At 70.9% G+C, this 91,577-nt stretch carries 87 protein-coding genes and 1 rRNA gene; 42 read left to right on the forward strand and 46 right to left on the reverse strand.

Going from position 1 to position 91,577, the window contains the following annotated elements; genetic code table 11:
* On the reverse strand, nucleotides 1-502 hold a 502-nt coding region (locus HHX35_RS39005), incomplete at its 3' end, for an ATP-binding cassette domain-containing protein (RefSeq protein ID WP_182903626.1).
* A gap of 19 nt (nucleotides 503-521) precedes the next feature.
* Nucleotides 522-1,709 carry an ROK family transcriptional regulator gene (locus HHX35_RS39010; protein ID WP_182903627.1) on the reverse strand — a complete coding sequence of 396 codons (1,188 nt, stop codon included), beginning with the start codon at nucleotides 1,707-1,709 and terminating at the stop codon, nucleotides 522-524.
* A gap of 157 nt (nucleotides 1,710-1,866) precedes the next feature.
* On the opposite strand from HHX35_RS39010, the gene HHX35_RS39015 reads away from it, so the two are divergent.
* Together HHX35_RS39015 and HHX35_RS39020 are read left to right on the forward strand one after the other, a co-directional pair.
* A complete protein-coding gene (locus HHX35_RS39015) occupies nucleotides 1,867-2,610 on the forward strand; it encodes a beta-phosphoglucomutase family hydrolase (RefSeq protein WP_182903628.1) in 744 nt (247 codons plus the stop codon).
* On the forward strand, nucleotides 2,607-5,009 hold the full coding sequence (locus tag HHX35_RS39020; protein ID WP_182903629.1) for a glycoside hydrolase family 65 protein: 2,403 nt from the start codon (nucleotides 2,607-2,609) through the stop codon (nucleotides 5,007-5,009). Before HHX35_RS39015 ends, HHX35_RS39020 begins: the two co-directional genes overlap by 4 nt.
* A 28-nt stretch (nucleotides 5,010-5,037) precedes the next feature.
* Here the strand turns inward: HHX35_RS39020 and HHX35_RS39025 are convergent, their stop codons facing one another.
* The 12 genes from HHX35_RS39025 to HHX35_RS39080 form a co-directional block, all read right to left on the reverse strand.
* Nucleotides 5,038-5,961, reverse strand: coding sequence for an SDR family oxidoreductase (locus HHX35_RS39025; protein WP_182903630.1), 924 nt, complete (start codon nucleotides 5,959-5,961; stop codon nucleotides 5,038-5,040).
* Nucleotides 5,962-6,027: 66 nt separating this feature from the next.
* Entirely contained in the window at nucleotides 6,028-6,945 is a 918-nt protein-coding gene (locus HHX35_RS39030; RefSeq protein WP_182903631.1) for a GNAT family N-acetyltransferase, read from the reverse strand.
* Nucleotides 6,942-7,919: a hydroxyacid dehydrogenase gene (locus HHX35_RS39035; protein WP_182903632.1), complete on the reverse strand. Its 978-nt coding sequence runs from the start codon at nucleotides 7,917-7,919 to the stop codon at nucleotides 6,942-6,944. The genes HHX35_RS39030 and HHX35_RS39035 overlap by 4 nt, the downstream gene beginning before the upstream one ends.
* On the reverse strand, nucleotides 7,903-8,895 hold the full coding sequence (locus HHX35_RS39040; protein ID WP_182903633.1) for a dihydrodipicolinate synthase family protein: 993 nt from the start codon (nucleotides 8,893-8,895) through the stop codon (nucleotides 7,903-7,905). Before HHX35_RS39040 ends, HHX35_RS39035 begins: the two co-directional genes overlap by 17 nt.
* Nucleotides 8,895-9,917 (reverse strand): NAD(P)-dependent oxidoreductase, encoded by a 1,023-nt coding sequence (locus HHX35_RS39045; protein ID WP_220506393.1) that lies wholly within the window; start codon nucleotides 9,915-9,917, stop codon nucleotides 8,895-8,897. The genes HHX35_RS39040 and HHX35_RS39045 overlap by 1 nt, the downstream gene beginning before the upstream one ends.
* Complete coding sequence (locus tag HHX35_RS39050; RefSeq protein ID WP_220506394.1) at nucleotides 9,918-10,754, reverse strand: carbohydrate ABC transporter permease; 837 nt, start codon at nucleotides 10,752-10,754, stop codon at nucleotides 9,918-9,920.
* The gene (locus tag HHX35_RS39055) at nucleotides 10,751-11,647 is read right to left on the reverse strand and encodes a carbohydrate ABC transporter permease (RefSeq protein ID WP_182903634.1); all 897 of its coding nucleotides are present in this window, start codon (nucleotides 11,645-11,647) and stop codon (nucleotides 10,751-10,753) included. The genes HHX35_RS39050 and HHX35_RS39055 overlap by 4 nt, the downstream gene beginning before the upstream one ends.
* An 85-nt stretch (nucleotides 11,648-11,732) precedes the next feature.
* Nucleotides 11,733-12,965: a sugar ABC transporter substrate-binding protein gene (locus tag HHX35_RS39060; RefSeq protein ID WP_182903635.1), complete on the reverse strand. Its 1,233-nt coding sequence runs from the start codon at nucleotides 12,963-12,965 to the stop codon at nucleotides 11,733-11,735.
* A 31-nt stretch (nucleotides 12,966-12,996) separates the two neighbouring features.
* Nucleotides 12,997-14,250, reverse strand: a complete 1,254-nt coding sequence (locus HHX35_RS39065) for a Gfo/Idh/MocA family protein (RefSeq protein WP_182903636.1) — start codon at nucleotides 14,248-14,250, stop codon at nucleotides 12,997-12,999.
* A 34-nt stretch (nucleotides 14,251-14,284) separates the two neighbouring features.
* Nucleotides 14,285-16,393, reverse strand: coding sequence for a hypothetical protein (locus HHX35_RS39070; protein ID WP_220506395.1), 2,109 nt, complete (start codon nucleotides 16,391-16,393; stop codon nucleotides 14,285-14,287).
* Between the two features lie 23 nt (nucleotides 16,394-16,416).
* Nucleotides 16,417-18,582, reverse strand: coding sequence for a peptidase C14 (locus HHX35_RS39075; protein WP_182903637.1), 2,166 nt, complete (start codon nucleotides 18,580-18,582; stop codon nucleotides 16,417-16,419).
* A gap of 194 nt (nucleotides 18,583-18,776) precedes the next feature.
* Complete coding sequence (locus tag HHX35_RS39080) at nucleotides 18,777-19,574, reverse strand: IclR family transcriptional regulator (protein ID WP_182903638.1); 798 nt, start codon at nucleotides 19,572-19,574, stop codon at nucleotides 18,777-18,779.
* Nucleotides 19,575-19,763: 189 nt separating this feature from the next.
* On the opposite strand from HHX35_RS39080, the gene HHX35_RS39085 reads away from it, so the two are divergent.
* From HHX35_RS39085 to HHX35_RS39100, 4 genes are read left to right on the forward strand one after another with little or no spacing between them, the layout of a single operon-like run.
* Complete coding sequence (locus HHX35_RS39085; protein ID WP_182903639.1) at nucleotides 19,764-21,122, forward strand: aspartate aminotransferase family protein; 1,359 nt, start codon at nucleotides 19,764-19,766, stop codon at nucleotides 21,120-21,122.
* On the forward strand, nucleotides 21,122-22,309 hold the full coding sequence (locus HHX35_RS39090; protein ID WP_182903640.1) for a mandelate racemase/muconate lactonizing enzyme family protein: 1,188 nt from the start codon (nucleotides 21,122-21,124) through the stop codon (nucleotides 22,307-22,309). The genes HHX35_RS39085 and HHX35_RS39090 overlap by 1 nt, the downstream gene beginning before the upstream one ends.
* A complete protein-coding gene (locus tag HHX35_RS39095) occupies nucleotides 22,306-23,148 on the forward strand; it encodes an amidohydrolase family protein (protein WP_182903641.1) in 843 nt (280 codons plus the stop codon). The genes HHX35_RS39090 and HHX35_RS39095 overlap by 4 nt, the downstream gene beginning before the upstream one ends.
* A complete protein-coding gene (locus HHX35_RS39100) occupies nucleotides 23,145-23,996 on the forward strand; it encodes an SDR family NAD(P)-dependent oxidoreductase (protein ID WP_182903642.1) in 852 nt (283 codons plus the stop codon). The genes HHX35_RS39095 and HHX35_RS39100 overlap by 4 nt, the downstream gene beginning before the upstream one ends.
* An 83-nt stretch (nucleotides 23,997-24,079) precedes the next feature.
* On the opposite strand, the gene HHX35_RS39105 is transcribed toward HHX35_RS39100, so the two are convergent.
* From HHX35_RS39105 to HHX35_RS39125, 5 genes are all read right to left on the reverse strand, one after another.
* Nucleotides 24,080-24,913 (reverse strand): fumarylacetoacetate hydrolase family protein, encoded by an 834-nt coding sequence (locus tag HHX35_RS39105; RefSeq protein WP_182903643.1) that lies wholly within the window; start codon nucleotides 24,911-24,913, stop codon nucleotides 24,080-24,082.
* A gap of 97 nt (nucleotides 24,914-25,010) precedes the next feature.
* A complete protein-coding gene (locus HHX35_RS44955) occupies nucleotides 25,011-25,778 on the reverse strand; it encodes an IclR family transcriptional regulator (RefSeq protein WP_182903644.1) in 768 nt (255 codons plus the stop codon).
* A gap of 66 nt (nucleotides 25,779-25,844) precedes the next feature.
* On the reverse strand, nucleotides 25,845-26,909 hold the full coding sequence (locus HHX35_RS39115; RefSeq protein WP_182903645.1) for an MBL fold metallo-hydrolase: 1,065 nt from the start codon (nucleotides 26,907-26,909) through the stop codon (nucleotides 25,845-25,847).
* Between the two features lie 61 nt (nucleotides 26,910-26,970).
* Entirely contained in the window at nucleotides 26,971-28,275 is a 1,305-nt protein-coding gene (locus HHX35_RS39120; protein WP_182903646.1) for an MFS transporter, read from the reverse strand.
* Between the two features lie 7 nt (nucleotides 28,276-28,282).
* Entirely contained in the window at nucleotides 28,283-28,864 is a 582-nt protein-coding gene (locus tag HHX35_RS39125; protein WP_182903647.1) for a helix-turn-helix domain-containing protein, read from the reverse strand.
* A 194-nt stretch (nucleotides 28,865-29,058) separates the two neighbouring features.
* Between HHX35_RS39125 and HHX35_RS39130 the strand changes: the two genes are divergently transcribed.
* A complete protein-coding gene (locus HHX35_RS39130) occupies nucleotides 29,059-31,599 on the forward strand; it encodes a glycoside hydrolase family 9 protein (RefSeq protein WP_310739618.1) in 2,541 nt (846 codons plus the stop codon).
* Between the two features lie 66 nt (nucleotides 31,600-31,665).
* Here the strand turns inward: HHX35_RS39130 and HHX35_RS39135 are convergent, their stop codons facing one another.
* Nucleotides 31,666-32,379, reverse strand: coding sequence for a type 1 glutamine amidotransferase (locus HHX35_RS39135; protein WP_182903649.1), 714 nt, complete (start codon nucleotides 32,377-32,379; stop codon nucleotides 31,666-31,668).
* Nucleotides 32,380-32,476: 97 nt separating this feature from the next.
* Complete coding sequence (locus HHX35_RS39140; protein WP_182903650.1) at nucleotides 32,477-33,235, reverse strand: SDR family oxidoreductase; 759 nt, start codon at nucleotides 33,233-33,235, stop codon at nucleotides 32,477-32,479.
* 69 nt (nucleotides 33,236-33,304) lie between these two features.
* On the opposite strand from HHX35_RS39140, the gene HHX35_RS39145 reads away from it, so the two are divergent.
* The 7 genes from HHX35_RS39145 to HHX35_RS39175 all read left to right on the forward strand — a co-directional run bounded on the left by HHX35_RS39145 (nucleotide 33,305) and on the right by HHX35_RS39175 (nucleotide 40,727).
* Complete coding sequence (locus HHX35_RS39145) at nucleotides 33,305-33,880, forward strand: TetR/AcrR family transcriptional regulator (RefSeq protein ID WP_182903651.1); 576 nt, start codon at nucleotides 33,305-33,307, stop codon at nucleotides 33,878-33,880.
* A gap of 10 nt (nucleotides 33,881-33,890) precedes the next feature.
* Nucleotides 33,891-34,532: a B3/4 domain-containing protein gene (locus HHX35_RS39150; RefSeq protein ID WP_182903652.1), complete on the forward strand. Its 642-nt coding sequence runs from the start codon at nucleotides 33,891-33,893 to the stop codon at nucleotides 34,530-34,532.
* 196 nt (nucleotides 34,533-34,728) lie between these two features.
* Nucleotides 34,729-38,406 carry a multifunctional oxoglutarate decarboxylase/oxoglutarate dehydrogenase thiamine pyrophosphate-binding subunit/dihydrolipoyllysine-residue succinyltransferase subunit gene (locus tag HHX35_RS39155; RefSeq protein ID WP_182903653.1) on the forward strand — a complete coding sequence of 1,226 codons (3,678 nt, stop codon included), beginning with the start codon at nucleotides 34,729-34,731 and terminating at the stop codon, nucleotides 38,404-38,406.
* A gap of 83 nt (nucleotides 38,407-38,489) precedes the next feature.
* Nucleotides 38,490-38,663, forward strand: a complete 174-nt coding sequence (locus HHX35_RS39160) for a DUF6104 family protein (RefSeq protein ID WP_167530605.1) — start codon at nucleotides 38,490-38,492, stop codon at nucleotides 38,661-38,663.
* 172 nt (nucleotides 38,664-38,835) lie between these two features.
* The gene (locus HHX35_RS39165; RefSeq protein ID WP_182903654.1) at nucleotides 38,836-39,657 is read left to right on the forward strand and encodes a DUF4097 family beta strand repeat-containing protein; all 822 of its coding nucleotides are present in this window, start codon (nucleotides 38,836-38,838) and stop codon (nucleotides 39,655-39,657) included.
* Nucleotides 39,658-39,721: 64 nt separating this feature from the next.
* Nucleotides 39,722-40,462, forward strand: coding sequence for a helix-turn-helix transcriptional regulator (locus HHX35_RS39170; protein WP_182903655.1), 741 nt, complete (start codon nucleotides 39,722-39,724; stop codon nucleotides 40,460-40,462).
* A 43-nt stretch (nucleotides 40,463-40,505) separates the two neighbouring features.
* A complete protein-coding gene (locus tag HHX35_RS39175; protein ID WP_182903656.1) occupies nucleotides 40,506-40,727 on the forward strand; it encodes a hypothetical protein in 222 nt (73 codons plus the stop codon).
* Here the strand turns inward: HHX35_RS39175 and HHX35_RS39180 are convergent.
* A complete protein-coding gene (locus HHX35_RS39180; RefSeq protein WP_139580361.1) occupies nucleotides 40,717-41,679 on the reverse strand; it encodes a zinc-binding dehydrogenase in 963 nt (320 codons plus the stop codon). The two genes, HHX35_RS39175 and HHX35_RS39180, sit on opposite strands and share 11 nt — an antisense overlap.
* A 347-nt stretch (nucleotides 41,680-42,026) precedes the next feature.
* Here HHX35_RS39180 and HHX35_RS39185 point away from each other — a divergent pair, with 347 nt between their 5' ends.
* Entirely contained in the window at nucleotides 42,027-43,172 is a 1,146-nt protein-coding gene (locus tag HHX35_RS39185) for a serine protease (protein WP_182903657.1), read from the forward strand.
* A gap of 134 nt (nucleotides 43,173-43,306) precedes the next feature.
* Here the strand turns inward: HHX35_RS39185 and HHX35_RS39190 are convergent, their stop codons facing one another.
* The gene (locus HHX35_RS39190; RefSeq protein WP_139580363.1) at nucleotides 43,307-43,798 is read right to left on the reverse strand and encodes an SSI family serine proteinase inhibitor; all 492 of its coding nucleotides are present in this window, start codon (nucleotides 43,796-43,798) and stop codon (nucleotides 43,307-43,309) included.
* Nucleotides 43,799-44,009: 211 nt separating this feature from the next.
* Here HHX35_RS39190 and HHX35_RS39195 point away from each other — a divergent pair, with 211 nt between their 5' ends.
* From HHX35_RS39195 to HHX35_RS39210, 4 genes are all read left to right on the forward strand, one after another.
* Nucleotides 44,010-45,167, forward strand: a complete 1,158-nt coding sequence (locus HHX35_RS39195) for a serine protease (RefSeq protein ID WP_182903658.1) — start codon at nucleotides 44,010-44,012, stop codon at nucleotides 45,165-45,167.
* A 297-nt stretch (nucleotides 45,168-45,464) separates the two neighbouring features.
* Nucleotides 45,465-46,646: a serine protease gene (locus HHX35_RS39200; protein WP_182903659.1), complete on the forward strand. Its 1,182-nt coding sequence runs from the start codon at nucleotides 45,465-45,467 to the stop codon at nucleotides 46,644-46,646.
* A gap of 68 nt (nucleotides 46,647-46,714) precedes the next feature.
* Nucleotides 46,715-46,999, forward strand: coding sequence for a hypothetical protein (locus HHX35_RS39205; protein ID WP_182903660.1), 285 nt, complete (start codon nucleotides 46,715-46,717; stop codon nucleotides 46,997-46,999).
* Nucleotides 47,000-47,168: 169 nt separating this feature from the next.
* The gene (locus HHX35_RS39210; RefSeq protein ID WP_220506397.1) at nucleotides 47,169-48,290 is read left to right on the forward strand and encodes a serine protease; all 1,122 of its coding nucleotides are present in this window, start codon (nucleotides 47,169-47,171) and stop codon (nucleotides 48,288-48,290) included.
* 16 nt (nucleotides 48,291-48,306) lie between these two features.
* Here the strand turns inward: HHX35_RS39210 and HHX35_RS39215 are convergent, their stop codons facing one another.
* On the reverse strand, nucleotides 48,307-49,728 hold the full coding sequence (locus HHX35_RS39215) for a hypothetical protein (protein WP_182903661.1): 1,422 nt from the start codon (nucleotides 49,726-49,728) through the stop codon (nucleotides 48,307-48,309).
* Nucleotides 49,729-49,937: 209 nt separating this feature from the next.
* Complete coding sequence (locus tag HHX35_RS39220; RefSeq protein ID WP_220506398.1) at nucleotides 49,938-51,101, reverse strand: NADP-dependent malic enzyme; 1,164 nt, start codon at nucleotides 51,099-51,101, stop codon at nucleotides 49,938-49,940.
* Between the two features lie 294 nt (nucleotides 51,102-51,395).
* On the opposite strand from HHX35_RS39220, the gene HHX35_RS39225 reads away from it, so the two are divergent.
* The gene (locus HHX35_RS39225; RefSeq protein ID WP_139580369.1) at nucleotides 51,396-51,923 is read left to right on the forward strand and encodes a CGNR zinc finger domain-containing protein; all 528 of its coding nucleotides are present in this window, start codon (nucleotides 51,396-51,398) and stop codon (nucleotides 51,921-51,923) included.
* Nucleotides 51,924-51,954: 31 nt separating this feature from the next.
* On the opposite strand, the gene HHX35_RS39230 is transcribed toward HHX35_RS39225, so the two are convergent.
* Entirely contained in the window at nucleotides 51,955-52,269 is a 315-nt protein-coding gene (locus tag HHX35_RS39230; RefSeq protein ID WP_310739619.1) for a S24 family peptidase, read from the reverse strand.
* Nucleotides 52,270-52,353: 84 nt separating this feature from the next.
* Here HHX35_RS39230 and sodN point away from each other — a divergent pair, with 84 nt between their 5' ends.
* The 3 genes from sodN to HHX35_RS39245 all read left to right on the forward strand — a co-directional run bounded on the left by sodN (nucleotide 52,354) and on the right by HHX35_RS39245 (nucleotide 54,194).
* On the forward strand, nucleotides 52,354-52,755 hold the full coding sequence (gene sodN / locus HHX35_RS39235; protein WP_139580370.1) for a superoxide dismutase, Ni: 402 nt from the start codon (nucleotides 52,354-52,356) through the stop codon (nucleotides 52,753-52,755).
* 213 nt (nucleotides 52,756-52,968) lie between these two features.
* The gene (locus tag HHX35_RS39240) at nucleotides 52,969-53,394 is read left to right on the forward strand and encodes an ATP-binding protein (RefSeq protein ID WP_182903663.1); all 426 of its coding nucleotides are present in this window, start codon (nucleotides 52,969-52,971) and stop codon (nucleotides 53,392-53,394) included.
* Nucleotides 53,394-54,194, forward strand: coding sequence for an RNA polymerase sigma factor SigF (locus HHX35_RS39245; RefSeq protein WP_182903664.1), 801 nt, complete (start codon nucleotides 53,394-53,396; stop codon nucleotides 54,192-54,194). The genes HHX35_RS39240 and HHX35_RS39245 overlap by 1 nt, the downstream gene beginning before the upstream one ends.
* A gap of 105 nt (nucleotides 54,195-54,299) precedes the next feature.
* On the opposite strand, the gene HHX35_RS39250 is transcribed toward HHX35_RS39245, so the two are convergent.
* Nucleotides 54,300-54,701: a hypothetical protein gene (locus tag HHX35_RS39250; RefSeq protein ID WP_285785710.1), complete on the reverse strand. Its 402-nt coding sequence runs from the start codon at nucleotides 54,699-54,701 to the stop codon at nucleotides 54,300-54,302.
* Nucleotides 54,702-54,788: 87 nt separating this feature from the next.
* On the opposite strand from HHX35_RS39250, the gene HHX35_RS39255 reads away from it, so the two are divergent.
* Both HHX35_RS39255 and HHX35_RS39260 read left to right on the forward strand, forming a co-directional pair.
* Entirely contained in the window at nucleotides 54,789-55,781 is a 993-nt protein-coding gene (locus tag HHX35_RS39255) for a diacylglycerol kinase family protein (RefSeq protein ID WP_182903665.1), read from the forward strand.
* 285 nt (nucleotides 55,782-56,066) lie between these two features.
* Entirely contained in the window at nucleotides 56,067-56,321 is a 255-nt protein-coding gene (locus HHX35_RS39260; RefSeq protein WP_139580373.1) for a WhiB family transcriptional regulator, read from the forward strand.
* A 288-nt stretch (nucleotides 56,322-56,609) separates the two neighbouring features.
* On the opposite strand, the gene HHX35_RS39265 is transcribed toward HHX35_RS39260, so the two are convergent.
* The gene (locus HHX35_RS39265) at nucleotides 56,610-58,073 is read right to left on the reverse strand and encodes a sensor histidine kinase (protein ID WP_182903666.1); all 1,464 of its coding nucleotides are present in this window, start codon (nucleotides 58,071-58,073) and stop codon (nucleotides 56,610-56,612) included.
* Between the two features lie 68 nt (nucleotides 58,074-58,141).
* On the opposite strand from HHX35_RS39265, the gene HHX35_RS39270 reads away from it, so the two are divergent.
* The 6 genes from HHX35_RS39270 to HHX35_RS39295 all read left to right on the forward strand — a co-directional run bounded on the left by HHX35_RS39270 (nucleotide 58,142) and on the right by HHX35_RS39295 (nucleotide 64,727).
* Nucleotides 58,142-59,320: an 8-amino-7-oxononanoate synthase gene (locus HHX35_RS39270; protein ID WP_182903667.1), complete on the forward strand. Its 1,179-nt coding sequence runs from the start codon at nucleotides 58,142-58,144 to the stop codon at nucleotides 59,318-59,320.
* A complete protein-coding gene (locus HHX35_RS39275; protein ID WP_182903668.1) occupies nucleotides 59,317-60,045 on the forward strand; it encodes a GntR family transcriptional regulator in 729 nt (242 codons plus the stop codon). Before HHX35_RS39270 ends, HHX35_RS39275 begins: the two co-directional genes overlap by 4 nt.
* A 25-nt stretch (nucleotides 60,046-60,070) precedes the next feature.
* A complete protein-coding gene (bioD, locus tag HHX35_RS39280; RefSeq protein WP_182903669.1) occupies nucleotides 60,071-60,793 on the forward strand; it encodes a dethiobiotin synthase in 723 nt (240 codons plus the stop codon).
* Between the two features lie 34 nt (nucleotides 60,794-60,827).
* Nucleotides 60,828-61,826: a biotin synthase BioB gene (gene bioB, locus HHX35_RS39285; protein WP_182903670.1), complete on the forward strand. Its 999-nt coding sequence runs from the start codon at nucleotides 60,828-60,830 to the stop codon at nucleotides 61,824-61,826.
* A gap of 157 nt (nucleotides 61,827-61,983) precedes the next feature.
* Nucleotides 61,984-63,630, forward strand: a complete 1,647-nt coding sequence (locus HHX35_RS39290) for an acetolactate synthase (protein ID WP_182903671.1) — start codon at nucleotides 61,984-61,986, stop codon at nucleotides 63,628-63,630.
* 131 nt (nucleotides 63,631-63,761) lie between these two features.
* Nucleotides 63,762-64,727 (forward strand): aldo/keto reductase, encoded by a 966-nt coding sequence (locus tag HHX35_RS39295; protein ID WP_182903672.1) that lies wholly within the window; start codon nucleotides 63,762-63,764, stop codon nucleotides 64,725-64,727.
* A 54-nt stretch (nucleotides 64,728-64,781) separates the two neighbouring features.
* On the opposite strand, the gene HHX35_RS39300 is transcribed toward HHX35_RS39295, so the two are convergent.
* Nucleotides 64,782-66,494 (reverse strand): serine/threonine-protein kinase, encoded by a 1,713-nt coding sequence (locus HHX35_RS39300; protein ID WP_259405810.1) that lies wholly within the window; start codon nucleotides 66,492-66,494, stop codon nucleotides 64,782-64,784.
* A gap of 488 nt (nucleotides 66,495-66,982) precedes the next feature.
* Between HHX35_RS39300 and HHX35_RS39305 the strand changes: the two genes are divergently transcribed.
* Entirely contained in the window at nucleotides 66,983-67,360 is a 378-nt protein-coding gene (locus HHX35_RS39305; RefSeq protein ID WP_079316282.1) for a thioesterase family protein, read from the forward strand.
* A 14-nt stretch (nucleotides 67,361-67,374) separates the two neighbouring features.
* On the opposite strand, the gene HHX35_RS44245 is transcribed toward HHX35_RS39305, so the two are convergent.
* The 8 genes from HHX35_RS44245 to HHX35_RS39340 form a co-directional block, all read right to left on the reverse strand.
* Nucleotides 67,375-67,587, reverse strand: coding sequence for a biotin/lipoyl-binding carrier protein (locus HHX35_RS44245; RefSeq protein WP_139580382.1), 213 nt, complete (start codon nucleotides 67,585-67,587; stop codon nucleotides 67,375-67,377).
* A gap of 30 nt (nucleotides 67,588-67,617) precedes the next feature.
* The gene (locus tag HHX35_RS44250; protein ID WP_182903674.1) at nucleotides 67,618-68,952 is read right to left on the reverse strand and encodes an acetyl/propionyl/methylcrotonyl-CoA carboxylase subunit alpha; all 1,335 of its coding nucleotides are present in this window, start codon (nucleotides 68,950-68,952) and stop codon (nucleotides 67,618-67,620) included.
* A gap of 133 nt (nucleotides 68,953-69,085) precedes the next feature.
* Nucleotides 69,086-70,375, reverse strand: a complete 1,290-nt coding sequence (locus HHX35_RS39320) for an HD domain-containing phosphohydrolase (protein ID WP_310739622.1) — start codon at nucleotides 70,373-70,375, stop codon at nucleotides 69,086-69,088.
* Nucleotides 70,372-71,727: an HD-GYP domain-containing protein gene (locus HHX35_RS39325; protein WP_182903675.1), complete on the reverse strand. Its 1,356-nt coding sequence runs from the start codon at nucleotides 71,725-71,727 to the stop codon at nucleotides 70,372-70,374. The genes HHX35_RS39320 and HHX35_RS39325 overlap by 4 nt, the downstream gene beginning before the upstream one ends.
* A gap of 310 nt (nucleotides 71,728-72,037) precedes the next feature.
* Complete coding sequence (locus HHX35_RS44260; protein ID WP_259405811.1) at nucleotides 72,038-72,172, reverse strand: hypothetical protein; 135 nt, start codon at nucleotides 72,170-72,172, stop codon at nucleotides 72,038-72,040.
* A 44-nt stretch (nucleotides 72,173-72,216) separates the two neighbouring features.
* On the reverse strand, nucleotides 72,217-73,134 hold the full coding sequence (locus tag HHX35_RS39330; RefSeq protein ID WP_182903676.1) for an NAD-dependent epimerase/dehydratase family protein: 918 nt from the start codon (nucleotides 73,132-73,134) through the stop codon (nucleotides 72,217-72,219).
* Between the two features lie 151 nt (nucleotides 73,135-73,285).
* Nucleotides 73,286-73,552, reverse strand: coding sequence for a mycothiol system anti-sigma-R factor (gene rsrA, locus HHX35_RS39335; protein WP_182903677.1), 267 nt, complete (start codon nucleotides 73,550-73,552; stop codon nucleotides 73,286-73,288).
* Nucleotides 73,549-74,190, reverse strand: coding sequence for a sigma-70 family RNA polymerase sigma factor (locus HHX35_RS39340; protein ID WP_036408640.1), 642 nt, complete (start codon nucleotides 74,188-74,190; stop codon nucleotides 73,549-73,551). Before HHX35_RS39340 ends, rsrA begins: the two co-directional genes overlap by 4 nt.
* A gap of 249 nt (nucleotides 74,191-74,439) precedes the next feature.
* Here HHX35_RS39340 and HHX35_RS39345 point away from each other — a divergent pair, with 249 nt between their 5' ends.
* Complete coding sequence (locus HHX35_RS39345) at nucleotides 74,440-75,180, forward strand: methyltransferase domain-containing protein (protein ID WP_182903678.1); 741 nt, start codon at nucleotides 74,440-74,442, stop codon at nucleotides 75,178-75,180.
* Nucleotides 75,181-75,208: 28 nt separating this feature from the next.
* On the opposite strand, the gene HHX35_RS39350 is transcribed toward HHX35_RS39345, so the two are convergent.
* The 3 genes from HHX35_RS39350 to HHX35_RS39360 form a co-directional block, all read right to left on the reverse strand.
* Nucleotides 75,209-75,538, reverse strand: coding sequence for a TraR/DksA family transcriptional regulator (locus tag HHX35_RS39350; RefSeq protein WP_182903679.1), 330 nt, complete (start codon nucleotides 75,536-75,538; stop codon nucleotides 75,209-75,211).
* A 192-nt stretch (nucleotides 75,539-75,730) separates the two neighbouring features.
* Nucleotides 75,731-77,134, reverse strand: a complete 1,404-nt coding sequence (locus tag HHX35_RS39355) for a hypothetical protein (protein WP_182903680.1) — start codon at nucleotides 77,132-77,134, stop codon at nucleotides 75,731-75,733.
* Nucleotides 77,135-77,296: 162 nt separating this feature from the next.
* Entirely contained in the window at nucleotides 77,297-78,058 is a 762-nt protein-coding gene (locus tag HHX35_RS39360; RefSeq protein WP_182903681.1) for an SOS response-associated peptidase, read from the reverse strand.
* 79 nt (nucleotides 78,059-78,137) lie between these two features.
* Between HHX35_RS39360 and aroA the strand changes: the two genes are divergently transcribed.
* Nucleotides 78,138-79,493: a 3-phosphoshikimate 1-carboxyvinyltransferase gene (aroA, locus tag HHX35_RS39365; RefSeq protein WP_182903682.1), complete on the forward strand. Its 1,356-nt coding sequence runs from the start codon at nucleotides 78,138-78,140 to the stop codon at nucleotides 79,491-79,493.
* 40 nt (nucleotides 79,494-79,533) lie between these two features.
* Nucleotides 79,534-80,562, forward strand: coding sequence for a ribosome small subunit-dependent GTPase A (gene rsgA / locus HHX35_RS39370; protein WP_182903697.1), 1,029 nt, complete (start codon nucleotides 79,534-79,536; stop codon nucleotides 80,560-80,562).
* Between the two features lie 26 nt (nucleotides 80,563-80,588).
* On the opposite strand, the gene HHX35_RS39375 is transcribed toward rsgA, so the two are convergent.
* On the reverse strand, nucleotides 80,589-81,227 hold the full coding sequence (locus HHX35_RS39375) for a LysE family translocator (RefSeq protein ID WP_182903683.1): 639 nt from the start codon (nucleotides 81,225-81,227) through the stop codon (nucleotides 80,589-80,591).
* A gap of 151 nt (nucleotides 81,228-81,378) precedes the next feature.
* Between HHX35_RS39375 and HHX35_RS39380 the strand changes: the two genes are divergently transcribed.
* Nucleotides 81,379-82,716, forward strand: a complete 1,338-nt coding sequence (locus tag HHX35_RS39380) for a PLP-dependent aminotransferase family protein (protein ID WP_182903684.1) — start codon at nucleotides 81,379-81,381, stop codon at nucleotides 82,714-82,716.
* A 4-nt stretch (nucleotides 82,717-82,720) separates the two neighbouring features.
* Here HHX35_RS39380 and HHX35_RS39385 read toward each other — a convergent pair whose 3' ends face one another.
* Nucleotides 82,721-83,164, reverse strand: coding sequence for a DUF4442 domain-containing protein (locus tag HHX35_RS39385; RefSeq protein ID WP_182903685.1), 444 nt, complete (start codon nucleotides 83,162-83,164; stop codon nucleotides 82,721-82,723).
* Between the two features lie 81 nt (nucleotides 83,165-83,245).
* Between HHX35_RS39385 and hisN the strand changes: the two genes are divergently transcribed.
* Entirely contained in the window at nucleotides 83,246-84,031 is a 786-nt protein-coding gene (gene hisN / locus HHX35_RS39390) for a histidinol-phosphatase (RefSeq protein WP_139580858.1), read from the forward strand.
* A gap of 24 nt (nucleotides 84,032-84,055) precedes the next feature.
* Here hisN and HHX35_RS39395 read toward each other — a convergent pair whose 3' ends face one another.
* Nucleotides 84,056-84,877, reverse strand: a complete 822-nt coding sequence (locus tag HHX35_RS39395; RefSeq protein ID WP_182903686.1) for a fructosamine kinase family protein — start codon at nucleotides 84,875-84,877, stop codon at nucleotides 84,056-84,058.
* Entirely contained in the window at nucleotides 84,864-85,322 is a 459-nt protein-coding gene (locus tag HHX35_RS39400; RefSeq protein WP_182903687.1) for a low molecular weight protein-tyrosine-phosphatase, read from the reverse strand. The genes HHX35_RS39395 and HHX35_RS39400 overlap by 14 nt, the downstream gene beginning before the upstream one ends.
* 164 nt (nucleotides 85,323-85,486) lie before the next feature.
* Between HHX35_RS39400 and pstS the strand changes: the two genes are divergently transcribed.
* The 5 genes from pstS to HHX35_RS39425 are packed head-to-tail and all read left to right on the forward strand — an operon-like array spanning nucleotide 85,487 to nucleotide 89,983.
* Nucleotides 85,487-86,596 carry a phosphate ABC transporter substrate-binding protein PstS gene (pstS, locus tag HHX35_RS39405; protein WP_139580855.1) on the forward strand — a complete coding sequence of 370 codons (1,110 nt, stop codon included), beginning with the start codon at nucleotides 85,487-85,489 and terminating at the stop codon, nucleotides 86,594-86,596.
* Between the two features lie 4 nt (nucleotides 86,597-86,600).
* Nucleotides 86,601-87,581 (forward strand): phosphate ABC transporter permease subunit PstC, encoded by a 981-nt coding sequence (pstC, locus tag HHX35_RS39410; RefSeq protein WP_182903688.1) that lies wholly within the window; start codon nucleotides 86,601-86,603, stop codon nucleotides 87,579-87,581.
* Nucleotides 87,578-88,462: a phosphate ABC transporter permease PstA gene (pstA, locus tag HHX35_RS39415; protein WP_139580853.1), complete on the forward strand. Its 885-nt coding sequence runs from the start codon at nucleotides 87,578-87,580 to the stop codon at nucleotides 88,460-88,462. The genes pstC and pstA overlap by 4 nt, the downstream gene beginning before the upstream one ends.
* A gap of 3 nt (nucleotides 88,463-88,465) precedes the next feature.
* Complete coding sequence (pstB, locus tag HHX35_RS39420; protein WP_139580852.1) at nucleotides 88,466-89,242, forward strand: phosphate ABC transporter ATP-binding protein PstB; 777 nt, start codon at nucleotides 88,466-88,468, stop codon at nucleotides 89,240-89,242.
* A 36-nt stretch (nucleotides 89,243-89,278) separates the two neighbouring features.
* The gene (locus HHX35_RS39425; RefSeq protein ID WP_310739624.1) at nucleotides 89,279-89,983 is read left to right on the forward strand and encodes a response regulator transcription factor; all 705 of its coding nucleotides are present in this window, start codon (nucleotides 89,279-89,281) and stop codon (nucleotides 89,981-89,983) included.
* Nucleotides 89,984-90,020: 37 nt separating this feature from the next.
* Here the strand turns inward: HHX35_RS39425 and HHX35_RS39430 are convergent, their stop codons facing one another.
* Nucleotides 90,021-90,968, reverse strand: coding sequence for a phosphotransferase (locus HHX35_RS39430; protein ID WP_182903689.1), 948 nt, complete (start codon nucleotides 90,966-90,968; stop codon nucleotides 90,021-90,023).
* A gap of 520 nt (nucleotides 90,969-91,488) precedes the next feature.
* A 5S ribosomal RNA gene (gene rrf, locus HHX35_RS39435) occupies nucleotides 91,489-91,577 on the reverse strand; the annotation flags it as partial.

Raw genomic sequence — 91,577 nt, forward strand, 5'->3', positions numbered from 1 at the left:
TGATGATCAACCGAGCCGAATGCGACAACGCCCGAGCCATGCTCACGATCTGCTTGTGCGCCGGAGACAACCGGCCCACCTCGGTACGAGGCCGGATCTCCCCATGCCCCAACCGCCCCAGCAACTCAGCCGTCGCCCGATCGGCCTCGGCCCGCCGGGAAAACCCGAAACTGGCCATCTCATGGCCCAAGAAGATGTTCTCCGTCACGCTCAACCCGTCGACCAGGTCGAGCTCCTGATAAATAGTGGCGATGCCGTGGCCCATCGCCGCGGTCGGCGGCGCCAGCCGCACCGGCGAACCATCCAGCAACACCTCCCCCTCATCCGGCGCATGAGCACCCGACAAGATCTTGATGAGCGTGGACTTCCCGGCGCCGTTCTGGCCGAGCAGGCAGTGCACCTCGCCGGCCCTGACCTCAAGGTCCACGCCGTCCAGCGCGCGTACGCCGGGGAACTGCTTGACGATCCCCCTCATTTGGAGCAGGGGGTTTTCGTCTCCCATGGGGGTCTCCCAACGATGATCAGTTGGCGGAGTAGACGTGATCGCTGATAAGGCGGGTGGCGCCGATGACACCCGCGGTGTCGCCGAGTTCGGACAGCACGATCGGCAGGTTTCCGGTGGCGAGCGGCAGCGACCTGCGGTAGACGACGCTTCTGATCTCCGCGAGCAGCACGTGGCCGAGCTTGGCCACGCCACCCGCGATGATCACGAGGCCGGGGTTGAAGAAGCTGACCAGGCTCGCCAGCACCTGGCCCACCCGGCGCCCGCCGTCGCGGATCAGCCCGATCGCGCCCGCGTCGCCCTGCGCCGCCGCGGCGGCGACGTCCTCGGCCGTCAGCGTGCCCGCGACCGCGAGCCGCTCGGCCAGGTAGGGCGAGCCGCCCGAGCGGGCCACCGCGACGGCCTCGCGCGCCAGCGCGGCGCCGCCGAAGTACGCCTCCAGACATCCGGAGTTGCCGCAGGAGCAGACCGGCCCGAGGTCGTCCACCCGGATGTGGCCGATGTCGCCGGCGCTGCCGGAGACCCCGCGGTAGATCTTGCTGTCCACCACGATGCCACAGCCGATACCGGTGCCGATCTTGACGAGCAGGAAGTCGTCGACGTGCCGCGCGAGACCGGCGTGCAGCTCCCCGAGGGCCATGATGTTGACGTCGTTGTCGACCACCGTGGGGCAGCACAATGCCTGCCCGACCGTCTCCCTGACCGGGTAGCGGTCCCAGCCCGGCATGATCGGCGGCACCACCGGAACGCCTTCCGCGAAGCTCACCGGCCCGGGGACGCCGATGCCGGCGCCGCTGAGATCGGTGAAAAGCCCGTCCCTGCTCAGCTTGCCGAGCAGTTCGATGGCCCGGTCGAGCACGACGGCGGGCCCCTCTCTGATGTCGCAGGGCTCGCTCAGGTGGCCGAGCACCTCGAGCTCTCCGTCGGTGACCGCGACGTCGATCGAGGTGGCGCCGATGTCGATCCCGGCGAACCGGATGTCACGGGCCAGTCGTACGCGTCCCGAACGCCTGCCGCCTCGCGAGGCGGCCAGTCCGTCGGGCTCGGCGAGGCCCAGCTCGACCAGCCGGTCCAGCTCGACGTTGAGCTTCGACCGTGACAGGTCCACCACGTCGCTGAGTTCGGCGCGGGAACGCCCGCCGTCCCTCAGCAACCGCAGGAGCGCGGCCTGATGGACGTTCTCCGGCCTGATGGTCGTCCTCTTCACGTACGCCTCCGCGTCCCGGTGATTGGCTGGAAACGTACCTCTTTTCTCCTGATCAGGGAAGACCTTTTATCGATGTGATGCAATCTTTCGCTGAAATCAACAAAAGTCACGTCCACTGCGTACGGGGTAGGAGTGCAGGAGGATGGTTGGAGGGCGCATGCTGGGGTTGCCTGATGAGGTGCGCGGCTGCCTGTTCGACATGGACGGGGTGCTCACGCGCACGGCCCGGATCCACGCCGCGGCGTGGAAGGAGATGTTCGACGAATACCTGCGCGACCGGGCGGTCGCCACCGGCACGCCCTTCGCGCCCTTCGACGAGACCGGCGACTACGAGCGGTATGTCGACGGCAGGAAGCGCCTGGACGGCACGCGGGGATTCCTGCGGGCCCGGGGCATCGACCTGCCCGAGGGCAAACCGGACGACCCGCCGGGCATGCCCACCGTCAACGGCCTGAGCAACCGCAAGAACGAGCTGGTCCAGGCGATCCTCGACCGGCAGGGCGTGGAGGTCTTCGAGGGCTCGGTGCGCTACCTGCGCGCCGTCCGCGACGCCGGGCTGCGCCGCGCGGTCGTCTCCAGCAGCGCCAACACCGCGCGCGTGCTCGCCGCGGCCGGGCTTGAGGACATGTTCGACGCGCGGATCGACGGCGAGGTGGCCAGGGATCGCGGCCTGGCCGGCAAGCCCGCCCCCGACATGTTCCTCGCCGCCGCCGAGACGCTCGGGCTCGCGCCGGCCGAGGCCGCGGTGTTCGAGGACGCGCTCGCGGGGGTCGCCGCCGGGCGCGCGGGCGGCTTCGCCGTGGTGGTGGGCGTGGACCGCGGGCATCAGGCCGAAGCCCTGCGGGACAACGGCGCCGACGTTGTGGTGACGGACCTCTCCGAACTGCTGGACGACAAATGATCAAGCATCCCGCCTTCATCGTCGAGCCGTGGTCGGTGCGGGAGTGTCACCTGCACACCGACGTGCTCGCCCAGACCGAGTCGGTGTTCGCGCTGTCCAACGGGCACATCGGGCTGCGCGGCAACCTCGACGAGGGCGAGCCCTACGGGCTGCCGGGCACCTACCTCAACTCCTTCTACGAACTGCGCCCGCTGCCGTACGCCGAGGCGGGCTACGGCTACCCCGAGTCCGGCCAGACGGTCGTCAACGTCACCAACGGCAAGCTGATCCGGCTGCTCGTGGACGACGAGCCGTTCGACGTCCGCTACGGCACGCTGCACTCACACGAGCGGGTCCTCGACCTGCGGGCGGGCACGCTCACCCGGAAGGTCTGCTGGAGTTCTCCGACCGGGGCGCAGGTGCGCGTCACCTCGACCCGGCTCGTGTCGTTCACCCACCGGGCCGTGGCCGCGGTCCGCTACGAGGTGGAGCCGGTGGACCAGCCGCTCAACGTGGTCGTCCAGTCGGAGCTGGTGGCCAACGAGACCGTGCCGCCGCCGACCGCCGATCCCCGCGCCGCCGCCGCGCTGGAGGCGCCGCTGGTGCTGGAGGAGAACGTCGCCGCACGCAACAACGTGTGCGTCCTGGTCCACTCCACCAGGGCCAGCCGGCTGCGGGTCGCGGCGGCGATGCGTCACGAGATCGACGGCCCGGACGGCACCCGCGTCGAGTGCGACGGCGGCGGCAACGTCAGCCGGGTCACGATCGCCACCCGGCTCGTGCCGGGCGAGCGGCTGCGGCTGGACAAGTTCTTCGCCTACGGCTGGTCGGCCAAGCGGTCCCGGCCCGCGATGCACGACCAGGTCGTGGCGGCGCTGGCGGCGGCCCGGCTCACCGGGTGGGACGGCCTGTGCGCCGAGCAGCGTGCCTTCCTCGACGACTTCTGGGCGGGCGCGGACGTCGAGGTCGAGGGCGACGCCGAGGTGCAGCAGGCCGTGCGCTTCGGGCTGTTCCACCTGCTCCAGGCGGGCGCCCGGCTGGAGCGGCGGCCCATCCCCGGCAAGGGGCTGACCGGCTCCGGCTACGACGGGCACGCGTTCTGGGACACCGAGAGCTTCGTGCTGCCGGTGGCCACCTACACCTACCCCCGGGCCGCCGCCGACGCCCTGACGTGGCGCGCCTCGATCCTGCCCCTCGCCCAGGCGCGGGCCGAGCAGCTCGGGCTGGCCGGGGGCGCCTTCCCCTGGCGGACGATCAACGGCGAGGAGTGCTCGGGATACTGGCCGGCGGGCACGGCGGCCTTCCACGTCAACGCCGACATCGCCGCCGCGGTCACGCGGTACGTCGACGCGACGGAGGACACCGACTTCGAGCGGGACATCGGCCTGCCGCTGCTCGTCGCGACCGCCCGGCTGTGGTGCGCGCTCGGCCACCACGACGCCGAGGGCCGCTACCGCATCGACGGCGTGACCGGCCCGGACGAGTACAGCGCCGTCGCGGACAACAACGTCTACACCAACCTCATGGCCCAGCGGAACCTGCGGGCCGCCGCCGCGGTGGCCGTACGCCACCGCGACCGGGCCGAGCGGCTCGGGGTCACGCTGGAGGAGACGGCCGTGTGGCGCGACGCCGCCGCGGCCATGCACCTGCCGTACGACGAGCGGCTGGGGGTCCACGAGCAGAGCGAGGGGTTCACCGGGCACGCGGTCTGGGACTTCGCGGGCACCGAACCCGAGCAGTATCCGCTGCTGCTCCACTTCCCCTATTTCGACCTGTACCGCAAGCAGGTCGTCAAGCAGGCCGACCTCGTGCTGGCCATGCACCTGTGCGGCGAGGCGTTCACGCCCGGGCAGAAGGCGCGCAACTTCGCCTACTACGAGGCGCTGACCGTGCGGGACTCCTCGCTGTCGTCCTGCACCCAGGCCGTGCTCGCCGCCGAGGTGGGGCAGCTCGACCTCGCCTACGCCTATCTCGGCGAGGCCGCACTGATGGACCTGCGCGACCTGGAGCACAACACCCGCGACGGCGTCCACATGGCCTCGCTGGCGGGGGCGTGGATCGCGCTGGTGGCGGGGTTCGGCGGCATGCGGGCACGCGAGGGGCGGATCTGCTTCGCCCCCCGCCTGCCCTCGGGCATCACCCGGCTCACCTTCCGCGTCCGCTACCGGGGCCGCCTCCTGCGGATCGACGTCACCCCGGCAGGCACGACGTACCGGCTCCTGCACGGCCCGCCCCTCACGCTGTCGCACCACGGCGAGGAGGTGGCGCTCGGCGCGCAGCCGCAGGCCCGGCGCAACGCGCCGCCGCCCTTCCCGGACCTGCGGGTCAGGCAGCCGCCCGGCCGCGCGCCCGCGCCCCGGCGGCCGGGGGACCTGTCCCGCGATCTCATCGGCCCGGCCGAGCAGGCCGAGGAGCTCTGACGGCCCGGCCGGGCGCGGCGAGAGGGGGTCAGAGCATCGCCTGCAGGGAGGCGCCCGCCTGCTCGCCCAGCTTCGTCGGGAGATAGGGCTGCTCGGCCATGACGGCCTCCCAGTTGTCGCGGATCGCCTCGATGGTGAGGTCGTCGGTCCGCCAGCCCGGCCCCTCGGCCACGAAGACCCGGGCGATCCGCCCGGCCCCGACCGAGAACACCTCGCCGCTGGTCTCGCAGCTCTCATGGGCCAGGTACGCCACCAGCGGGCTGACCCGCTCGGGGGTGAACCTGCTCTCGAACTCCGCGGGCAGCAGCGTCTCGGTCATCCGCGTCCACGCGACGGGGGCGATCGCGTTGGCCTTGATGTTCGCCCGCGCGCCCTCGATGCCGAGCGTCTTGGTCAGGCCCACCAGGCCCATCTTGGCCGTCGAGTAGTTGGCCTGGCCGAAGTTGCCGAACAGCCCGGCGGGCGAGGAGGTGTTCACGATCCGCCCGTACGCCTGCTCCTTCATGTGCGGGAACGCCGCGCGGCTGACCAGGAACGAGCCGCGCACGTGCACGGCGATCACGGCGTCGAACTCCTCGACCGTCATCTTCCCGAACGAACGGTCGCGCAGGATGCCGGCGTTGTTGACGACGACGTCGACGCGGCCGAACGCGTCGAGCGCCGTCCGCACGATCGCCTCCGCGCCCTCCGGGGTGGCGACGTTGTCGGTGCTGGCCACCGCCTCTCCACCGTCCTTCACGATCAGTTCGGCGACCTCCGCCGCCGGGCCGGAGGACGCGCCGGAGCCGTCGAGGGCACCGCCGAGGTCGTTGACGACGACCTTCGCCCCGCGCCGGCCGAGCAGCAGCGCGTGCGACCGGCCCAGCCCGTGGCCGGCTCCGGTGACGACCGCCACCCTCCCGTCGAACCTCAGCTCGGACCCTCCACCATCGAGACCCTCACCAGCAGGCATTGGCGCCACCCTTCCAGAAAGAGAACAAGGTTCTGGTAGCACTTTAACCTTCTACGGCGGTGGCGGTCAGAAGTAGTCGGCAGTCCAGTGCACGGCGCGCGGGTGCTCGACGACGGCCCTGACCTCGGGTTCCTCCAGCAGCAGCGGCCTGGCCATACCGTTCTGCTCGCCCCGGCGCTCCCACTCCTCGAAAAGGAGGGGCAGGGCGGCGCGGACCGGAGGGTCGAGCGGCGCGCGCAGGCGTCCCGGCCGCACGCCTCGCGCACCGGCCTCGGCGGCCACGGCGCGCAGCAGCGGCGCGGCCGCCCGGTCGGCCGCGAGCGCCACCTCGACCACGTCTCCGGCGTTCCAGTCCACCACCGCGTACGCCATGGGCGTGCCATGCTCGCGGACCAGCAGGATCTCGTGCGGCGGGCCGTACCAGACCGGGACGCGGCCGGTCCAGTCCCGGGCGGAACGCACGGTGGTGAGCGGACGGCCGTCATCGTGCCGGTCGTGCAGCGCGGCGAGCACCGGCCAGTCGCCGAGCCCGGCCGGTCCGACGGTCCAGCCGGGGTCGGCAGGCGCAGCGGCGGCGAAGCGGCCGTCCACGCGCGGCCGGTCGAACACCCGCCAGCCGGAACCGGCGTAGACGCCCGGCGTGCCGGTGAACAGCAGCGACCACGCGCACCCGGCCGCCGTCATCGCGTCGGCCGCCGTCGCGAGCAAGCGCCTGACAAGTCCCCTGCCCCGGGCATCCGGCCTCGTCGCGACGCTGGACAGGCAGCCCACCCGCTGGACCCCGCCGCGGGCGTCGCGCACCTCGCGGGGCAGCCAGTACACCACGGCCAGCAGGCCGGTGGCGTCCGCGGCCACGAACGTGCGGCCGAGGCGCCCCTCGTCCTGCTCGTACAGCGGCACGATGTGAGAGGCGGTGAACGCCCGCGCCCACAGCTTGTAGAGGGACGCCACCTCGTCCGCACGCACGGTCCTGACCTCGGTCACCCCATGCGCTCCAGCATCCGGGATGTCACCTCGTGGCGCAGCGCGAGCCCCGCGCGGTGGCGTCGGATCTCGTCCAGCACGAGCGCGCCCTGGCGCCGCCGCGCCTCGACGGTCCCGGCCGCCTGGTGCGGCGTGAGGAGGACATTCGGCAGGGTCCTGAATCCGTGGTCCGCGGGCAGCGGCTCGGCGTCGAAGACGTCGAGCGCGGCGTCGATCCGGCCGGTGCGCAGCTCCGCCAGGAGCGCCTCCTCGTCCACCAGCCACGATCTGGCCGTGTTCACCAGCCCCGCGCCGTCGGGCATGAGCGCCAGCTCGCGCGCGCCGAGCAGGTGCCTGGTCTCCGGCAGCACCGGCGCGTGCAGGGCCACGATCCTGCTCGTGGCCAGCAGTTCGTCCAGCGGCACAGCGGGCACGCCGGACTCCCCCGCGAAGTAGGGGTCGCTCACCACCGTCTCCGCACCGAGGGCGCGCACCAGCTCCAGGTAGGCCCGGCCGGTGCGGGAGGCGCCGACGACCCCGACCCGGCATCCCAGGATCTCGTGCCGCGGCGGCGCCTGCTCCGCCGTGTGCCAGTCGGCGCCCCCATGCAGCGCGTGGTCGAAACGGTGGATGCGGTGCAGGAGGGACAGGGTGAAGGCGAGTGCCACCTCGGCGACCGGGCGGGCCATCTCCTGCCCCGCCTGGGTCACCCTGATCCCCCGCGCGAACACCTCGCCGGTGACGAAGAACTTGACGCTGGCGCCGATGTGGGCGACCAGCCGCAGGCTCGGCGCGAGATCCAGCAGAGCCGCGTCGAGCACCGGCATTCCCCAGCCCGTGACAAGGATCTCCGTGCCGGGAAGCGCCTCGGCCAGGGCGGCCCGGTCGGCCGGGTCGTCGAGCAGGCGGGCTTCGCCGAGCTCCCGCCCGAACAGCCGGGCGCGCAGGTCCGGCGGCACGCAGACCAGCGTGCGCGAGTCAGGCGAGCCAGGCATCGAGGTGCTCCGCCACGAAGTCGTCGTCCACAAGCCAGGGGTAGGCGGCCGTCACCCGGGTCAGCTCCTCGGCCTGGCCCGGCGACAGGCCCTCGTCCGGGTCCAGGCACCAGACGCCGGCGAGCAGGCCCTGCCGCCTGAGCACCTCGTGCACGCCCGCGATGCACCCGGCGAAGCCGTGCGCGGCGTCGAACACCGCCGCGTTGGCGTCGGTGAGCTGCTGCGCCTTCCGCGCCAGCCCCGCGGGGTCCCGGGACACCTGCTCGACCATCGCCACGGCGGCCCGGGTCCAGACCGCCCACTGACCGAGCAGGCCGCCGCGGAACCGCAGCCCACCGGGCAGCGTGGCGAGCAGGTCGCCGATGATGTGGTCGTCGTTGCCGGTGTAGAGCGCCACCTCCTCACGCCGGTCCGATGCCGCGACGCCGTGTGCGACCTCCAGCGTGCGGTAGCGGTCGAACGGCGCGACCTTGATCGCGACGGTGGACGGCTGGTCGGCGAGCGCCCGCCAGAAGTCCCGGGACAGCTCCGGGCCGCCGATGGCCCGTTGCAGGTAGAACCCGATCACGGGCAGCACCTCGCCCACCGCCCGCGCCCGCTCCAGCAGGTCCGCCTCGGTGGCCCCGGGGACGACCGGCGACAGCAGCACCGCGTCGTACCCGAGGCCCGCCGCGAGCTCCGCCTCCGCGACCGCCTGCGCGAGGGGGCCGCAGGCGCCCGCGACGGTCACGACGTCCCCGGCGCGGCCGCTCGCGGCGACGGTCTCGGCCGCCAGTTCCAGCACCGGGCGCAGCAGCCCGGCCTCCCGGATCTCGAACTGCGTGGTGTGCACGCCCACGGCGATCCCGCCGGCGCCCGCCGCGAGGTAGTAGCGGGTGAGGGCCCGCTGGCGGCGCTCGTCGAGCGTGCGGTCCGCGGTGAGGGCGAGCGGGTGAGCGGGGATGACCGCCCCACCGAGCAGGGGTGCCAGGGACATCAGAACCTCCCGTCGCGCACGGCGAACTTGGTGGGCTTGCCCGACACGGGCAGTCCCCGCTCCAGCCAGTCGGCCTGCCAGTCGATCAGCGTGCCCAGCGGAACGTCCGGGTAGCCGAACAGCGCGTGGCAACGCGTGGCGTCGCTGAGCAGGGCCGTACGCGCCTCGGTGCCGGTGGACTCGACGGCGACGCCGAACCGCTCGGCGAAGCGGGACGCGATCCGCCGGACCGACGCGGTCTCCGGGCCGGTGAGGTTGAGCACGAAGGCGTCGGACGACGCGTGCTCCAGCGAGCGCAGCGCGACCTCGTTCGCGTAGCCCTGCCACACGACGTTGACGTGACCGGTGGTGACGTCCACCGGCGACCCCGACAGCACCGTCTGACCGATGTCGGCGAGCACGCCGTAGCGCAGGTCCACGGCGTAGTTCAGGCGCAGCAGGCTCACCGGGGTGCCGCGCTGCGCCGCGTGCTCGAACACCCGCTCCCGGCCGAGGCAGCTCATCGCGTACTCCCCGACCGGCCCGGCCGGATCGGTCTCGGCGCAGCCGCCGGTCTCCAGGCCGGTGAGCGGGTAGACGTTCCCCGTGGAGAACGCCGCGATCCGCGCGCCGGCGTACCGCTCCGCGACGCGCGCGGGCAGCGCGGCGTTGACCACCCAGGCGAGGTAGGGCGCGGCGGCGGTGCCGAACTTCGCCCCCACCATGAACACCACGTCGCGGGCGTCCGGCAGCGTGCTCAGGTCCGCGTTCTCCATCAGATCGAACGTCACCGTCCGCACGCCGTGGCGCTCCAGGTCGCGGGCAGCGGCGGGGTCGGACCAGCGCGAGACCGCCCACACCGCGTCGCCCGTACGGCCGGCCTCGTCGAGGCCCCGCCGCGCCAGCCGGCACAGCGTGGGGCCCATCTTGCCGCCCGCGCCGAGCACGACCAGGTCGCCCGTGCCCGAGGCCAGAGAGGCGACGAGGGCCGGGGACGGCGTCGTCAACCGGTCTTCCAAGGTGGATTCAGAGTCGAACATCATTTATCCCTTGATTCCAGACATGGTGACGCCCTCGGTGAGGTAGCGCTGGCCCACGAGATAGGCGGCGAAGATCGGGACGAAGGCCACGGTCGCGCCCGCGAGCACGACGTTGAGCGGCACGTTCTGCTCCTGCAGCGACGCGATGCCCACCGTCAGCGTGCGCATGCCGGTGCTCTGCCCGACGATCAGCGGCCAGAGGAAGTCGTTCCAGTGCCACAGGAAGACGAACAGGCCGAGCGTGGCGAGGATCGGCTTGCACAGGGGCAGCACGATCCTGACGAAGATCGTCAACTCCGACGCGCCGTCCAGCCGCGCCGCCTCGAACAGCTCGTCGGGCAGCGCGCCGATGAACTGCCGCATCAGGAAGACCGCCTGCGCGTTGGCGAGGGTCGGCACGATGAGCCCCCAGAAGGTGTCCACGCCGCCCGCGTTGGCGACCAGGACGAACAGCGGGATCAGCGTCACGTGGTAGGGCACCATCACCATCGCGAGGAACGACCAGAACATGGTCTCCTTGCCGGGGAAGCGCTTCTTGGCGAAGGCGTATCCGGCCAGCGAGGCGAGCAGCAGCACGAGCACGACGCTGACCACCGAGTAGATCAGCGTGTTCAGCGTCCACAGCGGCAGGTCGCCGCCGCCGAGCACCCGCTCGTACGCCCCGGTGGCCAGCGGCCAGGGCAGCAGGCTGCCGGGGAACTCGACGGCCGCCACCGGCTTCAGGCTGAGCACGACCATCGCGTAGAACGGGAAGATCGTGACGATCGAGGCGACGCTCAGGAGCACGATCCGTACGATCCGGCCGGCGGGCCCCGGCTCCAGCGCTCGGTATGCGGTCACTTGGCCCTCCCGATGAGCAGCCGCTGGATCAGCGCGACGAACAGAGTGAGCACGAACAGGGCGACGCCGAGGGCGCTGGCGTAGCCGAGGTCGAAGTATTTGAAGCCCTGGTCGTAGAGGTCCATGACCAGGGTGTAGCTGGAGCGTCCCGGGCCGCCGCTCGTCATCACGTAGACGAGGTCGAAGACCTGGAAGGAGTTCGTGGTCTCGATCACGGCCAGGAAGAAGATCGCCGGCCGCAGCTGCGGCAGGACCACGTAGCGGAAGCGCTGCCAGGGCCCCGCGCCGTCACTGAGCGCCGCCTCCTCCAGTTCGCGCGGCACGTCCTGGAGCCGGGCCAGGACGATCAGCATGCCGTACCCGAAGCGGGACCAGACCGACACGATCACCAGGGCGGGGATGACGAGCACCGGCGAGGCCAGCCAGGAGCCGCCGATCAGCTCGCCCAGCGGCCCCGACGAGGAGAACAACCAGGTGAAGATGGTCGCCGCCAGCACGAGGCTGGTGATCACCGGCAGGAAGAAGATCGACCGGAACAGCCGCACGCCGCGGAACGACCGGCGCACGAGCAGCGCCAGGCCCACCGACACGCCGACGGACAACGGCAGGTAGAGCACCGTGTAGAGCACGGTCACCTTGAGCGCCTGCCAGAAGAGCGGATCGTGCAGCATCCGCTGGAAGTTGTCCAGGCCGACGAACGTCGGGCTGTCGCCGACCGTGTACTCGAAGAAGCCGAGTAAGGTCCCCACGACGGCCGGGCCGAACCGGAAGGCCAGGAACAACAGGAAGCACGGCAGGACGAACGCCAGGCCCCAGCGGGCCTCGTACCGGGCGCCCGCCGACCTGCGCCGGGCCGTCACTCGGCGCGGACGCGCCTCCGCGGTGACCGTCACGGGTTTACCTCACAGGTGTCTCGAAACTTGTCGCGCCGCCCGGCCGCTCGGGTCACGGCGGCCGGGCGGGCGTTCCTGGGGCGGCCTACTGGCCGATGAGGGCGTTGGCCGCGGTGGCGGCGTCGGTGAGAGCCTGCTGCGGGCTCTTCTGGCCGATCAGCGCGGCCTGGATCTCCGGCGCGAGCACGCCCATGACGTCGCGCGCCTTGTCGTGCAGCGGCGCGCCCTGCATCAGGTCGAGCGTCTTCTCCATCTCGGCGTTCGGCCCCTCTGTGTAGAGGGCGCCGGTGGACTTCTGCGGGGAGAAGAAGCCCGAGGCCGTGTCGTACGCCTTGGTGACGGCGGCACCGGAGGCGAAGGCCAGCCACTTGCCGGCGGCGTCCTTGGCCTTGGAGCCCTTGAGCATCGACAGCGCGCCGATGGAGCCGTAGCCGACCTGCTTGGCGTCGCTCAGCGGCGGGTAGATCTTGATGTTCTCCGCGCCCCAGAACGACTCGACGTCCGCGGGCACCTGCTGCCAGGTACAAGCCGTCTTGTTCTGCGCCAGGTGCGTCTGCTCGAACGCGGGGATGCCGGTGAGCAGGTCCTTCTCGACGTAGCCCTTGTCGGCCAGCGTCTTGAGGAAGGTCAGCGCCTTGAGCCCCTCGGGGCCGTCGAAGGCCACCTTGGCGCCGTCGGGCGTGAACACGCTGCCGCCCGCCTCCCACAGCAGCGGATAGAACGACTGGTTCAGCGTGGCGCCGGGGTCGGCGTAGTAGTTGGTGACGTCGAAGCCCTTCTCCTTGAGCTTCGGCGCGATCGCGAGCACGTCGTCCCAGGTCTTGGGAGCCTCCACCCCGGCCGCGTCGAGCACCTTCTGGTTGCACATCAGCGGGTTCGCGCCCATCAGGATCGGGGCGCCCATCAGCTTCCCGTCGATGGTGACGGCCTGCTTGACGTTGTCGCGGTAGTCCGCCTTGGCCGTGTCGGACAGGTAGGCGTCGACCGGCTCGATGGCCTTGGCGAACTTCGGGATCTGGTCGGGAATCAGATAGACGAGGTCGGGCCCCTTGCTGCCGGCGATCGCCGTGGTGAGCGACTCCTCGCGCTTCGCCCACGGGTAGATCTCGACCTTGACGTCGATGTTCGGGTTGTCCTTGGTGAACGCGGCGATCTGGCCGTCCCAGAAGGCCTTGTGCTTGGCCTCGTCCGGGATGATCGGATACACCCACATGGTCACGGTCTGCTTGCCGGACGCGGCGTCCGAGCCGGAGCCGCAGGCGGTGGCCGCGGCGGCGAGCGCCGCCACCACGACCGGCGCCAGCATGCGAAGTCGCATGGGAAGGTCCTCTCTCAAGAATCGGGGAAGTTCACTGCTCGGGCACGTCGGCGACGGTGCCGGTGTGCCGGGCCCGCTCGGCGGCGAAGACCGCGAGGTGGGAGGCGAGCGACTCGGCCGGGCCCGACCGGATCAGGGCGTCGTCGCCGGTGGCCACGGCGCGCACGAAAGCGTCCATCACGCCGTCGTCCCCGCCGCCGTGGCCCTCGCCGGCGGTGGCGCCGCCGACGGGGCCGGCCTCGGTGGTCTCGGTCCTTCCGGTGCGGAAGTCCAGGACCGTCACCCGCTCGCCGTCTCCGACGAGCTGCCCGTGGCTGCCGAAGATCCGGGTCTGCCGGTGGGTCTGCTCGGTGAAGGCGGTCATCGTGAACGTCCCGGTGGCGCCGCCCTCGAACTCCAGGGCCAGCACCTGGTGGTCCACGACGTCGTTGTCGCAGGCGTAGACGCACCTGCCGTACGGGCCGGTGCGCAGCGCCTCGGTGACGCCCGCCTCGTCCGTCGCGTCGGTGATCACGCTGACGGGCCAGACGGCCCCGCGCTCCCGCAGCACGGGGTAGTAGAGCTTGGGCGCCGAATAGGGGCACTCGGGCTCGATCGCGCAGTCCAGGCAGCGGTCCGCGGCGCCCGCCGGGCGCTTGTCGGGCCGGAAGTGGCCGAGGTCTCCGAAGCTCGCCACCCGGGCGATCCTGCGCCCGGTCACGTACGCCAGCCAGTCCAGGTCGTGGCAGGACTTGGCGAGCAGCATCGGGCTGGCCAGCTTCTCGCTCCGCCACGGCCCGCGTACGTAGGAGTGGGCCGCGTGCCACCAGCCCACCGGTTCCAGGTGCTGGACGCTCATGATCTCGCCCAGCACACCGGAGCGGACCGCCTCCGTCACCAGGTCGGTGTACGGGGTGTAGCGCAGCACGTGGCAGACGGCGAGCCGGACGCCGGCGCCGGTGACCGCGGAGACGATCCGCCGGCACTCCTCTTCGGTCGGCGCGAGCGGCTTCTCCAGCAGCAGGTCGCGCCCGGCCCCGGCGAACGCGACGGCCGGGTCGACGTGGTCCCTGTCCTGGGTCGCCACGATCACCGCGTCCGCCTCCACGTCCGCGGCCAGCATGTCCTGCCAGGTCGCGTACTCCGCCACCCCGGGGTGCCCGGCCGCGACGAGGCCGCGCCGGTGGGGGTCCGGGTCGGCCACGGCGACGAGCCGCGCGCGGTCCTGGTTCCGCGCCACCCACGAGGCGTAGGTCTGGCCCCGGCTTCCGGCGCCGGCGAGGGCCAATGCGACCCGGCGTTCCATTTGCACTCCTCTGTATGGGTTTGGGAGTAGAAGGTTAGAGAACGAGGTTTCCGGTGGTCTGAACCCGGGGGCCGTCCGGCGGAGCGGTCCGGGAGACGCCCTCCTCCACGCAGGAGGTGTGCTGGAGCAGCGACCCGTCGCCGAAGGCGGCCCCGGCGAGCGTGACCTTCCCGCCCGACAGGCGGGCGCCCACGGCCGAGTACACGTTCTTCCCGGTCTCGACCGCGACGTGGGCGGTGCCCGCGTCGCTCGTCGTGCTCCGGTAGTCGCGCAGCTCCCACTGAACGGTCCCGCCCGCGTCCGCGCGGGACAGCAGGGCCTTCGCGCCGTTCGTCCCCTCGACCACCGCGCCGCCGCCCACGTGGACGCGCTGGTCCTTCTTGCCCGACAACCGGATGCCGGTGCCCGACAGCCGCCCGCCCTGGATCCGTACGAGTGAGGCGGCGACGGGCAGCGGCGCGCCGCCCTCCTTGCCGAGCAGCGTGCTGTCGGCCAGGTGCAGTTCTCCCGTGCCGTTGCAGGCGTTGCCGTCCAGGTTCGACAGCACCGACCGCACGATGTGCACGGGCGAGGTGACCGAAGACTGCACGATCTCCGTACCGGCGGCGATCGTGAAGTCGCAGCCCTCGATGACGTTCGGGCGGGCCGACAGGGCGGACGACTGGGAGATGATCAGCCGGTCGTTCGCGGAGCAGCCGCGCATCTGGACGCCGTCGGCGTTGACCCAGATCATCCCCGAGCCCGCGAGCGACGGCTTCCCGATCACCCGCATGTCCTCCAGCGTCAAGTCGGTGACCTTCACCCGGGCCACGAACCACGAGCAGACGTGCCGGCGTACGGTGATCCGCTTGGCCGCCGAGCCCCACGCCGCGCCGGAGTTGGCGAACGTCATCAGGCCGGAGTTGCCGGTGTAGACGAGGTCGTGCTCGTACTGCCCGTGGGTGACGAACGGCCCCTGGTCGTCCCCGTCGCCGTGGCAGTTCTCCACCAGCCCGTATGCCGAGGCGGTCCAGTCGTTGAGGTGGCGGGCGTTGGAGGTGTGGCAGTCGGCCACGTGGCCGTACAGGCAGTAGATCTGCTGGGTCAGGTAGCCCGCGCCGCCCCAGGTGACGGACGTGGGGTTCTTCAGCGAGCAGGAGCGCGTCTGGAAGTACGTGCACCAGCGGCGCATGACGACCGGCCAGAACGTGCCGGTGGCGTCGATGCCGGACACGTCGCACCAGACGGCGTACTCGTAGGCCACCGGGTGCGACCCGGTGTACTGGTCCGCGCCCGCGCCGGTGAACACCATGTTCCTGACGTGGACCCGCTCGACCGGCTCGATCCGCGTCCAGGTGATCGACCGTCCGGCCTTCAGCGTCCAGCCGTTGAGGTAGTTCACCCGGATGTGGGAGCCGTCCACGATCTGGGTGACCTGCACGAGCTTCTGCAGCTCACGCTCCCACTGCCCGGCGCCCTTGCTCACCTCGGCCGACCACCACTGGCCGACCTGGAACTTCGACGAGTCGCCGACCTCGAAGACGTCCGACAGCTCCGGCATGTCGGCGGTGAGCGGCGCGGTCACCACCGTGTCGGTGACCTTGCCCCGGAAGAGGAGCACGGCCGCGAAGGGGTCGTCGTAACCCGCCTTCTCGATGCCGTCGGTGCGGACGGTGTGGCCGCCGAAGTCGAACTCCAGGTTCGAGCGGGTGAACTTGTGCCGCTTGACGAACAGCAGGTCGGTGTGGGCCTCGATCCGGTGGATGGACGGGTCGTTCACCATCGCGTCCAGCGCGGCGTCCGCCGGCGCGTCGTCGCCGAACACCCCGAACCTACGGAAGTCGCCCACACCGTCGTGGACCTGAAGCCACCGGCCCGCGCCTGAGCCACCGAGGACTGTGCCGCCGTCGACCGCCGCGGTCGCGTCCTCGTCCCAGCGCACCAGCATGCCACCGCCGTCACCGGCCGCCTTGTAGCCCGCGACCCGCACCAGCGTCCCGTCCGGGATCTTCGTGCCGTCCAGCGACAGCAACTCGGCCACCGTCGCCACGCCGTACACCGCGGTCTTCAGCTCCGCCTGCGGGCCGGCGTGAGCCGTACCGGGAACCAGCAGAGCCAGCCCACCGACACCGCCCGCCGTCAGCAGGGCACGACGGGACCTCATGGATGAACTCATTTCGGGACTCCTCAGACGGCCAGGTTGCCGATGGTGATGACTCGGGGCCCCTCCGCCGGGGCCGTACGGGTGACGCCCTCTTCGGCGCAGCCCGTGTGCAGGAGGTGGGAGTCGCCGCCGAAGGCGGCGTCCGCGAAGGTCAGCAGACCGCCCCGGAACCGCGCCCCGACGGCGGAGTAGCGGTTGACGCCGCTCGTGATCGCGACGTGCGCGGTGCCGCCGTCGCCCGTCGAGCTGAGGTAGTCGCCCAGTTCCCACCGCACCGGTGAGCCCTCGGCGCGGGACAGCAGCGCCTTCTCGCTGTTGGTCCCCTCGACCACGGCGCCTCCGCCGATCGAGATCCGCTGCTCGCGGACCGCGGACAGGCGGATGCCGGTGTCGGTCAGCCGCCCGCCGGACACGACGACCTCGGCGGCGCCGATCAGCAGTGGCGCCGCGCCGGCGGTCCCCCTGATCACGGTGTCGGTGAAGTGGACGGGGCCGGACCCGCGCATGACCGCGCCGTTCACCCCGGTGAAGACGCACCGGACGAAGTGAACGGGGTTCGTCACCGGCGTCTGAACGACGACCTGCCCCTCGGGGAGGTCGAAGCTGCAGTCCTCGATGACGTTCGGCCTGCCGGACCGCGCGGATCGCTGCGCGACCGCGAACGTCCTGGCCGAGCAGCCGCGCATCTGCACGCCGTCGGCGTTGACCGTCAGCGTGCCGCCGGGGTCGAAGGTGGAGCGCGGGACGACCTTGACGTCCTCCAGCGTCAGATCGGTGATCTTGGTGTTGGCCGTGAACCAGGAGCAGACGTGCCGGCGTACGGTGATCCGCTTCGCGCTGATCCCCCACTGCGCGCCCGAGTTGGCGATGTCCATCAGGCCGGAGTTGCCGGTGAACACCAGGTCGTGCTCGTACTGCCCGTGGGTGGTGAACGGGTTGCCGCCCGCGTCGTCGCCGTCCCCGTGGCAGTTCTCCACCACGCAGTAGGCCGACGCGGTCAGGTCGTTGAGGTGGCGGGCGTTGGAGGTGTGGCAGTCGGCCACGTGGCCGTACAGGCAGTAGATCTGCTGGGTGAGGTAGCCCGCACCGCCGTAGAAGACCGTTGGGGGGTTCTTCAGCGTGCAACTCTCGGTCCGGAAGTAGGTGCACCAGCGGCGCATGACGACCGGCCACCAGGTGAGGGTGGCGTCGATGCCCGAGACGTCGCACCAGGCGGCGTACTCGTAGGCCACCGGGTGCGAACCGGTGTACTCCCGGTCGTCGGGCAGTTCCCCGTTTTTCGGCCCGTCGTACGGCGGGGCGCCGACGAACACCATGTTCCTGACGTGGACCCGCTCGACCGGATTCACCCTGGTCCAGGTGATGACGCGGCCCTTGTCAAGGTCCCAGCCGTTCTGGTAGTTCACCCGGACGCGGGAGCCGTCCACGATCTGGGTGACCTGCACCATCTTCTGCAGTTCCCGCTCGTCGCGGCCGGCGAGGTTGTTCACCACCGCCGTCCACCACTGGCCGACCTTGAACTTCGCGGAGTCGCCGACCTCGAAGACGTCGGCCAGGTCGGGCATCGGGGCGGTCAGCGTGTGCTCGACGACCGTGTCGGTGACCTCCCCGCGGAAGAACATCACGGCGCCGAAGGGGTTGTCGTGCGTGTTCTTCTCGATGCCGTCGGTGCGGACGGTGTGGCCGCCGAAGTCGAACTCCAGGTTCGAGCGGGTGAACTTGTGCCGCTTGACGAACAGCAGGTCGGTGTGGGCCTCGATCCGGTGGATGGACGGGTCGTTCACCATCGTGTCCAGCGCGGCGTCCGCCGGCGCGTCGTCGCCGAACACCCCGAACCTACGGAAGTCGCCCACACCGTCGTGGACCTGAAGCCACCGGCCCGCGCCTGAGCCACCGAGGACTGTGCCGCCGTCGACCGCCGCGGTCGAGTCCTCGTCCCAGCGCACCAGCATGCCGCCGCCGTCACCGGCCGCCTTGTAGCCCGCGACCCGCACCAGCGTCCCGTCCGGGATCTTCGTGCCGTCCAGCGACAGCAACTCGGCCACCGTCGCCACGCCGTACACCGCGGTCTTCAGCTCCGCCTGCGGGCCGGCGTGAGCCGTACCGGGAACCAGCAGAGCCAGCCCACCGACACCGCCCGCCGTCAGCAGGGCACGACGGGCCAGGGGAGATTTCTGGGGATCGTTCAACAGATGCCTCAACCTTCGGCCGTACGGCGAGACGCGGCACGGCAGGGGGTGAATGAAGGCCGGGCGGACACGCGTGAGGCGTGCAGGCGGCGGTACTGCTGGCCGAAACCGTCCGCGGTCAGGGGCTGTGACGTCGCGGGGGCCAGTTGTTCGCCCGATGTGGCGCAAACCTTAAGCAGGTTTCGGTCGGCAAATCAAGGCCGATAGCCGAGTTCCCACGAAATCCGCCGCGCCGCGTCCCGCACCTGCCGCCCCAGCTCCTGGTAGCGCCACGTGGGCAGAGCCGGTTTCAGGCCGGTGATGCTGATGGCCCCGGCGCACGCGCCGGAATGGTCGCGCAGGGCGCTGCCGACGCAGAACACCCCCTCCGCGTCCTCCTCGTCGTCGAGCGCGTAGCCCGTCTCGCGGATGTCGCGCAGGTGCGCCAGCAGCCGATCGAGCTCGGTGATCGTGTGTGCCGTGCGGCGGGGCAGCCCGACCCTCTCGATCAGGGCCGCGACCTGCCGATCCTCCATCTCGGCGAGCAGCGCCTTGCCGAGGCCGGTGCAGTGGGGCAGCTCACGCACGCCCATCCGGAGGTCCACCTGGATGCGCTCGCCGTTGCTTACCTGGTCGATCACCACGGCCTGGTCGCTCTCCGGGACGGCGAGCCGCGAGTTCATGCCCGTCGACCGGGTCAGCTCCACCAGAATGGGACGGGCGACGTCCCGCAACGACAGCTGGTCGCGCGCCCTGTCACCGAGCCGGGCGAGCGCCATCCCGAGGCGGTAGCGCCGGTTCATGCCCTCGCCGTCGTCGGCGGCCAGGCCGAACCGCTGGAGTGTGTAAAGCGTGGCGAAGGCCGAGCTCTTCGACAGGCCGCACGCCGCCGCCACCTCGGTCACGCTCAGTCCCTCCCCCGGAGGACCGCCGGCCAGGGCTTCGAGGACCTCGGCCGCCCTGGCGACACTGCGGATCCAGTAGCGGGAGTTCTCCACCTCACTGTTCGTCATAGCCGAACACTGTAGCGCATTTTTCACTACATCCCCCTTGGATGCCATTGACCTGGCAAAGACGCCTCCCTAAGATGCCGCTAACTGTTCGGGTACGCCGAATAGTGTTCGTAACAATCGATCTGCGGCGGAAACATTCGCGTCACACCGGAACGGGGCTGGTCCCGGTGCGGCGGCCAAGGAGACCATGTGAATCAGCAACCGGCCCCGTCCACCTCCCTGCCCGAGCGGGCCCGCCGGGTCATCCCCGGCGGGGTCAACAGCGGACAGCGGAACGTTCCGGGACTCGCCGACCTGGTGATCGCCCGGGCCCAGGGCGCCACGTTCTGGGACGCGGACGGGCGGCAGTACACCGACTACCACGCGGCCTTCGGCCCGCCCCTGCTCGGCCACAACGACCCGGACGTGGCCGCGGCCGTGGCGGAGGCGGGACGGACCCTGGACCTGTGCGGCGTCGGCGTCACCGAGGGTGAGATCGAACTGGCCGAGACGCTCGCGGAGCTGGTCCCCAGCATGGAGCGGGTGCTCCTGACCAGCACCGGCTCGGAGGCGACCTTCCACGCCCTGCGGGTCGCGCGGGCCGCCACCGGACGCCGGCTGGTGGTGAAGTTCCAGGGCTGCTACCACGGCTGGCACGACGCCGTGAGCATGAACGTGATCTCGACGCCCGACCGTGTCGGGCGCAGGGACCCGATCTCCACCGGCATCCTGCCCGAGGTCCTCGACGCCACACTCGTCCTGCGGTTCAACGACCCCGAGGGCGTGCGCGCCGCGTTCGCCGGCCACGGCGAGGACATCGCCGCCGTGATCGTCGAACCCGTGCCGCACAACGTCGGCTGCCTGCTCCCCGACGCGGAGTTCCTGCGCACACTGCGGGAGGAGTGCACCCGGCACGGCAGCGTGCTGGTCTTCGACGAGGTGATCACGGGCGTACGGCACGGCCTCGGCGGCTGGCAGGAGATCGCCGGTGTGACCCCCGACCTGACCACGATGGGCAAGGCCATCGCGAACGGCTATCCGGTCGGCGCGCTCGGAGGCCGCGCCGACCTCATGGACCTGTTCAGCTCGCGCCCCGGCGCCCCCGTCTTCTTCGCGGGCACCTACAACGGCCACCCGGCGGTGGTCGCGGCGGCGCTCGCCACCCTGCGCAAGCTGCGCGAGGAGCCGGTGCACGAGCACGTGTTCCGGCTGGGCGACCGGGTGCGCGCCGAGCTTCCCCCGGTGCTCGCCTCTCTCGGTGTGCCCGCCGTCGTCACCGGGTACGGCTCGGTGTTCGTCACCTACTTCATGGACCGGCCGCCGAAGACGTACGACGACCTCCTCGCCAACGACACCGCCATGTTCGTCGGATACCGTCGCCGCATGGTCGACCAGGGCGTCTTCGAGCTGCCGCTCAACCTCAAGCGCAGCCACCTGTCGTACGCGCACACCGACGCGGACGTGGACCGGCTGATCGAGGTCACCGAGGCGGCCGTCCGCGCCCAGCTCTCCGACGGCGATGCGCCCGGCGACCTGAGCGCCGCCTCCACCATGGGAGGAACCCGCTGATGCTGACCGTGAACACCACCCGTCCGGCGGGCCCCGCCGGACGGATCAGCCGTGTCGAGACCCTCACCCTGGGCACTGCCTGGCGTGACTTCAGCTACGTACGGATCCACACGGACGAGGGCCTGTCGGGCGTCGGCGAGATCACCCATCCCTACCGGGCGCGGGAGACCTGCCTGCTGACCGAGGCGATGGCGCAGCGGCACCTGCTGGGCGCCGACCCCTTCGATGTGGAGGAGATCTGGCTCCGGCTCTATCAGGGCGACTTCCTGCGCGGCGGAGACGTCGGCGGCATCGTGGTGTCGGGCGTGGACCAGGCGCTGCACGACCTGATGGGCAAGGCGCTCGGCGTGCCCGCCTACCGGCTCACCGGCGGTGCCTGCCGCGACCGGGTCAGGGTCTACGCCAACGGGTGGTACACCGGCGACCGCGAGCCCGGCGCGTTCGCCCAGCGCGCCAAGGAGACGGTGGCCAGAGGCTACACCGCGCTGAAGTTCGACCCCTTCGGCGCCGGCCTCGGCGAGCTGTCCCGCACCGAGCTTCGGCTCTCGCTCGACATCGTCGCCGCCGTGCGTGAGGCGGCCGGCCCGGACGTGGACCTGTTCGTCGAGGGGCACGCCCGCTTCGCCTTCCACACCGCCGCCCGGCTGGTGCGGGAGCTGGAGCCGTACGACATCGGCTGGTTCGAGGAGCCGCTGCCGTGGACCCACATCGAGCGGTACGCCGAGCTGCGTCAGCGGGCGGCCCTCCCGATCTCGGGCGGGGAGCACTTCCACAACCGGTACGAGTACGCGCGGCTGTTCGCCACGAACGCGGTGGACATCATCCAGCCGGACCTGTCGATGGCGGGCGGGTTCACCGAGGTGCGCAAGCTCGCCGCGCTGGCCGACCTGCACTCGATGACCGTGGCGCCGCACAACTCGAACTCGCCGCTGTGCACGACCGCGTCGGTGCACGCCGTGCTCGGCATGCCCAACTTCACGATCCTGGAGACCTTCGACGGCCTGCTGGAGCCGTACGTCTTCGAGGCGGTTCGCGGCGCCCTGCCCATCGAAGCCGGATATGTCGGGATACCTGATAAGCCGGGACTGGGAATCGAGCTGGCCGACGAGGTCTTCGAGGAGCACCCACCGAGCCACCGGTTCTGGAACATGTTCGCCGAAGGCTGGGAGAAGCGGAACCGCACATGATCGTGGACGTCCACTCACACCTGTTCACCTGCCCGGACGATGTCGGGGATCCCTTCTCCGCCGAGTCGGCCCGCGCGCACGGGGGTCACGTCGACCTCACCGTGCGCTGGGCCGACTACGCGGCCTCCGCCCCCGAAGGCACCCGGACGATCGTGGTGGGAGGCAAGGCGCGCAGGTCGGGCCTGTGGGTGGACGACGCGGACGTGGCGGATTACGCGGCCGCGCACCCCGACAGGCTGATCGGCTACCTGTCGCTCGATCCCACCCAGCCCGGCTGGCGGGACGAGCTGGTGCGCGGCCACCAGGACCTGGGCCTGCGCGGGATCAAGCTCATGCCGATGTACGCGGGGTTCGACCCCGCCGCCCCGGAGTACGACGACCTGTTCGCCTACGCCGAGCGGCACGGCCTGCCCCTGCTGGTGCACACCGGCACGACGTTCGTCTCGGCAGCGCCGCTGAAGTGGGCTCTTCCCGTCCATCTGGACGAGGTCGCGATTCGCCACCCGGAGCTGCGCATGGTCCTGGCGCATCTCGGCCACCCGTTCGAGGGCGAATGCATCGCGGTGATCCGCAAGCACCGGCACGTCTACGCCGACGTCTCCGCGCTCCACTACCGCCCGTTCCAGCTCTGGCACAGCCTCAGGCTCGTGCAGGACTACGGGGTGTGGCACAAGCTGCTGTTCGGCAGCGACTACCCGTTCACCACGGTCGACGCGTCGATCGACGGCCTGCGGGCGGTCGGAGCCGTGGCGGGCATCCCCGGCCTGCCGCCGCTCGACCGCGACGAGATCGAGAAGCTGATCCACCGCGACGCCCTTCCGCTGCTGGGGCTGACATGAGCGAGCGAATCAGGCAAGTACAGTGCGGGCGGTTCGACCTCACCGGACGGGTGGCCGTCGTCACCGGCGCCGCGCGTGGTCTCGGCCAGGCGTTCGCCGCAGGTCTCGCCGAGGCCGGCGCGGACGTCGTGGCGATCGACAGGCCTGGTGGGCCGCCGCTGGACGAGACCGTCCGGCTGGTCGAGGCGTACGGCAGGGCCTGCAGCCCGGTCGAGTTCGACCTCGCCGACACCGCGGGTCTCGGCGGCCTCGCCGACCGCCTCTGGGCCGAGCGCCCGGTGGACATCCTGGTCAACAACGCCGGGATCGCCAGGCTTGAGCACTTCAACGAGATCACGGTCGAGGGCTGGCGCGAGATCATGGCGGTCAACGTCGACGCTGTCTTCTTCCTCTCCCAGCGGATCGCCGAGCACATGATCGCTGAGGGAATGCCAGGCAGGATCGTGAACGTCTCGTCGAAGAACGGCCTGATGGCCGAGGCCGGGCTGGCCCACTACAACGCGTCCAAGGGCGCGGTCGAGCTGATCACCAGGTCGCTCGCGGCGGAGCTCGGCCCGCACGGCATCACCGTCAACGCGATCGCGCCCGGAATGATCGCCACGCCGATCGACGACGCGTTCCCTCTGGAGCACGAGGCGTTCGAGGCGGCCTGGGCCGAGCGTATCCCCCTCAGGGGCGGGTACGGCAGGCCCGACGACGTCACCGGCGCCGTCGTCTACCTCGCGTCCGACGCCGCCCGGTACGTCACCGGGACCACCCTCGTGGTCGACGGCGGCGTGCTTGCCGACCAGATGCCACGCCACCGGTTCATGCCGCCGTACCGCTCCCGCGTGGGGCGGCCCGAGTGAATTGGAGGGCGCCCGGTAACGCGGAGGGCGCCTCGGCGGCGGGAAGGGCGCGGAGCACCGGAAAGGGCTCCGCGCCCTTCCCGTCACTCCCGGCCGGTCACGGGGTTGCGCAGGGTCCCGATGCCCTCGACGCCCACCTCGACGACGTCACCGGGCCGCAGAGAACGCCGCGGCTCCATGAACTCGCCGCACCCCCACGGCGTGCCGGTCAGCACCACGTCACCGGGCTCCAGCGTGAACGAGCGGGAGCAGAAGGAAAGGAGTTCTGCCACCCCGAAGAGCATCTGCGACGTGCTGGAATCCTGCACCGTCTCGCCGTTGACGACGGTCCACAGCCGCAGCGCCTGGGGATCGGAGATCTCGTCGGGCGTGACGACGACCGGGCCGAGCGGACAGAACGTGTCGAGGCTCTTGCCTCGCACCCACTGGCCGTCGCCGAACTGGAGGTCCCGCGCCGACACGTCGTTCGCGACGGTGTACCCGGCGACACCGGCCAGGGCCTCCTCCGGGCTCGCGTCGCGCAGCGGTGCTCCGATGACGGCGGTGAGCTCGACCTCCCAGTCGACGCGGGAGGTCAGTGCGGCGTCGACGACGATCGCGTCCTCCGGGCCGATCACGCTGGAGGGGAATTTCGCGAAGACGAGCGGCCGCTCCGGCTTGTCCATCCCGGCCTCGCGGATGTGGTCCAGGTAGTTGAGCCCGATGGCGACGATCTTGCCGGGCCGCAGAGGCGCCGTGGGCACGGCCTCCGGGATCTCGGCGGTCGCCGCGCCGGCCAGGCGGCGGACCTCCCCCGCCCCTCTCGCCAGGACGTCCCGGAGGGTCACGCCGGCCGGCACGTCGAGCGCCAGCCACGCGCCGTCGCGCTCCACCGCCGCGGCCTCGCCACCCGCCGTCCGGACAGTCCCGAGCCTCATGATTCCTCATTCCGTATGACAGAACGCTATTCCACGATGCGGTTATGAGATCATTATCGCGGGGGATTTGTCAAGATATCTCCGCAGATGAGGGGAGTTATGCGGTTCGTCCGTACTCCGCGGCGAGCCGGCGGATCGTCTCGCCAAGCTCCCTCGCCCGGGACGCAGGCAGGCGTTCCTTGAGCACCGTCACGCTCACCGCGGCCAGCGGGACGTCCCTCCCCATGAACACGGGAGCGGACACGCACCGCACGCCGGGCTCGTTCTCCTCCAGGTCCAGCGCGTAGCCCCGCCGCCTGATCTCCGCCATCTGGGCGGCCAGCCCCGCCGGGTCCGTCACCGTGGCCCGGGTCGGCGCACGCAGCGGCCCGTGCCGGACGGCCCAGGACGTGATCGCCTCGTCCGTCGGGTACGTCCAGGCCAGCAGCGCCTTGCCGACCCCGGTGCAGTGGGCTCCGTTGCGCCCGCCCACGACGGAGGTCATGGTGATGGACCGGGGTGCCTCGATCTTGTCCAGGTAGACGACGTCGGCGCCGTCCAGCACGGCCATGTGCACCGTCTCGCCGGTCGTCTCACGCAGCCGCGTGAGGAGCGGGTGGACCAGCCCGCGCACGTCCATGTTCTCGTGGAAGCGGAACGCCGTGGCCAGCAGTTCGGTGCCGACGAAGTAGGGCCCACCCGGCTCATACTGGGCGGCGAATCCCCGATGCCTGAGGGCTCCGAGGATGCGGTGCAGAGAGCTCTTGGGAAGCCCCACCTTGGCGGCGAGCTCGTCCAGCGTCACACCCCGCCCGTGCTCGCTGATCTCCCGCAGGACCTGCAGGGCCCGGTCGATGCTCGCCACCGGCGAGCGCTCCTCGCTCACGACACCGTCCTTCCGATTCTGCCTGCCAGAATAACGGCCCGCTCAGCGGGAAGCCGGGGAGTGCGGTCAGGCGGACGGCGCGTGCCAGAGGTCGGGCTCGCCCGGCACGCGGGTGACCATGTCCCGCTGCTCCAGCCACACCAGGTGAGCGAGCGTCTCGTTGTTGGCCGCCCGCCGCATGTGCGCGGGGATCTCCTCCCAGCTGCGCGACCAGGTGAGCCGGGTGGCGATGTCCCAGCAGGTGGAGCCGTCGCCGTCCGCCACGACTCGCCGCACCTCCGCCAGCCGCTCCTCGTGGTGCCCGATGACGTAGTCCACCCGCTTCGTCAGCTCCAGGAAGCGGTACTCGTGGGCGGGCAGCACCTCCTCGACGTCGAGCTTGCCCACCGCCCGCAGCGCGTCGAGGTAGTCGGCGAGCGGGTTGGCCGTCGACTGGGGGTGTACGGCGACCATCGACGTGATCCGGGCGAGCACGTGGTCGCCGGAGAACAGCAGACGGCGCTCCGGCTCCACGAAGCACAGGTGACCGGGCGAGTGGCCGGGGGTCCACATCGCCCGCAGGTCCCAGCCGGGCAGGTCGAGCCGGTCGCCGTCCTCGATGAGCCGGTCGGGCGTCGCCATCGTGACGAACTGACGCAGCATGACCGACGCCCCGGCGAGCTCCTGTGCCGTCATGTCCGGCACCCCGCACCTGACCAGCAGGGAGCGCTCCCGCTGCACGAGCGACTCGATCGCCGACTCGTCGTAGCGGTCGTGCACGATGCGGGCGTCGGCCGGATGCAGCCCGATCCAGGCGCCGGAGACCTCCCGGATCCGCCCGGCCAGGCCGTAGTGGTCCGGATGGATGTGTGTGACCAGCACGGCCTTCACGTCGGTGATCTCGTATCCGGCCGTGGCGAGCCCCGCGACGAGCGCGTCGTACGCCTCCTCGGTGTTCCATCCGGCGTCGATGATCACAACCCCGTCCGGGACCTCCAGGGCGTAGACCAGGACGTAGCGCAGCGGGTTGATCGGGATCGGGACGGGAATCGACCACAACCCCGGCCGCACCCGCTCGACCTCGGGCAGTCCCCCGCCCAGCCACGCAGCGCGCTGCGCCTCGTTCGCCGCGGTCACGATCACCTTGCTCATCGGCTCCCCGCCCCTCTCGCAGCCCTGCCCGCTTGATTGTGCCGTCTTACCGAATCTGGTTCTACCGGGGGTACCTCAGGGTGGGACTGACGGGGAGTCGTACGTACAGGAGGGCGGAGGCGAGAACGACCACGGCGGTGAGCGCCCAGACGGGACCGACGCCGGCGATCCCCGACAGCGGCACCAGGCAGAGCGAGGAGAGCAGGCCGCCGAACTGGAGCTGCAGGGAGTCCACCGACATCACCGTGGCCCGCCGGTCGGCGGCGACGCGCTGATGGAGCAGTTCTGTCCTGAGCAGGGAGGCGACCGCGAGCGCGGTGAACAGCAGCACGTAGGCCGCCGCGGTCGCGGCGACCCCGGCCGCGCCCCGCAGGGCCGTCGAGGCGGCCAGCGCGACGACCGCCGCCGCCGTGACGACCGTGGCCGAGGCGGCCGCGGGGATCGAGCCGCGGACGAGCCGGGCGACCGGCGGCGCGAGGGAACTGCCGAGCGCGTTGGCGGCGAAGCCGGCGAAGGTCACGAAGGCGTAGGCCGCGCCGCCCGTCGCGGATTCTCCGGTCAGGGCGGCGAGGCGTCCGGGGGTCAGCATCTCGATGCTGTTCAGCATCACGCCACCCCCGGCGGCGAGCAGGAGCAGCCGTCCGAGGGCGCGGTCGGCCAGGCCGAGCCGGATCCCGGCGACGATCGTGACCGGCACGTCGCGGACCACCTCGGCCAGCCGCACCGCCGCCCGGGCGGGCCCCCTCCCCACACGGCTCGGCTCGCGCATGAGCACGAGCACGGCCACGAGGAGGACGAGCGCGGCCCCCGCTCCCGCCCAGACCGGCGCGGCCAGCGGGTCCCGGCGTACGGCGAGCGGGAGCAGGCCGCCGGCGAGCGTGCCGAGCGCGAGGGCGGCCGCGCCCGCGACGTTGCCGGCCGCGAGCCCGGGCTTCAGGTCGGCGGCCGGGCCATACCGGGCGTGGAGGGTGTCGACGTACCACGCCTGGGCGGGCCCGCTCGACAGCGCACGCGCGACGCCCTTGAGGACGGACGCGACCAGGAACGGCCACACCGAGTGCGCCAGGGCCATCACGACCAGCGCGGCCACGCTGACGACGGCCGACGCGGCGAGCACCGGGCGTCTCCCGAGGACGTCGGCGAGCCCGCCCGTCGGCAGTTCGAGCACGACGATCGTGATCGAGTAGGCCCCGCCGACCAGGCCGACCTCTGCGATGTCCAGCCCCCTGGCGGACATCAGCAGCACCATCGGCGCCAGCATCAGGCCGGTCGGCAACCAGGTGAGGAACTCGATCGCGGCGTAGCGCCCGTGCTCACGCCTGCCCGGCCGCGGGGTCTCGGCGAGCGACCGCCCGGGCTCACCCATGACCGCCTCACCCATGACCGGCCGCCGGGTCGCGGCGCGGATGGGCCGCCAGCAGGACCGCGACCGGACGCGAGTCCGGGTCGTCCCGATCCCGCTCGGCGGCCTCCAGGAGCATGGCCGACACCCGCTCGTAGAGGGACGCCACCGTCGCCGCCGACAGCCGTACCACCAGGTCGGACATGCCGGCGGCCTCGATCCACGCCTCGCTCCACAGGTCGCGCTCGCGCTCGAAGTTCTCGACGTCGGCGGTGAGCTTTTCGAGCTGGCGCCGCCGCAGGAACGCCGCGGCCTCCCGGCCCTCGGCGGTCGCGGCCATCTCCACGTCGCTCCAGGAGGTGAAGCGGTGGATCGCCCGCCACCGCCGCTCGCGCCGGTCGCGCTGGCCGGGATCGGCCTCCACGAAGCCATACCTGGCGAGCTGGCGCAGGTGATAGCTGGTGGAGCCGGAGCTCTCGCCGAGGCGCCCGGCCAGCTCGGTCGCGGTCGCCGGGCCGTTCGTGCGCAGCTCCCCCAGCAGCCGCACCCGCAGCGGGTGGGCGACCGCCTTCAGCGTGCGGGGATCGTGGACGTGGAAGACCTCGTGATCCATGCGGCCGACGCTACCATTGCAAAGATATCTTTGCAAAAGTCCCTTTGCAGAAATGAAAGTTTCAGCCGCACCCCCTCGCAATGGCCGGTCAGGCGCGTCTCGCCGCCGGGATCGTTGACGCCCGCAGAAACCCGAAGGAAACATGCGAGTCGCGCACCGCTTTGGGAGCGCTCCCACTCCCCCCGAGGACCACTGTGCTCAGACGAATCGGCATCCTCGCTGTGGCGGCTCTGGCCACGGCCTGCCTGACCGGCGCACCTCCCGCCACGGCGGAGGAGGGCCCGGAACAGATCCCCAACGGCACGTTCGACACCACCACCGACCCGTGGTGGCACACCGCGAACCTGAACTTCGAGCTGTCCGACGGCCGGCTCTGCTCCGACGTCCCCGCGGGCACGACCAACCCCTGGGACGCGATCGTCGGCGTCAACGACATCCCGCTGGTGAAGGACGAGACCTACGCGTTCAGCTTCTTCGCCACCGCGAACCCCGGGAAGGTCGCCAGGGCGTACGTCCAGCTCCCGACCGACCCCTACACGCAGTACGTGTCGGCCGCCCCCGAGCTGAGCGTCTCGGGCAACACCTACAGCTACACGTTCACCTCGCCGGTCGACCTGCCCAACGCGCAGGTCGTCTTCCAGATCGGCGGCAGCGCGACGGCGTGGCGGTTCTGCGTGGACAACGTCTCGCTCAAGGGCGGAGCGCCGCCGGAGGTCTACACGCCCGACACCGGCCCCCGGGTCCGCGTGAACCAGGTGGCCTACCTGCCCAAGGGCCCCAAGAACGCCACCCTGGTCACCGACGCCACCGAGGCGCTGCCGTGGCAGCTCAAGGACTCCGCCGGGACCGTGGTCGCGCACGGCACGACCACCCCGCGCGGCGACGACGCCAGCTCCGGGCAGAACGTCCACTCGATCGACTTCGGCGCGTACAAGAAGGCCGGGACCGGCTACACGCTGACCGCCGACGGCGAGACCAGCCGGCCGTTCGACATCAAGCCCGACGCGTACGCCGCCCTCAAGCTCGACGCGCTGAAGTTCTACTACACGCAGCGCAGCGGGATCGCGATCGACGACGCCCTGCGTCCCGGCTACGGCCGGCCCGCCGGTCACGTGGGCGTCGCCCCCAACCAGGGCGACACGAACGTCCCGTGCCAGCCGGGCGTCTGCGACTACTCCCTCGACGTGTCCGGCGGCTGGTACGACGCGGGCGACCACGGCAAGTACGTGGTCAACGGCGGCATCTCGGTCGCCCAGCTCATGAGCGAGTTCGAGCGCACCAAGAACGCCGCGACGGCCAAGCCGATCGGCAACCTGAACATCCCCGAGAGCGGCGACGCCGTTCCCGACGTGCTCGACGAGGCCCGCTGGGAGCAGGAGTTCCTGCTGAAGATGCAGCGGTCCGACGGCATGGTCCACCACAAGATCCACGACGAGAACTGGACCGGCCTGCCGCTGCTGCCCCACCAGGACGCGCAGAAGCGCGAGCTGCACCCGGTCTCCACGGCCGCCACGCTCAACCTCGCCGCGACCGCCGCCCAGGCGGCCCGGATCTTCGCGCCGTACGACGCCGCGTTCGCGGCCAAGAACCTGGCGGCGGCCAAGAAGGCGTGGACGGCGGCCAAGGCGAACCCGAACGTGCTCGCCTCCCCCTCCGACGGCACCGGCGGCGGCACCTACGACGACGCCAACGTCAGCGACGAGTTCTACTGGGCCGCGGCCGAGCTCTACATCACCACCGGTGACAAGGAGTACAAGGACTTCGTCCTCGCCTCGCCGCACCACACGGCCGACCTGTGGGGCAAGGGCGGCTCGTTCGACTGGGGCAACGTGGCCGCGCTCGGCCGCCTCGACCTGGCGACCGTGCCCAACGACCTGCCCGGCCGTGACGCCGTACGCCAGTCGGTCGTCGACGGCGCGGAGCGCTACCTCGGCATCATCGAGGCCCACCCGTACGGCCTCCCGTACAACCCGGGCGACTACGTCTGGGGCTCCAACAGCGCGATCCTCAACAACACGGTCGTCCTCGGCGCGGCCTACGACATCACCGGCACGGTGAAGTACCGCGACGCCGCCCTCGAGGCCATCGACTACCTGCTGGGCCGCAACGCCCTCAACCAGTCGTACGTGACCGGCTACGGCGAGGTGGCGTCGAAGAACGAGCACAGCCGCTGGTACGCCCACCAGCTGGACACCTCGCTGCCGAACCCGCCGCACGGCACGCTCGCCGGCGGCGCGAACTCCGGCATCCAGGACCCGGTGGCCCAGGCGAAGCTGAAGGGCTGCAAGCCGCAGTTCTGCTACATCGACGACATCAACTCGTACGCCACGAACGAGGAGGCCATCAACTGGAACTCCGCGTTGTCGTGGGTGTCGGCGTTCGTCGCCGACCAGGGCGACGGCACGGTCAAGGCCCCGGGCGCGTGCAAGGTCACCTACACCACGCACGGCACGTGGCCGACGGGCTTCACCACCCAGATCACCCTCAAGAACACCGGCACGAAGGCGATCGACGGCTGGTCGCTGAAGTGGTCGTTCCTGGGCGGCCAGAAGGTCGCCACTAGCTGGAGCGCCAAGTTCTCGCAGGATGCGGCGACCGTGACCGCGGCGAACGAGGTGTGGAACAAGACCATCAATCCGGGCCAGTCGATCACCTTCGGCTTCAACGGCCAGACCGCGCCGGGGGCCAACCCGACGCCCGACCTGTTCACGCTGAACGGCGCCGCCTGCGCCTGACCGATCCGCACCCGGATCTGAAAGACCCCCGGCCGCTGCCCCAGCAGGGGCGGCGGCCGGTTCCACTCAACCCCCGTCCTTGACCAAGGTGGCGAAACGGGAGGCCACCTCACCCCAGGCGGCCCGCGAAAGCGGATCGTCGGTCACGGCGGCGGCGTACAGCTCGTCGAGGTCGAGACCCCGCCTGCGGGTGTGCTCGACGTCCCACTGCCGGATGCGTTCCGGCCCGACCTCGGGGTGGAACTGCACGCCCCAGGCGCGGTCGCCCAGCCGGAAGGCCTGGTAGGGGCAGCGTTCGGTCTCGGCGAGCCAGACCGCGCCCAGCGGCAGGGCCGTGATGGCGTCGATGTGGTTCTCGATCGCCGGGACGGCGGCGGGCAGCCCACCGAAGACCGGGTCGTCCGCCGCCTCGGCCCTCATGGTGACGGACGTGCTGCCGTGCTCGGGCGCCCCGGCGTCGCCCTGCACCTTCCCGCCGCCGATCGAGGCCAGCATCTGCCCGCCCAGGCAGATGCCGAAGAACGGCACCGACCGGGCGAGGGCCTGCTCGACGAGGACACGGGCGGACGGCAGCCAGGGCGCCTTGTCGTCGTCGTCCGGCAGGTAACCGCCGCCGAGCACGATCAGGCCGTCGTGCTCCAGCCGCGGCGGGAGGGCGGACCCGTCGAAGGCGGTGACCACGTCGACGGCGACCCCGGCGGCGTCCAGCCATTCTCCGAACCGCCCGGGACCCCCGTTCGCTCCGTTCTGTACGGCGAGCACACGTGGTGTTTCCGGCATGAGGCGGGACTCTACCGCCCCCGCCCGGCCTGCGATCGCGGCCCTCCGCCGCACGATCGACGTGGGACCGTGGCCGCTCCGCCATCGCCCGCCGGGGTCACAGGTCGCTGCCGCCGGTGGCGTCGACCGTGGTGCCGGTGACCCAGCGGGCGTCGTCGGAGGCGAGGAAGGCCACCACTCCGGCCACATCCCGCGGTGTCCCCACCCGGCCCAGCGCCGCCCGGCCGGCCGACGCCGCCCAGGCCGCCTCGTCGCCGCGCAGCCAGTCCGCGTTCGTGTCGGTGTCGACGATCCCCGGCGCCACGTTGTTCACGGTGATCCCCCGCGGTCCGAGGTGCTTGGCCAGCGCCAGCGTGAAGGTCTCCAGCGCACCCTTGGTCATCGCGTACGCGATCGCCTCGGGGAACGCGATCCTGGTCACTCCCGAGGTGACGGTCACGATCCGCCCGCCGTCGGGGATGCGCGGCAGCGCCCGCCGCGTGACGAAGAAGGCCGCCCGCGTGTTGACGGCGAACGCCCTGTCATAGAGCTCCGGCGTCACCTCCTCGATCGATCCCCGCACGGTGATCCCCGTGTTGTTGACGAGGATGTCGATCGGCGCCTGCGGCCCCAGCTCCCGGTCCAGCCCGGCGAACAGCTCGTCCACGTCGCCCGGCGCACCCAGCTCGGCCCTGACCGCGAAGGCCCGGCCGCCCCGGGCCTCGATCGCCGCCACCGTGTCCTTGGCCGCGGCCTCGTCCCTGGCGTAGTTCACCGCCACCAGCGCCCCGTCGGCCGCCAGCCGTTCGGCGATTCCGCGCCCGATCCCCCTGCTCGCACCCGTCACCAGTGCCGTCTTGCCGTCCAACGCGGTCATGTCCGTCCCCTTTCTGTAGTGGACGCTACAAAATAGCACGACTTGTAGCGATCGCTATAAAATCGGCGCATGGGAAGGACCAGGGCGTTCGACCGGGACGTCGCGCTGGAACGGGCGCTCGAGGAGTTCTGGCGGCACGGCTACGAGGCGACCTCGGTCTCCGGCCTGACCGCGGCGATGGGAATCAACCCGCCCAGCCTCTACGCCGCCTTCGGGGACAAGCGCCGGCTGTTCGGCGAGGCCGTGCGCCGCTATCAGGAGACCCACGGCGCGTTCAGCTCCCGCGCCCTGGCCGGGGAGCCGACCGCGCGGGCCGCCGTCGAGCGCCTGCTCCACGAGGCGGCGGAGGTCTACACCGACCCGGCGCACCCACCCGGCTGCATGATCATCTCGGCCGGGATCAACACGAGCGACGCCGGTGTGATCGAGGAGCTGCGCGGGCACCGCGAGGCGGGCAAGGCGGCGATCCGCCGCCGGATCGAGCGGGACGTCGAGGCCGGCCTCCTTCCGCCGGAGACCGGCGCCTCCGCGCTCGCGACGTTCTTCGCCGCCGTCATCCAGGGCATGTCCACCCAGGCCAGGGATGGCGCGACCCGGGCCGACCTCGACGCCGTGGCGACTCTGGCGCTGCGCGCCTGGCCATAAAGTGAGTGGCGTGATCGACGACATCTCGGTGGACGACGCCGTCACGGCGCTGCGTCCGGACTTCGCCGTCCTGGTGGTCTGCGCGTACGGCCTGCACAACGGGCCGTCCGACGACCGTTCGCGGGCCTGGCTCGCCGACGCGGCCGTTCACGCCGTGGCGCTGGACGACGAGAGGATCGAGGCCTGGCGGGCGGCCTACCGCGCCTTCGGCGCCAAGCCCCAGCGCACCCGGCCGTCGGTCGACGCACTGGTCCGCCGGATGCCGCTCCCCGAGATCAACCTGGTGGTGGACGCCTACAACAGCGTGTCCGTACGGCACGGCCTGCCGATCGGCGGCGAGGACCTGCGCCGCTACCAGGGCACCGCCCGGCTGGTGCGGGCCGCGGGCGACGAGCCCTCGGAGGAGGCGCTGGGCGACCCGGAGATCGGCGAGGTGGTGTGGCGCGACGACGCGGGCGTCACCTGCCGGCGGTGGAACTGGCGGCAGTGCGTCAGGACGAGGATCACCGAGGAGACGGTGGACGCGCTCTTCCTCCTGGAGCGCCTCGAACCGCTCTCTCTGGACGCGCTGCGTGCCGCGGGCGACGACCTCGCGGGTATGCTGTCCGATATAGCTCCCAATATCCGGATCGAGTCGCGGCTCATCGACTGACCAGTCGATGTAACCAGAGGGTAAGGGGCACCTCACCACCCAGACGGGCTATCCGCGCGTGACCTGTTTTATCGATCCTGGGAGGATGGGCCGGGACCTGCGACCCGCCGGGGCGCACGTCGGTGTGTGAGGCGAGTAGCCTTGGACAGGTTCACCAAACATCAACGCCGATCTGCGGAAGAGGGCGATTTCCGCCGTGTCGTCTGAGTCGTCGCGGACAAACCCGCTGGCAAGCTTTGGACAAAATGAGTGGCTTGTCGACGAGTTGTACCAAAAGTATCTCGAAGATCCCGAGTCTGTTGACCAGGCCTGGTGGCACTTCTTCGCTGACTACAACGGGACGGCCAAGCCCGCTCCGTCCAAGTCCGCAGGCGCCGCGAACGGCGCGACCGCGACGGCTGCCCCCGAGGCTCCCGCCCCGGTGAGCCCGGCCCCGCAGACGGCGCCCCCGCAGCCCAAGCCGCAGGCGAAGCCCGAGGCCAAGGCGCCCGCCAAGCAGCAGGCCCCGGCCGGCGCGGTCGAGGAGAAGCTGCGCGGCGCCGCCGCGCGCACCGCCGCCAACATGGAGGCCTCGCTCGTCGTTCCCACAGCCACGAGCGTCCGCGCGGTCCCCGCGAAGCTGCTGATCGACAACCGCATCGTCATCAACAACCACCTGTCCCGCGGCCGCGGCGGCAAGATCTCCTTCACCCACGTCATCGGTTACGCGATCGTCCAGGCACTCAAGTCGATGCCTGAGATGAACTACTCGTACGGCGAGGTGGACGGCAAGCCGGTCCTCGTCAAGCCGGAGCACGTCGGGGTCGGCCTCGCGATCGACGTGCAGAAGAGCGACGGCTCCCGTCAGCTGCTCGTGCCCTCGATCAAGCGGGCCGAGACCATGGACTTCCGCCAGTTCTGGGTGGCGTACGAGGAGATCGTGCGCAAGGCCCGGGCGGGCAAGCTCGGCGTGGAGGACTTCCAGAACACGACGATCTCCCTGACGAACCCCGGCACGATCGGCACGGTCCACTCGGTGCCGCGGCTGATGCCCGGCCAGGGCACGATCATCGGCGTCGGCGCGATGGAATACCCGGCGGAATACCAGGGCGCCTCGGAGGAGACGCTGTCCCGCCTTGCCATCAGCAAGGTGATGACGCTCACCTCCACCTACGACCACCGGATCATCCAGGGCGCCCAGTCGGGCGACTTCCTGCGCCGCATCCACCAGCTCCTGCTCGGCGCCGACGACTTCTACGACGAGATCTTCGAGTCGCTGCGCATCCCGTACGAGCCGGTCCGCTGGGTCAAGGACATCTCGGCCACCCACGACGACGACGTGGCCAAGTCGGCGCGCGTGCTGGAGCTCATCCACGCCTACCGGGTCCGCGGCCACCTCATGGCCGACACCGACCCGCTGGAGTACCGCCAGCGCAAGCACCCCGACCTCGACATCCAGTCGCACGGCCTGACGCTGTGGGACCTGGAGCGCGAGTTCCCGACGGGCGGCTTCGGCGGCAAGCCGCTGATGAAGCTGCGCGACATCCTCGGCGTGCTTCGTGACTCGTACTGCCGCACGATCGGCATCGAGTACATGCACATCCAGAACCCCGAGGAGCGGGCCTGGATCCAGGCGCGGGTGGAGCGGCCGCACGCCAAGCCCGATCGCGAGGAGCAGCTGAACATCCTGCGCCGGCTCAACACGGCCGAGGCGTTCGAGACCTTCCTGCAGACCAAGTACGTCGGCCAGAAGCGGTTCTCCCTGGAGGGCGGCGAGTCGCTGATCCCGCTGCTCGACTCGGTGATCAGCTCCGCGGCGGCCGAGCGCCTCGACGAGGTCGTCATCGGCATGGCCCACCGCGGCCGGCTCAACGTGCTCGCCAACATCGTGGGCAAGTCGTACGCCCAGGTGTTCGGCGAGTTCGAGGGCAACATCGACCCGCGCAGCGCGCACGGCTCCGGCGACGTGAAGTACCACCTCGGCGCGAGCGGCGACTTCGTGGCGCCGGACGGCAACAAGATCAGCACGTCGGTGGTGGCCAACCCCTCGCACCTGGAGGCCGTCGACCCGGTCCTGGAGGGCGTGGTCCGGGCCAAGCAGGACCTGCTGGAGCGCGGCGAGGAGGGCTTCACCGTCCTGCCCGTGCTCGTCCACGGCGACGCGGCGTTCGCCGGCCAGGGCGTGGTCGCCGAGACCCTGCACCTGTCCCAGCTGCGCGGCTACCGCACCGGTGGCACCGTCCACATCGTGGTGAACAACCAGGTCGGCTTCACCACCTCGCCCGCCTCCTCGCGGTCGAGCGTGTACGCCACCGACGTCGCGCGCATGATCCAGGCGCCGATCTTCCACGTGAACGGCGACGACCCCGAGGCGGTCGTGCGGGTCGGCCGGCTGGCCTACGAATACCGCCAGACGTTCCTCAAGGACGTCGTCATCGACCTGATCTGCTACCGGCGGCGCGGCCACAACGAGACCGACAACCCGGCGTTCACGCAGCCGCTGATGTACGACCTCATCGACGCCAAGCGCTCGACCCGCAAGCTGTACACCGAGGCCCTCATCGGCCGCGGCGACATCACGGTCGAGGAGGCCGAGCAGGCCCTGCGCGACTACCAGGAGCAGCTCGAACGGGCCTTCACGGAGACCCGGGAGGCCACCAGGCAGCCGCTCCAGCCGGGCGCGGTCGTGCGGCGCGAGCCCGACGAGGTGATCCCGTGGTCGCACGAGGACACCAAGACGGCGATCTCGGAGGAGGTCGTCAAGCGGGTCATCGACACCCAGCTCAACCTGCCCGAGGGCTTCACCGTCCACCCGCGTCTCGCCCCGGTGATCCAGCGCCGCGGTGCGATGATCTCCGAGGACGCGATCGACTGGGCGACCGGTGAGCTGCTCGCGTTCGGCTCGCTCCTCATCGACGACCACCCGGTCCGCCTGGTCGGTCAGGACTCCCGCCGCGGCACCTTCGGCCAGCGTCACGCCGTGCTGGTCGACCGGGTCAGCGGCGAGGAGCACACGCCGCTCAAGACGTTCAACCACGACACCACGAAGTTCTACGTGTACGACTCGCTGCTCAGCGAGTTCGCCGCGATGGGCTTCGAGTACGGCTACAGCGTGGTCCGCCCGGACGCCCTGGTCGCCTGGGAGGCGCAGTTCGGCGACTTCGCCAACGGCGCCCAGTCGATCATCGACGAGTTCATCTCGTCGGGCGAGCAGAAGTGGGGCCAGCGCTCCTCGGTCGTGCTGCTGCTGCCGCACGGCTACGAGGGCCAGGGCCCGGACCACTCCTCCGGCCGCATCGAGCGCTACCTGCAGCTGTGCGCGCAGGACAACATGACGGTGGCGCAGCCGAGCACCCCGGCGAACTACTTCCACCTGCTGCGCTGGCAGGTGCTGTCGGAGCGGCGCAAGCCCCTCGTCATCTTCACGCCCAAGTCGCTGCTGCGGCTCAAGGCGGCGGCCTCGGCCACCTCGGAGTTCACCTCCGGCGCCTTCCGCCCGGTCATCGGCGACCCGGCGGTGGACCCGTCGGGGGTCCGCAAGATCGTGGTCTGCTCGGGCAGGATCTACTACGACCTGCTCGCGCGGCGCGAGAAGGACGGCAGGAAGGACGTGGCGCTGGTGCGCCTGGAGCGCATCTACCCGTTCCCGGAGAACCCGCTCAAGGCCGAGCTGGCCCGCTACGGCGCGGACGCGGAGCTGCTCTGGGCGCAGGACGAGCCCGTCAACATGGGCCCGTGGCCCTACCTCAGCCTGAAGATGGTGGAGAAGCCCGACCTGCTCGGGGGCCGCACCTTCCGCCGGGTCTCGCGTACGCCGAACTCCTCGCCGGCCGTCGGCTCGCACGCCAAGCACGACGAGGAACTGCACGGCATCCTGGGCGAGATCTTCGACTGAACGAGGATTCCGCACCACTGAGGAGGTCCCCCACGCCCGTGGGGGACCTCTCTCCATGATCAGGACATTCACTGGAGCGAGGTATGTACTTCACCGACAGGGGGATCGAGGAGCTCGTCGAGCGTCGCGGCGAGGAGGAGGTCAGCGTGGGCTGGCTCGCGGAGCGGCTGCGCGAGTTCGTGGACCTCAACCCCGAGTTCGAGGTGCCCGTCGAGCGGCTGGCCACCTGGCTCGCGCGCCTGGACGAGGACGACTGACGAGGAAGCCCGAGGAGGACGGCTCAGGGCGAGACTCGGATCCTGAGGCAGGCGCGGCAAACGCGATACATCTTGACTTCGCGCGGACGAGATATATCTTGTTTGTGGATGGTTCGTCCGCGCGGATGCCGACCCGCGCGGGCGCAGGACTTCGCGTGGAAGGGTCTGAGCGATGCCCCAATGGACGATCGACTCTCCCGGACGGCTCACGTTCGGAGAGGTCACCGCGCTCAACGTGCGCGTCGTGGCCGGCCGGCTGGCCGTGCTGGCCAGTGACGGCCCGCCGACCCTCGAAGTGACGGAGGTGGACGGCTCGCCGCTGGTGGTGACCCACGACGACGACGGCCGCCTGACCGTCGCGTACAAGGACCTGACGTGGGATGGGATCCTGGGGTGGTTACGCCCGGGCCCGCGCAGGACCACGCTGACGCTGACCGTGCCGAAGACGTGCCCCGTGCAGGCCGGGGTCGTCTCCGCCTCCGCCGTCGTGGCGGGCATGGAGGGGATCACCGGCGTGAAGGGCGTGTCGGGGGAGATCGTCCTCGACGGCGTCAGCGGCGAGGTGCAGGCCGAGACGGTCTCGGGCTCGGTGGAGAGCCGCGGACTGGCCGGTGACCTGTCCTTCTCCAGCGTCTCCGGCGACCTCACCGTGGCCGCGGGCCGGCCACGGCGGCTGCGCGCGAACACGGTGTCCGGCCGCGTCACCGCCGATCTCGAACTCGAGCCCACCGGTCACGTCACGCTGAACAGCATGTCGGGCGCGGTCGTCGTACGGCTCCCGCACGACGTGGACACCGACGTGTCCGTTCACTCGACCTCAGGCAGGATCGAGTCGGCCTTCCCCGAGTTGTACGTCACCTCGGCCCCGGGGGCCCGTTCGCTCAGCGGCCGGCTGGGCGGCGGCATGGCGTCCCTCTCGGCGACCACGGTGTCCGGCGCCGTCACCCTGCTCAGCGGCCAGCCCGCCGGCAGGCGAGAAGAGGAGAGAGCATGAGCGAGCGAATCCGGGAACGCAGCGTCCGGCGCATGCCGCTCCGAGCCGAAGGCGAGGAGCGAGCATGAGCCCTGTGTTCGGGCACGGCCGGTTGCGGCTGTACCTGCTGAAGCTGCTGGAGGAGAGCCCGCGGCACGGCTACGAGGTCATCCGGCTCCTGCAGGACCGTTTCCTCGGCGTCTACTCCCCCTCCCCCGGCACGATCTACCCCCGGCTGGCCCGGCTGGAGGACGAGGGCCTGGTCACCCACGAGGTCGTGGACGGCAAGAAGGTCTTCACGCTGACCGACAAGGGGCGGGCCGAACTGAACGACCGGATGGACGAGCTGGCCGACCTGGAGCAGGAGATCACCGCCTCGGTCCAGGACATCGCGCGCGAGGTGAAGGAGGACGTGCGGCAGACCGTGCGTTCCCTGCGCGAGGAGCTCACCCAGATGGCCAGGGAAGTGGGCCACGACAACCGTGACCTGCGGCGTGAGCAGAAGGAGGAGTGGCGGCGGCAGCGCGACCGCGCCAGGGAGGAGTGGCGCAAGCAGAAGGAGGAGTGGCGTCACCACAAGCGTCAGTGGCAGGAGGAGAGCGAGCGCTGGCAGCACGAGTGGCGCCGGATCTGGGAGGAGTCCTGGGGGTTCGGCGATGGCCGGCAGGGCGGTCACGACGCCGCGCTCAGCCGGATGCTGGCCGACTTCGTCGCCGACGTCCACCGGTCCTCCGGCGCGGGCGTGCCTGACGAACGGGCCCTGGCCGAGTGCCGGGCCGCCCTCGACGAGGCCGCCGAGCGCATCCGCCGGGCCCTGCATCCCTGACCGGCGCTTCCCCACGAACACCACCGACCAGCGAGGAGCCGAGTTGAGCCCGTACGGCCGGCGCAATCCGTTCCTGCGCTCACCCCTCCCACCGCCGTGCGCCCGGCCGGTCCGCGAGCCGGAACGGCCGGGCGACGACCGGAACCTCCACGGCGACCCGGCCCTCCGGCGCGGCCGGCGAGCGAAAGACGACCGGCGAGCGGAAGAGCGGGAGGGCGGCGACGAGAACGCCGCCCTCGCCGCGCGGGCGGCCGTCAGAGCGTGAAGACCACCTTGCCGAAGACCTCGCCGCGGTGCATGGCCGCGAAGCCCTCCTCGGCCTCGGCCAGGGGCAGCACCCGGTCGATCGCCGGCCGGACACCCGTCTGCTCAAGGAACACCGCGAGCCGCGCGAGCTGCTCGCGCGTCCCCATCGTGGATCCGATGATCGACTTCTGCAGGAAGTAGACCTGCGCGAGCTGCGTCGGGGCGACCATTCCGCTCGTCGCGCCGCAGGTGACGATCCGGCCACCCGGGCGCAGGGAACTGAGCGAGTGCTTCCAGGTGGCCTCGCCGACCGTCTCCATGACGGCGTCCACCCGCTCGGGCAGCCGCGCGCCCGTCTCGAAGACCCGGTCGGCGCCGAGCGCGAGGGCCCGCTCCCGCTTGTCCTGCGAGCGGCTGGTCGCCCAGACGCGGAAGCCGCCGGCCCGGCCGAGCGCGATCAGCGCGGTCGCCACGCCGCCGCCGGCGCCCTGGACGAGGATGGTCGAGCCCGGCTCCAGCCCGGCCTTGTCGAAGATCATGCGGTAGGCCGTCAGCCAGGCCGTGGGCAGGCAGGCGGCCTCCTCGAAGGAGATCGCCGCGGGCTTGGGCACCAGGTTGCGGCGAGGTACCGCGACCTTCTCCGCGAACGTCCCGTCGTACTTCTCCGACAGCAGCGAGCGCGCCGGGTCGAGGGTCTCGTCCCCGCCGACCGGCGTGCCGATGACGGAGTGGACGATGACCTCGTTGCCGTCCTCGTCCACTCCCGCCGCGTCGCAGCCGAGCACGATCGGCAGCCGCTCCTGGCTGATGCCCACGCCCTTGAGGGTCCACAGGTCGTGGTGGTTGAGCGCGGCGGCCCGGACCGTGACGGTCGTCCATCCCTCCGGTACGGCGGGCTCGGGGTGCTCCCCGAGCGTCAGGCCCTTGATCGGGTCGTCCGGATCGGTCTGTGTGGCGGTGACGGCGAACATGCCAGAACATTACTCCGGCCGTCGCGCCGGACCCGGACGCCCCCCGCACGGCTCGCCGCCGGCGCCTTTGATACTCGGGGCCATCACTGTGAACAGAGCGATAGAAATAAAACAAGACCGGTCAAGAATGACCGTAAACCCATCGACACCGCGACGCGACGTCTCGCCGTCCAAGCGCCGTCACCTGGGACTACGTTACTCATAACCACTCGCTATGGATAACAGATAGGGCAAAGTGCCGATTGTTCTGGTTATATCCGCAGCAATCCACAAGATCCGGTCATTAATCTCGGAGCGTTTTCCTGAGGAATGGGACGCACCCTCACCGTCCCAGGGAAAGGAGCTCCATGATCCCCCGAGCACGGCGTCTGGCCGTTCCCCTCACCGGCGCGCTCCTCGCGGCCGGCGTGGCCTGCGCCATCCCGACGGCCTCCTCGGCCGCGTCCACCGCGACGGCACAGGCCGCCCCGGGCGACGTGACCGCCAAGGCCGCGCCCCAGACGCCCGCGGAGGCAGCCGCCTTCTGGTCGCCGCAACGGTTGCGGGCGGCCACGGACCGCACCGAGGAACTCGGCAACTCCGTCAAGGGCTTCGGCAGGGCCGGCGACGCCACCGCGGACGGCAAGGCGGGCACCGTCCCGCCGATCGGCGCCGGCACGAGCGGGACCGGCGGTTCCAAGAAGATCAGCAAGCAGGTCAACCTGCCCCCCACGGTCGGCCGGGTGTTCTTCACCCTGTCGGGCAAGGACCCCCTGGACCCCAAGAGCTGGAAGTACTGCTCCGGCACCTCCGTGCAGGGCCGTTACCGCAACGTCGTCGCGACGGCCGGGCACTGCGTCTACGACCCGGTGACCAACCAGTTCTACGACAACTGGGTGTTCATCCCGTCGTACTGGGACGGGGACCAGGCATGGGAGGGAAAGGCGCCGTACGGCATCTACCCGGCGAAGTGGTTCCAGGCGCACGACGACTTCGTGGTCAGAGAGGACTACGACTACGACTACGCGTTCGTGAACGTGTCGTCGGGCTTCAGACTCACGCAGAAAAGGGACGGCGACGTCACCCGCTACGTGCGCACCCCGGCGGGCCGGCTCGGCGACAACGTGGGCGGCCAGGGCTTCACCTGGAACCGCAGCACCAAGGTCAAGGTGTTCGCGTTCGGCTATCCCGCCGGGCCGCACCCCGACGGCGACCGCCCCTTCACCGGGCGGACGATGAAGTGGTGCTACGGCCGGTCGGCTCCGATGCCGGCCGTGCCGAAGTACGACATCCAGGAGCACCTCGGGTTCACCTGCGGCATGACCTCCGGCGCCAGCGGCGGCCCCTGGCTGATGGGCTACAAGAGCGCGACCCGCATGGGCTACCTGAACGGCATCAGCAGCGTGGCGTGGGACACCGACGGCAACGACCGGTACGACCGGATCTCCTCGCCGTACTTCAACGGCGAGACCTACGACGTCTACCAGGTGGCCGCCAACCGGTGGACACAGTGACCGCGGACGTCTGACCGCACGGCCATCCGGTCAGGCAGGGGGCCCGGCGGGACGTCCCGCCGGGCCCCCTCGTGTCGCGACTCCCCGATTCACCTTTACGTTCCCTGTACGCCGTGTACGGTCGACTGTCTCTGTCAGAAGTCGAACAGCGCCCCGGCGGCCGACCGCAACTCACAGTCGTTGCCGAAGGTGCGCCGGAACTGGAAGTACTTCCCGTCCCAGATGCCGCTGGCGGTGACCGTGACAGGTGCGTAGATCATCGTGCAGGGCTCGGCCGCGTTCACCCGCAGAGCGCCCGGGTCGAGGCCCGTCCTGTTCAGCCACGCGCACGCCTTCTGCGCCGACGGGTGCGAGCCGCCCACCGGAGCGCAGTTCAGGAAGACCGACCGCGTCGGCGGCTCCGCCTGCTCGCCGTCCGCGACGGTCAGGATCACCGCCCGCACCCCGGAGGCCGGCGGCCGGGACGCCCGCAGGGCGACTTCGGGCGGCGGTGGAGCCGGCAAGGTGTCCGCCCGCGCCGGGACGGCCGTCCCGGCGTCGCCGGAGGCGCCCGGTTGGGCCCAGGCCTGGGCAGAGGGGCCGGCGGCCAGCGCCGCACCGGCCAGTAGGACAAGCAGCGGTTTCATGCGATCCCCCCGTTTCCGCTGCTGACCAGCGTTCTCACGGGAGACCTCCAGGGCAAGCGTCCACTCCGGATCCCACCGGAAACGTGGTGTACCACAGATCACATCGGTTCCGCTCGATTCATAACGAGCTGGACAAGAAGGTGTGCCACAACTGTATGGATCTGGAAAAATCACCCCTTACAGTCCATATCTCCGCCCCGAGAGGCTCACGGTGACCAGGAAGCTCGCACTCGCCGCCGGTGGCGTCGTCGCCGCCGCGAGTGCGGTCGCCGTGCTGTGGAGTCAGGGACCGGCCGTTCCCGCGACCGCCGCGTCCCGCGCGGCCATCACGCCGGTCTCCGCCGTCACCGGCGTCGACAAGAACGGGGTCAGCGCCTTCCCCCTCGCTCCCAGCCAGGCGGACGAGCAGCGGGTGGCGGCCTACTGGAGCCCGGAGCGGCTCAAGCAGGCGAGCAGCTACGTGCCGAGCACGAAGCCGTCGCCCTCGACCAAGAGCACGACCTCCGCGGTGGAGGTGGGCCCGGGAGGCGCGAAGACGAGCACGGGGGCACCGGGAGACGCGAAGACGCGCACAGGGGCCCCGCGCGCCGTGGCGCCCCCGCCCGTGGCCTCCCCGCCGATGGTGGGCAAGGTGTTCTTCAAGGTCGGCGACAAGGAGTACTGGTGCTCCGCCTCCGCGGTGCACTCCGCCCGCCGCAACCTCGTCGCCACCGCCGGGCACTGCGCGTACGCGCTGTCGCAGGACAAGCCGGTGCAGAACTGGGTCTTCATCCCCGGCTATCACGACGGCGTCGCCCCTTCCGGCATCTTCGTCGGCCACACGCTCTACATGCAGGAGGATTTCGCCGGCCAGGGCGACTTCGACCGCGACTACGCCTTCGTGACCGTGCACCGGGGCTTCTCCTGGCAGCCGTACGTGGAGAGCGGAAGGCTCAAGTACCGATCCGTCGACGTGGGCCGGCTGGAGGACAAGGTCGGCGCCTTCCACTTCGCCTCCGGCAAGCCGCTCGGACGACCGACGTACGTCTTCGGCTATCCCGCGGGCGCCAACCCCGACGGCAGCCGCCCGTACACCGGCCAGACGGTCAAGTCCTGCGACGGCACCACCGAGAAGAAGTTCGTCAGCGCGCCGACCTGGCAGCTCGAACACGGGGTGCGGCTGCCGGGGTGCCCGTTCACCGCCGGTGCGAGCGGCGGCCCCTGGGTGATCGGCTACAACGCCACCACGCGGACCGGCTACCTCACCGGGATCACGAGCCTGACCTGGAACCTCAGCGGCGGCGGACGCCTCGACGCCGTCTCCACGCCCTACTTCAACCACTTGACTCAGCGGGTGTACACCCAGGCGAGCAAGCAGGGCACGGGCTGATCTCCCCGGACCGGCGAGCGCCCAGGTGTGATCTAGTGTGATCTCCATCACACCGCCGCCCTCTCCCCGGCTGCGCCGAGTGCTCGATTTGACACGGAAGGCGTCCGAGTGGACCTGCACTGATCGCCCGGCGCGCCCCCGATCTTGACAAGGGGTGTCGAGGATCACGGAAAAGTCACGCGAGCGGCAAGCCCGAAAGCACCCAAAACACGAATAAAGGCGAGAGGTACTGTCTTTACTAGCCCTTTACTGACGGGTGGGACGCATGTGGCGTGCCACGACAGCACCTGGAGATTCATGAACACGCGAGTCAAGCGCCTGATCCTCCCCATCGGGGGCGTGGCTGTCGCCGGCCTCGTCGGGGCCACGATGGCGGTCCCCGCTCAGGCCGCCGGTGACACGGCCCACGACACCCTGGCCGGCAGCGGCATCGCCGCGAAGAACGTCATCGCCTACTGGCTCAACCAGAGAGCCTCCAACCTGGTCAACGCCACCCCGTACGGGTACGAGAGCCAGGTCAGCGCCAAGCACATCTCGACCGGCGGGCCGTCCGCCGACAGCAGGCCCGGCACCGTCTCCGCCACCGGCGGCGGGAAGTCCGCCGGCAGCCTGAAGAACGTGAACCTGCCGCGCACCACCGGCAAGGTCTTCTTCCGCGGCGGCGACGGCAGGCCGCACTGGTGCAGCGCGACCTCCGTCCACTCGAAGTACGGCAACCTGGTCGCCACGGCCGGGCACTGCGTCTACGACACCAAGACGAACCGGGCCACCATGGACCGCTGGGTCTTCATCCCCGGCTACTACCAGGGCAAGGCGCCGTGGGGCATCTACGTCGGCAAGACGGCCTACACCCACTACGACTTCGACGTCTACGAGGACGGCGACCGCGACTACGCCTTCGTGACCGTCTACAACGGCATCAAGGCGGGCCGCGGCGGCGACCTGCGCAACGTCGCCGAGTGGAGCTGGAAGCAGGTCGACAGGAGGACCTACGCCGGCTACGACCGCTTCCTCCGCAAGAGCAGGGGCGGCAAGTACTACGTCGTCAAGTTCACCGACGCCGGCCGGCTCGAGAGCAACGTCGGCGCGCAGGGCCTGGCCTACAACCAGAAGGTCGGCAGCTCGGTCTACGTGTTCGGCTACCCGAGCGGGTCGCACCCGGACGGCAACCACGCCTTCACCGGCCAGACCCTCAAGTGGTCGTACGGCAAGACCTTCGCCGCCAAGGCCCCCTCGGTCAAGGGCGAGGAGCTCGTGGGCGTCAAGTCGTCCTTCACCGGTGAGGGCTCCTCGGGCTCGTCGTGGCTGCTGAGGTACAGCAGCGCCAAGCGGCTCGGCTACCTGAACGGCGTCACCAGCGGCGTCTCCGACACCGACGGCAACCAGCGGATCGACACCAGCGTCTCCCCGTACTTCGACGGCGAGACCTACGGCGTCTACAAGGCCGCCGCCAACAGCTGGTCCGGCTCCATCGCCTGAGTCGCGGACGCCTCGGAGCCGGTCCGCGAGTGGCATGCTGAGTGGACGGCGATCACGAGGAGACAGCGATGACCCACCCTTCCGGTACGCGGCCCGCCTTCCGGCGCACCCCCCTGAACGCGGAGGAACGGGCGCGTAGCGAGATCGCCTTCTCCCGGCTCGTGGCCGAACACCTCGTCACGCGGGGGCGGTTCAGGATCACCGCCGACAGCCCGGAGATGGTGGATCTGTGGCAGACGGTCGCCCGCAGGGTGGGTGAGACACTGCAGCGGCCGGTGGTCAGCTACGCCAACGGCCGGGACATCGTCATCACCTTCGCCCAGGAGGCCCCGAGTCTCACCACGCAGGCCTGAGCACCCCCCCAGGAAGTGCCCCGCCGCACCGCGGCGGGGCACTTCGGCGTTCCGGGGAGAACCACGCTCCGTCCGCGTTGTTTTCCCGACTTGATCCCCATCGCTGTATGTTCCTCGCAGCCCATTCACGCGTGGGGCGCGGGAGACGTTCCACAGCAAGGAGATCCGGTTGAAGCGCATCCTCCTCCCCCCGCTGTGGGGTGCGGCGGCGACGGCCGCGTTGCTCGTCGGCGGGACGGCGGTGCCCGCTCACGCCTACGAGATCACCGTGACGACGCCCCTCGTCTCCGGCGCGAAGGTGACGGCGGTGATCGCCTACTGGCTCAGGGACGGCGGGCGCTCGCTCGCGGGAGCCACTCCCGCTTCCGCGCCGGCCGGGATCGACGCCACTCGCGTCACGGCCGGGGACACCGCTCCCGGCGGCGTACGGGGCGTGGTGCCGGCCTCCGCCGGGGTCAAACGGGCCGCCGGCCCGTCGAGGAACGTCAACCTGCCGAGGACGACGGGCAAGGTCTTCTTCGTCGGTTCCGACGGCCGCCCCCACTGGTGCGCGGGCACGTCCGTACAGTCCGATCACCGCAATCTCGTGGCGACGGCCGGGCACTGTGTGTACGCCACGAGGCCCGCGGCAGAGGCCACAGCAGAGTCCACCGCGACGCCCTACCGCTACTGGATCTTCATCCCGGGGTTCGCCGGTGGCGGCACGCCGTGGGGCGTCTACGCCGGCGACCGGGCCTTCGCCCACAGCGACTTCACCAGGTATGGCGACCTGGACCGCGACTACGCGTTCGTCAGCGTCCACGCCGGCGTGCTGCCCAAGCGCGTCACGCTGCAGGACGCGGCGCAGTACGCGGCGTTCTCCGCCGGGCCGAAGTACCGCACGGCCTCCGGCTACACCGGCGTCAGGCTGCTTCCCGCGGGGCGTCTCGGCGACAAGGTCGGCGGGCAGGGCCTCGCCTACAACCTGCCGGTCGACCGGCCGCTCGCCATCTTCGGCTACCCGATGCGGACCGCCGAGGGCCCCGCGAGCGGGCGCACCCGGCTCACCCGTGCGTACGGCAGGCCCTTCCTGGCCCAGGACCTGTCCAGGAGGGCGAACGAGCTGGTCGCCGTGCGCTCGGCCTTCACCGCCGCCTCCGGGTCGCCGTGGCTGGCCGCCTACCGCGGCGTACGCGGCCTGGGGTACCTGAACGGCCTGACGATCGGCCTCTCCGGCCCGGCGACCGGCCTGTCGCCGTACTTCGACGGAGAACTGTTCCAGGTCTACAACGCGGCCCGGCGCGCCGGCTGAGGCGGTCGGCGCCTGTTCAGACGCCGACCGCCTCCCTGCTCGCGCTCCGCCTGCCCGCGCTCTCCCCGCCCGTGCTTTCCCCACTCGCCGCGCGGCCCCGGCCGCGCTCCAGCAGCTCCGCCACCCGCGGCTCCGCGGCGTACGGCGCGAACCGGCGGCACATGTCCGCCACGTACGTCCGGGTGCGCGCCGACTGGATGCCGTCGGCCAGATCGAGGGCCGACGACGCCGCCTGGCACGCCTCCTCCAGTTCGCCCTCCTGGATGAGCGCCGTGGCGAGCAGCGAGAGGTTGAACATCTTGCCGCGCACATAGCGCCCGTCCATCACCAGCGAGCGCCGGGCCTGCCGTACGGCCCGTGCCCCGTCACCGAGGTCGCGCAGGCAGTGGGCCGACTTCGCGGCCAGGTAGGCCTCGTCGAAGTAGCCGATCCAGCCGGGCTCGTTCTGGGGTTTGCGCTGGTCGAAGGCGACCTCCGCCTCGTGCAGCGCGCCACCGCAGGCCGTGCGCTCCCCGAGCAGGGCCAGGGCGTGCGCCTCCAGCACCCGGGCCTCGGCCAGCAGCGTGCCGACCCCCGAGCGCCGGGCCGCCGCGACGGCCGCCCTGGCCAGCTCCAGCGCGTGCCGGGAATGCCCGATGTAGACGGCCTGATGGCTCATCCCGGCCAGGATCTCACCGCACAGGGCGTGGTCGCCCGCGCCGCGCGCCAGGCCGAGCGCCTGGATCAGGTAGCGCTGGGCCAGCCCGTGCTGCTCCAGGTCGTAGGCCATCCATCCCGCCAGCCGGGTCAGCTCGGCCGCCGCGGTCGCCAGCGAGCGCCCGGTGGCCTCGCCGTACGCGCCCTCGCGCAGCAGCGGCGTAACGGCGGTGTGCAGGTAGCGCACGACCGGGCCGCGGATGCTGCCGCCGCCGAACCGGTTGTCCAGCTCGCTGAACGACCGGGTGACCTCACGGATCGCGGCCACGTCAGAGGGCCCGACCCGGCGCGGCCCGTTCGCGGAGAGCCGCTCCCCGTCGGGCGCCGTCAGCCAGCGGAACATGCCCGCCGAGCCCGCTCCCAGGGCGAAGGTGGAGTCGAGCAGGAACCTGCGCCGCTCGACGTCGGCCCTCCACAGTGCTGTCACGCTTGCCACACCCTCCTCCCACGAATGGGGGAACTCCTGTCCCAGATCGGCGGGGACCGTTCCGCGCGGCATGCCGATGTCCTCCCTGGACACCTGCCGCCCCAGCCGCAGCGAGAAGATCTCGGCCAGCAGGCCGGGAACCGGTTCGCGCGGGCGGCGTCCGCCGATCCAGCGCAGCACGGAACCGTGGTCGTACCGCATCCCCCGCAGCCCCCGGGCCGAGCCGAGACCGTTGAGCCGCCGGGCCAAGCCCTTGCGGGACAGTCCGGCTTCGGTGAGGTGCTGCTGGAGCAGGCGGTTGGGGTCACGTCGCATCGCTCTCCAACCGGGACAGGCAATAGCCGAGTTGGTTACGGAGAGCTTTCTTTATAGCACTAACCGTGAGGACCTAAAGGGATTCCCAAATGTTTGACGGTCTTGACAAGGAGAGGCTGACGAGGAAAGACGAAGGGCCGCGCACCGCGCTGTGTCACGCGGTGCGCGGCCCTTCCGGGTCCGTGCCTACGTCCGGGCGTGCGGGACGGCTACTTGCGGGCGACGCCGTCCTCCCGGGCCTGCCGCGCCACGGCGGAGATCACCGCGGGCGCGACCCGGGCGTCGAACGGCGAGGGGATGACGTAGCTCTCGGCGACGTCGTCCCCGACCACGGCCGCCAGCGCGTCCGCCGCCGCCACCTTCATGTTCTCCGTGATCGTCGTGGCGCGGACGTCGAGCGCGCCACGGAAGACCCCGGGGAAGGCCAGCACGTTGTTGATCTGGTTGGGGTAGTCGGACCGGCCGGTGGCGACCACCCGGGCGTGCCGGCTCGCCACCGCGGGATCCACCTCCGGGGTGGGGTTGGACAGCGCGAACACGATCGAGTCCGCCGCCATCGCCGCGATGGCCCGCTCCGAGACCGTCGACCCGGACAGGCCGACGAACACGTCGGCGCCGGCGAGCGCCTGCTCGGTCGACCCGGACAGACCGGCCTTGTTGGTGTCGCGGGCCAGCGCCCGCTTGACCGGGTTCAGGTCCTCGCGGCCGGCGTGGATGACGCCCTTGGAGTCGGAGACCGCGATGTCGCCGATCCCGGCGTTCAGCAGGATTCGCGACACGGCGACACCGGAGGCGCCGGCGCCGGCCACCACCGCGCGCAGGTCGCCGAGGGACCGCCCGGTGAGGCGCGCCGCGTTGCGCAGCGCGGCGAGGACCACGATCGCGGTGCCGTGCTGGTCGTCGTGGAAGACGGGGATGTCGAGAAGCGCCCGCAGGCGCTCCTCCACCTCGAAGCAGCGGGGGGCGCTGATGTCCTCCAGGTTGATGCCGCCGAACGACGGCGCGAGCCTGACCACGGTCTCGACGATCGCGTCCACGTCGGTGCAGTCGATGCAGATCGGCACCGCGTCGACGTCGGCGAACTGCTTGAACAGCAGGGCCTTGCCCTCCATCACGGGCATGGCCGCGGCCGGCCCGATGTCGCCGAGCCCCAGGACGGCGGTGCCGTCGGAGACCACGGCCACGACGTTGGAGACCCAGGTGTAGTCGTTGACCAGGTCCGGGTTGTCGGCGATGGCGGTGCAGACGCGGGCGACCCCCGGCGTGTACGCGAGCGACAGGTCGTCGGCGTTGCGGACCGGGACGGTGGAGCGGACCTCCAGCTTGCCGCCGCGGTGCAGCGCGAAAGCGGGATCCAGGTCGAGAGATTCCAAGGAGACAGGTGTAACGGTCACAGCGACCCCAGTGTCGAAAGGACGAGTTCCTTCGGTAGACGCCGTCAAGAGAACGAGAGCCCTGGCTTCGGTAGCCGCCGGAGGCCGTCGTCGTTGACGGTCGTCTCTTGAGGGGGGTACGGGGGTCACCCGTTCCCTGATTGTGCCACACGAAGTGACAACCGCCCCTGCCTGATCGGGTCACATATCGGTGCACGCCCAGGTGTTCCCCCAGGCCATCGGGCGTGTAATACTCGGCTTTGCCAGTGATCTCTTACATATTTGGGCGCCCCAGTGGACTTGACGTCTTACGCCGAGCTGGCCGTTCAGCTGGTCAACATGGGCGACGAACTCAAAAACCCCTTCTCCCTGCGAGCCCTGCTGGAGGAGACGGGCCGCACGGAGGCGGCCGCCCGCCTGACCCGCCGTGACATCGACGCGCTGTGCGAGCTGCGCGACGAGCTCGCGGGGGTCTTCGCGTCCGCCGCCGAGGGCGACGACGTGGATGTGGTCGAGCGGCTCAACGGGCTGCTGGTCCGTCATCCCGTGCATCCACAGATCTCGGGGCACGACGGGCAGCCCTGGCACCTGCACCTGACCGAGGGCGGCCGGGTCGCCGACGCCCTCGCGGTCGGGTCGGTCATGGGCCTGGCCAGCGTCGTGACCCGGCTCGGCGTGGACCGGCTCGGCATCTGCCAGGCGACGCCGTGCCGCAACGCCTACCTCGACACCTCCTCCAACCGGTCACGCCGCTACTGCTCGGAGCGGTGCGCCAGCCGGGCCAACGTGGCCGCCTATCGCGCACGCAAGCGGGGCGCCTGACCCGGGCGCCGGACGGCCTCCGGGGGCGCGGTCAGGCGGCCGGCGCGGGGAAGCGCAGCGCGGGCCGGGGCCAGTAACGCAGCACGACCCTGCCGACGACGTCCTCCTCGCGCACGGCGCCGAAGTCCCAGCTGTCGCGGCGCCCGGGAGCCGACTGGTTGTCGCTCTCCAGCCACCAGCCGTCGCCGGTGAGCCGGAAGGCCCGCTTGACGATCAGCCCGTGCGGCCGCCTGGCGACCACCAGGTCACCCGGGCGGACGGGGGCGCCGAGCCGTACCAGCAGCCAGTCTCCCGGCCGCAGCGCGGGCAGCATCGAGTCGCCGGAGACACACACGGCGGTGAGCACATCCCCCTCCGCACAGTGATTTCGAGACGAGTAAGGTCGGTCCTGGAACAGTGCTGTCACCAGCATTCCTAAGGAAGGATTCCGATGCTCGCACGACTGCTGCGACCCCGGCACGAGGTGTCCGCCCACTGCGACCTGCCGTGCGGGGTCTACGACCCGGCGCAGGCCCGCATCGAGGCCGAGTCGGTGAAGGCGATCATTAAGAAGTACGCCGACAACGACGACCCGGTCTTCAGGACCCGCGCGCTGATCATCAAGGAACAGCGGGCCGAGCTGGTCAAGCATCACCTGTGGGTGCTGTGGACCGACTACTTCAAGCCCCCGCACCTGGAGCAGTACCCGCAGCTCCACCAGCTCTTCTGGGACGCCACGAAGCTCGCCGGCGCCGCCGGCGCCAAGGGCACCGTCGACCCCTCCCTGGCCGACGACCTGCTCGCGAAGATCGACGAGATCGCCAAGATCTTCTGGGAGACCAAGGCCGCCTGAGCCCCGGGATCTCGGGCCCCGCACGGCCTCCACGGTCGCGCGGGGCCAGATCATCCCAAGGCCCATACAAACTCCATATTCGGTAGTACGGAATTTACGTGCAGTTACCTCCAAGGAACGCCACAATCAGCGCGTCCAGCCGGGGCAGCACCGCGCGAGTGGCGGTAAGTTGCAGTCAGCGGCACTCAGCCGGCTGAAGGGGCGAGGAGGAACGTGACCGAGGAAACCGAGACGCCTGCGGTGGATCTTGCCGGGATTCGCGATGCTGTGAGTGTCCGGCTGCCCGCCGTGAGCGCCTACCTGTCCGTGCTGCGCACGGCAACCGCCGGGCTCGCCGCACGGCTCGACTTCACCCTCGACCAGATCGAGGACCTGCGCATCGCCGTCGACGAGGCGTGCGCCATGTTGCTGCGGCACGCCGTGCCCGGAACGGACCTCCTCGCGGAGTTCGAGCTCACGGGCCAGGAGATGACGGTTCGCGTCGAGGTCAACACGCTCGGCGTCAGCTCGCCCAACCGGGAGGACTTCGCCTGGATGGTGCTGACCGCGCTGGCCGACGACGTGGACGCCATCTCCGATCACGCCGACCACCTGGCGATCGTGCTGCGTAAGCGCCGGAGCACGGCGAGGCCGTCGTGATGACGGAAAGGACGAGTGCGATGACCTCCGGCGACTCGGCGGTGCCGGACCGCGTACGCGCGCGCACACTCTTCGCCGAGCTGTCGGAGCTCCCGCCGGACGACCCGAGGCGCCAGCGCATCCGCGACGAGCTGGTCGAGCTCCACCTGCCACTGGTGGAGTACCTGGCCCGCCGCTTCCGCAACCGGGGCGAGTGGCTCGACGACCTCACGCAGGTCGCCACGATCGGTCTGATCAAGTCGATCGACCGTTTCGACCTCGCACGCGGCGTGGAGTTCTCCACGTACGCCACCCCGACCATCGTCGGAGAGATCAAGCGGCACTTCCGCGACAAGGGCTGGGCGGTCCGCGTGCCGCGCCGGCTGCAGGAGCTGAAGCTCTCGCTCACCAAGGCGATAAGCGAGCTGTCGCAGCGGGAGAGCCGGGCGCCCACGGTCGCCGAGCTCGCCCTCCACCTGGGCATGAGCGAGGAGGAGGTCCTGGAGGGCCTGGAGTCGGCCAACGCCTACTCCACCGTGTCGCTCGACGCGCCGGACTCCGGCGACGACGACGCTCCCGCCGTGTCCGACTCGCTCGGCATCGTGGACGAGTCGCTGGAGGGCGTGGAGTATCGCGAGTCGCTCAAGCCGCTGCTCGAGCGCCTGCCTCCACGTGAGAAGCGGATCCTGCTGCTGCGTTTCTTCGGCAACATGACGCAGTCGCAGATCGCCACCGAACTGGGAATCTCGCAGATGCACGTGTCCCGGCTGCTCGCCCGGACCCTGGCCCAGCTCCGCGAGGGCCTCACCGCCGAGGACTGATCGTCCGGCCCGGACGGCGGGACGATCAGTGCCGGACGACCGCGACGCCGCGCTCCCCCCGGCGGCGCCCGGTCAGTGGCCGGTGCCTGCCCCGGTGCCTTCTGCTCAGCGCGCGCCGTCCTCGCCCATGAGGGCGTGGGTGGAGGCCGGCGCGAGCAGCGCGACCAGGGCGACCGCCGCCGCGGCGATGAGCGGGATGCCGAACGCGTACTGCGCGGACTGGATGAGGCTGATCGCCACCGGAAGCGCGAATATCTGCGTCACCACGGCCGGGCCCCGGCTCCAGCGCAGCACCTGCCACACGCCCCAGGCCACCCAGAACAGCAGAGCGCCGCCGAGCACGCCGAATCCGGCCACCGCGATGCTGGTGACCATGTCGGTGGGTTTGCCGATCACGGTCTCGACGCCGACATAACCGCCCAAGACGAGGGCGAGCAGGCCCTCCGCGGCCAGGACGGCGGCGGCCACGGTCAGTGTGCCGGGGCGGCCGACGGAACTGCTGATCACATCGCCCAACCCTACCCGCAGATATGTTCGCCTCCTCGAGCAGGCGTCACCCGGCACGAGCGGTAAACCGTTCGTTAACCTTCAGGCATGCGGGCACTCCTCCTCGTCAATCCCAAGGCGACCTCGACACACCGGCGTACCCGGGACGTGCTGATCCGGGCGCTCGGCGCCGCCGTCGACCTGTCGGTCGAGGAGACCGCCTACCGCGGCCACGCGACCGCGCTCGCCGCCACCGCGCACGCCAAGGGCTTCGACGCCGTCGCGGTCCTCGGCGGCGACGGCACGATCAACGAGACCGTCAACGGCCTGCTGGACGCCCGGCCCACCGGCGGCGCGAGCGAACGGCCCGCGCTCATCGTGATCCCCGGGGGCAGCGCCAACGTCTTCGCCCGCGCCCTCGGGCTGCCCAACAACCCGGTCGAGGCGACCGGCGCCGTTCTGGAGGCGCTACGCGAAGGACGCCGCCGGACCATCGGATTGGGACAGGCGATTTGGCACGACGAGGTTTCGGGCCCGGACCCGGGGGCAGATGCGCCACCTGACCAGAGAAGGTCTAGATATTTCACATTTTGTGCTGGGCTGGGATACGACGCCGAGGTCGTCCGAGCCGTGGAGGGCCTGCGGAGCGCGGGGCATCGCGCGCTGCCCGCTCTCTACGTGAACACGACGGTCCGCCACTTCTTCGTGACGGACCGCCGACGGCCGGCGATCCGGCTGACGCGTCCCGGCCGGCCGACAGAGGATGGGATCTTCATGGCGATCGTGTCCAACACGTCGCCGTGGACATACGCCGGCACACGTCCGATCAACCCGACGCCGTGGGCCGGTTTCGAGACGGGGCTCGACATGCTCGGGCTCCGGAAGATGACCCTGCCGACCGTGCTCGCGTTCGTCCGGCAGATCATCGGCGAACACCGGGGATTGCCGCGCGGTAAACACCTCGTTCAGATCCATGACGAGGCCGAGTTCACCCTCCACGCCTCCCGCCCGGTCGCCTTCCAGCTCGACGGCGACTACCTGGGAGAACACGAGTGGGTGATCTTCCGTGCAATCCCGGACGCGTTACAAGTACTCGTCTAGCCTGTTACATGTAGTCATAGTGTGACGCATCCGACAGCCACGACGGGCAAAACCTTGTCCCAAACCTCTTGTGTGGTGTTGGAACGGCTGAAAAGCTGAACACGACGTCGGAACGTAGGACCTTTACGGAGACCACAGCCTCCGTAAGGAGCCCCGGCGATCACGCGGACGAGCCCGGCCCCCACCCAGGATCCGGGTGATCGTTCGCATCAGCTAGTGAAAGAGTTCACAAAGTTGACGGCCAGAGGAGCCACGGAGGCTCCACTTGACGAAGGAGTGGAACGCATGGACTGGCGCCACCGCGCTGCCTGCCGTGACGTGGACCCCGAACTGTTCTTCCCGATCGGGAACACTGGTCCGGCGCTCATGCAGATCGAAGAGGCCAAGCAGGTTTGCCGGCGATGCACGGTCGTCGAGTCCTGTCTCAAGTGGGCCCTCGAGTCGGGCCAGGACGCCGGAGTCTGGGGCGGGCTCAGCGAGGATGAGCGTCGCGCCCTCAAGCGCCGTACGGCTCGCGCCCGCGCCCGCGCCGCCGTCTGACTCCCCCGCCGCACGCGAACGCCTTCGGTGGATGCCCGCCATGGCATTCACCGATTCGCGGGGAATCGGAGCCAGGCCGGAACGGCCGCGTAGCCTCCCGCCCATAGGGCCGTCTGTCCACCAACGCATCGCGTCCACTATGGCATCCCCCACACTGGTCCCGCACAGCGGGACCCCCTGTGGAGCGTGCCGCGAGCCCAAGGCCCTGCGGGAGCCCAAGGCCCTAGGGGAGACAGATGCCCCTGTGGGAACACAGGCCCTGGGGGACACTGAGGCCCCCGCGGGAGATCAGCCCGACTGCACCGGGATGCTCAGGCTGACCTCGGTGCCGCCGCTGTCTCTCCTGGCCACGCCCAGGCGGCCCGACAGTTCGCCGACGACCAGCGTACGGACGATCTGAAGACCTAGGCTTCCCGTGGCTTCCAGGTCGAAGTCCTCGGGCAGGCCCTTGCCGTCGTCGGCCACCGTGAACTCCAGCCGGTCGGCGTCTCGGGAGACGAGGATCTGGACGTTCCCGGATGAGTGGGCGAACCCGTGCTCGACGGCGTTCTGCAGCAACTCCGTCAGCACCATGGCGATGGGGGTCGCGACCGCGGCGGGCAGCACGCCGAAGCTGCCGACCCGCTTGATCGCCACCTGCGCGACCGCCACCTCCGCCGTCATCGCGATGACCCGGTCGGCGATGTCGTCGAACTCGACCATCTCCTCCGGCATCTGCGCGAGGATCTCGTGGACGATCGCGATCGAGCCGACCCGCCGTACGGCCTCGTTCAGCGCCTCCTGGCCCTCCGGGTTGTTCAGCCGGCGCGCCTGGAGCCGCAGCAGTGCGGCCACCGTCTGCAGGTTGTTCTTGACCCGGTGGTGGATCTCGCGGATCGTCGCGTCCTTGGTGAGCAGTTCCCGCTCGCGCCGCCGCAGCTCGGTCACATCGCGGATCAGCACCAGCGCACCGATGCGGCCACCGCCGACGATCAGCGGGATCGCCCGTAGCTGCACGACCGTGCCGCCGTTCTCCACCTCGGTCTCCCGGGGGGCCCGCCCGCTGGCGACGACCATCAGGTCCTCGTTGATCGGCTCGTCGGAGTAGCACAGGTCGGCGGTCGTCTTCCCCAGGTCCGCCCCCACGAGGTCGGCGTGCAGGCCGAGCCTGCGGTACGCCGACAGCGCGTTGGGCGAGGCGTAGGTGACCCGCCCGGCCTTGTCCAGGCGGAGCAGGCCGTCGCCCACCCGGGGCGACCTGACCAGGATCGGCTCCTCCTCCGCGAAGGGGAACCTGCCCTCGGCCACCATCTGCGCCAGATCGGACGCGCTCTGCAGGTAGGTCAGCTCAAGTCGGGACGGGGTGCGCGCCGACGACAGGTTGGTCGAGCGCTGGATGACCCCGATGATCGGGCCGTCCTTGTCCCGCCGCACCGGGATCGTCTCCTCGCGCACCGGCACGCCGCTGGACCAGTCGGGGTCGCCCTCCCTGCAGATGCGGTGCTCGGCCCAGGCCACGTCGATAAGCGGCCGCTCCCCGGTGGGGATGGACATGCCCACGACGTCGTCGTGGTAGACGGTGGGGCCGGTCGTAGGCCGCATCTGGGCCACCGCCACCCACCTCGTACCGCTCTGGTCGGGAACCCACAGTATGAGGTCGGCGAACGACAGATCTGCGAGCAACTGCCAGTCCGAGACCAGCGAGTGGATCCAGTCGACGCCGGCGGAATCGAGTGCGGTGTGGCGCGACACCAGGTCGCTGAGAGTCGGCACGAGTGCATGATGCGCCGCCGTCCGGGTCGAAAGCGAATCGACCATCGCCACCTGGCAAGATGCACCTCATGACAGGGCCGCTGGACAGACTGCGCGCGGCCGCCGCCGAACGGGAGGCGGCGGGCCTGCGCCGCACCCTCCGCCCGCGCACGCCCGACCACGACGGCCTGCTCGACCTGGCCTCCAACGACTACCTGGGGCTCTCGCGGGACGAGCGGCTCGTCGAGGCGGCCGTACGGGCCACCCGGGAGTGGGGGGCGGGCTCGACGGGCTCACGTCTGGTCACCGGCTCCACCCGGCTCCACGCCGAGCTGGAGAACCGGCTCGCGGCGTTCGCCGGAGCGGCCGGGGCCCTGGTGTTCTCCTCGGGCTACCTCGCCAACCTCGCCGCGGTCGCCGCCCTCGGCCGGGGCGGCCTGATCGTCTCGGACGCGGGCAACCACGCCTCGATCGTGGACGCCTGCCGGCTGTCGCGGTCGCGGGTCGTGGTCACGCCCCACGGGGACGCGGAGGCGGTGGACAAGGCCCTCGCCGAGCGTGCCGAGGAGCACGCCCTCGTCGTCACCGACGCCGTCTTCTCCGCCGACGGCGACCTGGCGCCGCTGCGCGCCCTCCACGAGGCGGCCGTACGGCACGGCGCGCTGCTGGTGGTGGATGAGGCCCACGCGTTCGGCGTGGTGGGCGACCACGGCAGGGGCGCGGTGCACGCGGCGGGCCTCGCCGGATCTGCGCACATTGTGAGAACCGTCACGTTGTCGAAGTCCCTGGGCTCCCAGGGCGGCGCCGTCCTGGGCACCCCCGAGGTGATCGGCACGCTCGTGGACACCGGCCGGTCCTTCATCTTCGACACCGGCCTCGCACCGGCCTGCGCTGGTGCCGCCCTGGCCGCCCTCGATATCTTGGAAAGCACTGCTGACCTGCCCGGACGCGCTCGGCTGCGAGCCAGGGAGCTGGCCGCGCTGGCTCGTGAGCTCGGCCTGGAGACGGCCGATCCGGCGGCCGCCGTGGTGCCGGTCGTGCTCGGCTCGCCCAGGCGCGCCCTGTCAGCGGGAGCCCTGTGTGCGGAACTCGGGGTCCGCGTGGGATGCTTCCGCCCACCATCGGTGCCTCGGGGCCGGTCCTGTCTGCGGTTGACCGCGAGGGCCGATCTGAGGTCCGATGATCTCGCGGTGGTCCGGGGTGCGCTCACCGCTGTGGCCGAGTTGACGATGTTGCCTGAGTTGGGCGAGTTGAGGGTGGACAGGTGACGGAGCACAGCGAGGACTCTCCCCGGGTTCCGAAGTACTACGACGTGAAGCGCAGTCTTCTGGAGCTCACCAAGAGCCTGCCCGCAGGCAGCGCGCTCCCGCCCGAGCGCACTTTGGCGGTGCGCTTCGAGACCTCCCGGACGACGGTCCGGCAGGCGCTGTCGGAGCTCGTGGTCGAGGGGAGGCTGCTGCGCATCCAGGGCAAGGGCACGTTCGTCGCCCAGCCCAAGGTCGCCCAGGTTCTCCAGCTCACCTCCTACACGGGTGATCTGCGCACGGTCGGCCTGGAGCCGGACACCAAGATCCTCGACATCAGCTACATCACCGCCGACGAGGCGCTCGGACGGCGGCTGGCCATCAACCCCGGCGGCCGGGTCCTGCGGATCCACCGCCTGCGCCTGGCCAACGGCGAGCCGATGTCCATCGACACCACGCACCTGTCCGCCCGCCGGTTCCCCCGCCTGCGGCGCGAGCTGGAGGTGAACTCCTCGCTGTACGAGACCCTGCACAACGCCTACAACGTGCGGCTGACCGACGCCGAGGAGGTCATCGAGACCGTGCTCGCCACGCCGTACGACGCGCAGGTGCTGGGAGTGGACGTCGGCCTGCCCATGCTGCTGCTGACCCGGCACGCCTTCGACGCCGACGGCAACCCCGTCGAGTACGCCCAGTCGCTCTACCGCGGCGACCGCTACAAGTTCGTCACCCGCCTCCGCCGCCCCTGAGCAAGGAGGCTCTACCCTCCCGGGCATGAGCATTCTCGTTGTGACCGGGACGGACACCGGGGTCGGCAAGACGGTGGTGACGGCCGCGCTCGCCGTTCTGGCCAGGGAGCGGGACGCGACGGTCGCGGTGGTGAAGCCGGCGCAGACCGGGGTGGCGGCCGGGGAGCCCGGAGACCTCGACGAGGTGATCCGCCTGTCGGGGGTGACGACGACCTTCGAGATGACGCGGTATCCCGATCCGCTCTCCCCCGCCGCGGCGGCCCGCGTCTCGGGCATGCCGCCGCTGTCGCTCGCATCGGCGGCGGCGCGGATCGAGGAACTGGCCGAGTCGCACCGGCTGGTGCTCGTCGAGGGCGCCGGGGGCCTGCTGGTCCGCTACGACGAGGAGGGCGGCACGCTCGCGGACCTGGCGCGGCGGCTGCACGCCCCCGTCCTCGTGGTGGCGCGCGCCGCGCTGGGCACGCTCAACCACACGGCGCTGACGCTCGAGGCCGTGGCGGGCCGGGGCCTCGACCTGGCGGGCGTGGTGATCGGGTCCTGGCCGGCCGATCCGGGGCTCGCCGAGCGGTCGAACGTCGCCGATCTGGAGATGCTCGCCGCCCGGCCGCTGTCGGGTGCGCTGCCGGAGGGCGCGGGCGCGCTCGATCGGGAGGCGTTCGCCCGCGCCGCCCGCGCCGGACTCGCTCCCACCCTCGGCGGCATGTTCGACCCGGCCGGATTCCGCTCGACCCTTAAGCTGCCCCTGTGACAGGAGTGCCGCCGAGGACCGACGGGAGTGCCGCGTGAGGACCGACATCCTGGAGATCGCCCGCGTTCAGGTTCTGGACGAGGGCAGGGGCCTCGACGCGGCCCAGGCGCTCGAGTGCCTGACGCTGCCGGACGAACGCCTGCCCGACCTGCTCGCGCTGGCGCACGAGGTGCGGATGAAGTGGTGCGGTCCCGAGGTCGAGGTGGAGGGGATCGTCTCGCTCAAGACCGGCGGCTGCCCTGAGGACTGCCACTTCTGCTCGCAGTCCGGCCAGTTCTCCTCTCCTGTGCGCGCGGCCTGGCTCGACATCGCCTCGCTCGTCCGGGCGGCCGTCGAGACGGCCGCGACCGGGGCGACGGAGTTCTGCATCGTCGCGGCCGTACGCGGACCCGACCGGCGGCTGATGGACCAGGTCCGCGAGGGCGTGAAGGCGATCCGCGAGGCGGTCGACATCAACGTGGCCTGCTCGCTCGGCATGCTCACCCAGACACAGGTGGACGAACTGGCCGAGATGGGGGTCCACCGCTACAACCACAACCTGGAGACCGCCCGGTCGCACTTCCCCCACGTGGTCACCACGCACACCTGGGAGGAGCGCTGGGACACCTGCCTCATGATCCGGGAGGCGGGCATGGAGCTGTGCTGCGGCGGCATCGTCGGCATGGGAGAGACCCTGGAGCAGCGGGCCGAGTTCGCCGCCCAGCTGGGCGAGCTGGAGCCCGACGAGGTGCCGCTCAACTTCCTCAACCCCCGCCCGGGCACGCCGTTCGCCGACCAGCCCCTCGTCGAGGGCACCGAGGCGCTGAAGACGATCGGCACGTTCCGTCTCGCCCTGCCGCGCACGATCCTGCGGTACGCCGGGGGCCGCGAGCTGACCCTGGGCGACCTCGGCACGAGGGACGGCATGCTGGGCGGCGTCAACGCCATCATCGTCGGCAACTACCTGACCACCCTGGGCCGCGCGCCCGAGCGCGACCTGGAGCTGCTCGCCGACCTCAAGATGCCCATCAAGGCGCTCTCCCAGACCCTCTGACGCCGTCGGCGGGCGACCGGATGGAATCCCAGTCCGCGAGGGCGGAGTAGCCGCGGCGACACCGGGCATCAGCGGGAGTGACCGAGGTTCTCCTGTGGCTGGAGGGCATTGGCCGCCCATCTGTTCCGGTTACTGACCGACTGGTAGGTTTCACCCTATGGAGTCCCCCAAACACGCAGGCGACATCGCCGTCGCCGTCTCCCAGGCCTACGGCGTGGACACGATGTTCACGCTGTCCGGTGGGCACGTCTTCCCCTTGTACGACGGGGCCGTCCATCAGAACATGCGCATCCTGGACGTGCGCCATGAGCAGAGCGCGGTGTTCGCGGCCGAGGCGACGGCCCGGCTGACCCGGCGGCCCGGCCTCGCCGTGCTCACGGCCGGCCCCGGCGTCACCAACGGCGTCTCGGGGGTCGCCACCGCCCACTTCAACGGCTCCCCGGTCGTCGTGCTCGGCGGGCGCGCCCCGCGCTCACGGTGGGGCTCCGGGGCCCTGCAGGAGATGGACCATCCGCCGCTGTTCGAGCCCATCACCAAGCTCGCCTTCACCGGGTCGGGCGCGGACTCCATCGGGCAGGACGTCGAGATGGCCTTCCGCACCGCCCTGGCCCCGCATCGCGGCCCGGTGTTCCTGGACTTCCACATGGACGACCTGTTCTCCCCGTCGCCCGAGTACGCCTCCGAGACGCTGACCCCGTCGCCGCTGGAGCCCGACCCCGAGGCGCTCGCCGGCATCGCGAGGCTGCTCGCCGAGGCCGAGCGCCCGGTGCTGGTGCTCGGCTCGGACGTCTGGATGGAGCGCGCCGAGGAGGCCGCGCGGGACTTCGCCGAGGAGTGGCGCCTGCCCGTCGTCCCCAACGGCCAGGGCCGGGGCATCCTGCCCGCCGGGCACGAACTGCTGGTCACCCGCGCCCGTGGCGCCGCCTTCGGCCAGGCCGACCTCGTCATCGTGGTCGGCACTCCGCTCGACTTCCGCCTCGCGTACGGCTGGTTCGGCGGCAAGGAGGGCGCGCCGCTCGCCAGGGTCGTCCACATCGCCGACGCGCCCTCCCAGCTCGCGACGCACACCGGTCTGTCCGGGTCGGCCGCCGGCGACCTGTCGGTCATCTTCTGGGGGCTGTCCGCGGCCTGCGGGAGCGCCGGAGTGAACCCCAAGGCGTACGAGCCGTGGGTGAGCAGGCTGAGCGAGGCCGCGGCGGCGGCGACCGCCGGGGACGCGGCCCTGCTGGAGTCCGACGCCGACCCGATCCACCCGATGCGCATCTACGGCGAGCTGAACAAGGTGCTCGCCGACGACGCGGTCGTCATCGGCGACGGCGGCGACTTCGTCTCCTACGCCGGCAAGTACGTCGAGCCGCGCAAGCCCGGCAACTGGCTCGACCCCGGCCCGTACGGCTGCCTCGGCACCGGGCTCGGCTACTCCATCGCGGCACGTCTGGCGAGGCCGTCGTCACAGGTCGTGCTGCTGCTCGGCGACGGCGCGGCGGGCTTTTCGCTGATGGACGTCGACACGCTGGTCCGCCACCGCCTGCCGGTCGTCATGATCTGCGGCAACAACGGCATGTGGGGCCTGGAGAAGCACCCCATGCAGATGCTGTACGGCTACGACGTGGCGGCCGAGCTCCAGCCGCAGTGCCGCTACGACCAGGTCGTCACCGCGCTCGGCGGCGGCGGGGAGCTCGTCACGTCGCCGGGCGAGATCGGCCCGGCGCTGCGCCGCGCCTTCGACTCCGGCGTGCCCTATCTGGTGAACATCGCCACCGACCCGGCCATCGCCTACCCGCGCAACACGACCGGCGTGTGACCGCGCGTACGGCTCCGCCCGTGACACCCGGGCGGAGCCCGGCGGTCATCCCGCCGATCCCGTACAACCGGTAGACGGCTTGACGACCCCATCGTGATCACCCTGTCCGCCGACTGTGCTAGGACGGATGAGTGCGATACGTGCGCCTGGGATCTTCAGGCCTGAAGGTGTCGAGAGTCGCGCTGGGCATGATGAGCTACGGCGCCCCCTCGGCACTCTCGTGGAGCCTCGACCGGGACCGCGCCGAGCCGATCGTCCGGCGCGCGGTCGAGGCCGGCGTCACCTTCTTCGACACGGCCGACATGTACGGCGACGGCGCCAGCGAGGAGGTGACCGGCCGCCTGCTGCGCGCACTGTTCGCCAGGCGCGACGACTACGTGCTGGCCACCAAGGTCTACTACCCCATGGGGCCGGGCCCCAACGACGGCGGGCTGTCGCGCAAGCACGTCATGTCGGCCGTCGACGCCTCGCTCACCCGTCTCGGCACCGATCACATCGATCTCTACCAGGTCCACCGGTGGGACGCGGAAACCCCGATCGAGGAGACGATGGCAGCCCTCGACGACCTGGTCCGAGCGGGCAAGGTGCGCTATGCCGGCGCCTCCCTGATGTACGCCTGGCAGTTCGCCAAGGCCCAGCACGCCGCCGAACGTCACGGTCTCACCCGGTTCGTGTCCATGCAGACTCGCTTCAACCTCCTGTATCGAGAGGAGGAACGCGAGATGCTGCCGCTGTGCGCGGATCAGCGGGTGGGCGTCCTGCCCTACAGCCCGCTGGCCCGGGGCGTCCTGGCCGCCACCGGCCCCCGCGACACCGACCGGGCGGCGGCGGAGCGCGGCAGGTCCCGCTTGACCGACGGCGACGACGCCGTCATCGGCGCGCTGCGCGCGATCGCCGCCGAGCGTGGCCTGCCACCCGCCCAGATCGCGATGGCGTGGACGCTCGCCCACCCGGCGGTTTCCGCGTCGATGGTGGGAGCCACCAGAACCGGTCATGTGGACGATGCCGTCGCCGCCGTCGACGTGGCGCTCACTCCGGAGGAGAAGTCCAGGCTGGAGGAGCACTACCGCCCCCGCGCCCCGTACGGCCACACATGACGAGCCGCCGGACAGCCCGGTGACCGTCCACCCGCGAAGGCCCGCCTCGCCTGCTCAGGACGTCGCGGGAGTGCGGGTCAGGGCCGGGCTGGGTGACGGACTGGGCGAGGGGGACGGGCACGTCTTCTTCACCGTGAACGTGACCGTCGTGCCCTCCTTCACCAGCGTGTTCGCCGCCGGTTTCTGGCTGACGACCACTCCCTTGCACTCCTCCGGGCCCTCGTAGGCGGGTTTCGGGGTGAGACCCAGCATGTTGAGCCGCGCCAGCGCGGAGCTCTCGGGCAGGCCCTTGAGCTGGGGCACCTTGATCATGCCCTCGGTCGAGCTCGGCGAGGGCGTCGGCGATGCGGTGCGGCTCGGCGACGGGCTGGGAGTCGGGCTCGGCGTGGGGCTCGGCTTCCTCTTGGTCGGGCTCGGCCGCGACACCGGCACATCCTGGGAGGGCTTCGTGGAGGGCCGCGAAACGGCCCGCGTCGGCGACGGTGTCGGCGACGGGGTGATCAACGTCAGGGACGGAGCAGGCGACTCGGGGGTTGTGGACCCGGCCGAGGCCATGTTGATGCCGAGGACGGCCAGACCGCCGACGACGGCGAAGCCCGCCACCCCGGCCGCGACCGGCATCCCCCGGCCCCGCTTGGACCGCTGCGCCGCGCGCCGCGCCGTACGGGAGCCCTGCTGCGGGGAGGCGACGGTCGCCGGCGGCACGGCCGGGGCGTCGTTCCAGGACTCTCGCGTGACACGGTAGGTGGCACCGGTGGCCGGGAGGGCCTCAGGCCCGCCCTGGTAGGGGCCTGCCTGGGTGGTCGCGCCCGTGGGCGCGGGCGGGACCCCCATGCCCGTGGCGGCCGGGACCCCGGTGACGCCCTGCGGGCCGTACCCCCCTCCGGCGAGGCCCTGCGGGCCGTAGGCGGGCGCGGCGTCCGGGACCACGGTGCCGGGCATCCCGGCAGCGGGAGACAGCACCGACTGCCGGGCAGCCTGGCTCATCGCGGCGGCGGACGGCCAGCGGCGGGCCGGGTCCTTCGACATGGCCCGCTCGACGATGGCCCGGACGGCGGGCGGCACGTCCGGCGGCAGCGGCGGCGGCTCCTCGCGGATGTGTTTGAGCGCGATCGTCACCGGCGAGTCGCCGTCGAAGGGACGCTGCCCGGCCAGGCACTCGTACGCCACCACGCCCAGCGCGTAGATGTCGACGGCGGGCGTGACCGGAGCGCCCTCGGCCTGCTCCGGCGCGCAGTAGGCCGCGGTGCCGAGCACCATTCCGGCGTCGGTGAGGCGGCTGCCCTGGTCGGCGCGGGCGATCCCGAAGTCGGTCAGCACCAGCGTGCCGTCGGACCGCACCAGCAGGTTGCCCGGTTTGACGTCCCGGTGCACGATCCCCCGCTCGTGCACGGCCTGGAGGGCGGAGGCCGCCTGTGCGATGAGCTCCATCGCGGGCTCGGCGCCGATGCGGCCGAGGCGGGTCAGCAGGCGGTCGAGAGGCTCGCCGTCGACGAACCGCATGACCAGGTACGCGGTGGACCCGTCGCCGGGGACCTCGGTGACCCCGTAGTCGTAGACGTCGACGACGCCGGGGTGGTTGACGGTCGCCATCGCCCGGGCCTCGCCCTGGAAGCGGACGGCGAATCCGGGGTCGTCGAGACGACCGGGGAGAAGCACCTTGACGGCGACGGTGCGCGCGAGGACGGTGTCCTCGCCGCGCCATACCTCGCCCATGCCCCCGGCGCCGAGCCGGGCGTCCAACCGGTAACGCCCAGCCAGGGTCATGCCTTGGGCCACCATTTGCGCCCCGTACCCCCTAAGTGAATCGACCCCCGAAGGTGTCCAACAAAGCAGGTTCGTGTCGCGGGTAGATAACGACAAGTTAACGGAACCCTGTACGCGAAAGGGATCCAGGCTCGGGGATCGAAGGTCGAGCCTACCTGTTATCCGCCCGTACTACCGTGCACCGAGCACCGTGCCGTCCAGTTCCTGGGCGTGATCTGGACGACCATGCGACGGCGGCAGTGCGGGCAGTAACGCGGTGGCTCCATCGCCCTGGCGGCCAGGCAGGCCGCGTGATCACCGTTTCCGGCCGAACGGCCGCAGTGATCGCAGTAGAGGTCCACAGTGCACCACCCTAACCGCTGCCCGCCTCCGCCGCCTGGAAAGCATCATGGAGTCCCCGCTGCCAATTAAGACGCTTCCCGGCCCCTTTTAGTTGCCTGCCAATCTCCACGGGCATCGGGGAATGACGACCCAATAGGCTGACCCGCATGAGTGTTGCTCCAGGTCTGCGCGCCGAGGTCCTCATCATGGTGGAGCGCGAGGACACGGCGATCCGGGTCGGCAGCGGCGACGTGCCGGTGCTGGGCACGCCGCGGCTGCTGTCGTTCGCCGAGGGAGCCACGGTCAAGGCCGTGCAGCATCACCTGGAGCCGGGGCAGACCACGGTGGGGACCAGGGTGCTGATCGAGCACCGTCTGCCCAGCCCGGTCGGGATGCACGTCGAGATCGGCGTCGAGCTCACGGAGGTGGACGGCAGGCGGCTCGTCTTCTCCGTCAGGGCCGTCGACAAGACCGGAGCCCTGGTCGCCACGGGCACGATCGAGCGGGTCGTCGTCGACCGGGAACGGTTCCTCTCCCGTCTTTGAACGTCCGGCCCGCTCTACTCGATGACGGCGATGACGTCTCCCTCCTGGACGACGTCGCCCTCCTGCACGTGAAGCTTCGAGATGGTCCCGGCGTCCTCGGCGAGGACGGGAATCTCCATCTTCATCGACTCCAGGATCACAAGGGTGTCGCCCTCCTCGACGACCTCGCCCTCACTCACGACGATCTTCCAGACGTTCGCCACCATCTCGGCGCGCACCTCGGCCACCCGGGAACTCCCCTCAAATAATCCAGCAGATCAGGCTTTTCTCATCCGGGAGACCAGCCCGGTGTCATAGTTCCCGCTCACGAACTCGGGATGGTCGAGCAACTCGGCGCAGAACGGCAGGTTGTGCTTCGGGCCCTCGATGCGGAACCCGGCGACGGCCTCCCGGCCCCGCTCCAGCGCCTCCTCGCGGGTGGCGCCGGTGACGCAGAGCTTGGCCATCAGCGGATCATAGAACGGCGTGACGGTGTTGCCCGCCGCGTACCCCGAATCGATGCGCACCCCCTCGCCCACCGGCTCCTCCCATACACCGATCTTGCCAGGGCCGGGCAGGAACCTGCGGGGGTCCTCGGCGTAAACGCGGAACTCGATCGCGTGGCCGCTCACCCGCGGCTCGACGGAGTAGACCTCGCCGGCCGCGACACGGATCTGATGCTCCACGAGGTCGAGGCCGGTGACCAGTTCGGTGACGGGGTGCTCCACCTGGAGCCGGGTGTTCATCTCCAGGAAGACGAAGTCCTGGGCGTCCGCGTCCACCAGGCACTCCACCGTGCCCGCGCCGCGATAGGACACGGCCTCCCCCGCCCGTACGGCCGCCGCGAGCATCCGCTCGCGCAGCTCCGGGGTCACGCCGGGGGACGGGCTCTCCTCCACGACCTTCTGGTGGCGCCGCTGGACCGAGCAGTCGCGCTCGCCCAGGGCGACCACGGTGCCGTCGGCGAGGCCGAGGATCTGCACCTCGACGTGCCTGGCCCGCTCGATGTAGCGCTCGAGCAGGATGGCCGGCTCGCCGCCGAAGCGGGCGGCCGCGCGGCAGGCCTGCTCGAACGCCTTGGCCAGCGACTCGTCGTCGCGCGCCACGCCCATGCCGATGCCGCCGCCCCCGCCGGCCGCCTTCACCATCACGGGGAACCCGATCTCCTCGGCGGCCCGCCGGGCCTGCGCGAGGTCGGAGACCGGCTCCCTGGTCCCGGCGGCGACCGGCACGCCCGCGGCCTCCATCAGGTTGCGGGCGTTGATCTTGTCGCCCATCTGCTCGATGGCCTTGGGGTTCGGGCCGATCCAGACGAGCCCGGCCTCGATCACCGCACGGGCGAACGCGGCGTTCTCCGCGAGGAACCCGTATCCGGGGTGGACCGCCCGCGCTCCCGTCGCACGGGCGGCCTGGAGGACCTTGTCGACGTCGAGGTAGCTCTGAGCGGGGTTCGCGGGGCCGAGGAGCACGGTGTCGTCGGCCTCACGTACGAACGGCAGATCGGCGTCCGCCTCGGAGTGGACCGCGACGGCGCGCAGCCCCATGCCCCGCACCGAACGGATGATCCGGCGGGCGATTTCGCCGCGGTTGGCCACGAGAACTGAGTCGAACACGCACCCAACTCTAGGATGATCCCCCGCTCAGTCCCCCCGCCCGTTCCGACTGAACGCGGGGGCCGAATCTGTAGGGTCGCCACAACACCGACGGACCCGGCGTGCCGTTGAAGGCGTTCCGATGCTACGTCTGCTACAAGCGCGTGACGAGCACGAGCCGGTCGACGACGCGCGCCATCGCCTCCACCACTCCGGGGTCGTAGGCCGACCCGCCGTCGAGGCGCAGCCGCTCCAGAGCCGCCGCCGCGCGGTCCCTGTCGGTCGAGCCGCCCACGAGGTCGTCGTACGCGTTGGCGGCCTTGATGATGCGGCTGGCCATCGGCGGGGACTCGGCGAGCGTGTCGCACTGCCGCCGGACGATCTCCGCGACGCCATGGAGGACGCCGGTCTTCCTGATCACCTCGGCGCCCAGCTCGGCGATCCGCCGCGCCTGCGCGGGGTCGGCCAGCACGGTCGCGCCGCCGGGGATCGGGTCGCGCAGCGAGAGCTGGCCGATGTCGTGCATGAGCGCGGCGTACTCCAGCTCCAGCAGCTGCGGCTCCGCCATGCCCAGCTCCCGGCCGATGGCGACCGACAGCTGGCTGACGCGGCGCGAGTGGCCCGGCTCGACGTACCCGCCGACCTCGGTGACCCGGCTCAGCGCGCGCACGGTCTGCAGGTAGGTCGCCCGGATGCCGGCGTACTTGCGGAACGCCACCTGCGTGACGAGCAGCGGCGCGGCGAACGCGGGCAGCGCGGTCATGTCCATGCTGTGCGAGGCGAGCGCGAGCAGGATGCCCGACGCCGCGACGGCGGCGCCGAGCGGCGCGGCCATCCTGATCTCGTCCCGTACGGCCACGACGAACGCGGTCCTGACCTGGTCGGCCCTGAGCATGGCCGCGATCACCACGTCGGCCACGAGCATGACCGTGACGAGCACCGCCATCACGCCGAGCGCCGGCCACCAGTTCCCGTGCCGGTCGGCCGTGTCGCGTGCGAGCTCCCCCAGCGGCCCGGCGAGCGGCCGGTAGGCGAAGGCGAGCAGCGACCCGGCGAGCAGCCGCCGGGCCATCGCGTCGAGACGCGGCGGCCGGCCGACCGCCAGGTGCGGCAGCCCGCCCGCGATCATGCCGACCGACATCACCGCCACGACCTGCAGGGCCGAATGGTGCGCCGGCCGTCCGCCCACGTCGAGCAGCAGGGCGTATCCGAGGGAGGCGGCGGTGGAGATCGGGGCGACCTCGCGGTTGCCGGGCATCGTGAGCCGGGCCAGCTCTCCGGCGGCGATGAGCGCGCCGAACCCGATGGCGACCCGCGGATCGGTCAGGCCCTCCGCCGCGGTGTGGGCGATCCCCGCCACGGTCAGCATCCCGGCGGCGCAGATGAGCAGGAGCTGGCCCGAGTCGAGCCCCACCGGCCTGGCCGTCAGCCGACGCTCCCTCACCGCTCCGACACCACCTGGATGGGCGTCGTCGGGTCGTCGTGGTCCTTCACCGTGGTCTCCACGGCCGCGTCGTCCGGCGGGACGGGCACCGGCTGCGCCAGGTCCCAGCCGTGCCGGTCGAGCGCCTTGACGAACGCGCACACCATGTCGGGGTCGAACTGGGTTCCGGCGTTCTTGCGCAGCTCGGTCACCGCGAACTCGATCGACTTGGCCTTGCGGTAGGAGCGGTCGGAGGTCATGGAGTCGAACGCGTCGGCCACCGCGATGATCCGGGCGAACTCGGGGATCTCCGAGCCGGCCAGGCCCATCGGGTAGCCCTTCCCGTCATGTCGTTCATGGTGGTGCATGATCCCGGCGAACGCCTCGTCGAGGAAGTCGATGCCCCGCACGATCTCCAGCCCGCGCATCGGGTGGAGCTGGATCGCGGCGTACTCCTCCTCGGTCAGGCGACCGTCCTTCTGCAGCACCTTGGTCGGCACACCGAGTTTGCCCACATCGTGGAGCATGCCCGCGTACCGGATCGCGCGCAGCCGCTCGGTGCCCATCCCGATCTCCTCAGCGATCATGGAGGAGGCCGCGGAGACCCGCGTGCAGTGCCCGCGCGTGTAGTAGTCCTTCGTCTCCACCGCCTGGCACAGCGCCGCGATCGTCGCGTCGTACGCCCGATGCTCGGCGTGGTAGTGCCCCAAGGCCCACCGGGCCACGAACAGCGGCAGCAGCACGAGCACGGCCGAGATCGACTGCACAGTCGACCACAGGGCCGCGATCAGCAGGCCGAAGGTGGCGAAGCCGACGTAGGAGCTCAGGAACTGCACCATCGCGCGGAGCGAGACCTGGTCTTTGTGCACCGCGGACGCCAGCCGCAGGATGACCGCGGTCAGCGCGAAGTTGACGGCCACGAAGACCACCGTCGCCGCGGCGTACGGCACGAGGATGCCCGGGAAGTCGGCCGGCTCGGGCAGGTCGGCCCGTCCCCCCGTGCTCTCGTAGGCCCATCCGGCGGCGTACCCGCACAGGGCGTACTGCGCGCCGTTGAACAGCCGTTTCACCATCGGCAGGCCGGGGCGCACGCTCACGACCGCGGCCAGGCCGACCAGGGCCGCGCCCTCCGGGCCGACGAGCACCACGGCGGCCAGCGCGGCGGAGAAGCTCACCGACACCGCGACGTGCGGCACGTTGAGCAGCGTCGGCACCGACTCGCAGAGCAGGAAGAGCAGCGCCAGGACGAGAAGCGCCGACCAGTCCTCCGCCACGAGCCCGTGATGCGCGAGGAGACCGCGCGTGATCACGAGACCGGCGGTTCCGACGAGCGCGACGAAGTAGACCCTGGCGGGCCACGGAAGTTCCCGCATGGCGGCCACCTTGAATGCGGATCGGACCCGTGGGCCGGCCCTGCCGGACCGGCCCACGGGCAGTGACTACGTCCAGGAGATCCCCGGGGTGCCGGCCGCGAGACCGGCCAGAGCCACCACCGGAGTGAGCAGCGCCAGCGCCACTATCAGCCTGACGACGGTCTTCCCAAGCATTGCGCCGCCTCCACGTCGATGTCGCACTCAGGCTACAGAAGGGCCGACTGCCGGTCCGGGATGTCGCGACCATCGCAGCCAAACCGTAACCAAGCCATCACACGGCGTGCAATTGCACCGGTTTGTCAGTGCCTTCTCACGGGGCGAACCGGGCCATCAGCCGACGAACGTCGTCGTCCACGTCGGCCTGGAGCATGCCGTTGCCGACGCTCGGCGTGCAGCCGTACCAGATGTGCACGCCCGCGGGCGGCCCCTCCTCGTAGCCGAACACGAGAGACGTCCCGCCATGGCCGGCGGTTCAACCGGCGCACGCGATCAGACGAGCGCCTGGCGGGCCCATTCGACGGTGGCCTTGAGGCCCGTGGGCAGGTCGTGCCGGGGACGCCAGCCGAGCGCCTCGTACGCCGGGGCGGGGTCGACGGCCATCGCGGGGAGGTCGCCCATGCGAGGGGGCTCGAAGCGGGGCTCGTCCGGCGCTCCGGCCGCCGCGGCGATCAGGCTGTGCAGTTCACGGTCGGTGGTCTGGACGCCGGTGCCGAGGTTGACACGGCGGCCGTCGCCGTGGGGCCCGCAGGCGCGGGCGAAGCCGTCCACCACGTCCTCCACGAAGACGTAGTCGCGCGTCTGGGAGCCGTCGCCGTACACGACCGTGGGCTTTCCCGCCAGCAGGGCGTCGGTGAAGATGGCGACCACCCCGGCCTCGCCCTCGGGCGACTGGCGCGGCCCGTAGACGTTCGACAGCACGAGCGTGGTGTATTCGAGCCCGTGCAGCGCCCGGTAGGTGGCGAGGTACAGCTCACCGCCGAGTTTGGAGGCGGCGTACGGCGAGCGTGGATCGGTGGGGGCGTCGCCCGGGACGGGAATCACGGCCGGCCTGCCGTAGACGGCTACGGAGGACGAGTAGACGACCTTGCGGGCTCCGGCGCGGCGGGCGGCCTCCAGGACGTTCACCGTGCCCTCGACGTTGATCCCGGCGTCGGTCAGCGGGTCGGCCACGCTCCTGCGCACGCTGATCTGCGCGGCGAGGTGACAGACGACCTCCGGCCGCCAGCGTTCGGCGAGCTCCGCGAGCGCCGGGTCGCGCACGTCCATGACATGGAGGGGGGCGTCGGGGTTGCGCACGTGGCCGGACGACAGGTCGTCCACCACCGCGACCTCGTGGCCGTCCCCCAACAGCCGATCGACGAGGGTCGATCCGATGAACCCCGCCCCGCCCGTGACCAGTGCCCGCATGTCCCCGCCCTTCCCGGCCTGTAACGGAAGATCCTAACGAGCATTGCCCCGGCACGGCCCGATCACGCCCCCACGATGGAGGCGCGCCTCGCGGGGGCAGGGCGCGGCGAATGGCCGTGCCACCCGGCCGTCGCCCCTCGGAACCGCCGAACTAGTCGGCCATCTCGGCGCGTACCTGCTCGATCCGGGTGAGCACCTTGCTGCGCAGATCCTGCGGGACAGGGTCGCACCCGCAGTGTTTGGCCACGAGCCGCTTGACGGCCTCCTCGAGGCCGTACTCCTCCAGGCAGGGAGAGCACTCGTCGAGGTGCTTCCTTATCTCCGAGAGGCGGTCGCTGTCCAGCTCACCGTCCAGGTAGGTGTACACCCGGTCGAGCACCTCGCTACACGGGGTGTCGTGGTGGTTCCCGCAGCTCATCGCTCCTCCTCGCCAAGCGTCCCGCCGAGACCCGCGCCGCGGGAGTCCGACCGCACGAGGCCGCGCTCGCGCGCGTAGTCCTCAAGCTGGTTGCGCAGCTGCCGGCGGCCCCGGTGGAGGCGCGACATCACGGTCCCGATGGGCGTGCCCATGATCTCGGCGATCTCCTTGTACGGGAAGCCCTCCACGTCCGCCAGATAGACGGCGATGCGGAACTCCTCGGGGAGCGCGGCGAGAGCGTCCTTCACGTCGCTGTCGGGAAGGTGCTCGAGCGCCTCGATCTCGGCCGACTTCAGCCCGCTGGACGTGTGCGACTCCGCCCGGGCGAGCTGCCAGTCCTCGATCTCCTCGGTGCCCGCCTGCTTGGGCTCCCGTTGCTTCTTCCGGTAGCTGTTGATGAACGTGTTGGTGAGGATGCGGTAGAGCCAGGCCTTGAGGTTCGTCCCCTCCTGGAACTGGTGGAAGGAGGCGAACGCCTTGGCGAAGGTCTCCTGCAGGAGATCCTCCGCATCCGCTGCGTTTCGGGTCATCCGGAGCGCGGCCGAGTACAGTTGGTCGAGAAACGGCATGACGTCGCGCTCGAACCGCTCGCTGCGCTGCTCCAGAGTCTCCTCGGCTGTCTTGGAGACCGGACCCACCCCCTTAAGGACACCGTACCCAGCCGAGGATACCGGCCCGGCAACGTCCAGCCCGTCGAGGCCTTCTGGCAGCACCAACGTCTTCATGCCCAACTGCAACAGGGCGGGCGTAGAGTCTGTTCCCGGTGCAGATTGAGGTGACGAACGACCCGGTGCGGGGAAAAAAGTAAGCACCGGCTTGGTAGCCCGGAAACCGAGTTTCGCTGCCGCACGCCCAGGCGCGGGGCAGCCAGAGTCCAGGAGCCGCTCGTGCTGCCTATACCGGCCAACGAACTCAACGGCCCGGGCACGCTTGGACCGTACTGGACCTTTTATCACGCGGTCGTCGCCGAACAGCTGCGCCAGTGGCTGCCCGGCCGCCCCTCCCTCCTGCTGGACCTGTCCGGCGGACGGGGGCGCTGGCCGGCCCAGGCGGCGCGCGCCGGTCACCGGGTGATCGAGGTCATGGACTTCCGCAGGCCGGCGGAACCGTGGTTGCGCGACGCCTCCGACCGCATACAGAAGGTGCGCGCCGACAACCTCGGCTTCCTGCCCGACGGCTGCGTGGACGGCGTGATCGCCGAGGAGCGGGTGCTGTCGGTCGAGATCATGGCGGAGTCCGTCATCGAGGACGTGGCCCGGGTGCTGCGGCCCGGCGGGCGCGCGCTGCTGTGCGTCGACTCGCTGGTCCTCGGGATGGCGATCCTGGCCGAGCAGAACTACTGGGCGCACCTGTGCCAGACGGGCGAGGTCATGCTCATCCCCTGGCCCGACGGCAGCATCACCCGCTGCTTCACCAGCCAGCAGATACGCGAACTGATCACCGGCGCCGGCCTCGAGGTGGAGTGGGTGCGCCCGCGCACCGTGCTGTCCCCCTCCACCGTCGACCACGTGCTGAGCTCGGAGAGCAAGTCGCTGTCCTGGCTGGTCCGCACCGAGCTCGAGACCGAGGCCGACGGCGACGACACGGTCGGCATCCACCTGGTGGCCAGCGCCCGCAAGCCGATGTGAACGCTCTCCGGAACGGCGCTCGGGCTGGTCACCGGCGGCGCTCGGTCCGTGACTGGCACTGCACGCAGCGGGCCGCCTCGGGGCGGGCCTCCAGCCTGCCCTCCGGCACGAGCGTGCCGCAGTCGACGCAGCGGCCGTAACCACCGTCGTCCAGCCGCCGCAGCGCGGCCAGCACGGCCGTACGCTGCCGGGACGCGGCGTCGAGCATGGCCCGGGTCCGGTCGGCGTCGGTGAGGTCGGCTCCCGCGTCGGCGAGGGACCTGTCGCGCCCGGCCGGATCCCCACGCAGCACGCTGATCGACCGGTCGAGCTCGGCGAGCATGCTTTCCAGGCGCATACGCGCGGTCGCGACGTCCACGGATCCGCACCTCCGGGAGTGGGGGAATCACCCGTCCAGGAGCCCCCGGTCTCCTGGACGGTCAGCGGCCGGTCACCTGCCGTGCGACCGCTTTCTCGAACGGATGCCCACTTCGCGCGCCGCTTACACCCCTGACCTGCTCGGCAGCCGCCCCAGGCGCGGGCTCACAGGCGCGGGCTCACCGGTGCGGGTTCACTGGCGCGTGGGCAGGCCGATGAGGTGCGTCGCGCCGAGGAAGAAGGCCGCGCGGACGTTGTCGTCGCCCACGAGGTCACGGATCGCCGCCGCGGAGGCCCCTGCCTCGCCGTAGCCGACCTTCAGGAACGACGGGTCCGGCTCCTTGGTCACGTCGAGGCCCTTGAGCAGGACCTGCGCACCCCTGCCCGACCTGGACACCGCGTCCCAGAGCTGGGTGTAGACGTCCACGGTCAGCAGATCGACGAAGCCCTCACTGATGATCTGGCTGTGCCGGATCCCGTCCGCCGTCTCCCTGAAGCGGGGGTGGGTGAGCCGGTGCATCAACTCGTGCACGAGCGTTCTGATCACCCGCCAGCGCCAGTCGGACTTCGTCCCCCACACGGGACTCGGGAAGATCGGCTGCACGGAGATGTTGCCCTCGCCTCCGCTGTGCGCCGCGGTCAGCTTGACCATGGCGCCGACCCTCCTGCTCAGGGTCGCGTCGGTCGACAGGCGCTCCTCCAGCAGGGCGCGCAGCGTCTCCCGGTCGCCGGAACGGGAGGCGTCGTAGTTCGCCTTGGCGAGCAGCGCCCCTCGTTGCTTGTCCCAGCCGACCGCCTGCGCCCTGTTCATCATCCAGTTCAGCCGCTCGGCGGGCCCGGCGGGCAGCTCCCAGGTGCTCTGCAGGCGTTCGCCGTAACGGAAGCCGTCGAAGTAGGGCCCCTCCTCCCAGGCGTCCGCGTACGGCCGGAGTCCGACGGTGACGAACAGCTGGAGGAATTCGGCGATGCGCCTGAGGTGGTCGAGCGACTCCGGCTCGGACTGCCTACCCGTGGGCGGTGCCCAGTGCCGGAGCTGCTCGTCCACCACCTTCGCCAGCAGGTCGGCCAGCTCCTTGAGTACGTTCGCCTGCAGCGGCCCGACCTTCGTCTTCCCCTCGCCGTCCTGGCTGGAGCCCGGGGGGTTGTAGATGAGGTTCAGCTTCGCCGCCACCGCCGTGTCGAGCGGGGCGAGCTTCCGGACGACCGCCGCCCTCACCCATCCGCTCGCCCGCAGCACCTCCCGCTCGAACGCGTCGTTCTCGGCGCCCGGCATGGCCGTACGCAGCGTCGCCCGGCCTATCAGGCGGCTCACCGCGGCGGTGTGGTCGAAGTCCTCGGGGAGCACGTCCAGGTTGGTGCCGTACAGGTGGAGGGCGTGGGCCAGCCAGAGCTTGTCCTCGCCCTGGTATTGCGCGATCTGGGGCCAGACATCGATCTCCAGCCCGGTGAACAGGCGGTAGACACGGTTGAAGTATTCGGGGTACTTGCTCTCGGGGAGGAGACGTAGCTTCGTGTAGTCGACCGTCGCCTTCAGCGGTCCGAAGCCGACCGTTCTCGGCTCGGCCGGTGTGCGCGTGAGGTCGTTCGTCAGGGACATGTAACGCTCCAAATGACTGAGAGTGGCGGGTTACGTACATGTCGTGCAAGCGCCACCGGAGCGTACGTCCGGCCCTGACTCCGATCAACGGGTTGTCCGCGTTAGGACAGCGAGAACGGCTCCGCCCGCGTCCGGGCCGGGAACGTCCCGTTCGGGGACCGTTCAGAACAGGCGCGGGACGTCGTCACCTTCCAGGGGCTCGAGGAGCTCGGGGCCGTTGTGGCGGACGCTGTTGACGGCGTCCGACACGGCGTACGCCTCCAGCCGGTCCGGGCCAGCCGGGACGAGCAGGCCGGTGGGGTCGGTCAGGCGCGGGTCGAGCCACTCCGTCCAGCGGTCGCGCTCGACCATCATCGGCATCCGGTCGTGGATGCGGCCCAGCTTGTCCGTCGCCGTGGTGGTGATCACCGTGCAGGTGCACAGCCACTTCAGCGGGTCGTCGTCCGGGCGGGTGGGGTCCTTCCAGAACTCGTACAGGCCGGCCATCGCCAGCACGCCGCCGTCGGCGGGGTGGATGAAGAACGGCTGCTTCTTCTTGCCCTCCAGCGGCATCCACTCGTAGTAGCCGTCCGCCGGGATCAGGCAGCGCCGCGACTTCAGCGCCCTGCGGTAGGACGGCTTCTCCGCCACGGTCTCCACCCTGGCGTTGATCATCCGCGAGCCCACCGACGGGTCCTTGGCCCAGCTCGGCACGAGCCCCCACCGGACCACCCGCAACTGCCTGACGGGCTCGTCGCCAGGGCTCTCGCCGCCGTCGTCCTTCGGCACGCGGCACATGACCGCGTAGACGTTCTTCGTGGGCGCGACGTTGTAGTCGGGCCGGAGCTCGCCACCGGGCACCTGGTCGGGCACCCCGTCCAGCTCGACCTGGAACTCCTCCAGCAACTCCTGCTTCTTGCGCGCAGACGCGTACCTCCCGCACATGCCACAAGACTGCCACTCGCGCGGGCCGCACGCGCTCTCACGACGGTGCGGACGAGCGTGCGCGCACTAAGCTTGCGGCATGGCCTCTCCGCAGTCCGCGTCCGGCGGCGCCGTGCCGCACGGCATCGATCAGAACGGCGTCGAGAAGAACGCCGCCGCACCGCTCTGGCCCGCCCCGGTGTCCGCCGAGCCGGTCCGTGCGACGGTCCGCCTGCCCGGCTCGAAGTCGGTGACCAACCGCGCGCTGCTGCTCGCCGCGCTGGCCGACGCCCCCGGCACCGTACGGCTCGCGCTGCGCAGCCGCGACGCCGACCTGATGACGGCCGCGCTGCGCTCGCTCGGCGCCGAGATGACGCCGTCCAACGAGAGCGCCGACAGCGTGGACTGGTCGGTGACCCCCCATCCCGTACGCGGCGGGGCGTCGGTCGACGTCGGGCTGGCCGGGACCGTCATGCGGTTCGTGCCCCCGGTCGCCGCGCTGGCCGACGGACCGGTCTTCTTCGACGGCGACCCGCACGCGCGCAAACGGCCGATGGGCCCGATCCTGGGCGCGCTGCGCGCGCTCGGCGCGTCGGTGGACAACGACGCGCTGCCGTTCACGATCCGCGGGCCGATCCCGGGCGGCGAGGTCACCCTCGACGCGTCGGTCTCCTCGCAGATGATCTCCGGCCTGCTGCTGGCCGCCGCGCGCTTCGAGAAGGGCGTGACCGTTCGGCACAGCGGCCCGCCCGTCCCGTCGATGCCGCACATCGAGATGACCGTGCAGATGCTGCGCCAGGCGGGAGTCGAGGTGGACGACTCCGAGCGCGACGTGTGGCGGGTGCAGCCCGGCCCGATCCTGGCCAGGGACGTCACGGTCGAGCCCGACCTGTCCAACGCCGCTCCCTTCCTCGCGGCGGCCCTGGTGACCGGAGGCTCCGTCGTCGTGCCGGACTGGCCGGAGGAGACGACGCAGGGCGGCGACGCGCTTCGCGGGCTGCTCGCCGAGATGGGCGCGCGGGTCGAGCGGGTGCCGGAGGGCCTGCGGGTGACCGGCGAAGGGCGGGTGCGGGGCATCGACGCCGACCTGCGCGACGTCAGCGAGCTCACCCCCACGATCGCCGCGCTGGCCGCGCTGGCCGACGGACCGTCCCGCATCCGGGGCGTGGCGCACATCCGGGGGCACGAGACCGACCGGATCACCGCCCTGGCCACGGAGATCAACCGGCTGGGCGGCGACGCCCGGGAGACCGACGACGGCCTGGACATCCACCCCCGGCCGCTGACCGGCGGCGTCTTCCACTCGTACGCCGACCACCGCATGGCCACGGCGGGCGCGGTCATCGGCCTGGCCGTGCCGGGCGTCGAGGTCGAGGACATCGCGACGACCGCCAAGACGCTGCCCGAGTTCCCGCGCATGTGGGCCGCGATGCTGGGCACCGAGGAGATGGCATGAGCGGCGGGTTGGTTCCCGCCGGGCGATCGGGGCGCGGACACTGAGAAAGCGGCATTACGACGAGGACGACGTCAGGGTCAGGCCGGGCAAGGGCTCACGGCCCCGGACCCGGATCCGGCCTGCCCACAGCGAGGCCGTCGAGGGCTTCGTGGTGGCCGTCGACCGCGGGCGTTACACCTGCCTGGTCGGCGAGGGCGTCCCCCGCTCCACGACGCCGAAGAAGCGACGGGGCGAGCGGACGCTCGTCGTGGCGATGAAGGCCCGCGAGCTCGGCCGCAAGGGCATCGTCGTGGGCGACCGCGTGGCGCTGGTCGGCGACGTGACCGGGCAGCCCGACACGCTGGCGCGCATCGTCCGTGTGGAGGAGCGCACCGCGATGCTGCGCCGCAGCGCCGACGACGTGGACGACATCGAGCGCCCCATCGTCGCCAACGCCGACCAGTTGGTCATCGTCACCGCGCTCGCCGATCCCCCGCCACGTCCCCGGATGATCGACCGGATGCTCGTCGCGGCCTACGACGCCGACATCGAGCCGCTGCTGTGTCTCACCAAGGCCGACCTGGCCCCCGCCGAGGACCTCGTGGCGCTGTACGAGCCCCTCGGCGTGCCGTACGTGGTCGTCCGCAAGGGCGGTCCGCTCGACGACCTGGGCGAGGCGCTCGCGGACCGCATCAGCGTGCTCGTCGGCCACTCGGGGGTCGGCAAGTCGACCCTGGTCAACGCGCTGGTGCCGCACGCCCGCCGGGCCGTGTCCCACGTGAACGCCGTGACCGGCCGGGGCAGGCACACCTCCACCTCCGCGGTCGCCCTGGAACTGCCGGAGGGCGGCTGGATCATCGACACCCCCGGCGTACGCAGCTTCGGGCTCGCCCACGTCTCGGTGGATACCGTGCTCGCCGCCTTTCCCGACCTGGTGGACGCCACCGCCCAATGCCCCAAGGGCTGCACCCACCTCGGCGACGACTGCGCCCTCGACCGCTACGTCGCCGAGGGGCACGCGGATCCGGCGCGCCTGGAGTCCCTGCGGCGGCTGCTCGCCAGCCGCGAGGGCTCTGCCGACGAAGACTAGGCCGACGAAGACTAGGCCGACGAGGATCAGAACGACGCGCTCCGGCTGAAAGCGAGCATTACGGCGAGTGCTCCGAGCATGCTCCCCATGGCGATCCGCTGGGCTCGCAGCCACGCCGGCCGGTGCGCCAGGAAACCGGCGACGCTTCCGGCGGCCAGCACGATAGACAGGTTCACCGTCGCGGCCACCGCGATCTGGAAAAGGCCGAGAACGACGCCCTGGAAAAGCACGTTCCCCGCTCGGATATCGACGAACTGCGGAATGACGGAGATATACAGAATGGCGATCTTCGGGTTCAGCAGGTTCGTCATCAGTCCCATGGCGAAAAGCCGGGGCGGCGGGTCGTGCGGCACGTCCCGCACGGTGAACACCGAAGCGCCGCCGGGCCTGATCGTCTTCCAGGCGAGCCATATCAGGTAACCCGCTCCGGCCAGCCGTATCGCGGTGAGAACCTGCGGAAACGCGGCGAACAGCGCCGCCAGGCCGAGATTCGTCGCCGTCAGATAGACGAGGAATCCCGCGACGACTCCGCCCAACGAGATGATTCCGGCCCGGCGTCCCTGACTGATGCTGCGCGACACGAGATACATCATGTTCGGGCCCGGCGAAAGCACCATTCCGAGCGCCACGGACACGACCCCCAGCACCGCGCTCGTCTCGACCATGACGCCGCCCTCTCCTCGCAGTTCATCAGTGCCGGTCCGGACGGCTTTCTCAGGCTATTGCACCGCTCACAAAGAATGCAATATTCAATATTGCTCTCGGAGCAATATTGTGTTTGGATGCGTTCACCGTTGGCGCGGAGAGGAGACGGCGGTGGAGGACTACCGGGAGCTGGCCGACGAGGTGGCCGCGGACATCGCGGCCGGGCGCCTCAGGCCGGGAGACCGGCTGCCTCCGCAGCGGGACTTCGCCCGGCGGCGCGGCATCGCCGGCTCCACGGCGGCGCGCGTCTACGCGGAGCTGACCCGCCGCGGCCTGACGGTCGGCGAGGTCGGCCGCGGCACCTTCGTACGCGCCTCCCCCCGGCGTCCCGGGGCCGCCCTGGCCGAACCGAGCGGCACCAGGATCGACCTCGAACTCAACTATCCCGTCATCCCCGATCAGGTCCGCCTGCTCGGGGACGGCATCAGGCCGCTGCTGCGCCCCGATGTGCTGGAGGCGTCCATGCGGCCGGTGGGCGCGGCCGGCACTCCCGACGCCCGCGAGGCCGTCGCGGACCTGCTCGCCCGCGCCGGCTGGCGTCCCGACCCGGCGCGGCTGCTCTTCGCCGGCAACGGACGCCAGGCGATCGCGGCCGTCATCGCCGCGCTGGTCCCGCCGGGTGCGCGGCTGGGCGTCGAGGAGCTCACCTACCCCGTCGTGAAGACGATCGCCACCCGGCTCGGGGTCACCCTCGTGCCCCTGCCGGTCGACGAGGCGGGCCTGGTGCCCGAGGCGGTGGAGGCCGCCGCCCGCAAGGCACCACTGAGAGCGGTCTACCTCCAGCCGACGCTACACAACCCGTTGTCGCTCACCATGCCGGTCGGGCGCCGCGCCGAGCTCGCGGCCGTGCTCGCGCGGCTGGACGTGCCCGCGATCGAGGACGGCATCTGGTCGTTCCTCCGGGACGAGCTGCCCCCGCTGGCCGCCGTGGCCCCCGAGCGCACGATCCTCGTCGACAGCCTCTCCAAGCGGCTCGCGCCGGGGCTGACCGTCGGATTCGCCGTCGTGCCCGAGGCCGTCGTCCCCAACGTGACCGCGGCGCTGCATTCGGGAGGCTCCGCGCCGCCGCGGTTCGCGCTGGAGGCGGCGGCCCGGCTGGCCGGCGACGGCGTCGTGGAATCGCTGAGCCGGGGCAAGCGTCGGGACGCCGAGGCCCGGCAGGAGATCGCGACGCGCCACCTGGGCGAGTTCGCGGTCCGCGGCGACCCCCGGTCCTACTACTGCTGGTGGGAGCTGCCGCCTCCGTGGCGGGCCGACACGTTCGTGGCCGCCGCCGCGCGGCACGGCATCGCCGTCACTCCGGCGGCGGCCTTCGCCGTCGGCGACAACCGCACGCCGAACGCCGTCCGCCTCGGCCTGGCCTCACCCCCGGCCGAGACGCTGGCGCGTGCCCTGGCCACCCTCGCCGGTCTCGCCCGTTCCTCACCGGATGACCTGCTGACCGAGTGAGGGGTCACCCCTTGCGGTTGGGGCGCAGGGTCCAGGAGACGGTCATCTCCGAGACGACGACGTCTTCGGCGTTGCGGATCTCGACGGCGACCTCGAACTCGGGCCGCTCCCCCGCGTCCAGCCGGGCGACGACCGCCTCCCGCTCGGCCCTGAGGGTGGCGGCGGCCGTGACCTCGCCCATGGCGAGCTTGCGGTAGCCGATCCTCGCCTCGGTCGCCAGCGGCACGGCACGGGACAACTGGTCGCCGAAGGCCGACAGCATGGCCGCGCCCGAGGCGGTCTCGGCCAGCGTGAACAGGGCGCCGGCGTGCGGGCCGCCCACGTGGTTGTGCAGGTCCCCCCGGTCGGCCAGACGGGCGACCGCCTCACCGCTGCCGATCGAGTCGAACGTGATGCCCAGCAGCCGCGCGAACGGGACGCTGTCGAGCATGAAGGCGCCGATGTCCATGGCCGGGATGTTACCGGCTGGTACGGTATGGAGCGATCCTTCCTCTGATGTGAGCAGGTCGCGGCACGATACGTTGGGCCTGTGACGGAGTACCGCGACGACCTGCACCTCGCGCATCTGCTGGCGGACGCCGCCGACGACATCACGATGCGCCGTTTCAAGGCCGTGGACCTCAAGGTCGACACCAAACCCGACCTCACCCCGGTCAGCGACGCCGACCGGGCCGTGGAGGAGGCGATCCGCGGCACGCTGCGCCGCGCCCGCCCCCGCGACGCCGTCGTGGGCGAGGAGTTCGGGATGACCGGCTACGGCATGCGCTCCTGGATCGTCGACCCGATCGACGGCACCAAGAACTACGTACGCGGAGTCCCCGTGTGGGCCACGCTGATCGCGCTGATGGAGCACGGCAAGGTCGTCGTGGGCGTGGTCTCGGCCCCGGCGCTCGGCCGCCGCTGGTGGGCCGCCAAGGAGAGCGGCGCGTGGACCGGGCGGAGTCTGAGCAAGGCCACGCGCTGCGAGGTTTCCTCGGTCGGCCGCCTCGACGACGCCTCCTTCTCCTTCTCCGACCTCGAGGAATGGGAGAAGGCCGGACGGCTCGACCCGTTCCTCGACCTCACGAGGGACTGCTGGCGCACCCGCGGCTACGGCGACTTCTGGTCGCACATGATGGTCGCCGAGGGCGCGGCGGACATCTCCGCCGAGCCCGAGCTGTCCCCCTGGGACATGGCCGCGCTCACGATCATCGTGGAGGAGGCCGGCGGCTCCTGCACCTCGCTCGACGGCACCCCGCCCCTCGACGGCGGCAACCTCGTCTGCACCAACGGTTTGCTCCACAACGAGGTGCTCAAGCGCCTGTCGCCCCGCTGAGCCCTGCAACTCCCTCGCTGAGCCCTACAACGCCAGCACGTCGCCCGCGGCGGTGAGGAGGCTGCCGCGGTACGCCTCGCCGAACAGGCAGACGTGGACGGCGAGCGGGTGGAGCTGGTGCAGCGGCACGCGCTCGCGCCAGCCGTCCGCGAGGGGCGCCGCCTCGCGGTAGGCGGCGAGGATCGTGTTGAGGTGCGGCGCCCCGAACAGCGCCAGCATCGCGAGGTCGGTTTCCCTGTGGCCGCCGTGGGCGGCGGGATCGACCAGCACGACCCCGTCCGCCGACCACAGCAGGTTTCCGCTCCACAGGTCGCCGTGGATCCGGCTCGGCGGCTCGGCCGGCCCGGCGACCGCCGCCACCCGGTCGCACGCCTCCTCGACCAGCTCCGCGTCCGCGGCCGACAGCGCGCCACGGTCGCGCGCGAGCCGTACGAACGGGAGCACGCGGCGGGACACGTAGAACGACGGCCAGTCCGGCGCGGGCTCGTTGCTCATCGAAAGCTCGGCGATGTAGCCGCGCCAGGGGGCGCCGAAGTCCGCGGCCCCTGCGGCGTGCAGGGCGGCCAGCTCACGCCCGAACCGCTCGGCGGCCCCGGCCGTCGCGGGGACGGTGTCGATCCACTCCAGCACCAGCACGCCGCCGTCCGCGGCGAACACCTCGGGGACGGCGACCGCTCCCGGCTCGGCCAGCCAGCGCAGCCCCGCCGCCTCGCTGCCGAGGACGGCGGACGCGTCCGCGCCTTTCTCGCCGGCGCCTTTCTTGACGAACACCCTGCGGCCGTCGTCGAGCACGCCCTCGTGCAGCGTCCAGGCGTGTCCGCCGCCGAGATCCCTAGTGATCCTCAAGGTACTTCGCCACCCCCTCGCAGGCGGCCTCGACCATCCGCAGCACCTCGACGAAACCCTCGCGTCCGCCGTAGTAGGGGTCGGGCACCTCGGCGTCCTCGGGAGCCGCCGGGTCGAACGACCGCAGCAGCCGGACGTCCGCGTCCGGCGGGGCGATCCGCCGTACGGCGCGCAGGTTGTCCCGGTCCATCACGAGGATGAGGTCACGCTCGGCGAACCACGCCCGGTCGAACTGGCGGGCCCGGTGGGACGAGCCGTCGTAGCCGTGGTCGGCCAGCGTCGCCAGGGCCCGATCGTCCATCGGCTCCCCCGCGTGCCAGCCCCCGGTGCCGGCGCTGTCCACCTCGACGTCGAGCCCGCGTTCGGCCAGCGTACGGCGCAGCACGACCTCGGCCATCGGCGATCGGCAGATGTTCCCCATGCAGACCAGACATACCCGCTTCATGAACTCGATCCTCTCCTATAACGCCCGTGACCTGCTCGTTATCTCTTCCGGAGCCGCACAAGAGCGACTGGGCGCGTTCATTACCCGTTCACCTTTACCAAGGTTTTAGGTCACCTTGGCTCCCTACCGTCCCTGATGTTGAGAAGACATGGGGAGGAACAACCGTGAAGTATGCAGGCCGGCTCGCCGCCGCCACCATCGCCGGCGTGCTCTCGCTCGCCGCATGCGGGACCGATGACAACACGAGCACCGCGGGGGGCACCTCCAGCGCCGCCGCTCCCGTGCAGGGCGACGACACCGCGAAGGGCACCATCAACGCCGCCGGCTCCTCGGCCCAGGCGAACGCCATCGCGGAGTGGAAGAAGAACTTCCAGTCGTCGAACCCCGGCGTCAGCATCAACTACAACCCGAGCGGCTCCGGCGCCGGCGTCCAGGCGTTCATCCAGGGCACCGTGGCCTTCGCCGGCTCCGACTCGGCCCTGAAGGAGGACAAGGGCGAGCCCGCCCAGGCCGACGCCCGCTGCAAGACCGGCAAGGCCATCAACCTGCCGATGGTGACCGGCCCGGTGGCCGTCGTCTACAACCTGCCGGGCGTGGACGGCCTGCAGCTCTCGCCGAAGACCATCGGCGGCATCTTCAACAGCAAGATCACCAAGTGGGACGACCCGGCCATCAAGGCCGACAACCCCGACGCCAAGCTGCCCTCGACCGCCATTCAGGCGTTCCACCGCTCGGACGAGTCGGGCACCAGCGACAACTTCACCAAGTTCCTCAAGGCCACCGCCGACTGGCCGTACGAGCCCGCGAAGGCGTGGCCGGCCGAGGCGCAGGGCCAGGGTTCGAAGGGCTCGGACGGCATCGCCTCCAGCATCAAGAGCACCGAGGGCGCGATCAGCTACGTCGAGCTGTCCTTCGCCGAGAACTCCCAGCTCCAGAAGGCCAAGGTCGCCAACGGCTCCGGTGAGTTCGTCGAGCTCACCCCGGAGAGCGCCGCCAAGACCGTCGAGGCCGCCCAGATCGAGGGCACCGGCAACGACCTCAAGCTCTCGATCGACTACGCCACCAAGGCGGCGGGCGCCTACCCGATCGTGCTCGTGACGTACGAGATCACCTGTGAGAAGGGCCTGGCGGCCGAGGACGCGAAGCTGGTCAAGTCGTTCCTCACCTACACCGCCAGCGACGAGGGCCAGCAGGCGCTGACCAGCCTCGGCTACGCCCCGCTGCCGTCGAGCCTGCTCACCAAGGTCCGCACCGCGGTCGAGGCGATCGCCTAACCAGATGGCGACACCAACCAGAACCAGGGAGAGCGGGCCGGCCATGCGCCGGTCCGCCTTCCGGCGCAGCCGCGGCGACGGCCCGTTCCGCTTCGCCTCGACCGGGGCCGGTATCGTCCTTCTGGCGATCATGGCCGCTATCGGGGTGTTCCTGGTCGTCAAGGCCGTCCCCGCCCTCCAGGCGAACACGTCCCACTTCCTGACCGAACTGACCTGGCAGCCGAACGCCACCAAGCCCGTCTTCGGCATCGGGGCGCTCGCCTTCGGCACCGTGCTGAGCTCGCTGCTCGCGCTGGTCATCGCCACCCCGGTGGCGGTCGGGGTCGCGCTGTTCATCTCGCACTACGCACCCCGGCGGCTCGCCTCCGTCCTGGGCTACGTGGTGGACCTCCTCGCGGCGGTCCCCAGCGTGGTGTACGGCCTGTGGGGCGTCACCTTCCTCGTGCCGTTCATGCTGGCCCCGTCGAAGTTCCTCAACGACTACCTCGGCTGGATCCCGCTGTTCGGCGGTGACACCGTGGTCGGCAAGAGCATGCTCACGGCGTCGCTCGTGCTCGCGATCATGATCCTGCCGATCATCGCCGCGATCTCCCGCGAGATCTTCCTGCAGGCCCCCAAGATGCAGGAAGAGGCCGCGCTCGCGCTCGGCGCGACCCGCTGGGAGATGATCAGGATGTCGGTCCTGCCGTTCGGCCGGCCCGGCGTCATCAGCGCCGCCATGCTCGGCCTCGGCCGCGCGATGGGCGAGACGATCGCGGTCGCGCTCATCTTCCCGGCGACGTTCAATATCTCGTTCCAGATCCTCGGCCCCAACGGCAACAGCATCGCCGCCAACATCGCCAACGGCTTCGGCGAGGCGACCGAGGTGGGCCGCGGCGCGCTGATCGCCTCGGGTCTCGTCCTGTTCCTCATCACCCTGCTGGTGAACATGGCCGCCCGCTTCGTCATCGCCCGCCGCAAGGAGTACGCGAGGGCCGCAGCGTGACCGTACAGACCGGAATCCAGCCCATCTCCGCGGCCCGGCGGGCCAAGGACCGCCTCGTCCAGGTGCTCGTCTACCTGGCGTTCGCGCTCGCGGTCATCCCGCTGCTGTCGGTGCTGTGGCTCGTCGTCAAGAACGGCCTCGGCCGATTCGACATGGAGTTCCTCACCCACTCCATGCGCAACATCGGGGCGCGCGACGCGGGCGGCGGCGCCTACCACGCCATCATCGGCACGCTCGAACAGGTCCTGCTCGCCTCGCTCATCGCGGTCCCGATCGGCCTGCTCACCGCCGTCTACCTCGTCGAGTACGGCGAGGGCGGACGGCTGTCGCGCACAATCAGCTTCTTCGTGGACGTCATGACCGGCGTCCCTTCCGTGGTTTCCGGGCTCTTCGTCCTGGCCTTCTGGATCCTCGTGCTCGGCATGCCGTTCTCCGGCTTCGCCGGCGCGCTCGCCCTGTCGATCCTGATGATGCCGGTCGTGGTCAGGTCAGCCGAGGAGATGCTCCGCCTGGTCCCCCGGGAGCTGCGCGAGGCGTCGTACGCGCTGGGCGTGCCCAAGTGGCGCACCATCGTCAAGGTCGTGCTGCCCACGGCCTTCACCGGGATCGTGACCGGCGTCATGCTGGCCGTGGCGCGCGTCGCCGGCGAGACCGCACCGCTGCTGCTGACCGTCTTCATCACCGACTCCATCAACAACGACCCGTTCAACGGGCCCCAGATGGGGCTTCCGCTGTACGTCTTCGATCAGGCCGGCCGTCCCACGGACACCGCGATCAACCGGGCCTGGACCGGCGCGCTCACGCTGATCCTGATCGTCATGCTGCTCAACCTGGTCGCACGCCTCATCACCTGGTGGCGTTCGCCCGCGAGGAGGAGGTAAGAAATGGCCAAGCAGATCGAGGTCGCGGGCCTCGACGCCTACTACGGCTCGCACAAGGCGATCGAGGGCATCTCGATGACGATCGAGCCCCGGTCGGTGACGGCCTTCATCGGCCCCTCCGGCTGCGGCAAGTCCACGTTCCTGCGGACCCTCAACCGGATGCACGAGGTCATCCCCGGCGCCCGGGTCGTGGGCAAGGTCCGCCTCGAGGAGCAGGACCTGTACGGCGCGGACGTCGACCCGGTGTCGGTCCGCCGGACCATCGGCATGGTGTTCCAGCGCCCGAACCCCTTCCCCACGATGTCCATCTTCGACAACGTGGCCGCGGGCCTGCGGCTCAACGGCCGTTACTCCCGTTCGCAGCTGGACGGCGTCGTCGAGGAGTCGCTCAAGGGCGCCAACCTCTGGAACGAGGTCAAGGACCGGCTCAACAAGCCGGGCGCGGGCCTGTCCGGCGGTCAGCAGCAGCGCCTGTGCATCGCCCGCGCCATCGCCGTACGCCCGCAGGTGCTGCTCATGGACGAGCCGTGCTCGGCGCTCGACCCCATCTCGACGCTGGCGATCGAGGACCTGATCTCCCAGCTCAAGCAGGACTACACGATCGTGATCGTGACGCACAACATGCAGCAGGCCGCCCGGGTCAGCGACAAGACCGCGTTCTTCAACCTGGCCGCGCAGGGGCAGCCCGGCAAGCTCGTCGAAATGGACGAGACCTCGAAGATCTTCACCAATCCGGCTGAGAAGGCGACCGAGGACTACATCACGGGCCGCTTCGGCTGACGACCGCTTCCGGCTGACAGCATTGGAGGGACCCGGGTGACGGCACCCGCAGTGGAGGGGGACACTCGGACGGCGCCCATGCTCCTGGTGGCCGATCCGGACGCGGGTCTGGTGCGGCAGCTCTCGACGGCCATGCAGGCCGCGGGCGTCGACGTGACCGGCGTACCGGACGGCGCCCAGGCGCTGCTGCAGGCCGGGGCGCTCCGGCCCGACGCCGTGCTGATCTGCGCCTCCCTCCCGATCGTCGGCCCCGTCGACTTCGTCCGCGCCGTACGGCTCATGCGAGCCGTGCCCGTCCTGCTCGGCATCGACTTCGGGAGCGACGCCGAGCAGGCCCTGCAGGCGCTGGAGGCGGGTGCCACGGCCTGCGTGGCCAGGCCATACCGCGTGCCCGAGCTTCTCCCCCTCGTCCAGGCGGCCTTCCGCCGGCATGACGGCCACCGGACCGTGCTGACGATCGGCGACGTGGAGCTCGACGTGACGGCATACCAGGTGAAGGTCGGCGGGCGCGTCGTGCACCTGCCGCTGCGCGAGTTCGAGCTGCTGCACTATCTGATGCGCAATGCGGACAGAACGGTCACCCGCGAGCAGATCATGCGCAACGTCTGGCACTCGAACGACGGGATGTCCACCAACACCATCGCCGTCCACGTCAAGCGCCTGCGCGCACGGCTCGGCGACGTGGAGGACACGATGATCCAGACCGTCCGAGGAGTGGGCTACCGGTTGGTCAGCGGCTGACCGCAGCTCTCGGCCCGGATCGCCGTCAAGGGGGCTCTCAGGAGAAGGTGCGGCCGAGGTGGGCCAGACCGGCGTCCGCGTACGACCGCACGCCCGAGCGCAGACCGTACGCAACGTCCTCCAGCAGCGCGCACCGGGCGTAGAAGAGCACCCGCTCGTGGTCCGCGTCGTCGTGGCTGCCCTGGTAATGCGCCAGCGTCCACCCGTAGACCTCGGGTCCGAGGTCCCGGTAGACGAGCGCGAGGTCGTACGCGGCATCGGCGATGGCCGCGTCCGTCCAGTCGATGACTCCCGTCACGGCACTGGCCTCGACGTCCACCAGCAGGTGCTCGCTGCCCAGGTCGTTGTGGCAGAACGTCAGCACGCCAGGCCCTGCGGGGGCCGCGGTGCCGAGAAAGTCCTCGACCATCCGCCGGGCGGTCAGCGGCACGTGGGCCACGATGTCCCGGTAGTGTCCTTCGGCCTCCTCCAGGAGCTCGCTCATTGGATAGGTGTCACGCGGCACGAACGCCTCCATCCGCTCCACCGGCGCCGCGTGGAGCCGGCTCAGGAAATCGCCCAGGGGACCCGCCAGACGCGCGGGCTCCTTGACCGGGTGAAGGTTCAGCGGACGGCCGGACAGTTTACGGTACGCGAGGACGCCCGCCTCCTCATCCACGAAAATCGGCTGCGGCACCGGCAACGGCGACAACTCGCTCACGGCGGCAAGCAACGCCGCCTCTCGCCTCACCGCTTCGGCGCGCAAAGCCGAATCACGGTGGAAAGCCGAATCACCGTGGAAAGCCGAGTCCTCGCGGAGAGCGAGATCGCCGTGGAGAGCCGAGTCCTCGTGGAAAGCCGAGTCGCCGATCTTGCTCTGCCGTATGACCAACTCACCGTTGACCTCATACGCCGCGTTGTCCTGTCCCTCGCCCAGCCGCTCGACGGTTCTGACCGCGTAGCCGGGCAGGTGGCGGGCCAGCAAACGGATGATTCGCTCGGTCACCTCCGTAACCCTAGCCATTAGCGGGAACGCCATCACATCGCCCGGTGGCGGTAGGGACTGGGGCCGGGTGGGTTGGGGTCGGTGGGGTTGGGACGTCACTGCGCCGGTCGGAAGGTCCGGTCCTCGCGAAGCCCGCTCCGCTGGGCCTTCGCTGCGGTCCTCCCTCCCGCCTGCTCCGCTCCTCCCGGGCCGCTGCTCGCGCCCCCGGCCAGGTCGGCTCCCCCGGGCTGTTTGCGCTGCCGGAGTGCGGCCCCGCAGCACAATCCCAACCGCATTCCGACGGCGTTCCGACGGCGGTCCGGATCGGCGCCGGCCCGCAACCAACCCCTGGACATGCGAAAGCCCCGGCCAACCACAGCCGGGGCACCCACACCACCAACACACCCACACGCGCCAGCACATGCTGTCCGCGACACCCGCACGAGCCGGCGCAGGGCACCGGGGGGGCGGGGGGCGGGGGGAAATCCTCCCCGGGAAATGCGGAAGGGCCACCCCATCGGGGTGGCCCTCCACAAAGATTGTCCGGCGGTGTCCTACTCTCCCACACCGTCCCCGGTGCAGTACCATCGGCGCTGACAGGCTTAACTTCCGGGTTCGGAATGTAACCGG

Origin of the sequence: Microbispora sp. H10830 (assembly GCF_014161375.1) — a bacterium.
Lineage (GTDB): Bacteria > Actinomycetota > Actinomycetes > Streptosporangiales > Streptosporangiaceae > Microbispora > Microbispora catharanthi.

Coding starts and splice junctions, on each gene's coding strand:
- HHX35_RS39015 (WP_182903628.1), top strand. CDS start 1,867: ATGCTGGGGTTGCCTGATGAGGTGCGCGGCTGCCTGTTCGACATGGAC.
- HHX35_RS39020 (WP_182903629.1), top strand. CDS start 2,607: ATGATCAAGCATCCCGCCTTCATCGTCGAGCCGTGGTCGGTGCGGGAG.
- HHX35_RS39025 (WP_182903630.1), bottom strand. CDS start 5,961: ATGCCTGCTGGTGAGGGTCTCGATGGTGGAGGGTCCGAGCTGAGGTTC.
- HHX35_RS39035 (WP_182903632.1), bottom strand. CDS start 7,919: ATGCCTGGCTCGCCTGACTCGCGCACGCTGGTCTGCGTGCCGCCGGAC.
- HHX35_RS39040 (WP_182903633.1), bottom strand. CDS start 8,895: ATGTCCCTGGCACCCCTGCTCGGTGGGGCGGTCATCCCCGCTCACCCG.
- HHX35_RS39045 (WP_220506393.1), bottom strand. CDS start 9,917: ATGATGTTCGACTCTGAATCCACCTTGGAAGACCGGTTGACGACGCCG.
- HHX35_RS39060 (WP_182903635.1), bottom strand. CDS start 12,965: ATGCGACTTCGCATGCTGGCGCCGGTCGTGGTGGCGGCGCTCGCCGCC.
- HHX35_RS39065 (WP_182903636.1), bottom strand. CDS start 14,250: ATGGAACGCCGGGTCGCATTGGCCCTCGCCGGCGCCGGAAGCCGGGGC.
- HHX35_RS39070 (WP_220506395.1), bottom strand. CDS start 16,393: ATGAGGTCCCGTCGTGCCCTGCTGACGGCGGGCGGTGTCGGTGGGCTG.
- HHX35_RS39080 (WP_182903638.1), bottom strand. CDS start 19,574: ATGACGAACAGTGAGGTGGAGAACTCCCGCTACTGGATCCGCAGTGTC.
- HHX35_RS39090 (WP_182903640.1), top strand. CDS start 21,122: ATGCTGACCGTGAACACCACCCGTCCGGCGGGCCCCGCCGGACGGATC.
- HHX35_RS39095 (WP_182903641.1), top strand. CDS start 22,306: ATGATCGTGGACGTCCACTCACACCTGTTCACCTGCCCGGACGATGTC.
- HHX35_RS39100 (WP_182903642.1), top strand. CDS start 23,145: ATGAGCGAGCGAATCAGGCAAGTACAGTGCGGGCGGTTCGACCTCACC.
- HHX35_RS39105 (WP_182903643.1), bottom strand. CDS start 24,913: ATGAGGCTCGGGACTGTCCGGACGGCGGGTGGCGAGGCCGCGGCGGTG.
- HHX35_RS39115 (WP_182903645.1), bottom strand. CDS start 26,909: ATGAGCAAGGTGATCGTGACCGCGGCGAACGAGGCGCAGCGCGCTGCG.
- HHX35_RS39120 (WP_182903646.1), bottom strand. CDS start 28,275: ATGGGTGAGCCCGGGCGGTCGCTCGCCGAGACCCCGCGGCCGGGCAGG.
- HHX35_RS39125 (WP_182903647.1), bottom strand. CDS start 28,864: ATGGATCACGAGGTCTTCCACGTCCACGATCCCCGCACGCTGAAGGCG.
- HHX35_RS39135 (WP_182903649.1), bottom strand. CDS start 32,379: ATGCCGGAAACACCACGTGTGCTCGCCGTACAGAACGGAGCGAACGGG.
- HHX35_RS39140 (WP_182903650.1), bottom strand. CDS start 33,235: ATGACCGCGTTGGACGGCAAGACGGCACTGGTGACGGGTGCGAGCAGG.
- HHX35_RS39145 (WP_182903651.1), top strand. CDS start 33,305: ATGGGAAGGACCAGGGCGTTCGACCGGGACGTCGCGCTGGAACGGGCG.
- HHX35_RS39160 (WP_167530605.1), top strand. CDS start 38,490: ATGTACTTCACCGACAGGGGGATCGAGGAGCTCGTCGAGCGTCGCGGC.
- HHX35_RS39165 (WP_182903654.1), top strand. CDS start 38,836: ATGCCCCAATGGACGATCGACTCTCCCGGACGGCTCACGTTCGGAGAG.
- HHX35_RS39170 (WP_182903655.1), top strand. CDS start 39,722: ATGAGCCCTGTGTTCGGGCACGGCCGGTTGCGGCTGTACCTGCTGAAG.
- HHX35_RS39180 (WP_139580361.1), bottom strand. CDS start 41,679: ATGTTCGCCGTCACCGCCACACAGACCGATCCGGACGACCCGATCAAG.
- HHX35_RS39185 (WP_182903657.1), top strand. CDS start 42,027: ATGATCCCCCGAGCACGGCGTCTGGCCGTTCCCCTCACCGGCGCGCTC.
- HHX35_RS39190 (WP_139580363.1), bottom strand. CDS start 43,798: ATGAAACCGCTGCTTGTCCTACTGGCCGGTGCGGCGCTGGCCGCCGGC.
- HHX35_RS39200 (WP_182903659.1), top strand. CDS start 45,465: ATGAACACGCGAGTCAAGCGCCTGATCCTCCCCATCGGGGGCGTGGCT.
- HHX35_RS39205 (WP_182903660.1), top strand. CDS start 46,715: ATGACCCACCCTTCCGGTACGCGGCCCGCCTTCCGGCGCACCCCCCTG.
- HHX35_RS39215 (WP_182903661.1), bottom strand. CDS start 49,728: ATGCGACGTGACCCCAACCGCCTGCTCCAGCAGCACCTCACCGAAGCC.
- sodN (WP_139580370.1), top strand. CDS start 52,354: ATGCTCGCACGACTGCTGCGACCCCGGCACGAGGTGTCCGCCCACTGC.
- HHX35_RS39245 (WP_182903664.1), top strand. CDS start 53,394: ATGACGGAAAGGACGAGTGCGATGACCTCCGGCGACTCGGCGGTGCCG.
- HHX35_RS39255 (WP_182903665.1), top strand. CDS start 54,789: ATGCGGGCACTCCTCCTCGTCAATCCCAAGGCGACCTCGACACACCGG.
- HHX35_RS39260 (WP_139580373.1), top strand. CDS start 56,067: ATGGACTGGCGCCACCGCGCTGCCTGCCGTGACGTGGACCCCGAACTG.
- HHX35_RS39270 (WP_182903667.1), top strand. CDS start 58,142: ATGACAGGGCCGCTGGACAGACTGCGCGCGGCCGCCGCCGAACGGGAG.
- bioD (WP_182903669.1), top strand. CDS start 60,071: ATGAGCATTCTCGTTGTGACCGGGACGGACACCGGGGTCGGCAAGACG.
- HHX35_RS39290 (WP_182903671.1), top strand. CDS start 61,984: ATGGAGTCCCCCAAACACGCAGGCGACATCGCCGTCGCCGTCTCCCAG.
- HHX35_RS39300 (WP_259405810.1), bottom strand. CDS start 66,494: ATGACCCTGGCTGGGCGTTACCGGTTGGACGCCCGGCTCGGCGCCGGG.
- HHX35_RS39305 (WP_079316282.1), top strand. CDS start 66,983: ATGAGTGTTGCTCCAGGTCTGCGCGCCGAGGTCCTCATCATGGTGGAG.
- HHX35_RS39325 (WP_182903675.1), bottom strand. CDS start 71,727: ATGCGGGAACTTCCGTGGCCCGCCAGGGTCTACTTCGTCGCGCTCGTC.
- HHX35_RS39330 (WP_182903676.1), bottom strand. CDS start 73,134: ATGCGGGCACTGGTCACGGGCGGGGCGGGGTTCATCGGATCGACCCTC.
- rsrA (WP_182903677.1), bottom strand. CDS start 73,552: ATGAGCTGCGGGAACCACCACGACACCCCGTGTAGCGAGGTGCTCGAC.
- HHX35_RS39355 (WP_182903680.1), bottom strand. CDS start 77,134: ATGTCCCTGACGAACGACCTCACGCGCACACCGGCCGAGCCGAGAACG.
- HHX35_RS39360 (WP_182903681.1), bottom strand. CDS start 78,058: ATGTGCGGGAGGTACGCGTCTGCGCGCAAGAAGCAGGAGTTGCTGGAG.
- aroA (WP_182903682.1), top strand. CDS start 78,138: ATGGCCTCTCCGCAGTCCGCGTCCGGCGGCGCCGTGCCGCACGGCATC.
- HHX35_RS39375 (WP_182903683.1), bottom strand. CDS start 81,227: ATGGTCGAGACGAGCGCGGTGCTGGGGGTCGTGTCCGTGGCGCTCGGA.
- HHX35_RS39385 (WP_182903685.1), bottom strand. CDS start 83,164: ATGGACATCGGCGCCTTCATGCTCGACAGCGTCCCGTTCGCGCGGCTG.
- HHX35_RS39400 (WP_182903687.1), bottom strand. CDS start 85,322: ATGAAGCGGGTATGTCTGGTCTGCATGGGGAACATCTGCCGATCGCCG.
- pstC (WP_182903688.1), top strand. CDS start 86,601: ATGGCGACACCAACCAGAACCAGGGAGAGCGGGCCGGCCATGCGCCGG.
- pstB (WP_139580852.1), top strand. CDS start 88,466: ATGGCCAAGCAGATCGAGGTCGCGGGCCTCGACGCCTACTACGGCTCG.